Source organism: Haloarcula limicola (genome assembly GCF_010119205.1).
Taxonomy (GTDB): Archaea; Halobacteriota; Halobacteria; order Halobacteriales; family Haloarculaceae; genus Haloarcula; species Haloarcula limicola.
Genome location: NZ_WRXM01000006.1, coordinates 1 through 97,872, shown reverse-complemented (window position 1 = coordinate 97,872; position 97,872 = coordinate 1). Strand labels below are relative to the sequence as shown.

Annotated in this window: 76 protein-coding genes and 6 pseudogenes; 44 read left to right on the top strand and 38 right to left on the bottom strand. The window is 55.6% G+C overall.

Features of this window, described 5'->3' with window-relative positions; translation table 11 throughout:
• Window positions 1-67 precede the first annotated feature (67 nt).
• From GO488_RS20170 to GO488_RS19495, 4 genes and pseudogenes are all read left to right on the top strand, one after another.
• Window positions 68-415: pseudogene (locus GO488_RS20170) on the top strand (alcohol dehydrogenase catalytic domain-containing protein); the annotation flags it as partial.
• Between the two features lie 51 nt (window positions 416-466).
• Window positions 467-1,102 (top strand): zinc-binding dehydrogenase, encoded by a 636-nt coding sequence (locus GO488_RS20025; RefSeq protein WP_241692996.1) that lies wholly within the window; start codon window positions 467-469, stop codon window positions 1,100-1,102.
• 177 nt (window positions 1,103-1,279) lie between these two features.
• A complete protein-coding gene (locus GO488_RS19500; RefSeq protein WP_241692994.1) occupies window positions 1,280-2,602 on the top strand; it encodes a beta-agarase in 1,323 nt (440 codons plus the stop codon).
• Window positions 2,595-2,897: a winged helix-turn-helix domain-containing protein gene (locus GO488_RS19495; protein ID WP_162319518.1), complete on the top strand. Its 303-nt coding sequence runs from the start codon at window positions 2,595-2,597 to the stop codon at window positions 2,895-2,897. The genes GO488_RS19500 and GO488_RS19495 overlap by 8 nt, the downstream gene beginning before the upstream one ends.
• A gap of 78 nt (window positions 2,898-2,975) precedes the next feature.
• Here GO488_RS19495 and GO488_RS19490 read toward each other — a convergent pair whose 3' ends face one another.
• From GO488_RS19490 to GO488_RS19475, 4 genes are all read right to left on the bottom strand, one after another.
• Entirely contained in the window at window positions 2,976-3,791 is an 816-nt protein-coding gene (locus GO488_RS19490; protein WP_162319517.1) for an IclR family transcriptional regulator, read from the bottom strand.
• Between the two features lie 570 nt (window positions 3,792-4,361).
• Entirely contained in the window at window positions 4,362-5,594 is a 1,233-nt protein-coding gene (locus GO488_RS19485) for a tyrosine-type recombinase/integrase (RefSeq protein ID WP_162319516.1), read from the bottom strand.
• Between the two features lie 356 nt (window positions 5,595-5,950).
• A complete protein-coding gene (locus GO488_RS19480) occupies window positions 5,951-6,352 on the bottom strand; it encodes a DUF7970 domain-containing protein (RefSeq protein WP_162319515.1) in 402 nt (133 codons plus the stop codon).
• Complete coding sequence (locus GO488_RS19475; RefSeq protein ID WP_162319514.1) at window positions 6,345-7,283, bottom strand: ParA family protein; 939 nt, start codon at window positions 7,281-7,283, stop codon at window positions 6,345-6,347. The genes GO488_RS19480 and GO488_RS19475 overlap by 8 nt, the downstream gene beginning before the upstream one ends.
• A 275-nt stretch (window positions 7,284-7,558) precedes the next feature.
• Here GO488_RS19475 and GO488_RS20295 point away from each other — a divergent pair.
• A pseudogene (locus tag GO488_RS20295) lies at window positions 7,559-8,088 on the top strand (DNA polymerase domain-containing protein); the annotation flags it as partial.
• 189 nt (window positions 8,089-8,277) lie between these two features.
• On the opposite strand, the gene orc4 reads toward GO488_RS20295, so the two are convergent.
• Together orc4 and GO488_RS19465 are read right to left on the bottom strand one after the other, a co-directional pair.
• Window positions 8,278-9,510, bottom strand: a complete 1,233-nt coding sequence (orc4, locus tag GO488_RS19470; protein ID WP_162319513.1) for a DNA replication protein Orc4 — start codon at window positions 9,508-9,510, stop codon at window positions 8,278-8,280.
• A gap of 634 nt (window positions 9,511-10,144) precedes the next feature.
• Window positions 10,145-10,468, bottom strand: coding sequence for a DUF6788 family protein (locus GO488_RS19465; protein WP_162319512.1), 324 nt, complete (start codon window positions 10,466-10,468; stop codon window positions 10,145-10,147).
• Between the two features lie 138 nt (window positions 10,469-10,606).
• Here GO488_RS19465 and GO488_RS19460 point away from each other — a divergent pair, with 138 nt between their 5' ends.
• The 4 genes from GO488_RS19460 (at window position 10,607) to GO488_RS19445 (ending at window position 13,841) form a co-directional block, all read left to right on the top strand.
• Window positions 10,607-11,533, top strand: coding sequence for a MarR family transcriptional regulator (locus GO488_RS19460; protein WP_162319511.1), 927 nt, complete (start codon window positions 10,607-10,609; stop codon window positions 11,531-11,533).
• Window positions 11,530-12,333 carry a DUF6036 family nucleotidyltransferase gene (locus tag GO488_RS19455; RefSeq protein WP_162319510.1) on the top strand — a complete coding sequence of 268 codons (804 nt, stop codon included), beginning with the start codon at window positions 11,530-11,532 and terminating at the stop codon, window positions 12,331-12,333. The genes GO488_RS19460 and GO488_RS19455 overlap by 4 nt, the downstream gene beginning before the upstream one ends.
• A gap of 211 nt (window positions 12,334-12,544) precedes the next feature.
• Window positions 12,545-12,808 (top strand): DUF8069 family protein, encoded by a 264-nt coding sequence (locus tag GO488_RS19450; protein ID WP_162319509.1) that lies wholly within the window; start codon window positions 12,545-12,547, stop codon window positions 12,806-12,808.
• Between the two features lie 73 nt (window positions 12,809-12,881).
• Entirely contained in the window at window positions 12,882-13,841 is a 960-nt protein-coding gene (locus tag GO488_RS19445) for an ImmA/IrrE family metallo-endopeptidase (protein ID WP_162319508.1), read from the top strand.
• Window positions 13,842-14,146: 305 nt separating this feature from the next.
• Here the strand turns inward: GO488_RS19445 and GO488_RS19440 are convergent, their stop codons facing one another.
• Together GO488_RS19440 and GO488_RS19435 are read right to left on the bottom strand one after the other, a co-directional pair.
• A complete protein-coding gene (locus GO488_RS19440) occupies window positions 14,147-15,031 on the bottom strand; it encodes a hypothetical protein (RefSeq protein WP_162319507.1) in 885 nt (294 codons plus the stop codon).
• 103 nt (window positions 15,032-15,134) lie between these two features.
• Window positions 15,135-15,320 (bottom strand): hypothetical protein, encoded by a 186-nt coding sequence (locus GO488_RS19435; protein ID WP_241692992.1) that lies wholly within the window; start codon window positions 15,318-15,320, stop codon window positions 15,135-15,137.
• 314 nt (window positions 15,321-15,634) lie between these two features.
• Between GO488_RS19435 and GO488_RS19430 the strand changes: the two genes are divergently transcribed.
• The 11 genes and pseudogenes from GO488_RS19430 (at window position 15,635) to GO488_RS20015 (ending at window position 23,333) form a co-directional block, all read left to right on the top strand.
• Window positions 15,635-16,258, top strand: a complete 624-nt coding sequence (locus GO488_RS19430; protein ID WP_162319506.1) for a hypothetical protein — start codon at window positions 15,635-15,637, stop codon at window positions 16,256-16,258.
• A gap of 235 nt (window positions 16,259-16,493) precedes the next feature.
• Window positions 16,494-16,802: pseudogene (locus GO488_RS20320) on the top strand (PD-(D/E)XK family putative nuclease); the annotation flags it as partial.
• 43 nt (window positions 16,803-16,845) lie between these two features.
• Window positions 16,846-17,514 carry a hypothetical protein gene (locus GO488_RS19425; RefSeq protein WP_162319505.1) on the top strand — a complete coding sequence of 223 codons (669 nt, stop codon included), beginning with the start codon at window positions 16,846-16,848 and terminating at the stop codon, window positions 17,512-17,514.
• 1,505 nt (window positions 17,515-19,019) lie between these two features.
• On the top strand, window positions 19,020-19,241 hold the full coding sequence (locus GO488_RS19420; protein ID WP_162319504.1) for a DUF8129 domain-containing protein: 222 nt from the start codon (window positions 19,020-19,022) through the stop codon (window positions 19,239-19,241).
• Window positions 19,213-19,455 carry a hypothetical protein gene (locus tag GO488_RS19415; protein ID WP_241692991.1) on the top strand — a complete coding sequence of 81 codons (243 nt, stop codon included), beginning with the start codon at window positions 19,213-19,215 and terminating at the stop codon, window positions 19,453-19,455. Before GO488_RS19420 ends, GO488_RS19415 begins: the two co-directional genes overlap by 29 nt.
• A gap of 146 nt (window positions 19,456-19,601) precedes the next feature.
• The gene (locus GO488_RS19410) at window positions 19,602-20,243 is read left to right on the top strand and encodes an SWIM zinc finger family protein (protein WP_174242513.1); all 642 of its coding nucleotides are present in this window, start codon (window positions 19,602-19,604) and stop codon (window positions 20,241-20,243) included.
• A 54-nt stretch (window positions 20,244-20,297) separates the two neighbouring features.
• Window positions 20,298-21,200 (top strand): transcription initiation factor IIB, encoded by a 903-nt coding sequence (locus GO488_RS19405; RefSeq protein WP_162319503.1) that lies wholly within the window; start codon window positions 20,298-20,300, stop codon window positions 21,198-21,200.
• A 610-nt stretch (window positions 21,201-21,810) separates the two neighbouring features.
• Complete coding sequence (locus GO488_RS19400; RefSeq protein WP_162319502.1) at window positions 21,811-22,068, top strand: winged helix-turn-helix transcriptional regulator; 258 nt, start codon at window positions 21,811-21,813, stop codon at window positions 22,066-22,068.
• A gap of 132 nt (window positions 22,069-22,200) precedes the next feature.
• Entirely contained in the window at window positions 22,201-22,443 is a 243-nt protein-coding gene (locus GO488_RS19395) for a DUF7389 domain-containing protein (protein WP_241692990.1), read from the top strand.
• A gap of 66 nt (window positions 22,444-22,509) precedes the next feature.
• Window positions 22,510-22,812, top strand: coding sequence for a hypothetical protein (locus GO488_RS20020; protein ID WP_241692989.1), 303 nt, complete (start codon window positions 22,510-22,512; stop codon window positions 22,810-22,812).
• Window positions 22,813-22,874: 62 nt separating this feature from the next.
• Entirely contained in the window at window positions 22,875-23,333 is a 459-nt protein-coding gene (locus GO488_RS20015; protein ID WP_241692988.1) for a hypothetical protein, read from the top strand.
• Window positions 23,334-23,434: 101 nt separating this feature from the next.
• Here the strand turns inward: GO488_RS20015 and GO488_RS19385 are convergent, their stop codons facing one another.
• Entirely contained in the window at window positions 23,435-23,689 is a 255-nt protein-coding gene (locus GO488_RS19385; RefSeq protein WP_206674447.1) for a HalOD1 output domain-containing protein, read from the bottom strand.
• Between the two features lie 238 nt (window positions 23,690-23,927).
• On the opposite strand from GO488_RS19385, the gene GO488_RS19380 reads away from it, so the two are divergent.
• Both GO488_RS19380 and GO488_RS19375 read left to right on the top strand, forming a co-directional pair.
• Complete coding sequence (locus tag GO488_RS19380) at window positions 23,928-24,908, top strand: hypothetical protein (protein WP_162319499.1); 981 nt, start codon at window positions 23,928-23,930, stop codon at window positions 24,906-24,908.
• 50 nt (window positions 24,909-24,958) lie between these two features.
• Window positions 24,959-25,363, top strand: a complete 405-nt coding sequence (locus GO488_RS19375; RefSeq protein ID WP_162319498.1) for a TRAM domain-containing protein — start codon at window positions 24,959-24,961, stop codon at window positions 25,361-25,363.
• A gap of 367 nt (window positions 25,364-25,730) precedes the next feature.
• Here the strand turns inward: GO488_RS19375 and GO488_RS19370 are convergent, their stop codons facing one another.
• The 5 genes from GO488_RS19370 to GO488_RS19350 all read right to left on the bottom strand — a co-directional run bounded on the left by GO488_RS19370 (window position 25,731) and on the right by GO488_RS19350 (window position 35,816).
• Window positions 25,731-25,946: a hypothetical protein gene (locus GO488_RS19370; RefSeq protein WP_162319497.1), complete on the bottom strand. Its 216-nt coding sequence runs from the start codon at window positions 25,944-25,946 to the stop codon at window positions 25,731-25,733.
• Window positions 25,947-26,008: 62 nt separating this feature from the next.
• Window positions 26,009-30,595, bottom strand: a complete 4,587-nt coding sequence (locus GO488_RS19365) for a DNA translocase FtsK (RefSeq protein ID WP_162319496.1) — start codon at window positions 30,593-30,595, stop codon at window positions 26,009-26,011.
• Complete coding sequence (locus tag GO488_RS19360) at window positions 30,592-32,094, bottom strand: hypothetical protein (protein WP_162319495.1); 1,503 nt, start codon at window positions 32,092-32,094, stop codon at window positions 30,592-30,594. Before GO488_RS19360 ends, GO488_RS19365 begins: the two co-directional genes overlap by 4 nt.
• A 6-nt stretch (window positions 32,095-32,100) precedes the next feature.
• The gene (locus tag GO488_RS19355; protein ID WP_162319494.1) at window positions 32,101-33,660 is read right to left on the bottom strand and encodes a hypothetical protein; all 1,560 of its coding nucleotides are present in this window, start codon (window positions 33,658-33,660) and stop codon (window positions 32,101-32,103) included.
• Window positions 33,661-33,698: 38 nt separating this feature from the next.
• Complete coding sequence (locus tag GO488_RS19350) at window positions 33,699-35,816, bottom strand: Druantia anti-phage system protein DruA (RefSeq protein WP_162319493.1); 2,118 nt, start codon at window positions 35,814-35,816, stop codon at window positions 33,699-33,701.
• Between the two features lie 223 nt (window positions 35,817-36,039).
• Between GO488_RS19350 and GO488_RS19345 the strand changes: the two genes are divergently transcribed.
• The 5 genes from GO488_RS19345 to GO488_RS20165 all read left to right on the top strand — a co-directional run bounded on the left by GO488_RS19345 (window position 36,040) and on the right by GO488_RS20165 (window position 46,267).
• Window positions 36,040-37,494: a competence protein CoiA family protein gene (locus GO488_RS19345; RefSeq protein WP_162319492.1), complete on the top strand. Its 1,455-nt coding sequence runs from the start codon at window positions 36,040-36,042 to the stop codon at window positions 37,492-37,494.
• The gene (locus GO488_RS19340) at window positions 37,491-39,317 is read left to right on the top strand and encodes a hypothetical protein (RefSeq protein ID WP_162319491.1); all 1,827 of its coding nucleotides are present in this window, start codon (window positions 37,491-37,493) and stop codon (window positions 39,315-39,317) included. Before GO488_RS19345 ends, GO488_RS19340 begins: the two co-directional genes overlap by 4 nt.
• A 112-nt stretch (window positions 39,318-39,429) precedes the next feature.
• Window positions 39,430-44,742 carry a DEAD/DEAH box helicase gene (locus GO488_RS19335; RefSeq protein ID WP_162319490.1) on the top strand — a complete coding sequence of 1,771 codons (5,313 nt, stop codon included), beginning with the start codon at window positions 39,430-39,432 and terminating at the stop codon, window positions 44,740-44,742.
• Window positions 44,663-45,610 carry a RecB family exonuclease gene (locus tag GO488_RS20290; RefSeq protein WP_367398193.1) on the top strand — a complete coding sequence of 316 codons (948 nt, stop codon included), beginning with the start codon at window positions 44,663-44,665 and terminating at the stop codon, window positions 45,608-45,610. Before GO488_RS19335 ends, GO488_RS20290 begins: the two co-directional genes overlap by 80 nt.
• A gap of 156 nt (window positions 45,611-45,766) precedes the next feature.
• Complete coding sequence (locus tag GO488_RS20165; protein WP_338401346.1) at window positions 45,767-46,267, top strand: XF1762 family protein; 501 nt, start codon at window positions 45,767-45,769, stop codon at window positions 46,265-46,267.
• 19 nt (window positions 46,268-46,286) lie between these two features.
• Here GO488_RS20165 and GO488_RS19320 read toward each other — a convergent pair whose 3' ends face one another.
• The 3 genes from GO488_RS19320 to GO488_RS20285 form a co-directional block, all read right to left on the bottom strand.
• Entirely contained in the window at window positions 46,287-46,964 is a 678-nt protein-coding gene (locus GO488_RS19320; RefSeq protein WP_162319487.1) for an IS6 family transposase, read from the bottom strand.
• A gap of 455 nt (window positions 46,965-47,419) precedes the next feature.
• Window positions 47,420-47,671: a hypothetical protein gene (locus GO488_RS20010; protein WP_241692987.1), complete on the bottom strand. Its 252-nt coding sequence runs from the start codon at window positions 47,669-47,671 to the stop codon at window positions 47,420-47,422.
• Between the two features lie 633 nt (window positions 47,672-48,304).
• Window positions 48,305-48,550 carry a winged helix-turn-helix transcriptional regulator gene (locus GO488_RS20285; protein WP_367398194.1) on the bottom strand — a complete coding sequence of 82 codons (246 nt, stop codon included), beginning with the start codon at window positions 48,548-48,550 and terminating at the stop codon, window positions 48,305-48,307.
• A 384-nt stretch (window positions 48,551-48,934) separates the two neighbouring features.
• On the opposite strand from GO488_RS20285, the gene GO488_RS19305 reads away from it, so the two are divergent.
• Window positions 48,935-49,813: a hypothetical protein gene (locus tag GO488_RS19305; RefSeq protein ID WP_162319485.1), complete on the top strand. Its 879-nt coding sequence runs from the start codon at window positions 48,935-48,937 to the stop codon at window positions 49,811-49,813.
• 547 nt (window positions 49,814-50,360) lie between these two features.
• Here the strand turns inward: GO488_RS19305 and GO488_RS19300 are convergent.
• The gene (locus GO488_RS19300; protein ID WP_162319484.1) at window positions 50,361-56,447 is read right to left on the bottom strand and encodes a hypothetical protein; all 6,087 of its coding nucleotides are present in this window, start codon (window positions 56,445-56,447) and stop codon (window positions 50,361-50,363) included.
• 1,171 nt (window positions 56,448-57,618) lie between these two features.
• Between GO488_RS19300 and GO488_RS19295 the strand changes: the two genes are divergently transcribed.
• The 4 genes and pseudogenes from GO488_RS19295 (at window position 57,619) to GO488_RS19285 (ending at window position 60,342) form a co-directional block, all read left to right on the top strand.
• Window positions 57,619-58,614 carry a single stranded DNA-binding domain-containing protein gene (locus GO488_RS19295; RefSeq protein ID WP_162319483.1) on the top strand — a complete coding sequence of 332 codons (996 nt, stop codon included), beginning with the start codon at window positions 57,619-57,621 and terminating at the stop codon, window positions 58,612-58,614.
• Window positions 58,615-59,079: 465 nt separating this feature from the next.
• Window positions 59,080-59,187 (top strand): annotated as a pseudogene (locus GO488_RS20280) (DUF7558 family protein); the annotation flags it as partial.
• 49 nt (window positions 59,188-59,236) lie between these two features.
• Window positions 59,237-59,836: a DUF7437 domain-containing protein gene (locus tag GO488_RS19290; protein ID WP_162319482.1), complete on the top strand. Its 600-nt coding sequence runs from the start codon at window positions 59,237-59,239 to the stop codon at window positions 59,834-59,836.
• Window positions 59,833-60,342: pseudogene (locus tag GO488_RS19285) on the top strand (PIN domain-containing protein). The gene GO488_RS19290 and the pseudogene GO488_RS19285 overlap by 4 nt, the downstream one beginning before the upstream one ends.
• 129 nt (window positions 60,343-60,471) lie before the next feature.
• On the opposite strand, the gene GO488_RS19280 reads toward GO488_RS19285, so the two are convergent.
• Window positions 60,472-62,589: an AAA family ATPase gene (locus GO488_RS19280; protein ID WP_162319481.1), complete on the bottom strand. Its 2,118-nt coding sequence runs from the start codon at window positions 62,587-62,589 to the stop codon at window positions 60,472-60,474.
• Window positions 62,590-62,697: 108 nt separating this feature from the next.
• Between GO488_RS19280 and GO488_RS19275 the strand changes: the two genes are divergently transcribed.
• From GO488_RS19275 to GO488_RS19265, 4 genes are all read left to right on the top strand, one after another.
• Entirely contained in the window at window positions 62,698-63,084 is a 387-nt protein-coding gene (locus GO488_RS19275; RefSeq protein WP_162319480.1) for a hypothetical protein, read from the top strand.
• A 245-nt stretch (window positions 63,085-63,329) separates the two neighbouring features.
• On the top strand, window positions 63,330-63,455 hold the full coding sequence (locus GO488_RS20135; protein WP_277814721.1) for a hypothetical protein: 126 nt from the start codon (window positions 63,330-63,332) through the stop codon (window positions 63,453-63,455).
• Window positions 63,442-64,164, top strand: a complete 723-nt coding sequence (locus GO488_RS19270; protein WP_162319479.1) for a DUF429 domain-containing protein — start codon at window positions 63,442-63,444, stop codon at window positions 64,162-64,164. Before GO488_RS20135 ends, GO488_RS19270 begins: the two co-directional genes overlap by 14 nt.
• A 43-nt stretch (window positions 64,165-64,207) precedes the next feature.
• A complete protein-coding gene (locus GO488_RS19265) occupies window positions 64,208-64,870 on the top strand; it encodes a rhomboid family intramembrane serine protease (RefSeq protein ID WP_206674445.1) in 663 nt (220 codons plus the stop codon).
• Window positions 64,871-65,005: 135 nt separating this feature from the next.
• Here GO488_RS19265 and GO488_RS20315 read toward each other — a convergent pair whose 3' ends face one another.
• The 11 genes from GO488_RS20315 to GO488_RS19215 all read right to left on the bottom strand — a co-directional run bounded on the left by GO488_RS20315 (window position 65,006) and on the right by GO488_RS19215 (window position 80,425).
• Entirely contained in the window at window positions 65,006-65,158 is a 153-nt protein-coding gene (locus GO488_RS20315) for a DUF7837 family putative zinc-binding protein (protein WP_437125173.1), read from the bottom strand.
• Window positions 65,159-66,676: 1,518 nt separating this feature from the next.
• Entirely contained in the window at window positions 66,677-69,199 is a 2,523-nt protein-coding gene (locus GO488_RS19260; protein ID WP_162319478.1) for a type IV secretion system DNA-binding domain-containing protein, read from the bottom strand.
• Window positions 69,199-69,789 carry a relaxase/mobilization nuclease domain-containing protein gene (locus GO488_RS19255; protein WP_162319477.1) on the bottom strand — a complete coding sequence of 197 codons (591 nt, stop codon included), beginning with the start codon at window positions 69,787-69,789 and terminating at the stop codon, window positions 69,199-69,201. The genes GO488_RS19260 and GO488_RS19255 overlap by 1 nt, the downstream gene beginning before the upstream one ends.
• Complete coding sequence (locus tag GO488_RS19250) at window positions 69,786-70,247, bottom strand: hypothetical protein (protein ID WP_162319476.1); 462 nt, start codon at window positions 70,245-70,247, stop codon at window positions 69,786-69,788. The genes GO488_RS19255 and GO488_RS19250 overlap by 4 nt, the downstream gene beginning before the upstream one ends.
• The gene (locus GO488_RS19245) at window positions 70,247-70,624 is read right to left on the bottom strand and encodes a hypothetical protein (RefSeq protein ID WP_162319475.1); all 378 of its coding nucleotides are present in this window, start codon (window positions 70,622-70,624) and stop codon (window positions 70,247-70,249) included. The genes GO488_RS19250 and GO488_RS19245 overlap by 1 nt, the downstream gene beginning before the upstream one ends.
• On the bottom strand, window positions 70,617-73,961 hold the full coding sequence (locus GO488_RS19240; protein ID WP_162319474.1) for a VirB4 family type IV secretion system protein: 3,345 nt from the start codon (window positions 73,959-73,961) through the stop codon (window positions 70,617-70,619). The genes GO488_RS19245 and GO488_RS19240 overlap by 8 nt, the downstream gene beginning before the upstream one ends.
• Complete coding sequence (locus GO488_RS19235) at window positions 73,954-75,561, bottom strand: TrbL/VirB6 family protein (RefSeq protein WP_162319473.1); 1,608 nt, start codon at window positions 75,559-75,561, stop codon at window positions 73,954-73,956. Before GO488_RS19235 ends, GO488_RS19240 begins: the two co-directional genes overlap by 8 nt.
• Before the next feature lie 3 nt (window positions 75,562-75,564).
• Entirely contained in the window at window positions 75,565-76,455 is an 891-nt protein-coding gene (locus GO488_RS19230) for a hypothetical protein (RefSeq protein WP_162319472.1), read from the bottom strand.
• A complete protein-coding gene (locus GO488_RS19225) occupies window positions 76,452-77,960 on the bottom strand; it encodes a DUF8186 domain-containing protein (RefSeq protein ID WP_162319471.1) in 1,509 nt (502 codons plus the stop codon). Before GO488_RS19225 ends, GO488_RS19230 begins: the two co-directional genes overlap by 4 nt.
• 357 nt (window positions 77,961-78,317) lie before the next feature.
• Window positions 78,318-78,626, bottom strand: a complete 309-nt coding sequence (locus tag GO488_RS19220) for a pilin (protein WP_241692985.1) — start codon at window positions 78,624-78,626, stop codon at window positions 78,318-78,320.
• 455 nt (window positions 78,627-79,081) lie between these two features.
• Window positions 79,082-80,425, bottom strand: a complete 1,344-nt coding sequence (locus GO488_RS19215; RefSeq protein ID WP_174242512.1) for a cytochrome P450 — start codon at window positions 80,423-80,425, stop codon at window positions 79,082-79,084.
• Window positions 80,426-80,616: 191 nt separating this feature from the next.
• Between GO488_RS19215 and GO488_RS19210 the strand changes: the two genes are divergently transcribed.
• On the top strand, window positions 80,617-81,723 hold the full coding sequence (locus tag GO488_RS19210; RefSeq protein ID WP_162319470.1) for a transcriptional regulator FilR1 domain-containing protein: 1,107 nt from the start codon (window positions 80,617-80,619) through the stop codon (window positions 81,721-81,723).
• 127 nt (window positions 81,724-81,850) lie between these two features.
• On the opposite strand, the gene GO488_RS19205 is transcribed toward GO488_RS19210, so the two are convergent.
• The 4 genes and pseudogenes from GO488_RS19205 to GO488_RS19190 form a co-directional block, all read right to left on the bottom strand.
• On the bottom strand, window positions 81,851-82,411 hold the full coding sequence (locus tag GO488_RS19205) for a TATA-box-binding protein (RefSeq protein ID WP_162319469.1): 561 nt from the start codon (window positions 82,409-82,411) through the stop codon (window positions 81,851-81,853).
• Window positions 82,412-82,489: 78 nt separating this feature from the next.
• A complete protein-coding gene (locus GO488_RS19200) occupies window positions 82,490-82,654 on the bottom strand; it encodes a DUF1931 domain-containing protein (protein ID WP_162319468.1) in 165 nt (54 codons plus the stop codon).
• A gap of 55 nt (window positions 82,655-82,709) precedes the next feature.
• Window positions 82,710-84,671 carry an archaea-specific SMC-related protein gene (locus GO488_RS19195; RefSeq protein ID WP_162319467.1) on the bottom strand — a complete coding sequence of 654 codons (1,962 nt, stop codon included), beginning with the start codon at window positions 84,669-84,671 and terminating at the stop codon, window positions 82,710-82,712.
• A 172-nt stretch (window positions 84,672-84,843) separates the two neighbouring features.
• Window positions 84,844-85,323, bottom strand: a pseudogene (locus GO488_RS19190) (IS1595 family transposase); the annotation flags it as partial.
• A gap of 76 nt (window positions 85,324-85,399) precedes the next feature.
• Here GO488_RS19190 and GO488_RS19185 point away from each other — a divergent pair.
• Both GO488_RS19185 and GO488_RS19180 read left to right on the top strand, forming a co-directional pair.
• Window positions 85,400-86,368, top strand: a complete 969-nt coding sequence (locus GO488_RS19185; RefSeq protein ID WP_162319466.1) for a sugar phosphate isomerase/epimerase family protein — start codon at window positions 85,400-85,402, stop codon at window positions 86,366-86,368.
• Window positions 86,369-86,387: 19 nt separating this feature from the next.
• Entirely contained in the window at window positions 86,388-87,497 is a 1,110-nt protein-coding gene (locus GO488_RS19180) for a Gfo/Idh/MocA family protein (protein ID WP_162319465.1), read from the top strand.
• Window positions 87,498-87,813: 316 nt separating this feature from the next.
• On the opposite strand, the gene GO488_RS19175 is transcribed toward GO488_RS19180, so the two are convergent.
• From GO488_RS19175 to GO488_RS19165, 3 genes are read right to left on the bottom strand one after another with little or no spacing between them, the layout of a single operon-like run.
• Window positions 87,814-88,665 (bottom strand): carbohydrate ABC transporter permease, encoded by an 852-nt coding sequence (locus GO488_RS19175; protein WP_162319464.1) that lies wholly within the window; start codon window positions 88,663-88,665, stop codon window positions 87,814-87,816.
• 2 nt (window positions 88,666-88,667) lie between these two features.
• On the bottom strand, window positions 88,668-89,573 hold the full coding sequence (locus GO488_RS19170) for a carbohydrate ABC transporter permease (RefSeq protein WP_162319463.1): 906 nt from the start codon (window positions 89,571-89,573) through the stop codon (window positions 88,668-88,670).
• A gap of 5 nt (window positions 89,574-89,578) precedes the next feature.
• Complete coding sequence (locus GO488_RS19165) at window positions 89,579-91,069, bottom strand: ABC transporter substrate-binding protein (protein WP_162319520.1); 1,491 nt, start codon at window positions 91,067-91,069, stop codon at window positions 89,579-89,581.
• Between the two features lie 96 nt (window positions 91,070-91,165).
• Here GO488_RS19165 and GO488_RS19160 point away from each other — a divergent pair, with 96 nt between their 5' ends.
• Window positions 91,166-91,990: a sugar phosphate isomerase/epimerase family protein gene (locus tag GO488_RS19160; protein ID WP_162319462.1), complete on the top strand. Its 825-nt coding sequence runs from the start codon at window positions 91,166-91,168 to the stop codon at window positions 91,988-91,990.
• 3 nt (window positions 91,991-91,993) lie between these two features.
• Window positions 91,994-93,136: an ABC transporter ATP-binding protein gene (locus tag GO488_RS19155; RefSeq protein ID WP_162319461.1), complete on the top strand. Its 1,143-nt coding sequence runs from the start codon at window positions 91,994-91,996 to the stop codon at window positions 93,134-93,136.
• Window positions 93,137-93,635: 499 nt separating this feature from the next.
• Here the strand turns inward: GO488_RS19155 and GO488_RS19150 are convergent, their stop codons facing one another.
• Window positions 93,636-94,598, bottom strand: coding sequence for a substrate-binding domain-containing protein (locus GO488_RS19150; protein WP_241692984.1), 963 nt, complete (start codon window positions 94,596-94,598; stop codon window positions 93,636-93,638).
• A 267-nt stretch (window positions 94,599-94,865) separates the two neighbouring features.
• Between GO488_RS19150 and GO488_RS19145 the strand changes: the two genes are divergently transcribed.
• From GO488_RS19145 to GO488_RS19135, 3 genes are read left to right on the top strand one after another with little or no spacing between them, the layout of a single operon-like run.
• The gene (locus tag GO488_RS19145) at window positions 94,866-96,050 is read left to right on the top strand and encodes a substrate-binding domain-containing protein (RefSeq protein WP_162319459.1); all 1,185 of its coding nucleotides are present in this window, start codon (window positions 94,866-94,868) and stop codon (window positions 96,048-96,050) included.
• A 7-nt stretch (window positions 96,051-96,057) separates the two neighbouring features.
• On the top strand, window positions 96,058-97,035 hold the full coding sequence (locus GO488_RS19140; RefSeq protein WP_162319458.1) for an ABC transporter permease: 978 nt from the start codon (window positions 96,058-96,060) through the stop codon (window positions 97,033-97,035).
• The gene (locus GO488_RS19135) at window positions 97,032-97,790 is read left to right on the top strand and encodes an ATP-binding cassette domain-containing protein (protein ID WP_162319457.1); all 759 of its coding nucleotides are present in this window, start codon (window positions 97,032-97,034) and stop codon (window positions 97,788-97,790) included. The genes GO488_RS19140 and GO488_RS19135 overlap by 4 nt, the downstream gene beginning before the upstream one ends.
• Window positions 97,791-97,872 lie beyond the last annotated feature (82 nt).

Below are 97,872 nucleotides of genomic sequence, written 5' to 3'. Positions count from 1 at the left end.
AATAGACACGTAATAGAACTGTCAAAAAATTTATAAGTATGTGCACGAAACACCAAGGTGACTACCTATGAAAGGAGTCGTACTACCAGGCGATAAAGAAGCACACGTACAGGACTGGGATAACCAATCGCTCGGCCCGGACGAGGTCCGCGTCGACATCGGTGCGGCAGCGCTCTGTCGAAGCGACATGAGCCTCTATAACGGCAACCCGCTTGTCGGAAGTAAGCCCGCAGGTGCGGTCGTTCCCGGCCACGAACCTGCCGGTACGATCTCGGCAGTGGGCGACAACGTGGACCACCTTTCCGAGGGCGACCGCGTCGCCATCAACTGCTTCGCGGGGTGTGAACACTGTGAGTACTGCCTGCAAGGCGAACCGAACCTCTGCCCGGACGTCGAGATTCTGGGGTTCGACCGCCATGGCGGCGACGCCGAGGAACTCGTCACGCCGGCCTCGACCTGTCACCCGATGCCCGACAAGATGAGCATGGGCGTCGGCGCTATCGCGACGGACGCCCTCGGCAACCTCTGGAGCACGCTCAACGAGTGTAACGTCAACGGCACCGACACCGTGGGTATCATCGGCCTCGGGCCGATGGGCCTCGCTGGTGTCCTCAACGCGGACGCGATGGGGGCCGATGTCGTCGCGTACGAACTCGTCGACCACCGTCGGGAAAAGGGTCTGGATCTCGGTGCCGAGTACGCCGTTGACCCCGGCGAAGAAGACGCGCAGGAACGAACCGATGAAATTACGAACGGACGCGGACTCGACGTCGTCGTCGACTGTTCCGGCGCCCAGCCAGGCATCGAGATGGGTTTCGACTTGGTGAAGAAACACGGTACGTTCGCTCAAATCGGTGAAACGGACGAAGTGACGCTTAACCCCAGCGATCACCTCATTCACAAGAAGGTCGACTATATGGGATCGTGGTACTTCCGAAGCTACGAGTGGCCCGAGATCGCGGAATTCATCGTCGAGAAAATCGGTAACGACCGCGCCGAGGAAATCATCTCCCACGAATACGAACTAGAAGAGGAGAAGGTACAAGAGGCGTTCAGGAAGTTCGATAACCACGAGACTCAGAAGGTCATCTTCACGCCGTAATCGAAGCACCGTTGACCCAGATAGCGGTATCGTATCGGCGCGGATGTCAGTAGTGTAGCGACCCGGTTTCGAATGCCCGGCCGGGCACAGACCGAACGTATTTTATATGTTGGCATCTCACGTGGGAGTATGGCACATAGTGCCAACAGTAACTCAGATACGGTCCCGGACAACGTAGTGACGCTCGAACAGGACGACGACGACGTGTGGTGGTTCATCGGTCCCGACGGTGACCAATTTGTCTCACTCGGAGTCAACCACATCGAGCCGCATTTGTGGCTCGGGTCGTACAACGAGCCCGAGACGCTCGAACGCCACGGTGAGGACTTCACCACGATGTACGGCACGTTCAACCCATACGGTGACGCCGCCGAAGACTGGATTGAGAACATCGTCGACGACGTCTCCGAACTCGGCTTCAACTCGTTCGGCCGGCACGTGCAGGCGGGCATCCCGCACCAGTACTACGCTAACGACATCTACTACGTCGCACCGATGAACACGGCACCTATCGCCTCCTGGAAACAGGTCCAGGAGAACGCGTTCAAGAAGTTCGGTCCGTTCCCAGATCCGTTCTCCGATGCGTTCGAGCGCGACATTTCACATCGTGTCGAACAGGTATGCAAGAAACACCGCTCAGAAGAGAACCTCCTCGGGTACTTCTACGCGGACCTCCCGTGGTGGCAACTCCGGCCCGACGAACAGCGCGACTACGACGAGAACACCTTTATTTATCCCTGGGCCACGGCCATCGTTCAGATGGACGCGACAGCAGCAGGCAAGCAGCGGTGGCTAGAGGTTCTCCGAGACGGCTACGACAGCGCCAAGGAGGTCGCTGCGGTCTATGACGTCGACGCTGACTCCTGGGACGAGTTGGCTCGACACACGGATTGGTTCGACCCGGCCGACGACGAGTCTGTTCGGGCCGACCTCTTAGAACTGATGCAAGGGGTGGCAGAGCGCTGGTATGGGCTCCACGAGGAGTACATTCGACAGTACGACGAGAAACACCTCATCCTCGGTGACAAGCAAAACTTCATCCCCGAGTGGCTGTTCCCGTTCCTCGAAGAGTACGTCGACGTCACGCTCATCCAGAAATATGAACCGTTCGAGGCCCACCACGCGAAGGCTGAACGGCTTTATGAGGAGACAGGGAACCCTATCATCAACGGTGACGGCTCGTTCAGCGTGGTAAGAGACGAACAGTCCGAGGCAGGGTCGAAGGGGTACCACTTCGACACCGAAGAGGAAGTCGGTGAAGCGTATCGTCGGTACGTCCGAAAGAGCCTCGAACAACCGTACATGCTTGGATGGCACCACTGTGGGGTTCTGGAGCAGTGGGACGACTCAGAGCGGGGAGACATCGAGACGAGCGAGACTGGCTTCCTGGATCCCTACGAGAACGAGTATACGGCCATCACGGACCGCATCGAGGAGGCAAACCGGATGGCCAACCAGTGGCACGCCGACGCGACCGATGGAGGTGTCTCAGATGACTGATAAGGCTACTAAGCCCGGTGTTGGAGGCAGTACCGCGCTCTCCAGTCTGCTTGGAGAAACGGTCGAACGGGCGATACTGACGGCACTGGTTGAGACAGCAGGATCCGAATGCACTCCATCGCAAATCTGCCAGCGGGCCGATATCACTCTCGAAACCTTCTATGAACACGTCGACAAACTGGAGGACGCCGATTTGGTGCGCTATACGTATGTCGTCGGTAACGGTCCTGTATACGAGGTCGAACGAACTGCCCTCGCCAATGAACTGCGTACGATCATGACGGATGACTCCTGACGGACACGATTACGTCTCTCGTCCTGTCCACGGATATCATCCGGGTATGAACGAGCGACGGCGATCACAGCGGCCCCGTCAGTAGAGGTCTTCGGGGATATGTGACCCCTCTCCGAGTGGGTCACGTGATTCGAGCGAAAACTTGACTTCGACGAAGTTTTTCGTCTGTCTGACCAGCGCCGGAACCTCTTCGGTGAAGTGGTCCTCTGTCAACAAAGAAAGGGGGCCGGAGACGGCGACAGCACCGACAACGCCGCCGTCCTCCGAGAGGATTGGAGCACCGACACCGCGCATCCCCGGAACGTTCTCCTCGTCTTCGAACGCGATGCCTTCCTGGCGAATGGTCTGGAGTTCGTCTTCCAACGTCGCTCGGTCCGTAATTGTGTTCTCAGTTTTTCCAGTCAGTGTGCCATCTAGCAGCCGATCACGCTTCGCATCGGACAGCTGGGAAAGAATGGCTTTCCCAGCGGCAGAACTGTGGAGCGTAATCTGCTTTCCAACGCTGAGGTTCGGTACCACGGAGTCTTCGCCGTCGGCGGTGTGGATACAGTACGCATACTCTGAGTCCATCGCGGTGAGATAGGCGAAGTAGTTGCTCTTCTCGGCCAGTTTGTCCACTTCGTCTGCCCCGATGGCGTACAGCTGGCTGTTCGTCTTGACGTACTCACCCAACAGAAGGAAACGGAAACTCAACCGATATTCGGTCTGCTGTTTCGTCACCATCCCTGTTTTGACAAGCGTCGATAGCTGTTTGTAGACGCCGCTCTTAGACATCCCCAAATACTCGGAGAGTTCTGTGACGCCGGCCCCGTCGAGATCTTTGAGCGCGGTGAGGACACCGACCGCCCGCTCGACGGCTTCGACCGTTTCAGCGGGCCGTGGGTCGTTGTCCATGATATATCGAAATTTGACTACCGGACTACTTAGACGTTCGGGACTCGGAGATACACGATACCACGCCACAGGCTACTAGTACCCTGTTTCCGGAACGTCGAGTATAGCGAAACTGGGTTTCTTGAGAGAATCTCGATATGTATGTTGAGATAGCCTAATTCTAACCCGAAATCCGCTCTACTTTCACATACTTGTCCCGAAGTCCGGACTCATCAGTTCAGAATAATAATTTTATAATTATATTTCAAACATGCTTTCACTAAACCGGTTATTAGGAATATATCTGTATATTTAGCGACTATAAGGATTCAGATGATTTTATATCCCGACTTCTATTCGAATATCGGTGTAAAGACCTCTTGAATTCGATGCGAATGTAAACGGATAAACCCGTTCGCCATATACAAAATCTCCCCCATCAGCGGTCCACGGCTTCTTTCTCTATGCTGTCGCTGTCGGCATGGAATGGTCAGAGAACGTCATCGGTTCCATGCCGTTCTCGATAAACGACCGAACGTAGCGAGTGGGTCGATAGCGGAGTAACAGTGGAATAGTTACTCTACTCGTCACTTATTTGTAGGAATCGACTTCAGTAAGGGCTTCTGTCGCAACATCCCCTAACTCCCCAGCTTCAATATGCGAGTATCGCTCTCTCACCATCTCTTCGGAATTATCGAGATACCGGGCGGCGACCGTGTACCCGAATGCTCGAACGAGCACCTCACCCATCCCCCGTCGACCACCGTGCGGGGCGAGATAATCGTGTTTCGGATGGTCGATGTCGATCTCCACCACATCTGAGAGTCGCTGGAGAATCGACCGGGCTCCATCTGTCGTAATCGACGGCGGTCGAACGTCCTTCTCAAGCGCTAGCAGTAGGTCACGGGCGTATTCGTCACGTCGCTCGTTGATTGCATCCGCACGTTCTCCTCGGTCAGCCAGCTCGTCCTGCACGAGCGTTGCGAGTGTCCGCTGGTCGAACGTGGTAAATACTGGCCAGCGGTCAGTTGGTGGGTCCATGAGCTTTCGATAGCTCCGTAGCGGCGAAATCACTGGGTCGGGGAGGCTGGCAGCATCCCACTGCTGTTTCTTTCGGTAAACGTCCATACTCCCGTCCTCAAGCGAAATATCTTCCCAGCGAACCCCACGTCGGCGCGGGTCGTTCGGGTCCCGGAGTAGTTCCCCAACGCGAACGGCAGTGTATGCGAGGACGAACATTAGGGCCCGGTCGCGAGCTGCCTTCAGTGCCGCGTAGCGCGCTCGCTGCTTGTCGAGGGGAGCAGTATTCTCCGGAAGCGTCGTATACATCTCGATGGCCTCACGAGCCTGCTCGTCGACGTGTCGAGTAAGCGCATGGCGCTGCTCGGACGTCCAAGCCTGCTGGTCGCCCGGCTTGCGGCCGTCGTCTTCTGGAAGCGGTGCCATCGCACTCGCCCGCTGGGCGTAGTGCGCCTCGAGGTAGCCCTCATTGACGCACCAGCCGCACCACGCAGAGATATAGCGGTAATAGGTTTGTACGGTATTCTGCTTTAGTCCGCGGTCACCAGCGAGATGGCGAGCGTATTCGCGAAAGACACGCTCGTCGAGATCTTCGAAGGTGGGTTCTCGGTCAACGTCGTTGGGAACGACCCCGGTCCAGTCATCGTTACTGCGGTTGCCGGCAGTCCACTCGACGAACCGTTCGAGTTCGCGTGCTGCGTTGCGTCGATAGTTCCCGCCGTCACCACCGCGGCCTTTCCCCTTATCCTGGAGGTACCGCTCGAAGCTGTCCTCAAGCGATGTCGAGAGTGTTCGGTCAGGCATCACCTGGACCTCCGCATTCCTGTGACCCCGGTCTCGGCGGCTCTCCCCTAGGGGAAGCGGCGTTCTGAGTGGGTTGCAGCATTCGTGCTTCGTAGACGGCGGCGGGGTACTTCAAAGTGGTCGTGATTATTATACTAATCACGACCAGATGAATGATTTGCGTTTGCGCCAGTATTCAGACATCTAAGCCGTCTACCCGCTTGATTTCGGATATGCGCCTAGAGATAAACCACATATTGCTATACTGAAGCTGAGCCGGCAGTCTCAATGAGTCCACCGTACAGATGAGAAATCCGACTATTCTGAGATTGCTGTAAAGATATTTAAAAAATAGTATTCTATTTCAGAATAGTACGCTATTCAATCGATTCTGAAGAAGCGGACTCGCGGGCTTGTTCGAACCGTTCGGCAACTTCGTCTACGAGGTCTTCCTCCACAACGGTTCGCAGGAGAGCATCAGTCATCTCCCGAACGACAATGTTCTGGTAGCCTTGCTGGTTGAGCTCGCGCTCCAGTTCATACTTCAGCCAGGAATCGAAATCCTCGATCGTAGCCTCTCGGGCGTAGAAAGGCCGCTGTTTGGCGGCCTCGTAGCTAAATGCTGTATCGGTCGTCGGGTCTCGTCGTTCGACCCGTTCCTGAGGGGGAGTCTCTTCGTCCCCTTCCGATTTAGATGTGCCATTCGTATCGGGGGGTTTGTCGTCCGGTTCATCCTCAAGTGTCTCCCCGAGGTCGGCAAACGGATCGTCCTCAGCCATGACGGACCACCTCCCCGGCCTCGACGATGTGCGCCAACTCGTCGAAACATATTAACTGATCACAGTCGGGATCGTAGTCCAGCAGAGGTTTGCGCTCACCATAGGCCTTCGTGATATTGGTGCGGTCACGGATACCCGGCGACAGTTTGAGATCGCCGGCGTTGACAGCCTCCCAGTCCGTAATCCGCGCGAAGTTCGGGATGCGGTCCTGGAGGTTATCGTGTGAGTTGAGTCGTTCGAGGAGCTGTCGATCCTGGGTCTGCTGGTCAATACGGCCGCTCAACATATTCGGAACCAGCGCTAGGACGTCGACATCCATATGCTGCCGAAGTGGTGAGATCTGTCGCTCGATGGTCCGCTCCAAGCCGGCCATCGCCTCATTCCCGGGGGCGAGCGGAAGCACCAGATTCGCCGTCGCGACGAGCGCGTTATCCGTGAGTCGGGATCGGTACGCCGGAGAATCTGTGACAATGTAATCGTACGTCTCCCCAAGGAGTGGGTCGACGACTTCCCGCTTGAGCAGCGCAGAGGGTTGGAAGACGTCACCGACGACGATCTCTCGCTCGACTTGTTCTAAGTCCTCGCTGGATGGGAGAATATCGAACTCGTAGCTGGTGTCGTAGACAACAGAAGTCGGGTCAGCATCGTCGAAGAAGACGTCACCGATGGTTTCCTCGGTGTTGTGATACTGGTCGTCAAAGCCCAATCCGACGGACGCGTGGCCGTTCGGGTCAAGATCGATAAGGAGGACGTCGTGGTCGTGTGCGGCTAGCTGCCGAGCGAGGTTGACAGCGACCGTCGATTTGCCGACGCCCCCCTTCAGCATACAAACCGAAACAGCCCGAGAGTCCTCGTCAGTCTGTATCGAATCATATGGGCTATTCGGGCAATTCGTGCTATCTATGCTATTCTTTCTATCTGGGCCACTCATACTATTCAGCAGTATCAACCCCTCTTGACTTAACTCTGTGGTGAATAGTATAGATAGTAATCTATTCTATCAACTTATGCTATTTTAAAATAGTAGGCTATTCATGAATAGCCGAGATAGAATCAGTAAACGTGATTCAGGAGACGAGCTCCAACAGAGAGTGCAACTCAGATTCGATAGTAGTCAGTTCACTCCGTTACCATTCAAATCGTCCCTCAACGCCGACATCAGCAAACCGGGGCGATGTACGGACTTACCTCGGGGTCGTGTTGAAAGAGCGCGAGAGCGGCGCCGGCGCGTTACGAAGTACTTCGGGAAGGTCGCCAGCGAAGACAACTTCAAAATCAGAGGCATCAAAGCCCGACAGCGCTCGACCCCACCGTTTATCGAAGCCGTCCAGCGGGATTGTCTCGAGCGATTCGATGCGACCCAGTCATCGAAAGCAGTCCTCATCTACCTTGAGACGCAATCAATCGCCTTCACGCCGGCGAGGTCCCAGTTGAGATCTCGTCGAACGGAATCGCGTTTCCAAGCTGCTGGAGGGGTTACACGCAGAATATCCAAAACGTGTCGGCCCTGACACGGGCTCGCGACCAAGATCTCGCTGTCGATCCCGGATAGGATATCGAGTACGAAGTCGTCGACAGTAAGAAGACCTCACGAGAGCAGGTTACCCTCACTCACGAGGAATCGGACTTACGACGCCTCGTACTACGAGACACAGCTGATCCGAGCCGTCGAGAGCGTACTGTCACCACTCGAATGGGACCGATCCGACATTCGTCGAGAGTTCTCAGACGAGAGATGCCGTCTTAAGTTCGTTCGGTGCCGGCGACGATTTGTAGTAGCGAACTTCACACCCCACCCCGGATTTCCGTCGTTTCGATCCAACCCCACGTTTCCGACGTAATTTTCGACCCCCCTCGTTTCCGTCGTTTCCGCATGCCCCACCCCAGATTTCCGTTGTCCATACCCACTCAGTAGTAGGTGGTCTCTACTCGCGAGACCAGTCCTGCATTCGGCTGTCCTCGAGGATCGTTTCGCGGACGACCTGAGGATCCTCGATGAGTCGGTTCTGGAGGTGGATGCCGCCCGCACTCCCCTTGTTGATCTTCTCGATTTCGACAACCCCGAGGAAGGCTTGCTCTTTCAGAATGTCGCGGAACCGACGGACGGAGAGGATATCCATATCGAGATGGTTACAGATGCGTTCGTACTGGTCGTACACCCGGCTCGTGAGGAAAGCATCGTCGTTGCTGTTGACACTCAGTTCCGTCAGCGCCAACAACGCCGCTTTCGCCTGCGTGGGTGCGCCATTCACGAGTTCTCTGAACCGGTCTTTTTCGGCGTGTTGCTGGGCCTGCCGGACGTGTTCCTCCGTGACTTGCTCTGCCCCAGTCTCGTAGGCGACTTCCCCAGCGTGGCGAAGAATGTCGATAGCCTTCCGAGCATCGCCGTGTTCTTGGGCTGCGAAGGCTGCCGAGAGCGGAATCACATCCTCGGAAAGAATGCCGTCCTGGAAGGCATCCTCGCGATTGAACATGATCTCTCGGAGCTGGTTGGCGTCGTACGGTTTGAAGAACAGCTCCTTGTGTTGGAAGCTGCTTTTCACGCGCTCGTTCACGTTGTCGACGTACTGGATCTTGTTACTGATCGCGATAACACCGACACTACAGTCGATTTTTCCCGCTTCCTCAGCGCGTGAGAGCTTCATCAGCATACTGTCGTCATTCATCAAGTCGATCTCGTCCAAGATGATAATCACAGAATCGAATTGAGCGTCAAGCGTCTTCCAGAGGAGTTTATAATATTTCGACGTACTGAGGCCGGTATAGGGGACGGTGATTCCAGTGGAAGATTCATCGTTCAGCTTCGCGGCAAGCGAGGAGATTGCTTGGGTCTCGGTATTGTCTTCAGCACAGTCGATATACGCGGTTCCAATCTCGACGTCATCCTGTGCGGCATTTTGAGCTCGTTGACAGACGTGTTTTGAAACGAGAGATTTACCGGTCCCTGTTTTCCCGTAGATCATCACATTCTCTGGGGAGTACCCGTGGACAGCGCCATTGAGTCGTTTTGCGAGCTTCGAAATTTCTTCGTCGCGACCGACAATCCGGTCAGCCTCTGGAACGTGGCCGATTTTCAGGAGATCCTTGTTCGCGAAGATACGATGCCCGGATTCAAAGAGTGGGTCGTCGACAGAACTGGGTGAAGAGTCGGGCGTCATTGAATATCACACGGTGTGAGCGGGGGGAGTATAAATCTAGTGGAGAACAACACCCCACGTTTCCGACGTTCATTGTTTGATATCAGCGTCAAAATGCCGCAATTCGGTGGAATTGGATTAGTGACAATATAACCGCGTTTCCGACGTGAGATAGGAAACCCGTAGACAGAAGCGTGGCTTCGATCTCAAATTCTGAACCCACACACCCCACGTTTCCGTCGTAATCACTAAACAGGTGGGGAGGGGACTCGAAGAAGACCTCCACGACAAGATATCCAAGACAAGAGCGGCCTAGCCGTCCATAGCTAGCTGTCTATAGAAGTAGTGGAAAGGGTTGTTTCACCTGAGAGTGCGAAGTACTTCGCACTCTCTTTGAGCGAAGTATACTTAGTGAGCGGTTCTCAGCTTTGCTACTTTAATCTGTGCATGATAGTAATTAGTTCATCTAGAAATAATTTATAACTCATTATGGTTAACAGCTATATTGCGCTAATTATAGTCTCTCCCTATGTTGTCGTGGAGAAACGACGGAAACATGGGGGGTGTGGTCCTTTCGAGATCTGCCCCACCCTCTCTACCCACATCCAGTTACGACGGAAACATGGGGTGGGTGTCTTTTCGCTTTAAATAAGTTTTATTCGTCCGGGTTGACCGGACCTTTGTACTGAGAGCGAATCTTTTCTCCCTCTCGCCACTGCCAATAGTAATAGCGGTTATCGTTGATTTCCTTGATCGTGATCGTTGCTTTGGCAGGGACGTCATCCGGGAGATCATCTGGTCGTTCTTCGACTTCTCCTTGATCTGCCACCTCCTCGAGACGGGCCTCTTGTTCCTTGTGCTCGGCGAGCGCTTCAGCGTACGTCGCAACGTCTCGAAGCTGCTCCGGGTCCGACTCGTTGAGCGGGTTGATGATTTCCGTCGGGAGGTTCGCCGGTGGGGTCGGGGATTCGTAGGACATCGGCTATTCTCGTGTTAACCAACATAACCCGCTAATCGATAGTTTTGTTGGTTAAGACAATAGGGGCGGCTCCTGTGCCTGCTAATTGCAACACTACTCGAAACTTCCTTATATACGAGTTTCGTACTATGTTACATCGTGCTCCGACGCATCGAACTCGAGGTCCTCGCTACGGTTGACCGCGGTGACACGATCTCCGAGCTCGCGGCGAAGCTCGACCACAGCGAGAGTTACCTCTCTCGTGCCGTCGCCGACCTCGTCGAGAAGGGGATCGTCTACACGGAACGCGACGGCCGGCGAAAACGGGTCGTTCCGTCGGATGCTCGCGCCGTCGAACTCTACCAAGATCTCGTCCGTCAGCACTCCCACATCGACTTCCCCGAGCTGCTGACCGGTAAGGCACTTGAGGTGCTGTACTACCTCGACCAGCCGCGAACCGTCTCCGAAATCGCCGACCGGAGCGACAACTACCGCAACACGGTCAACCGAGTCCTCAAGCGGTTTCGCAACCGTGGTCTCATCGGGACGGACGACGGCCGCTATGATTTCAACGCTGATTTCGTCCGCCTCCACGAGTTCGCACGTGAACTTGTACACCATCTGCATCGCGAACGCCTCGAAGCCGTCGCCCCGAAGGGCACGATTCTTTGGGAGGGATACGACGAATTCCTCGCTCAGGCCGAGACGGAAATCGACGCGGAGGGGTTCTACGAAACCGGCCTCGCTCGATTCGCGGCCTTCGACCTCCAGTTCCTGCTCACCGGCCACCGCTACTACTTTTATTCCGAGGAGCTCGACGCAGTCTTGCCGGCGGAGCTCTGCTGTCACACCCTCTTGATCGACGACGGCAGCCGCCATCGCTCGTACTGCCTCCTTCTACTCAGCCGCGTCGACATCGACGAGGAGAATCTCCGAGAGCAGGCGGCGAAGTATGAGCTTGAAGACGAAATCGACGCCTTGCTTCGCTACCTCGAGACGCACGGCGAGGTCGATGACGACCGGCTCCCAGAGTGGGACGAGTTCCAGGAGCTGGCGGCTGACTACGAGGTGCCACTCCCACAATGAGACCAACATTCGGACGTGAGTACATCGAGAACGAATTCCAGCGAATCGGAGACGGGCTATCTGAACCGCTCACGGTCTACCTGATTGGTGGTGGCGCGATGTCGCTGCGTGACCTCAAGGGGGCGACGAAAGATATCGACCTAGTCGTCCCAGATGGCGACGCGTACGGCCAGCTGTGGGCTGTTTTGATGGACCTCGGGTATGCGGAGATTCAATCGCTGGATCCAGATTACCGGGCGCTGGGGGCGACGAGCTGCGTCGAGAACGACGATGGGTGTCGCCTCGACATCTTTAACCAGCAAGTCGCGAACAAGCTTGTGCTCACCGACGGAATGGAAGAGCGCAGCGAGCCGTTCCTCGACACGAATCAACTGACGGTTCGGTTGGTCAGCAACGAGGATATCTTCCTGTTCAAACTGATTGCAGGCCGCGACGACGATATCGAGGACATGAATGTGCTCGTGCAGGCCGGCCTCGATTACGACGTCATCCGAGATGAACTCGAAGCTCAGATCGAGCGCCTGGGTGACGATCAGTTCGCCACGTTCGCGAACGAGGCCTTGGTCGAACTCGAGGAGCGGTACGGAGTGACCACGCCGATCGAAGACCGCGTCCAGGAGCTCACGAATAGGTACTACCGGGGGCTCGAAGTTCTCCAGGCACTCGACGAACCGATAACCATCAATGAACTGGCTGCGGAACTGGAGCTGGATCCTGACGAAGTTCACGACCGGCTCGCGTATCTCTCAACGTTCGACCGGATCCGTAGAGATGGCGACACAGTCCGTCCCGTGGAGTAGTCCGGTCACGATTACGCAACATTCCCCGACGCCGAGGGAATTTGCCAGTTCATGGTCGCACCGAAACTACCGACCTGACCGGGCTCTCAGTCGCAAAGCTCCGGACATGGTGGTGTATCGCTAACCAACGCTCGATGGCTTACATCGTCGTCTGTTGGTTAGTCAGTTTTCTGTACCCCTAATGGAGTGGGGGGTGACCCCTCGAGACATCATGGACGAGACGATTCCAGAGTACGAACGATTCGAGCGTCGCCAGCTAGCTACCGACCGCGACATGGGACCGGATTCACTCTGTATCGACGAGTCGCTTGCACACGATCTCGTCGAGGACCTCCGTACAGCGGGAGCTGTCGATGTGATTCCAGCGGAGCAACTACTCGCTCACTCGCCGTCGGGAGAAGTCTTCGAGTCGGATCAAGCACTTGCGTACTTCCACGCGGGCTGGGTGGCCGCGAAAGCTCAAAACGACGAGTAACTCCTGCCGGCAATTTTCTGCCCCCCGAGGGAGGTGCGGGGGCGTACCCGAGAGTGCGTCCCGATACAGAACAATGGCGACGATCCAAACCGACCTTTCCGACGCAGAGACGTCTAGCCAGCAAACCACGCACTCCTTCGACGATTCGGACACCCGAGCCGACGACATGCGCGATCAACTTGATGCGTGGGTCGAGGACCTTGCCGAGCTGACCGACGAAGCCCAGGCCAGCGAGCAGTTCCAGCAGTGGCTCGAGGTCCAGAGCAAGTTCCACGATTACTCGGCCCGGAACACGCTGCTCATCCAACTGCAGTGTCCCAATGCAACCAAGGTCGCTGGGTACAATACCTGGCAAGCGGAGTTCGACCGGCACGTTCAGCAAGGCGAGGACGCGATCTGGATCTGGGCACCCATCATCACCAACAAATGTCCTGAGTGTGAGAACTCGCCGTCGTATCACGCGAATACGGAGTGTGAGTACGACGAGACAGAGCCCGACGAGTGGTCCCGGGGGTTGGTCGGGTTCCGGCCAACCAGTGTGTTCGATATTTCTCAGACTGAGGGGGAGCCATTGCCCGACCTCGAAACCGAAGCGTTTGGTGATGCAGATGGGCTCGTCGAGGGTCTATTAGCGGCGACCGATGCCATTGGCGTAGATGCGACTATCGTCGTTCCCGACGAGTGGGAGCACGGGTCAGCTCGTGGAGTGTGTGAACGGCGGAGTCCAACGACGACGAATCCGGTTGTGGAGGTAATCGACCGCGAGAACCGGGCTGATCTTGCGAGTACGCTCATTCACGAATTCGCCCACGCGATCATGCACTTCGAGCGTGAGACCGGCGAGGAGAAATCCCGCTTGGAGGTCGAGGCTGAAGCGGTGGCCTACATCGTTAGTCGGCACTTCGGCTTGGACCCGGACAACTCGGCGTTCTATCTGGCGGCGTGGGACGAGGACGCGCCGGCGACGGTTCGAGACCGGTTGGATCGAATTTCGAGTACTGCAGCCGAGTTGATTGGCGCTATTGAGAATTAGGCACTTAGAATAGTGCTTAGCTGAGAAACGGACGATCGGTAGGTTAACATCTCCGACTTGGAATCAGCCAAACGTTCGCTAAACCCTGCTGGTTTCGGCTCTTCATCTTGCAGTTATCGAGTAGTTCCCGTGCGTGTGCAGTTCCGTGGTCTCGTGAACTTCGCTGTCGTAGGTTGCTCCATACGTGCCTTTGTGGACGGGTTGCTAAGGGGGTGAGCCACGGGTGCAGAGTATAAGTGAAAGTGGAACAGATGACAGTCCTTTACGAAAGCTCAGTCCAAAGACAACCACAACGACTTCCGGACTTAGAAAGGGAATTGGACTTCCGGAAGTAGGACCATCAACTCAATAACGTAGAGTAGCATCCAGATCCCGATTGTCCATCCCGTTTTCCGGAACTCCTCATATGATGGATTACCGTATGCGAGGTATAGGAAACAGGAGTGGTCGTGAACCAGTACAACGGATATTCCCAGGAAAAATCCCGCTACCCCGAATGCAAAATAACTTACGCCCACTGGGACAGCGAAGAAAATGAGTACGATAATTAAAAACTGGACTGTTAGTTTGCCGGCTTCTCTATGTAGGAACTTGAAAGGGTCATCTGGTGATGGCATACTTTGGGATTCAGCGGCACGCTCTCGCAACTGCTCTCGTCCTGATTTGTTGCTTTCCGCGACAGATAGTTTCAAAAACATGACACTCATTATCAGCCATAGCGCCTGAAAGGACTCCATATCTTCGAACCGTTGCTTGAATTTTGCATGCCACCACGCCGCGTAATCCTGAAAAACCAATTCCTGTATAATCAATAACGCGGCTAATCCCACCAATGAAGATAATGAGAATATCCACGATACCGGAATACCGAGGAGACTCTCGATTGACCACGACCCAGCGACGATGAGGCAGATGACCGCACTCGTTGACGCGACCTCGATGACTGGTCGAGTCTTTTTTAGAATATACGACGTGGGAGCGAAGGGGCTTGCGAGAGCGATACGCCGAACCAGCGTTACCAAGAGAAGTCCGAATGCGGTAATTTCTCCAATAATCGGATACCTCGGGGCAGGATATGTAAGGACAAGTGTTGAAAGAAAAGCAGCAAATACTATCTCGAAATCAACACTCGATTCTGTCTGCTTTTCGAAAAAACGATCTGCAAGCGGGGTCGGATCTTTTCTCGGCATTTCCGAAGGAACTCCTAATTCATTACCGAATGGCAAAAATTTTGAATGACCATCGTTTTTTGACGTTTCGTATTTATTCAGCCTCGACAGCCCTGACGGGTGATTATTTTTCAACCGCTACTGTTTCTGTATTCTTAACCTCGTATATATTAGTAACGCTAAACGTCTCTGCAATCTCCTGCTTCTGCCGGACTGTCAAATCTTCCTGTCCCAGTACCTCCCGGATTCGCTCGTCGATCCGCCACGAGAACTCGGCGGCCTGCTCGATACGCGTGCTTACCGTCTTCACGGATTCGCATACCCTCCGCTCATGAACACGAGGTTAAAAGACAGGTATTCTCGACTAACTTGAAGCCCGATTCCTGATAAAGACTGACGAGGCCCCTGCCCATCGCTCGTCGATATCCTTCACTCAGCTTACGATATCCACTCAAATATGCATACAGCTGATCCCCACTCGTGTGCATATCGCGTCGACCGTGATTTTCGAGACGTAACTCCCTGGATAAAGAGAACAATCTTGATTTGACACGTCTACTGCTTCGTAGATACTATAGAAAATAATGTCCAAGAGGTTATTTGACAGTCAGAGCATGATGTCCCATGACCTGGGACTTTGCTGACGATGAACCAATAAGTTGGATTGGAGAAAATATTCACTGGCTCATCATACCAAGTATAGTAGGATTTCTCTCAGGATGGGCGATTTCAAATGGTTCTTTACAATCAATCCCCAGTCTGATTTCGAGTCTTAGCGCCAATCAATGGTCGGTGATTGTTACGATAGTGTATGTTATTCTGACTTTCCGCTTGGTGAATGAGACCCGGCAGGCTCGCAAACAAGAGAACAGGCGAGAATTAGACAGACAAGAAAGACGGCTGAACAGTCTAAAAAAAGCTCTCTTGACAGAGGTTGAGCAGAATATTGAGAAAATCGACGCGTTGAATCTCACCAATACAAATGTAGAGTTTGGTGGAAATGTCTTCCATAGTGAGATATACAGACAAAATGCCGACCGAATCGGAGAGTTAGATCCCTCAACAGGCAAAGTGGTAACCGAAGCTTTTACTGAAATCGTTGAAATTCAAAGGCTGATTGAGAAAGGCATAGAAATAGAGGACGACCGACACGGAATTGGTTATACTGGGTATTCAAGTTCTGCTCTCAAGGACGCGAAAAGGAAACTTGAGAGTGCAAAAAGCCATCTTAAGCAAAATAGCGACTAATCTCTTCAGAATACTCTAATAGATTCCAGTGACTGATTCACCTACCTGACTTTTACCAGACTACCCGAGAGCGGCGGGCATGGCCGCTAGCTTTGAGAGCTATAGGCAACGGCCGACAACCATCTAGAGGAGTATCAATATATGACGCCTGCGAGGGGCGATGATGAGCCGGAGCCATTGAGGGAACCACTACAGGACGCTCGTCAAATGACAGAACACCGACTGCTACGGTCTCGATTTCGACGGAGCGAGCTGGCACGACGCCCGCCGGCAGGATGGAACGCCAGTCGAAATCAAGTCCGCGATGCGCCGGCATTCGGACGAGCAGCCCGGAACATTTAAACTCTAAGACCAGTACCATGAGCGGTTACGGGCTGAGAACGGGTGGTACGACTTTGGCGTGTATCGGATTCGTGGGTAGGGTGTAGAGGTGCTGGAATGGGAGATGCGACATTCCTCACGATTACCCAATCTTGACTGGCATAGTGGAGGAAGATATCGAGATGCTGAACAGGCTAAAATTCATATGGACGAGTTGTTTTAGTCTCGTAACGTATCTGTCTCAGCAGAGATAGTTGCAAAATTGAATGCTCCCTAAACTGCCAACCTCCGTTCGGAGTAGATACTTTGGATACTTTCTTGCGGCGATATTCGCAACCCTGTTTGTTGGGTCACTATTCGTAGCCACTCTCCTCTTGATGGGAATAGTTGTACCTGCTTCAGTACCCACATTCCTGTTTTTTCTACTATTGGCCTCGATCTACGCAATCACATTCAGCGGTGCCCTCTCTTTCGCACAACCCTCTATCGACAGACGCGACTACATTCCGATGTTCGTAATTCTGGTAGTGTTTCTTGCGATGGCGCTTATTTCTCAAGGAATTGGTGCTCTCACGGGAATTGAACGGGGAGACAACCTGGCTAGAGCCGTTGTTACTTTATTCACGATTGGCTTAGCTAGCTCATTGTTTGTCGGTGGTTGGCTTCATGCCAAACTGAGAATTACAGAGAAGGACCTTTTGAGACATCTTGAACCAGTTGAAACGAAAGGTATCAGAGAAACACTCACCGATATATACACTCACCGAAATCTTAATTCTCTCACACTAATTCTGCTCGCTGACTCCTTTGTTTCCTTGGTGATTGGGTACGCGTTCGATATTGGTGTGGGTCTCGCGACTTTTTTTGGACTATTGACCCTGGTTCGGTTCATAGCCGAGTTCGATGAACAGAAGCTGGCGGAATTCAATGACTAGCGGGCTCTGTTCGGTGTATTTTGGGTAGGTGGCCTTAGCTACACTCCTACTGAAAAATTAGTGACTGCCCTTGATTTTGTGTGCCTCTGGCGGGTGAGAGGCTCACCATGAGTACTGACAAGCAGCCAGTTGACGAAGAGACACACGACCAAACCGACGACGTCGCTACCATCGCCGCCGAGCATCGCCGGGCACAGGTTTCAGGTGAAGTATTCGAGGGCGAACCGGGCGGAGAGCGCTAAGACCGATGAGTAACCCTGCAAGGCGGACTCATCATATTGACACAGCGGCTGACAGTCAGGTTGGCACGCCACTAGATCGCCAGCGAATTCGAATTACTGAAACGGGCTTTCTTGTTGTCTGTAGCGAGACTATTGTTCGTGGCATGGCTCTTCCCGAGTCGGGAGCTGGCGACATAGGCCGTCGAAACACACATTGACCGCGCTCGTCGGCCCTGACTACGAGTACCACTACGACGGATAGTACCCGTTCGTAATCGAACTTATCAACGACACGATGGCACAGCTGTGTCCCGATGAACAATCGTCTGCCGTTCAGGGGGCAGACTGCGTCCCAGAGCGACCTCGGTCGCTGGCGCTAACCAACGTAAAGACCTCATCTTTCATTTGTTGGTTAGAACCGGTGAGCAGACCTTTCGCACATTCCCTTAGGCTGTGAGAACCCTTTTGAACGGAGCGGGATTAGTGACGGTTATGTTTCAAGTAGAGTTACTGGCTGTTCTCATTTCGAGTGAAATGTTCTGGATAGGGGTCGCACTTGTGATCGGTGCAACGGTGCTCTGGCAGGAGTATTTCGGCTGATTGGTTATACCGTCGGAAGACTCACTTGTCACTGGACAGACTATTTTGTATGCACAGTCATGAGGCACGCTACGAGGGATGTGGGTAGAGGACAAAGAAGAGGGTGAAGTCCGGCGATTCGACAAGCAAGGCTATTCGTGGGTTGTATTGACCATTGAGAACATTCCAGATGACGTTATCGAAGAGCGGCGTGAGTAACAGAAGCTGCGTCCGCGAATGAATCATTCTCTATATTCGATTTCTATTACTGCCGGCTGACAGCCGAAATCGCGTCTTGTTCTCAATCGACTACCACAGGCTGGGCAGCGATCAATCCCTCTCATTCTTCTGTTCAGATATCCAGTACCCGTGATTTTGTGCTCCTCAGGTGAGCGAGAGGATGTCTCGACAGCAGTCTCGACCGCGGCAATCCAGTGTATCGTGTTTCGACCAACGAAAGATATCCCTCGAGTCGGTCACAGCGGCCGTTCGCACGCAACGGGCTCCGGAGACCGACCTCGAAGCAGCGGTTCTGCGGACTGTCGCTCGAAACTCGGACTGGCTCACCACGCCGGACATTTTGGCACTCCGGGCACAGTTGGACGCCGACGTTTCAGAGCAAGCACCACTCCGACAGCAGGTTCGAACCGTCGTCGACGCTATCACCGAAACGGTCGCTACGTGGGACCAGCAGGAGATGCGGTCATGAGCGGCGATACCGACGCCACGGTTCTGGAGGACCTGCCACCCGAGCGACTCCTGTCGGGCGATCAGCTCCAACCGATTCTCGCTGGGATTCGGTGTATGGACTCCATCGAAACGATTCAGGCGTATCTCGCCTACGAGACGAAGCATCAGGACCGAACACACGTCCAGGATAAACTTCGATTGCGTGCTCGTGAACTCCGCCGGGGTGACGGCGATTAGTGACAAACGACTCTTTATCGAAGTCCATGGGATCGGCCCCGACGACATTCCGGCTCACTCGGACAAGCCAACAGCCCCCGATGAAGCGACAGCCATTGCGAACGATATTCACAACCTGTTTCGGGAGGAATACGGATTAACTAATGTCGAAGGTGTTGCGACCGTCGTCAATCCAAACGTCCACGAGCAGTTAGTGGACGAAACCGATTCCTGACTGAACGCCGCAGACAGCAATTTTGTGCGCCCCAGTGGGGTGAGGGGCGTTCTACTGAGAATGCTCTTCGCCTGTACCAATGTCCACTGCTATCGCCACCCTTGAGAGATCGCTCACGACCACTGTTGCTGTCTTGGAGGCCGCCGATGACCAGTAACCCTGCTGGCATGGATGACCGAACTGTTGCCGCGCTGACGGAGGTAATGACCGTGCTGGATTCGGTTGGACGAGTCCGAGACGCGCCGGGTCTGTACTTAGTTGTCTCCTCGTCAGGGTCGGAGTATCTGGTCGATATGGCCGAGGGACGCTGTGAGTGTCCTGATGATTCGCATCGGCCGTCAGTCACCTGTAAGCACCGCCGTCGTGTCGCGTTCGCCATTGGTGAGCGGCCGATTCCCGAGTGGGCGAATCAGGATGCTCTCGACGACCAATTTGGTTTGCACGTCGAAGCTGACCCAACACGGGCAGTCCCCGACGGCGGAGTCGCACAGGCCACTGCCGAAAACAACAATGTTACTCGGTCAGGTAGCGGCCCGCTCGCAATCGAACCGGCTGATGACCCACGAACGAAGCGAGCGAAACGCGAGGCCATCGACGTTTCATTTTTGCAAAAGCCCGGTCGGTATGAGGTGCAGTCGGCCTCAGATAGCGTGTACGAGGTTGACGTCCTCGAAGAAACCTGTAGCTGCCCGGATGACGCGTCCCGCTGTAAGCACCTTCGACGGGTCGATATCGAGATTCGTGCGGAACTGGTTCCACGGCCCGACGGCCGACTGCCCGATGCGTAGGCAGGCGGCTCTCGGCCCATTTTACGCCTCCCACGGTGGGTGAGGAGTCTTCCAATGTCTTCACGCACTCTCCAGCGATGCGAGTCGGGCGTCTCGACACAGCGCTGTCCCGAATGTAGCGGCGACCTCATCCGGACCGAGCAAGAGACCCACTGTGAGTCGTGTGGGCTCGTCGTCGAAGACGCACCCGTCGATCCTGGACCCGAGTGGCGGTCGTTCGACTGCGGCGAGCGCAAGCGGACTGGTGCGCCGCGAACGGTGACCCGCCACGACCGAGGCCTTTCCACCGAAATGGGGTTTCCAAGCGAAGTGGATGGGTCATCGAAACGACGTCGACGGCTGATACGCCAGCGTCGGTTGCACGGACGGTCGAAGTTCGAGTCCAAGCGCGAACGGAACTTAGCGCACGGACTGGGTGAGGTGCGGCGACTCGTCGGAGCGCTGGGCCAGAGCAAGACGGTACAGGAGCAAGCCGCGAAACTGCTCGGAGAAGCCCAGGATGCGGACCTCTTCCCAGGCCACTCACTGGAGAGTGCCGCCGCGGCGATGGTCTACGCAGCTGGCCGGTGCAGTACGGTGATCCGAATGGCCGACGTCGCTGCCGTGGCCCAGTGCTCGGAACAGAAGGCATGGCGGACCTACCGGACGTTCCAGACGGACCTCGAAATTCCGGTTCCAGTCCAACTCCCAGTGGACTGGGTGCCGAAGATCGTCTCAGAGCTGCCCTATTCGGTTCCATCGGCTGTTCAACAACACGCGACACAGTTGGCAGCAAAAGCCAGTGAGTCAGCGAAACTGAATGGCAGCCCGGTCGGCATTGCCGCTGCTAGTGTCTATCTGGCGAGTGAGGACGCTGATTTGCGGTTGACGCAGCAGATGATTAGTGGAGCTGCAGATATTTCGACGGTGACGCTTCGAACGTGGTACCAACGGCTTGTCGCACTCTTCGATACGTAGCCCCTCAACGTGCTCCACCTCGCGATTTTGTGCGCTCTCTGGTGGGTGAGAGAGACCAACTATGGGGAGCACACAGCGATCAGGCACGACGCTCGAATGGCGCTGGAAAGACGAGACAGAGAACCGGCCTCTGCCTGAGTCATGGGCAAGAAACGGGCAGGAAGAACCAATCGGCGAGGACGAACAGCCTCTGTATGCAATCCAGTGTCGGGGTGGCCTTCTCTTGGAGTGGACAGTAAGTCGGCAAACGAATGCACCCGTCGCTGGACCGAATCGAGAGCGGCCAGCGCTACGGGTGCTGTACGTGACTTGTGACGGTCAGCAGGCCGCCGTTCGTGAGTGGGAAGCGACACGACAGACAGAGGGGTGGACTCCTGAGTCAGGTTTTGCGAGCGTGATTGCGAAACCCACCGATGCCTGTGATGATGTCGATGCCGACGATTACGAGTATTATCGGTCGCTCGTCGAGGAGCGATACGACATCGAGTAACGGCCTTTCAGTCGTTTCATCTGACGCTCGTGTAGGCCAAATCAGAACTACAGTCGGTTGTGTATGTGACGTGCACACTCGGTCGGCTATTATGACGAGCGAGGGTCCTACTGCGAACCAATGTCTACTGAAAGCTCTTGCTCAGCTTCAGAGGGCGACGAGCTGCAAGAGCTGCCACCAAGTGCAAAACTGGTTGCCAAGACCCTCGAATACGAGGGCAAACTCACACAGTCGCAGCTTTCGGAGTCGACGCTTCTTCCTATTCGGACTGTTCGATCTGCGCTGAGAACACTCGAAGAGAACGACATCGTCATAGCTCGTCTCTCGACGATGGATGCTCGGCAGCAGGTCTACTCGCTCAACATCGAATCGAACTAATCGTCTCTGACGGACCCCTTCGTGATGCTATTGATACTGCTGACATTCGGTGGCGACTAATAGATCAGCCGCGGTTTTCTGCGCCCCCGATGGATGCGGGGCGTACCTGAGAGTACGCTCTCGAACCAAACCATGACCGGCGACACAGCTTCAGACGATGTTGAGCGAGTCGAACGAACAGATATCGGTGCCAGTGTCGAGGTCCGACTCAAACGGGGAACAGGCACCCGAGACGAAGACCAGATCACCATCAAAGCAAAGGGCGAGACTGCGACGGATGCTCTCGCGGAGTTCGAACAACTGCTCGCCGAGTACGAAGCAGAGTACGGCGACCGGATGCGGGCGATCCAGCCGACGCAGCTTGACGAGTCGTAGCTACTCGCTCTTTTTCTCTTGCTCGTCGATTTTGTGCAGCCTCCAGCGAGTGGAGGCATTCTACAGATGCACACCGAGCCAGTGGACGGAGTCGAACCGACCTTCCTCGATGAAGCACCCATCAGTCCCGATATCGACCGAGTGCTCGTCGCCGAACACGGCTTGCCCTTCTATGTCGACGTCGACCGTCCCGAAGAAGTGCCCGCTGACGAGACCGAGCAGATGATCGACCTCGCCGAACGGGTGCTCTCTGCCGTCGGCCATCGTCCTGGTTTCGGACACCACGAAGAGATCCGGCACTCAATGGCCGAGTGGGCACCCGCCGTGGCGAGGATCGAACGGTCGATCCGGGCTACTGGCGGCGCATGACGTTCGCACTATCGCCCCGAGAGCGGAATTTCGGCCGTCTGAATGGGGAGCCCGACGAGCAAGTGAAGAAGGCCAAGACTGTGCTGGCGTGGGCAGCCGATTGTCTCGAAACGGAGACCTTGGAGGGCATCGAACAGTCCCAGTTCGACGATATCGAGCAGGCATGGCGCAGTGCCGTCGAAGCGACGAAAGAACGCCGGGAAATCAAAGCATTCGCTGCGGACCCGCCGGCGACATTTCAGGGCTGGACGCGATTCGACGCTGACCACGAGGTGGTCGAGGCCGCCTATCGAGCAAAGAATCACGGGACGCCCGTGGTTGCAGCAGTGTTTCGAACCGATGCGGGCGAAGACGAACTCGACGCACAGGAGTTTTCGATGAAGCGCTGGATCGATAGCGGCGGCAACCCCCACGTTGCTCGGCCGAACCGGTTCTGTGTGGCCTCCGGGAGCGACGACGGAGCCTACGCCCGGCTTCGATCCCATCTTCAGACGTTCGATGTCACGTCGCTTGCCGAGTAATACTGCCTACAACGTTCTTGAGCTCTGCTCTCACAGCGATACCACTAGCAATAGACCTCTTGAACCAGAGATTGATGGAGCAGTGCTCAATCAATCGTCGCTCATGGAGCGAGTTCCGCAGTGAAAGAGCTAGTCGGCTGTTCTTCGAGACTGATTGTGCCGTCTTGAGCGACCGTTACCTCGTGTCCGGCGTATCTAAATGAGATGGCACCGCCGGACATTCCCTCGACGGTTGTCTCCAGCGCATTCGGATCAATACTGTCATGCAATGGCGGCAACTCGGTCACGTCGCTGTTGGTAGCTGTCGCTACCCGGTAGACGATTTGTTCAGAGAGACCCCCACTTGTTTCTCCCATACTCGCGCTGACTATCAACCAATACATAAACATTTGTCAGACATATGTAGAACGAATAACCTTTCAATCCGTAGCAGTGGCGATGAGTATAGAGACGCCGATTCTCGCGCGGCTGAATTGTCTCTGGTGTGATTCCAGCCCGTGGGTTAGCTCTCTTTGCACCCGCTCCTATCGATCTGTTTTCTGTGACACTGCAGCGGGCTGGCGTTTATAAATGAAGACGAGAACATCCATGTGTGTGACCGATCGGAACCCCAGCTTCGACCCGGCAGATATCCGCGGGAGTGCTAGTTCAGACCCACATGCCGACGCCGAGAATACTGAGGACCTCCCCGGGAACTACCGGACTCCCGACGACGCTACCTCAAACCAGTGTCCGACCTGTTCGAAGACGCTTCCCCAAGCGGAAGTGCAGTGTCCGTTCTGTGCGGGAGAAAGTCTCGTCGAACCGTCAGTCGAGGACGAGGGGTCCGTCGACGAGTGGTCGTTCGGTCGCGTTGTCCTCGCTATCGTCGAGGGGACTACTCGGTACCACGCCCAGGCATTCGGTGCCGCGGCCTTTGCTGTCAGTGACGACTTGACGACCGGCACTGAAGCCGCTCGTGCAACAGTCAAATGTCGGGCAGCGTTCGACGCCGAACCAGCCCCGCAACTGACCGATGGGTGGCCGTCCCTGCCCGATATCGTCCGGGCCGACCGTGCTGTTGGGCAAACGTTCTTGGATACCGCCGTCGAGCAGACCGACTGGGAGTGTCCGGATACCAAGCCACGGTTGTTCGTCGAGGACGGTGACGGCCTGACTGAGTACAGCCAGTTCGAAGCGCTGGCGGCGCGGATCGAGGAGGGTGAAGCGGAGTACTGGCTAGTGCCCGGACTTATTCAGGAGTATTCCGTCGGCGACCCGGCCAGTCTCGAGCACCGCCACTACTGCGTGGGCTGTCAGGAGCCGGCACCGCATTCGTATGCTGGCCGGGACGGTCTCGATTCGGCCCCGATGACCGGACGGGAGATCTGGACGTGCGACGTCTGCGAACACCCACGGTTTCTCGATTTGGAAGAGGAGTTGAGTGAGTCCGAGGAGGATCACTCGCGTGAGTGGCTGCCCGACGGGGTCTCGTATGAGGACGTCCACGCCGGCGACCCGCTCCCACACGAATTCGAGTTCGAGCAGCAGATCGACGCCTACCGTGAGCGCCACGGGCAGTATCCGTGGGAGTAGAGTCAAATAGGCGGCCAGTGACGTTTCTGAGAACGATGGTGTCTGAGTAAATGGAAATTCCGCCACAGCTGCAGTGTCTCTTTTCGGCCGAGGTCGAGGAGTCGGGTGAGTCGTTCGTGGTCGACGTTCCCGAGAACGAGATCCAGACTGGTGATCTGGAAGCTGGTAAGACATATCGAGTTGCGCTATTCGCGACCGAGTCGAGCCCGCAACCACGGTCCGCTGGCTCACAGTCAGATGGAGTACAGGAGCCGCCGGTCGAAGAAGGGGAGACGCGCCGAGTCGAGATCGAAGATATCGGTGAGCAGGGCGATGGCATCGCGCTAGTTGAACGAGGGTATGTGGTGATCGTCCCGGATGCGGAACTCGGCGAACGCGTTGCTGTTGAGATTCACAACGTGCAAGTGAATGTGGCCTTTGCTGAGGTGGCCGAGCGGCTCCCTCTTGACGAGTGACGTAGCGAGAGCGTGCTCTCTCTCGGTTTCGGGACAACTCGATGGTGGGGGAGTTACTGTGCGTACTAGTCGCAGCCGCCAGTTCGTCGGTGAACGAAGTAAGGACTGCACCGGGGTCCGGCGCTGTCGAGCGTGGTGCTGCTTCCCAGAGTTCGACATCGAGCTCCTTTGTGGCTGTTACCCGGCCGTCTATGGTAGTGACCATGAGAATCGCCTGTTGATAGATGATGATTATTCGCTCCTCGTCGACGTCGAGATGTTCGATGCCGACTCATTCGAGTGTGTCTCGAAGGTTTGTCGGCTTGGGGAGTGTGCCGTGGTGCACTAGTGTCTCGTAGGCAGTCATAGTGGGTGCTCTGCCGTATTTCTACTGGCTGGCTTTAGCAGAGATCAGGTATTCGTGTTCCTGCTCTTCAAGGACCTCTACTTCGATATTCTCCAGTTCTTTGGCTTGCTCCAGTTGGTTAGTAGGGACGTACGTGGTCACAGTGTCATCGCTGACGTGGATATCGTCTTTCAGTACACCGCTGATCGCCGCTAACTGTTCCACTATATATTCTGTTCTGCCTGTAGATGAAGTCATGTTTCTCGACTTAATTGTGGTTTAGACGGGTAAAATCATTTGGGGAGCTAAGTACCAACGGTCTACCGGTACTGGTTGATTAGTTCACGGATGTCGTCGGAGTCCACGTAGAGTCCTTGGAGACGAGTCGTTCTGTCTGCTTCTTTCAGGAGCATGTCGCCGTCGCCGCCGAGTTCTTCCGCTCCACCTTCGTCTATCAGGATTCGGGAGTCGGACTGTTTCGGGAGTCGGAAGGCTACCCGGGTGTCCAGGTTAGCGCGGAGGTCCGTGTCGATAGCCTCGTGTGAAGGTCGCTGGGTGGAGATGACGAGATGGACGCCTTGCGCCCGTGCGATCTGGGCGATACGCCGCACGTTGTCCTCGGTATCGTCGGCGTCTTCTCCCAGCTGCTGGAGAAGGTCACTGTATTCGTCGATGATGACGACGATCGGTTTCATCTGGTCATCCGGGTTCTGCTCGTTGTATTCCCCAATGTCCCGGCAGACGCTTTCACGCAGGAGCTGTTTTCTACGCGGAATTTCATCCTCGACGAGCCACTCAAACAGGTTGGCAGCGTCTTCGGCGTCAGTAATCACTTCGCCGTTAGAAAGGTTCGGAAGGGCATCGAAGAAAATGAAATCGGTCTCCTTCGGGTCAACCAAGGCGAATTCGACGTTCTCTTGGCCTTTCTGCTCCATGAAGTTCATAATCAGGGAGTACAGAAACACGGTCTTCCCGCTGCCTGTTGCTCCGCCGACCAACATATGCGGTGCTTCAGAGAGGTCAGAACGGTAGACATCGCCGTCTGGTGTGACGCCTGCTAGGAAGGGTAGTGAGGATGTTTCGATCTCGTCGGACGGCTTGTACTGGGTCCTGTAGTCGCGTTGAGGGACGACAATGTTGCTCTCTCTAGGAACGTCAAGGGCAACGTACTCAGTACCGGCGAGCTCTTCGAATATGGGTTCTTTCTCAAATGCCATTTCCCGGGCGATATCCTCCATTCGTTGCTTTAGAGAGGCATTCTTCTCGTGTGAAGCGAGCCGAATCTTAAAACGAATTACGTTTGGCCCAACTTCGATATCGTTGGAGTCGATTTCCCGGATGTCGATTTTAAAGTCGTTGAGGACCCGTTTCAGGGTTTCAACCTCGCCGCTATACTGTTTTGTGTCTCCGAACCGTTCAAGCGAGGTTTCAGATTCTTTGGTCTCCTCACTTGTTTCCTCTTCTTGGTCAATTGCCTCATCTGTAGTGGTACTCTTTTTTTCTTCCCCTCCTTTTTGTATTCCGTCTGTGTTTGCCTCATCTGCCTCTGTAGTCTGGGTATCGCGGTCTTCGATGCCACTAACAATCAGCCGCTTGATTGACTGGCGGGGAAGCTTATCGACCCTGATGGACTGGGCGTTCGGAGTTACGCCGTCAATCCGTTCGTCCGACGTAGCCTCGCTGGTGACTTCGACCGATACGATCCTCGGGTTGATCTCGATTTGGGCGTCCCCGTTGAATACGTCGTTTATCCGGTCTGCCCACTCCTGCTTCCCCTCCATCCCTTCTGCGGAGGTCAATTCGTAGTACAGTTGTTCACGGAGGGCCTCTTTCCGGGGCGATGTAGTGAGGTTTTTGTCGCCAGTAAACAGACCGCGGATTGTGTCTGTTGTCTCGAAGACTTGGTCGACGGCGTTTCCTTCCACGATCTTGGTGCCGTCTTCGTCTTTGACAGTATAGGCGCCGCTGGTTTCTTCTAGAGTCTTGATTTCGATGATGTCGAGGATAAGGCCGCCATCGTCGTCGAACTGGACGGTAAGGATGTCGGCCCGGCTCTCGCTGTCCCCCAGATTCAGCCATTCCCGGGTACGTGGGTTGTCGATGGAGAAGGTCAGTTTGGGGTCGGCCAGCGTCTGTTGCAGCCACTGGACGGCGATAATCGAGCCAAGCAAGCCCTTTGTATTTCTGGATTTTCCGCTGCCGAGGGTTTCCCGGGTTATGAGGCGGAGAAGGCCGCTTTGCTGCAGGTCAGCGATTCTCTTCGCGATATCCTCCAAGTCGGTGTCGTCAGGCGCGAGACGGTATTCGGTAATGATGCGGCGGAGGACCCGTCGGAAGTAGTCGATATCCTCTGAGTAAGTGGCGAAGTCGCGTTCGCCACGTCGTTCTCTAGAAATTAGATTGTCCTTCCAGAACGGGTTGCCGTTCATTGGCGGTGAGGAGATTGAGACCCAGATCGCGGAGTCGAGGAGTTCGTGGATAGTCTTCTTTTCGACGTTGAGCTCGTTGACTTCGGCGTTGTGGATGGCCTGCCGCTGGTTATACAGCTGGTTGATCAGGTCCTGGTACTCGGAGAAGAGGACTCCTTCTTTCGACGGCGAGATATTGATTTTGTCCTCGAGTAGGTCGTAGTCGAACTCTTTCGGGACGTACAGGGGGTGGATTGTGGTCTCGGCATCACGCTCGAAGGTCTGGATGCTAAAGTTGCTCTGGTCGTTAATCAGGATGAAGTGCTGTGGGTCGCCTTTCAGGTCCTCGGCGTATGAGTCGTAGCTGGGGTATTCGGTTGTAACGATCTCGAACTCCCCAGAGTCGTTGTCCGGGCCGAACAGGTTAGTGATGTCCTCAGAGACACTAGGCGAGGCAGTACCGTTGAGGACAGGTTTCTCTTCGTCCTCGATGAAGGCGAACTCTACTGTCGCGCCTTGGATTTCTTCTTTCTCCGCTAAGTCCGCGATATCAGAGAGGAGGTCTACAGGATCTAGAGGATCGATAACGCTGATTTTGAGGTGGCGTCGGGATGGTGGGTATGCTGACGTGAATTTGTCGAGGACGTAGTCGTAGAACTTGGAGTTCGTGCCTTCTGCAGCATTCTCGATTCGGGTGTAGACTGGCAGCCTGTCGAGCTCCGCGGATTGTACGAGGTAGGTCTCATCCGCCAGTCGGTAGTTCCCGCCGACGTGAATACTGCGGAGGACGTGTGGCTGTTCTTCGACGCTGTTGATGAGGAAGTTGCGTTCTTCCTCGGTCAGCGACTCTTTTTCGTCCTTCATCTCTCGCGCCAGTTCGGAGTACTTCCAGAGGTGGAGCGGGTGGAGTGGGGAGAGGACGAGTTCTCTGTCGTCTCCGTATTCGAGGATGACAGTGTCGAATAGGAGGAAGTCGGAGAGGAGTTTAGAGGAGCCTTCGGAGCTGACGTCCTGAATCTCTCGGTACTTTTTGTCCAGTTTGTCCTGGACTTCGCGGTATGCCTTTATGTAGTCTTCTGCGGATTCAAGCAGGCCTTCGTCTCCGAGAAGTCGGATGAGCGGGGCAGATAGTAGTCCTGGTAGGGCATCGTCGAGTTCACTGCGGGCTGTTACGTATCGGTCGATGGATTCAACTAAGTCTTCGAACTTGCCGCTGTTCTCAGCTACTCTACGGAGTTTTTCGAAGCTGCTGTCTTCACCTCGTGGCTGGAACTTCTCGGTCCTCAGGGCTTGGAAATTCTTGATCGCGCTCTGCCTGTCCTCTGGATTGTGGATGATACCACCGAAGGTATCCTTGGTGACGAAGTGCTCAACGAAGTAGTAGAGGTCGTCATTGACGTCGAAGGTCAACTGCTCATCCCCGGTAAACTCCAAGTCGACCCGGTTTTCTTCTTCCTCTACGGCTTCTCGGTACTGGTCATCGAACTCTTCTGAAAGCCGTTCCAGTTCTTCGTCGTTGTCATCGAAGACTGCCTCCACACTAGCGGATTCGACGTCTCTCCGGGTGCTGGTGGTTGAACGTCGTTGGCTGGACTGGCCGGTGGTGGAGAATATCTCGCTGATCTCGTTGTACGTCAGGTCGGCGAGGATCTCCGAGTCACCTGTTCGTTCGAACCGTCGAAGCTTGGCTACGGATTGTTCCCGTTCTTCCCTTTCGCTGTCGTCGACTTTGGTGACGCTGTTAGTGAGGCGGCGTCGATCCCTATTCGACATGTGGGAGACCCGCAGCACGAGGTCCAAGTTGTCAGAAAGCCTGTCTGGGATTTCGTCGGGGTTGTTAAGCCCTGGATCGTTGAACAGCCGCAGTCTGTAGAGTTCGGTTCCGAGGGCGTCGAGTGAAGCTTGTTCTGACTCTTTGAGCGTCGAGGTTGCGTAGTCAGCAACTGCAGGGATTTCGAACCTGTCGTAGAGGTCGGTGCCAAGGGTTTCCCAGATAGCTTGGGCTGGGGGACTGTCGTTGAACTGTTTCTGGGCCTGCATCTGGTCGGTGATTTCTCGCGTAATTTCTGCCAGAGGCAAGTCGACCATACCCTCGAAATCTTTCATCGAATTCAGGCGGGCGTGGTCTCCCCGAACTAGGATCACCAGTTTCTCAGGTTCGATGCGTCCGTCCCATTCGAATCCGGTGTCGGTGCCATTCCGCCAGTTGACGGCAACACTAACTTTGTCTGTGAGTTTGACGGAGGAGTCCTCTGTCCGTGTCTGGAGATCGTCGATGTCTGCTTCATCGATGCTGACCATAGCGAGACCGACATCGTACCGTGCGTTACTGCAGAGGATATTGACGAACTCCTCAGCATCGAACCGGGGTGGCGATTCGATGATTACTCCAATGTTTTCCTCGGTCAGCTGACCGACTGTCTCGTTAGCGATTGCTTTGCCGATCAGTTCCTCGTTGCTCTCGTATGAGCTGTCTTGTGTTTGTGTGGTTTCGCTCATATTTCCTCCTCGGGGACAGAAACGATGGTAACGCCGTCCGCGTATTCCTCGGCATATCCAAGGCTTGATACTGCTTCTTTGAAGCCCTCGTAGTTCTGGTTGTTCAGCGGATCACTTTCGGATGCGCTGGCACCGAGGCGGATGTCCCACTCCGCCAGGTGGCTACGGTCCTGTTCAGTTCCGCCCACGATGATCCCGTACCGTTCCCGGAGTTCTTCTGAGAGATCTTGGAGAGACATGCTCGTGCCTGGTTCGATTACGGAGAGTAGGGCGGGTTCCAGCATCTCAGGGTCGGGCCGATACCTACGTTTGTTCGCCCGGTTTCCTCGTGGTTTGAGGATCCCGGCACGCCAGGCGAAGGTCTGAGCTGTGGACTGCGGTGTGTACGTGTCGAACCGATTCGAGAAGTCGTGGATGATGTTGCTAACAGCATCCACCAGCCTGTGGAAGGTGGTATCCTTCTCGGGGTCTCGTGAGGCTCGGAATACCTGCTCGAATTTTTCGTAGTCCTGCTTGATCTTGTCCTTCTTATTCCGGTTCAGTTCCAGGAAATTGTGGTTCTCGATCTCTCGGAGGACGTCTTCCTCGCTGTAGTCTTTGTAGCCCTGTAGGTCAAGGACATGCTTAACGCCAAGCCGGGTAGCTAACTGGATCTCCGACCCGACGACACGGAATGATTCGAGGCTGGCGTCGGCTACCGGGTTGTTCCTGTTTCCGGTGTAGTTCAGCACGATTGGGACAGGTTCGTCTTTGCCCCCGTCATCCCGAATCTCATTATGTCGGTTGGCCATATAGACGTAGAGCAGGAACCCGCCGAATTTGATGGTGCGGCGAAGGTCACGGGCGTAGTTCAGATCATAGTCGCCGTTGGAGTCCTTCAGGTGCTTCGACAGGGTTTCGAAGCCTTCGACGAACTCATCCGCAATCTTCCCGTTCCCGAATGCGTCTCCGAGGACAGGTTCTTCCCAGGGTGAGACCGTGACGTTGCCTTTCTCTCCGTCTTTGGCGAGTGGCCGGAAGAGGAGAGAGATAGCGTCATGGTGATCCTGAAGTTGGTCGGTCAGCTTCTGATCGATGTCGCTGTCAGATTCGTCCAGTACGGTGTAGATGAACTGGGACGGTGTTACACCGATTCGGCGATAGGCAACGAACCAGTCGCTCATAGAGGTCATTGCAGAGTGTCGTGGACTACTTGCGTAGAGGGCATTGTCGTTATCCAAGACCTTCCGCATCCTGTACCGAAGATTGTCCATTTGTTCGTTACTGAGATCGCGGGAGGACTCGAACAGGCCGTGGTATTTCTCGTCCAAGTCGCTAGAGGGGGTTTTCCCAGGTTTCTCGACGAATTTGAACAGGTCCTCTGACTGGTGAGTGGATCCCAGAACGTTACTGAAGACGACCTGGGTGAGATGCACCGGTTTTAGAGAAGCGGAGGTTGCTTTGAATCCGAATGCGGCTTCCGATGCGTCAGAGTTTACGTCGTTAAGTCTCATTGGCATCGGTGCTCACCTCCGCTCCATCTGGTACCGGTCATCGTTGACTGTCAGGATCTCGAGTTCGCCAGTTTCCGTGTCCATGATGTGGACAGTGCCGTAATCTTCATCGTGGCTTTCCCTGTACTCGATTTCTTCCATAAACTCGAGCAACTGCTGTTCTTCTTCCCTTCCACGTAGAATGTAAGGTATGTTGCCATTCAGGGCACCGAGTGTCTCTGATAGGTCTGGATCAATCCGAAGCTTGACTGTTGAGTCACGTCCTTCGTATTCGAGAACGTGGTGGTCGTGGTTATAGTCCATTGCATCGCTGATTTCGGGATGAAGCTGCGGGACCCGGCGGTTCAACTCGCGCTTGGGGATTTCTGTCCGGGAGATAAGGGATAGGGAGCTTTTAGATCGATAGTTGTGGGAGAGCCAGACGCGGAGGTCGGAGCCTTTGGAAGAATCTGGCATGAAATAGCTGTTAATCATCTCTATGACGTCCTCTTTCACGCTTTCATCCGAACGGTCCCTGTTCCGCTGGTTATGGAAGGAGTAGTTGGTCTCGTGATAGAGGTCGCGAGCGTCGTAGTCTTTGATGGCTACGTCCTCAAAGTAGAACTGACGTTTCTTCTCGATGAATCGTTGGTCGACTTCTTCCTCTGAATCTTCTTCGTCTCTCCGTGAAACCTCTTCTTCAGCGTCAGCCCAAAGTTTGCTGTCGATGAATGGATGAGTAAGGTCACGGGGATGGAAGTATTCGTCCAGGAGGGTGAAGATCTTCCCGCTACCACTGAAGGCGAGGTTGTAGTATTTCAGCTCTTCGTCAAACTCAGTGATGCTTTCTTCTTTGGCTCCAGTAATACAGTAGGCGAGAAAGTTCAGGAGGTCACGAACGGTGACGTGGGCGTCCAGATGACCAATGGACTGTAGGAGCCGGATTATATTTTCTCGGACACGATCATTCCTCATCTTATCCATATTGTAGGCGATGTGTCCGTCGATGTCGTCGCCGTTGTTCTCTTTTAGAAACTTATTCGAAGTCAGGTTCTCGATGGCCTGGCCGATGACCTTTCGCGTGAGAATGTTTCTGTTGTTGAGGTCGATGACGACGAGAGAGTCGAAATCAGCGTTGTCAGCTTGATCTTCGTCGTAGATGATCTGGTTTTGGAACTGGCTTCGAACTTTTTCTAGGAAGGGATAGTCGTCGGCGTGCTGGGTGGTCATCTCGTAAAGAGGGCCGTCATTGATAGCGAGAATACCAGGTCGGTCGTCGTCGAGGGCGTCTTTCCATTTGTCAAGTAAGACAGTATAGTCGTCGTACTCGGAGGCGTCAGAGAGATAGAAATAGTCCGGTTCTGGGTACTCGGGCTTCATCTGCAGGATGTACTGTGTTTTACCGTCTCCAGGGTTCCCAGTGAGAACGATCTGCTTCCCATCTTCTAGTGCGTCCTGCAGGTATTCCTCACCGTCCAGACGGGTTGTTATGTGTATTTCTCTGCGTTGCTCGTCAGTGAGCTGTTCAGCGAAGCCTCCCTGTGCCAGTTGTGAAAGGAACCGTAGGTTCAGTGTCGATGCTTCAATTCCCATATTTACGTTGATGTTGGTGACCGAATGTTCCCGTCATGTTAACTGTTGCTTATAATGAACTCACTAAGACTGGCTTGTCGTTTGTCGAAATCGATCTCGCTGCTCAATTTGAACCCTTGCTTGTCAAATTTCCTAATATTCTCCAAGACGTCTTGTTTCTGAGCTCTCATGCTTGCCCACCGATCGATCCAGTACTGGTAGATTGACTCCTGTTCCTTCTGTGGGTCGTCAAACTTCCAGTAGTATTCTGGGTTATCGTCGATTCCTAGCAGATAGTCTTGGGAGTTCTCTGCCAGATCGATTCCGTACACAATCCGTCTAGACTCGTGTTTCAAGAGATCCGTCTCTAAACCGCAGTTCTTCAGGCCACGGCGGATTTTCCGGATGCGAGGAGAGACACCTTCTCCGAACCGACCTCGGACCACCTTGCGACCTTCCTCTAACTGTGTGACCTGACTAATCCGTTTTCGTGTTTCAGGACCGAACTGGATTGAACCGTACCCTTCAGTGTACCCGATCTGGTCGTATTCGATCTCGCCGTTTTCGGTTGGAACCCGGATACGGTCGTACTGGGCACTTCCAATCTCGAACAGGCCAGTGGTGTCGAGGAAAACCAGTTCGTTCCGTTTGCTCACTGTTTCGCCTTTCATCGAGCTGGCGATTTCGCTCTGGTAGTCGCCGTATTTGTCTTGGTACATGTCGATGACCTTGGGGCCCGTCAAGGCCATCGCCACAAGCTTCCCACCGAGAATACGGTTGTAGGGAGGGATAGCGCCACAGACCATGATGTTCATCATCCCGGCACCGACCCGCTCCTTTTTGATCTCCTTCAGGGCGGTTTTGATAGCTCGCCGCCCAGAGTCGTTATTCAACCCTGTTCTGATGAACTCGACGTCGTCCTCGTCGCTGTGTTCTTGGAAGTATTTTCGGTCGCGGAGAAGCTTTTGAAGTGCTCGAGACCGTTTTTTCCGGAACAGGGCTGTCTCACTTTTTTCCTCCCAAGACTCCATCTTCTCCGGGTTCTCGTCCTCGCCATTTTCAATGGTTTGCTCGGCTTCCACTTCTATCTCCTCAAGAATCTCAATAACCCGTTTGTCGGGGTTGACGAAGCTTTCCTCAGAGAGTTTAGGGTGTTCCTCGGCAAAGTCGTCGTGACGGATATTGGATATTGCGTCCTTAATGGCGTCTTCTAGGGCTTCTCGTATATCGGAGCAGAACTCGCTGACCCTCTCTTCGTATTCTTCTTCGGTCTCTAGCCATTCTGTATTGGTGACTGTCCGAGTTTTCTTGTCCGGCGTCCGCTTCTCTTCTGGTAGCTGCTCTTGGTATTCGTGAACCCGTTTCTTCCGCTGCAGTTTATCTTCGACCGCGTCAATGGTCCAGCCAATATAGCCATCTCTTACTGACAGGTTCATCATGGGGCTTGCCAGTGTCGCAATCCCCATTACCGGGTCTTTTGGCTTCGCTGCGTTTCTAATAAGGAAATTGATATTTCTTCCGGGGACCGTGTTGTATGGTGTTAGCCAAGTATAACGAAAATACCGCCAGATATCCATCAGGTCCAACTCGGTGTGATCACATTTCTCCCCCGTCTCTACTTTCTGTATGTAGGGTTGGACAACGTCTTCTAGATCTTCGGCGATTTCCTCTTGACTCTGGTCCTGAAGCGGTGCTAAGTCTTGGTAGAGTTCTTCCCCATCGGTTATTACTTCAAGAACACTGCGCCCGCCGCTCGTGTTTACGCGGGTGTCTCGCTCCATTTTCCGGACGAACTCGCGGACGCTTTCCTCTCGGAACTGCGCCCGTCGTTCTTTCTGAAGGACAGCGCGTTCCTGTTTCTTGAACTCCTCTGGGTCGTCTTTGTAGCGATCAGGATCCGGACGAACTACGTGTAGTTCGGAGTTTTTGCGAATGTCATAGTTGATCTCAATGAGATCTAGAAGAACCTCTAACGCTGCGAGATATCGAATCTGGCCTTCAGTTACTTCATCCTCAATTTTATTCTCGACATAGCGGATCTCGTCCTTGATGGCAACTTCCCTGTCGAGGTCCTCCTGAAATTCGATTAGTTCATCGGTCAGAGCCTCAAATCGCCGTTGGTACTGGTCCGGGAGACTAGGCGAAAAATCTACTTCTCGTTCAGAATTCGCTCCCATAGTAATCTGGTTGATGTGGCAAATCGTTCTCTGCTGAAATCCAAAAGAGTATCGACTCAGATCAGTCCATACCCCCTAAACGACCCAGGCAATCCTGTTACAATTATCTGGGAAATTATATGTTCGTGCTTTTTCAATAGATTTATTCTATCTGTCGTCCAGGTTTGATAACACATGCGTAAAGGGACTATCAGGACTAGGATCGGAGGCCTCCGACCCACTCGTGAGTAAACTTTCTATCCCCTTCGGGCTCGACCCGGAGGGAACGAAAACTCCAATAGAAGAGGCCCAAGGTAAGTCAGACTACTACCGATGCCCAGAATGTGGTGAATTCCTAACCCCTCGTATTGGGACTCAGCGCCAGTACTTCGCTCATAAGCAAGGCGTTCTGGAGGACATTTCCTGTTCTCTGTCCAGCGACGAGGGTGTTGAAAAGATGATCGAGGATCTCCGTACTTCGGACATCGAAGAGGGTGAGCGTGAGCGGTCAATTCGAACCTATCTCGGGCAACGCTATGACGGGGGTATCGAATTATTTGGCATCGTTCCATCACTCGATTGGGATCAAATCCAAGAAGATGAGGATGTCGACACACTCTTAGAAAAGGTCGAAACCGAGACAACAGGAATCGCACATCCCCCTGTACCGAGTAACTTCCACCCATCAGAAGCAGAGGTCACGCTTGATCTTGACCCAACAGCGGATAGTTACGAACTTCAAATCTCAGGTCCAGATACCCTGGGAAGTATCACCGGCACTTGGACTACTTCAGGGCTCCAACACGGTGATCTCTTTGTTGGTGACGAAACTCGGGCGCAGCGATATAACTCGGATCACCAAGTGCGTAAGGACATGTGGGTATATCTGGTCTCAAAGAACCCCCCAAAATCCGAAGTATCGTTCGTTGATGTCTACGACTTCGCAGATGTATCCTTAGTCGGGTTCCGGGCGTCCGAAAAGACGGAGCCATTTCTCGACCGCTATGGGGGAGGCCTTAGTACAGAAAACTACGGCTTCGATGCTGACGTTGTATTACCCGCGCACACAAACCCAACCGTTGAGGCCCCCCTATACGCACCACCAGAGGAACCAGTTCTCGTCGGAGTTACTCCCTCTGAGGAAGTCGATCCAATATTCGAGGTCGTTTCCATCCCCAAAGATGCAAACGAGACAGTCGAAATCGACCGGACTGGAGCGGGAAATCCTCGTTACTACACAACTGAGGTACCCTCTGATGGATCGCGCCGTGTGAGTATCCACCAGCGGAACTCCGATCGGCATCGTCTGATCCACCTCCACCCATCCGAAGAATCGACGATCATAGACGCTACCGAGCCGGAATCACGGCGAATTGGTATTGAAATTCAAGATGAGGAAAACCGTGAACTTCTCTCACCTATCGAAGGCCCGTCTTCAAAGCGTATGCCCGTTGGTTTCAATCCTCATTTATTACATACCAACCTCGAATATGTCGGGCCAGAAGACCTCGAACTGGAAGTAATCGCTACATTTGCTGAAGCCGCATCGTTCGGTCCTACAATCAGCCGAGACGTAACAGCAATCAGTGACATTATCTCGGAGGTCGTCCACTGGGTAGAGAGCGGCTGTAATGAACTCGAGATTCGGTTCAATGGTATTGGCACTATATCGATCTGCTTTCCGCAGGGGGAACAATGAATCTGGAACCCGGTGACGAGTTTACAGCGGAAGTAGACAAGATTACGAAACGGAGAACTTGCACCGTCAAATACGATGGGGAAGGGATTAATATCGGCCCAGTCACATGCGAACCCGGTCGTTCGGTTCGATTGCGATATCTCGGGGCAGATTCAGTCGCTGGAACATCGATACATTTCGCACTTTGTCTGACCGAGAAAGTTCTCGCGGACGATTACAAAGATCACATTCGACGCCATGTAAGCGGCCTTCTTCCTGACCAACCGCCACAAGAGGGAGAACAAACCTACATAGAGGTGGATAAGATCGACGAGTACGGCCTCGGACTCGCAGTTGCCGGAGGTGAAGTCATCGAACTCGGACCAGTACAAACAGACGAGGGCGACTTAGTACACGTTGTCGGACGCGAACCGGGATCTGCAGAGATTCTGAACACAAGAGCACGTGGGAAACGCTACAGGATTCGCTTCAATATTCTCCGTGAGCGCTGGGACAAACTCCCTATCAAAAAGGGCGAGTCATTCACGGCAACGATAGATGACACCGATGGCAGTAATCTCATCGCGTATGTGGACGGGTTGCCTGTCCACTTCTCTGGAGGCAAGGCCCGAATCGGACAAAAAATCGAAGGAGAACTCATTAGATTTCACCGAGACCGCGGAGTTGGCAAAGTGACAAAGGTCTATGATTCGGTTGGTGATATCGAAGACCCCAGGCACGATACTCGGATGCAGCAACTTCAGCAAGCGGGATTCGGCCAAGAACCGTTTCGTGCATTTGCTACGCGGTTTACTGGCGTGAGTGGCGACCAACTGCCATCGACCGAGATTGGTATCCGAGACGCCATAGTCGGTGAGGCAATCCGATTCGGTCTTGCTGAGAAAGCTGAATCGGGCGGCCAACAGTATCCACAAGCACACATCACCGCAATTCGTCACTGGGTTGTCCATAAGCTGGCGTCTGTTCTCGGACAGCCAGTCGCTGGTGCCGACGAAGTATCCAATGATGTCGGGTGGTTCCGGGCAGCATTAACAGAGCGTACCGGCCCCACAATCACGTTCCTCGGTGATGTGATACAACTCTCACAAGGGTACTATGCTCCAGCACCGACGCGGGTTGTAATGATCTCCGAATCTGAGGCCGTGCTCGTTTCAGGGGACCCAAGTCGTCCATTCATAGAGTCCGGTCTTGATATCGAATTTCGGGGGTTGACGCGGATTCTTACTGACACCAGTGAAGCAGAATTGCGTTCGAGAGAAATCCCCATTCAATCTAAAGACGAATACATAGGTCTGGACGAAGCGCCGATGACGACGCCAGCTACACTACGTGAGTACATCGAACAGCGACCGCAGGAGTCGTGGGAACCGGAGGAAGGTTGGGCACCATACACTGGACAGTACTATGGATTTACCGTAGACGGTGAACCGCTCGTCATTGAAGAGGCAGACGGAACTGCGATCAGTTTGTGGCGAGTTCCAGTCGAATACGGCGCCGATACCTACCAGTTAAAGGTTCAATCGGGCGACGGCAAAACAAGGGCCGTCACTGTTTCGCCGAAATACCGCAAGCATGTGTGCCTAATCCTTGACTCAATGGCTAAAGACCCACAGACAGTTGAACTCACCGCATATGACGAGGAGGTCTTATTGAGTTGTGACTTTGCACCACCGCGGGCACAGATGCGTTGGCTGTACGCAGTCGGAGCAGAGTGGGTTGAAACATCGTCGTATCAACTTCAATGGCGAATTTCGGACACCGATGCTGATTCAGTGCGAGAGGTCTTCGACGAACTGCCCGTGACCATCATCGATAATACATAACATGAAATCAATCAAAGAAGTCTCGGAAGAGCTCGAGAACGACCTTCAACAGTACATCGAATCACGTTACCACCTCCATCACCCACGGCTTCTCAAGGAACGTCGTGCCCTGATGGACGAGGGAGAGACGGCCACCGAACCGTGGGTCGAGGCCACACCGACCTATGTTTCGGGGGATTCCCTCAGAGAGTTGGGCTTGCCAAGCGAAGTCGTCGATTTGCTGAAAGAGCTCGAAAGCGACGAACTCGACATCTTCGATCCGCCGTACAAACACCAGGCCGACGCTCTCCAATCGTTCTTCAACGACGAGGACGATCTCATCGTATCCACCGGAACAGGATCCGGGAAAACAGAGATATTCCTTTACTCAATTCTAGGTCAGCTCGCCCAGGAGGCAGCACGAGGAGAGACAGCCGACCAACGTGGGATACGGACATTAGTTCTCTATCCAATGAACGCCCTCGTCGCGGATCAACTCTCGCGGATGCGCCTGCTTTTCGGTGATGAGGACGGAGCAGATACACTTGAGGACTATATGGGTCGGCGGGTACAATTCGGGATGTACACGAGTCGTACACCCTATCACGGGAAGTATGATACCAGCAAGAACGATAATCTAGTCAAACCGATTATCAACCGGTATCTCGACCTAAAGGAAGAACAGCCGGACCTCTATGAACAACTCGCAGAGAAAGGCCGCATTCCAGCCAAGGACCTCAAAGGGTTCCGGAATAAGGACAAGAAGAAGGAGACACATTTCCGTACCCAACCTGGCGATACCGAACTATTTACGCGTCAGGAGATGCACACCCGCGATGGAAGCAACCCCCATGGCGGGACGCCTGATCTCCTGATTACGAACTACTCGATGCTGGAGTACATGCTACTCCGGCCGATCGAACAACCCCTCTTTGAGGATACCCGAGAATGGCTGGCAGAGGATGAAGAGAACGAGTTGAATATCGTCCTCGACGAAGCACACCTCTACCGAGGCGCCCAAGGAGCAGAGGTGGCGCTCCTGTTGAGCCGCTTGCTTCAGAAGCTCGGGATATCTCGCGAACGTGTGCGCTTCATCCTCACGAGTGCGACGATGGGCGAAAACGTAGAGGAAGCAGCCCCAGACTTTGCGGCCCAGCTCACAACCGAAAATCCGGACGATTTCTCAGTAATCACCGGTGAGCAGGTGGAGTACGAAGGTGGAGAACCGAGCGAGAAACGCACGGCGCAACTCCTAGAGCGGGTTGGCTACCAACTCGATGATTCATCGAAGATTCGCAACGTAGCGAGCGAACGAGGCTGGGATCCTCTTGAAAGTGATGACGTAGAATCGGTCCGTTCGTACCTTGCTGACCAGTTAGTCGATGACCCACTCTTCAGGTTAGCACACGAATACCTTCGTGAAGAGCCACTACGCCTATCGGCGCTTGCCGAAGAGTTGTTCGAGGATATCGATCAGGAGTTGGCTCTTGAGGCGACAGGCAATCTTCTGTATCTTTGTACCGAGGCCCGCCAGGGAGAGGACCAGGCGTTGCTTCCGACGCGCCTGCATATGTTCCTCAAAGGGCTCCCTGCCCAGTATGCGTGTGTCAATCCTGAATGCAGCGGCCGCCGGGTTACAGAGGGGGAGAACCTCCTCGGGCGCATCTACAGTAATCCGCACACGACCTGTGAGTCCTGTGGCAGTCGCGTCTTCGAACTGATTAGCCACCGCACCTGTGGAGCAGCATATCTGCGCGCGTATCGACGCTCTGACGACGACCGCGGGCCGACGTTCCTGTGGTCAGACCCTGAGAGCAGCGAGGACTTGGACGAACTTCATCTCTTAGTTGAAGAACCTCGGGATGACCCCAATCCAGACCACGAACACGGCCGTTCGCTCGCTGAGACGACGACCTCACGAAACCTCTCGATTGTCTCCGGCCATCTTGTTGATGATCGGCACGTGGACGACGAAGGGTCGACCACTCATATCGAGGTTCAGGTCCCGACTGAAGAGCCGCCGGACGAGGACGATGCGTGGAGTTGGACTCAATGTCCGGCGTGCGGGATCAAAGAGCGACGCCGTCCAAATGGCGACACGAAGGTCGAAGATCTGGTCACCAAAGGTGAGGAGCCATTCGCGCATAGCGTCCGCTCGATGTTCGGTATCCAGCCGACCGATCCAGATAAAGAGGAGTTCCCCAACGAGGGGCGCAAGGTATTGTGCTTCTCTGACGGTCGACAGAAGGCGGCCCGCTTAGCTCGCGATCTCCAATCGAACGTTGAATCCGACTCGTTCCGCGAGGTCCTAACCGACATTATTGGATCCGCGGACGGTGAAATCATGATGGACCGGTTGTTCGCCGAGTTCGCAATCTACTGTGAGAAAAACAACATCGTATTCTTCGACGACAGCGACCAATACACGAATCAGTCGGGCGTCGTGTATAAGGGCTCACGCTCCCACTTCGAGGATATTCGTGGGAACCTGTCCGACATTGTCGATGAGTACTACCTTGAGTCCATCGATGATATTCCGGAGGTGCCAGCCGCACGCAATGCATTGTCGGAGCGTCCCCGCCAGTATGAGGAACTTCTCCTCCGATCGTTGGGCGATGAACAGTACTCCATCACCGGTGCTCTCGTCGGGTACATTGCGCCGTCCGAGGAGGTGTTTGAGAGAATCGATGAAGCCGTCCCTGAAATTGAGACAGACCAACTCAAGAGCATCCTCATTGAGGCGCTTCGTCATGCCTGTGAGGAACGGGCATTTGATTCAAGCATTGAAGCCAGACGGCGTTCGAACTCCTATCCCTACCAAAATTGGATTGACCCGGACGATACAGGGCTCCTCCACAGTGAAATAATCCCTGAATATATTGTAGAATCACTCGACGACGAAGTGCCGGAAGAGGCATGGAATAGTCTGAGACGGGCGTTGATGACGACAGAGCCTGTGTTGTTTGGGGCCTCCCACGGTAATTACTTCGTCAATCCAAAAGCAACGACAATCGATCTTCGACTCGACGACGATTGGTACCGGTGCGAAGGATGTCGCCGGTTCTCGGTAGTGTCACTCAATGATTCATGTCCCTACGATGGATGTCGCGGAACTCTGAGTCAGGTTAGTGACGATGACATCCATCTCCAGGCACGGAAGAACTTCCTTCGGAACCCGCCACGCGAAGTGCTCCATGGCGAACGGGATCCGCTCACGCTGCGTTCAGAAGAGCACTCTGCGCAACTGAGTGCAAAGGACAACTCTGAGGCATTCGCACGCTCCGAAGAGTATGAACTCCTCTTCCAGGACATCCTCGTCGGGGACTCCGAGACCGATCAGCCGATCGATGTGTTAAGCTGTACGACTACTATGGAAGTCGGGATTGACATTGGGAGCCTCACTGGCGTGGCCATGCGGACGGTCCCGCCAGGACCAGAGAATTATGAGCAACGTGCTGGTCGGGCAGGACGTCGCGGAGCCGGACTCTCGACGATCGTCACCTTCGCGGACAACTCCCCTCACGAGTCACACTACTTCGAGAATCCTGAGGAGATGATTACGAGCGAGGGGAACGCACCGATCATTTACGCCGGCAACGAAAAGATTGCCCGACGGCACATCAACGCCTCGCTGCTTGCTCGGTTCTTCGATCCATCAGCCGTCGAGACGGAAGCCGCCGTATTCCGCTCGCTCAAAGGTACAGCCGAGTTCTTTGAAGGAGACGGGGATCAAACCCTCGCCGCGTTCGAAGACTGGCTGGACGAAGAGATCTTCGCCGATTCATCGTCGACGCTCGAGCAATTGGGGGCCCTCCTTCCGGATGCACTAGGAGAGGGACATTCATCCGACTGGGAGGTCGCATTAGTCCGCGACGCCGCTACAGAGTTCCTAAGCGAACTCCAGGAGCTACAAGCCAAGACAGAATGGGAAGAGCAATCCACGGAAGACGACGATTTACTTTCCGTCCTTCTCGATGCAGCCCTACTTCCGACGTTCTCGTTCCCGACTGATGTGGCCGATTTCGTCGTGCGCGAAAATGAGCCCGGGTCGTCACAGCCGAAGAACAAGTACCAGATGTCTCGGGATCTGAAACAGGCTCTCTCAACGTACGTTCCAGGCCGAGAAATCGTCGTTGACAAGAAGACCTATGAGTCCTACGGTATCTATGTCAAATTCCCAGAAAACCCCAAGAACCGACTAGCTGGCGAAGACTGGGGAGACCTCGATTGGTTGAACTGGTGTGACGTCTGTAAGACAGTCTTTGACGAGCATAATGAGAGTCTGGCAGCCAGGGATATAGAGTGTCCTGTCTGTGAGGGAGCGACCGTCAGTTCCCTTCAAATGTACACCCCGGAGGCATTTGCACCGAAAGTCGATGAGACAGGTGCAGCTGAGAAAGGATCGGACTACAACGAGAACCGAGCCTACGCGACACAGCCTAAATACCCGCTGACGTCGACTTCTCACGAGAGTGAGAACGCTAGCGAGATGGCAGAGGAGAAATCCATTGGCCATTCGATAGTGGGGAAGATGAATGACGAACAGCTTCTTGTGGCCAACTTTGGGGCTGATGAGGATGGATTCGAGGTCTGCACCGATTGTGGGGCCGTTAGCCGCGAAGGCCCGCTCCCGAACCCACACGCCCGTCCATACCCCCAGGATCTCCGATTTGTTGAGGAATATGACTGGGATGATCAGTGTACCGGCTCAACAGTCACGACGAGTTTCAGCCACCGCTTCCCTAGTGATTTGACTGTCCTCCAAATCCCGTTAGGTGATGAGATGGAGTTCGTTCCCTCCGAAGCATGGTTCGAGACACCAGGGCAGTCGTTAGCTGAAGCATTAGTCATGGGTGCATCTCGTGCGCTGGGTATCGAAGATGACGAACTCGAAGGTGGATTCCGTACTCGTTCGGCAGAGCACGCCGACATCGACGCACGGGGCGTTATCGAGGTCTTCCTCTTCGACACAACCGCTGGCGGTGCTGGCTTCTCATCGCGCGTCTGGGAAGAATTCCACGCCGTATGTGCAGAAGCCCGTTCAATCCTCGAGAGTTGCTCATGCGATACGGCATGTCACAACTGCTTGCGCCGGTATCAGAACCGCCATCTCCACGATTCGTTGAATCGCCACGAGGGCCTGGCCCTGCTCGATTACGCACAGACGGGGATTCCACCAACACTTCGTCCTGAAAAGACACAAAGCCTGATAAAGCAGCTCGAACGTACCTTGAAATTGAAGGAAGAAGATGTTGCACTCGGGGCGATTGACGATGATAAATGGGAAATCGAGATTGACGGGGCGACAATGACGTTCGGTGTTCGTTCAAGTCTGCGGCGTTCACGTGCCTCGACGTCGGCGACGTATGACGAAGACTACTCAGACTACGAATTGTCCCAACGGTTGCCAGAGGTGGCTCACTCAATCGTCGATCAACTCCAATAGCGGAATGAATGACTCAGAACAGTTTGCACACGTAAACTGGTCGGCGTCGGCAGCGCGGGTGTTTGAAGAGTGTCCACGGCGGTTCTTTTATCGGTACCAACAGACCGAGTCTACTGGTGACTATAGTGAGTATACACCGTCACCCGGAGCCTACCTGGGAACAGTCGTACACAAATCTCTCGCGGGGCAAGTTGCACGGTGGGCTCGCAGTGAGAACATCCATCTCCAGACTGCAACTGATTATGCGAAAGATGAACTTGAGAGGTATACCGAAGCGAATGCTGAGACGATCGCAGATCGGATTAATGATACGGATATAGAAACCTTTGATAGCGATTCCTTCACGCGGTCATTAGTTCGTACAGCCCGTAACCACATCAGGCGGTTCTTCCGGGTGATTTGGCCCCATTTTGAGGACCACCGTTACATCGCCCACGAAACGCGCCAGACGTTCAATATTGCCGAAGAGCCCGTTACCGTCCAACCAGATCTCTGTACGCGGAGCCCAAAGGGGGACTTTGTCGTCACTGACTGGAAGACAGGTGCGTATGACCGGTTCAGTAACCCGACGATACAGATGCAAGCATATGCGCTCTATGCTCACGAAGCGTATGAACCCGAACTCAGTCGGATTCGGGTCCAATTAGCACATACAGGAAGTGGGGAATTCGATCGAATGGTGCCGACCACAGAAGACATCAGACGGGTACAAGAGCGAATTACGAATAATAGGGCCTTCTGGACCAGCCAAGGGGATATAGAATTCTACGAGACAGATCCAGCCGTCCAGAAATGTAGCCATTGTTCGTACCTTCACCGGTGTACAGATGGACAAACCGTCGTAGGTGAAGACCCGGAACCAAAGTAAGTAGTGAAGTGCGAGTTAGCTCATCTTGCACCTCATCCAATATCGAAAAAGTCTATTTCAATCACATGACACCAGGTGTAGAGATTCCTGTTAGTGGTTCCGTTCTGGTTTTTTGTGCGCCTGATTCGGTGAGGCGCAAATTGCCTCAGGCAAACGATGGGAAATCTAATAACAGTACCTGGTTCTGTATCGGATCTCAAACTAACCAGAGAGCGAAGTCGAAACGAGATTAACGAATTTCTCGAATCAGAGGAGGTGAACCACAAATTAGGGGGCATCCCGGGCTGGAAGGCTGCTTTCGGTGCTCGTTATAAATCTAATCTAATTGCTGTCTGCGTTCTTGGCCGTCCTGTGGCTCGAATGGTTGATGAAGATGAAGAACTCTCGATTACGCGGTATGGCTCGAAACCTGAAAGACCACCAAATACGGGTTCTTGGCTTATTGCTCGGGCCCGAAAGTGGGCGTTCTTAGAGGGGTATCAACGAATCTCCGCTCATGCTGGAGTTGCAGGTAACAAGGGAACAATTTATTCAGCAGCGGGTTTCAAATTGGTTCGAGAAGAAAAAGCTCAAGGAGATAGTTGGCAGTCACGCGATGGACGTTCCTCAGTTGATGATTTTATTCGTCGTAAGTGGATCTACCAATTGCGTGATTGAATGGTACTTTCGGCACTGTCTAGTTCAGCACCTCCGCCGGCGTTTTGCCATTGAGCGCTTGATCAGGCCGTTGCTGGTTGTAATAGCGTTTGAACTGCTGACACCACTCGGTGACGGCCGGCCGACTGTCCACCCAACACGTATGAAAGCGGTCAGTTCGCTGTTTGAGGGTGTGAAACCACTTTTCGATGTGGTTTCGGTCGCTGTATTCGACCTGACCGCTCAACTCTAATCGTGAGAGGGCAGTCCGATAGCCATAGCCATCAACCAAGAAGTCTGTCTCGGAGACATTGTACTTCTCGGTGAGCCGATGCAGAAATGCCGCCGCCGGATTGGTGCCGTGGCGGCTGAAAACGTCGATGTCTAGCAGGTACAACGAATCGAGATCGACCGCCGCATACAGCCAATACCAGTCGGTGTCAATCTGGACAGCGGTCTCGTCGACCGCGACCCGCGACGGCTTCGTCGTCGGCGGGTCCGTCTCGCTGTCGGCCAGCCGATGAACCCACTGCCAAACTGCGCCGTGAGAACGTTGGAAACCCAAGATATCTAAGATTGCGACCGTCTCCCTGATCGACAGCCCCGCCGTGTGGAGATGCACCCCAAATCGCCGGACGAGTGTCGGGGTGCGCTCATTCTCCCAAATGTCTTGGCTGTCCACATCTAATGTCTCCTTGAGCAGGTCTGCGAGTTGCATGAGCACTTCTCGCTACGACCTGCTCTCTAAACTCCTCAACTATAGTAATCTCCAGAAGTGTCTACTCACAGCGCCCAGCGTGAGCCTGAAAACTAACGTGTAGCGGCCCTGTATGCCAAGAGGCCCTGCAAAGACTTTCAGATTCTACTATAGACCGTGCCGTACTTTCGACACTATCGGGTTGAGCGAGTTGGAAAGGTGAGAAGTGCTCATGCAAACCGCCAACCTCCGCAAAGAGACGTTTGATGAGAGCGGCTAATACTTTCGGAGTAGCCGTGATTATCTTGTTCATCAGATTCATGACTGACGTGCGGGCGTGTCCTCCTAGTCTTGGTAAGGCATCTGCATTGATCGGATCCTAATGAATCGCCTCCAGATCTCGGTCGTGGTGAGAGAGGTTTCTAGAATGAGATTAGGGCGTTTAAAATTACTTGTTACCAATTAACTCAAACCGTCTATATTGTCGCTACAGCATGCTGATTCCCAGCCTGCGACGGCACTGGCTGTAGCGTCAGTTCGGCCAACGCTAACTCCCGCAGCACTTCAGGTGGCACACTCTTACGGTCAGGCAATACCGCGTCGAGCGTCCACGTGTCGTGCCGACTCGCGTTCGGCGCGACTACGTCAACAGCGATGGTCGGCACCGACTCACGAATTGCCTGAGCAGCCCGCCGGACTTGTTTGCGGTCGTCAACGATACATCTCATGTCTCGACACCTCGCACAAAGTCACCGACCAGCGAGCCACCGACATGTGGGCCGACGTCCAAGCTACGCTTTCGCCGCGTGTGCTCACACCAGTCTCGGAGGGATTGGGAGGACGTCTCAGCGCGATCAAACTTTCCAGCGCTCAGATCTCCGCCGACAACGACGACAGCAGCTTCGTCGCCATCAACGCCTAGGAAATGCGTATGTTGGTTCAGTCGATTACGGGCGATACGTTCTTGGGGATTGGCTTGCGTAGTTGCCATTGGTTCTCTGGAGGAACCACGCGTCTCGGTGCTCTTACACCGGGGAGACTTCGGCTGATATGGCCCAGTAGCGCGTGTATCCCTATCTATCGTAATAGTACGCAGCCACCATAAATTCTTTCCATGCGGAAACTAATATCCCATACGAAGACATGAGTACTACCCATGGAAACGAACGGGTTTCAGATAAAGAACTCATTGAGACATTCGAAAAGATTGAGGGGCCTTTTGTGACAGCTAGTGAGCTTTCGAATCACTTACCAATCAGCCGGGCAGCGATAAACAAGCGACTCAAACAGCTCTGGGAGGCGGATAGAATCAATCGGAAGAAGCCAACATCGACTATGATTGGTTGGTGGCTTCCAGAAAGTCAGGAGTGTTCAGAGAGATAGTTTCGCCCATCGTCAGTGAGCCACCAATTTCGCGTCCCACCAGTGATCTTGCTGGCTAAGTAGCTATTCTCCTCGAGTTGTTCTAACCGCTTGTGGACTCCCTGTCGAGACATATCTAGAGATTCGGCCAATTCTGTTGCATGCATAAATGGGTCTGAGCACAGGGCAAACTCTTTGAGTATCTCCACGTCAGAAATGGTTGGCTTGCGACCCGGATCCGGCATTATCTCTGGAGTTGCACCGAACTTAGAAAATATCAATGGTCTGGTTTTAATATGCACTTGGAAATTAGTTGCTAGCCGGAAATTATTAATGGGGTCCAGCAGTAGTGGCTGACAGGTAAGCATCAAACGCAGCTGAGTCGGGGGGTGGGCGATACGTGTCTCACTCGTCGTACGAACCGATGTTGGAGAGACGATACGATGGTGAGTCGCATTGCTCGCTACCGTTTCGCTGAGCTGGGCCGGTAACACCGCCGTTCCGCTGCGACCCCACCCTCGAACGAACTATACCAGCCTCACCGCGAGAGCGGCAGCGCTGGCCAACTCGCTCGCCCGTACCGTGGTCGGTCATTCCGGTTCGATTCCGGGACGGGCACTGCAGCCACAATGTCCGACCCAACTACTGCCGACGACAGTTCCGTTGATGACCGTGACGCCGCCGTCGCCGACGCCCTTGACATGGCCATCGGCCAAGATGAATCGACCCTCGACGACCTCGTCGCACAGCTAGCCGACTGCGAGATCAACCCGCTCGTCGAACAGCTTCTCGAAACGCTTGTCGAGACCGTCACCGACCTGCAGGATACCATCGACGATCTGGAAGCCGACCAGGAGCGCACCCACGACATCGCAACCACAGCGAGCGCCGCGAGTGAACAGAATGCCACTCAACTAGACGACATCGAAGCCCAACAGGAAGAGACGCACGAGGTCGCCAAGAGTGCCATCGCGAAAGCCCAGCAACTCGAAGCCGACGCCGACCAGCAGGAAGACGCCGAGCAGCTCCCAGCGGGTATCGAACCCAGTTCCTCGCCACTGGATTTCTTCGCGAACTGTCGCCACCAGAAGATTAAGACGCTATTCGTCGAGGAGTCGAACCGCCAGAACACCTATCGAGCGATTAGCGTCGCCACGCGCTGGCCCGAGTTCGCCACCGAACGGACTGACGGGAGTGGCGTCTTCTTCACCAAGGCCGACGTGGAGGACGCGTTACTCGCCGAACTCGGGACGACGCCGCATCGTCAGACCATCGCTCGTGTTTGGGATAAGCTACAGGAGTTGGGTGGGACGGATCTTGTCGCCAAGACTCGGCAAGTCGGACGGCGACAGGACAAGATGGAAATACTAGTGATGAACATGGATACTGCTGAGCGCTTGCTGGACCAGCGCTACGTTGGTCTGGATCTCTTGAATGGGAGTGCAGGCAAAGCGACAACGGGTGGTGTCACGCCCGTTGTGACGGGGAAGAGCGGGGCCTCCGCGTGACGCCGGCGAACTGAGCGACGAACTGCTTGGTGGGACGCGACGGCACGTGCCCTGCTGTCGTCGACGCCGCTGTTCGCTAGCTGCAGGACTGGGCGGGCGGCCCTCTGTATCAGTGGTATAGTGAGTGTTCGTAACACGAGCGAGGCGGTAGCAGCGTTCGACGGCGTCACAACAGGTGTGACAGACTAATTGTGGCCACGACTCAAATTCAGTATCTAATCCACTATACTAACCAACAGAATCCCCGGTACTTCCTGCAACTGTTGGTTAGCCAGCTATCTCCTGCTTTGTGTAATAAGCAATACATAGAAAACCGATATTCTGGTGACTCGAGTGAACTATCGCTACACAGTCGAAGAGACAATATTACGTGCTGCTAGCAGTTTTTCCAGCCCACCTATGGAATAAGGCGCAGAAGGGACTAGCTTCGAATTATCTATCGAGAATTGCTACAACCAGTACAGAACAACCTGTTCGGAATCGTCGGGATGTCTGAATGTACTGGTTCCATCAAGAAGCTCATCTACCAATCACCGGGCCGTTCGATTTACCGTTGGCCGAAGGTTGAAGTGAGGTACCCGCCCCGGATCTGCATATCGAAGGTAGCCCCTCCGAGCAGCTGCTCGAGATCTTCAACGCTCTCTATGGGGTATCGCCCCACACCCTCTGACGCTGCGACGCTTGGTTCCTCGGTCGGTACGTAGACTAGTTGGATGACGTACGGGTGATTAGACTCCTTGATGTGCCGTTTACACTGTTGGTACTCGTTAGTTGTGAGCCTGATGCCGAACGGCGGCTCCACGCTCGTGACTGATTTGATCTCGAGCGGCTGTGGGTAAAGCTCTTGACCCCCCGAACTACTCTTGAGGGGATCAATGACATCGAAACCAGGTCCACGCTCTCCGGAGACATCAAGCAAGGAGACCGGCGTTAGAGCCATGAGTGACTTCCCATCTCTGACGTGACTCCGCCAGTTCCTGAATTCCGTTGCGAGGAGATCGGCGTCCTCGTTGAGTAGGGATAACAGCTCCCGGTTCCACTGGCGCTTCGTGTGCCATTGATAGCTGACCCGGCCACTCGTCTGTGTCTCATAGAGACGGTTGAATCGCTTGATTAGCGCATCCATCCGTCCTTCACCATTAGACAACCAGCGTGCGGTTCGTTCGAGAATCTCGAGTGTCACCGCAACCTCGGCAATCTCGCCGCGGCCGGTAAATGTACTCGCGCCGGTGTCGTTCCTTCGACCAGGAGTGTTACTATGGGTTGTACCGGGCTGAACGATCCCGCCAGGGCCAGACATTATTTCGAACCCTGAAAGCTCGGTATCACTCAGTTCACTACTAGCCGCGGCGAACGCCCGTGCCTTATGATTCTGTGTCGACTCGGTTTCGGCGGGTAGCGCCGTATCGTCGATGATATATGACCGAACTGCACTTGCGGTCGCGTCCGGCAGTTCCGATGCAAGCTGGTCAATGAACGCATCGGTCAGCGACAGCAAACGCTCGCCTTTGGTTAGCTCGATCCAGTACATGCCGTGCTCAGCTGGATCGGCATACTCGGGCAGCGCGTCAGCCAATGAGTGCGTGTGCGATTGTGCGTCGAGAGCCTGTTGCCAGTCCGTGCCCGTTTCAAGGAACGCGCTCTCGTGTTTCCCCCAGAGGCTATCGGCGGCGGCGAGCCGGCGGTACTGTCCGTGCGTTCTATCGGTGGTCAGCGCTCCAGGGAACTGGGTTCGGTGACTCACGAGCCACTCAATGAGCCGTCCTCTGTGTTCTCCGGGTGTGTGCTCGGTGAAGTGATCGCGAAGCGGTTCAACGCCCTCTGTGGCGCTAGTATCGGTGACGGGATCGATGACTAACGCGACAGCCTCTCGGAGCCACGGGTCGACATCTCGACAAGCGCTGATGTACTCGCTGAGACCCTCTGGGAGGTCTGCACTGCGTTCATCTCCTCGGATTTCGTCTGCCAGTAGATGGAACCGGGTATCCTCTTCTTCTGAGAGGGTCTCCAACTCTAGCGTGGCCTCCTCGACCTGCGGGCGGGTATCACTGAACGCATCGAGTAGCGAGGCCCCCAGCTCCAATCGGGACCGGATATTAGTGCGTCGTCGTCGGTCAAGGAACTCTTCCGCGGTATCGACCGGGAGGGTTCCTTCAAACCAACGCTTCGCGTCTCCATACTCTTCTGCCTCCAGAATCTGCCGGAAGCGCGAGAGATGGGTAAACTGGCCCAAGAGGAGTGCAAGGCCTTGGGAAAGCGCCGATAGCTCCATCGCTTTGATTTCATCTTTCACCAGAGCGATTCCCTGCTGATCCCCAGTCTCGCCGATGTCATACGTGATTGACTTCGGATTTGAAAGGTTGTTCTTGACCCCCTCTGAGAGTGTACGAACCAGCCCGATGTTGTCGATTGCCGTCCGGAGTTGTTCGGTCGCTGATGCCAATCGCTCATCGCTCTCCGTCGAAATAACCGCCAGCAATAATGGGAGCCGGTTCTCGAGCGTATCCGTCCACTCCGTCAGTAAGTTCGGGGCAATGCGAGTCTCAATCGGTTCTTCTTGCTCGGTAAATGCCTCGAACGAGAGGTTCGGTTCTGTTGCGGTAATTTCCGGGACCCCGAGCGCCTCCTCGACGAATTTGGCAAAGCCAGTTGCAGTAGCTGGCCACTCGACTCGGTACCCTGGTTCGCCAGCGTTGGCACGCTCCAGCTTTGAGGTGACCCACCGTGGTGGATTGCGTTCGGGATATCGCCAAACAGAGTCGCCACCATGCGCCCGGATCCACGATATCGGCGCGGCGTGCCACTTGCCATCTTTGCGTATCGGTAGATGGGTTGCTCGTGAGAGGATCTGATTGAGTGTGTCGTCTCCCGACTCGGTGTCGGCCCCATTCCAGGCATCAAGGATTGGATCAAGCAAAAGCGAGTACGCCCGTTTCCAATTCCCTTCCTGTGACCGCGGTATCGACAACGGTCTGGGTTCATCGCTTTCTGCAAGTGGGTCGGACCCTTCTACAAGCTCTGCCTGAACCCGCTGAAGTCGATACTCCGCGCCCGTCAACTCAATCTCCTTCAGGGAGACGACACCGAGCGTCTCAAGCAACTCCGTGTCGACGTGCAACGCTGAGCTGTCAGGATCGACATAAGGGAACAGCCGCCACCCGGACCGACCCCCGCTCCCAGTCTCGATGACAGCACAGTCGAGTCGGTCCTCCTCTGTCTCCCATACATCTTTGTCTTGCAGCGTCTTAGTGATGTTCACTACACCATCCCAAATCGGGAGCTGTCGGAGCTGGAGGTTCGCGACAGTTGGAATGTCTTCTTCGCGACTTGAACAGGTGGTGCTGAAGCGACGACAATCCCATCTCGTCGTGAGAAGCTGATTCTGATAGCTCGTACTATACCTTCCTAAGACCTGTCGCACCGTCTCCGCATTGTCGATGAGCGTCGCGAGCTGATTGGGCTCGAACCAGGTCCAGCCGATGAGATACGACTGCTGATGTGAGTGAGACGGTTTCGTCGGTGCCTTAGCACAGGACCCGTGGCTGAATACAGACCTCGGGTGATACTGCTCGCTGGTCACCACTTCACGATATTCTGTTACTTCTATTGCCTGTTGCAGGCTCCGCCGGTGGTGGATAATCCACTCTGTCTGTCCGGCCTCATCCCACATACCGGGCTCCCAACCGGGGACACCACTGAGTTCTGGGTGGGCATCCCCGTGTAACGGAAGATACCGGACTCCCGGGATGCTACTGACCCCAAGCAATGAGAGCGTTCTGGCAAGATTTGATTGGACCCCGGGATCTGTCGTATCAAGTGGGAACGAACCCCAACCGGACTCAGGGTCCGGAACCTGGTTCATATCCCAATCAGTATCAACCGTCTCAATAGATTCCCGTTCAGTTTCGTCAACGTCTGACTCACCCTTTTCATCCGGGTGGAGTGCCCGGTATCGGAGACTCTGCCAAGTTCGTGATAGCGTTAAATCCGAGAGCGGTACGTTGGGAATCTCAGGCGCATCAAGCTTTGAACGACGCACCGCCAGTCGCACCCGTAAACGGTGTCGCGCATTCGAATCCGATGCCGCATCCAGGAACGTCTTTCGCCCAGCGATCGACAGCTCGGTCTGACTCAAGGATGTCGACCCAGTTGCAATCTCTGGCATGTACTGGCTCAAGCCGGCGAGGCTATCGAAACCGAGATTACGGTCAACCGGTTTGAACGTCTGCAGGAACGCCTCGAACAGGTCTGGGAAATCGTTGTATTTACGCACGCCCCACGTTCGCGCCTTTCCACCCGCTGCTTCAAGTACGTCTGTAGTCGTCCCTCCCTCAACCATCCGATCGAGAAAGAACACATCGAACGTGCCGTGTTTGGGTGGGTACTGTACCGAAAGATCTTCAGGGTCGAGACCCCAGAAAACCGTCCTAGCAGCTTGTTCCCCTCGGTCGAGGTTCCCCGTAGGTGCAGGCCTGATCGGGACTAAGTCGAGTTTCTCATCGTCTCTGGTCCGTTGACATGGGAGGATATGAACGCCGGTGAGTCCGTCCTCTTCATCCGTGAGCCAGTCTTTCTCTAATAGGGCCTTCATATCAGTATCTATCGCTGTAACTGAGGCATCGATGAGCTCGACGAGCCCCCGGAACAGTTCTCGTCCGTGTGTTTGGTTGACGGTCCACACTGTTTCGGAGCCGCCCTTGGTGTCTCCCGGTGACCTTGTCAGGGCACCGTTCAACCACGTCGTCCAAGCCCGCAACGTCGCCTCTGACCGGTCACGGCCGATGAATTCTTTGAGTCGATCAGTGTCGACTGGATTTCCGTCAGTGTCAGTAAACCGATCGTGCGCTGCCCGGAGCGTGCCTGACACCGGAAGCGCTGGTCCTTCTTCGAGCGGAGCTGGTTCCTTGAGGATTTCAGTGCTCGCGGCGAGTGCGGCGAGTGAGGTCGTCGTCGGATAGAGAATAGCCTCTGTTACCGATACTGTCTCGGATCGGGTAGCTATCGCATCCACCTGTGTGAGTTCCTCGACGATCCGACTTCGAAACCAGTCAAGCAACTCAGGTGTGTCCTTTGGCTCGGCTCCGCTGCTCGCCGATGCGTCATTGCTTGTTGGCAGCAAGAGCCACGGATATCGATTCCAATGGGATGCGGTCTCTGGATGGTTCGCTAACGTTGCGGCCCCGCCTCCAACGTGACCAAGCAGTCTGACCGCATCCCCCAGGACGTCCAAGTTGTGTTGGGCCTCACTTCGACTCAGGTCCTTTCGCTCGGTCGTTACGCGAAATCGGCCATGGACACTGACCGGGAGCGAACCGACTGTCGAGGAAATCGGATAGTAGAGGTGCAGTGGATAACTCGACCGTGCCATACCCTCTGCATCGGCCCTCGGCTGCTCAACGATGACACGTGGTCGTGTGGCGTCTGCTTCCTCCCATTCTGCTTCGAAACTGTCGTAATGGAGTGTCTGCTTGTCACCCTGGTTATCCGATATCGTCACGTCGAAGCAACGATGGGAGACTTTCTCTACCGGAAGGGAATGTGGGGGCTCCTTCGAAGTTCGCTCCCAGTGTTCGGCCTCGACAGTCTCTCCAGCCGAGAGCCGCTCGATATACAAGTTATCGATTTTGCCCAGGTTGATCAGCGTCTCCGGGTCGAATCCGGCGGCCTGATCCCCGTAATAGGAAAGCCTCGCCCAGAGCTCATCTGCCCGAGTGGCCGGTGTCTCCGGGGTGTCAATCGGTGTTGGGATTTCAAACTCCTCAAGTAGTGCCCGCCAATTCTCATCCCGGTACTCGATAAATACAGCCGTAGTGAACGGCTCGGAGGGGGTGGTCTCGAACCCGCTGAACGACTCGCTTGGATCCGTGAGTAGGTCTTTCGCTCGTTTCGACAGCGTCGGATTTGACGGCCCCGGCTTGTTGGGGTCGAGCGGCCAGGGAAACCAGAACTGTGGCACCTTCCCGAGATCATCGAGGGGGCGTTGGTTCTCGGTTTGAAAAGCCTCAGCTGGTGTAAACAACTCATCCGATCGGTCTGCGAACGGGCCGACTGACCCTGTGGTGATGTCGAGGTCCGAAGGAAATGTGTTCCCGAACACGCCGAGGACTGCTGCAGTGATGTAGGCACGACTATACCGAACTCGAAGGGGTGATGCATCCGGTGTTCGCTTCGACCACACCTCGAAATCATCACCGACCGCAACAGTCGACTTGAGGCCAACACCGATATGCCCGATTGAATCTGACTCGAGATCCACGCCACTCTCACCCTCTACTGTCTTGTTCGACTCCCCGATCATCTTCACTGCCCGCTCCGTACTGCGTTCGAAGAGATCGAACGCCTCCCCAGTGTTCGCGACGAGGATTCCATCATCCAGAATACCGACGTATACCTGGCCAGCTCCGTCTAATTCGATCGCGTCACGAGCGTTCTGAATTAGTTCGATGAGTTCACGTCCCTCATGGCTGCGGGCGATTTTCTCCTCGCTGTTCCCATGGCTCGTGAGGGATTTGTCGAACTCGTCTTGGAGGTTCCTATCATTACCCGGATCAGCGGCGTCCGTAAGGTCATCAAGTGTATCTTTGAATCGCTGTTCGAACCAGGTCCGGTATCTTTGATCGGCGATCTCGTCCACTCGGTATTATCATCATGTTTGCGATAAATATCCTCCGGCGAATGATGATCGGAAGTGGTCGGAATCAGGTTATCTAGCTAAGATATTTACGTTTGTTAACATCCTCACGGCTTCGGGGCGCTCGAGCACCTCTGGTCTCGAGATTGGATACCAGCCTAGTGACACCGGACTTTCGGTGAATGACAGCGAGGGGCTGGCGGCTAGGAGCAAGCGCTGAAAGACTGGTGTGTAAGCGGTGTGGGACTGACGGACTGGCTGGATATGTGGTTCCCCGTGTTATCGAATGCAGCGGCAGCAGCCGCCGCTGGGCGGCTGTGAGAAATGGATAGATGCCGGGAACGGTAGTTTCGATTGGTGCACCAATGGTGATGCGAGCACGAGAAACCGTCTCTGAGCGTGTACCAAATTTCTGGACAAGAAAAGCGACGGGGCTCTATCTAGATTCTGCTTTGGAAATCCAAATCGCTACAGATCGATAGAGATTACTCGACGAAAAACGAGCAGCGCGATCCCCGTGATAATTGACGGCGCTAACACGCGTACCGCTGAAATCTGTCAGAGATAGCGAACCGAATTCACTACGCTCGTATTGTCGGCAGCGGTGACGGTGAGGAACCAGCATTCCTTGAAAGCCCCACGACGCTGGCGGTCGCTCAGCGACATCTCCTCGCTACGCTCGGAGAGGGGTCGCTGACACGACTACACGAGCGCCAGCGCCGTGCCCCTTTCAGTCCCACCCGACCACAACAGCAGAACCCTTGGGCCGCCCTCCCTCGCCGGAACGAGGACGTTCGCTTCGCTCACTGTGTTCCGGGCACGGCCTAGGGCCGTGCCGGGCTTTCACCCATCCGGCACTCGGGCGGCCCCACGGGATGCTCACGACACCGCAACCGCACAAGATGTCCCCCGCCGTCGAGGGTATCCCATCAACTCGCATTTATATACTAATCTCGCAAAAATTCGAAATCAGAAATACGCCTTCTGGGCCACTCTATCGTTATTCTATTCCACTTGAAGCAACCTACTTCGGTCGTTGGTTTTAAGTACCATGCACCCGTGGCCTTATGTACGGAAAGGCACGACACGCGGCGCTCACGAAGGCCGTTTCACGCCGCAGGAAATCGGGTGCTGGAACACCCGATAAGTGTCTTCCCGTAGGCGCAAGAAGACAATGTACGCTAACGACTCCGGCAGTAAGAAAGCATCGTCCGATATTGACCAGCAGCTGCAACTCGGTGCCCACGTCGACGGCGGCCCCGAGCAACTCCTCGAAGCAGTCGCCGAGACGGCGAACGGCGACGAACTCGACTACCGGCCCAATCGCGGCAGTGACTCGCGGGGCAACTACTACGCTCGCCAGAACGACTACGACTGGACCCGTTCGACCGATGTCGCGCCGGATCGCCGCCACGGCGAAACGCTGGCCGCTCAGGAACAACGCCACGGCGAGCAAGCCGAGCAGGCCCGGCACTCCAAGCAGGCCCGCGATGCTCACGACGAGATCGACCGCGAAACCTCGGCCCGCCAGCTCACCACCAGCGAGCAAGAGCGACCGGAAACCTTCGAGGCAGAGCCAGACCCCCGCGCTGAGATGGACGCCGACGCGCTGGCCGACGTGAATCGAGACGCTACCACCGTCAGCGACCAGACTGGCATCAGCCACGCCGCAGCAAGCCGCCTCGTCGCAACTCACACGACCGACACCGACTCACGCTTCGACGGCGTCTTCGGTGCGCTCACGGCCGCCCGTGCCGGGATGAACGCACCGGTGCCCGTTGCAGACATGAACCCCCATGGCTACGAAGCCACCATCGAGGGGACGGTCACGCATCTTATCGACGACCCCGCCGCGCCGAATCAGTATCAGGTCGCCTACGTCGAGGATGACAACGGCGACACGGCGAAGGTGACGGTCTGGGTGAAATCCGTTCACGGCGGCGCGATGGTTCGAACCCTTCACGAAGGCGACCGGGTGCGTCTCTGTGGGGGCAAGCCCGGCGAGTACAACGGGCTGAAGACGCTGGCCGTGACGAGCAAGACGACCATGTGCATCCTCGAACGCGGCGACGGTCCCGCCCCGACCGGCGACTGTCGCGCCTCGTTCGGGTGTGCCGGTGAGAGTCCCCGGCTGGCTCCGTGGGACGTGGAATCAGACACTCATGCGTAGGTCAACCGGATGGACATGAACAAAGCCGTCGAGGTGACGCTGGCCGACTAACCCCGATTCGGTCGGCGGCTCCTCCGTCGAGGTGGGCCGTCCGGGCGGTGCAGAGCTACCTCGTGCACGCGGCCTCGTCGCCGCCCACCGGCACCACGGGACGGCGACGAGCCAACCACGCCACGGATTGGGGCTAAATCCACAGACGGCGTCAACGTGGGTCAGTCGGGCCGGGTATCCAGAGCGATTGGGCCTCTGGTGGGATATCCACGTGGGCCAGCCGGTGGGGCAGTGAGAACTGTATAGCTGGTGTTTTCGACAGCGCGCGGCGCCACCGGAAGACTCACTCTGTTCGTCTTCCGAGCCCTTGTTCGCTGACGCTCACGAGGACGACGGAGCGCTGCGCTCGGCGCAACGCGCGCCTCGCGGCGGTCCACCGTGCTCACGCCGTTGCGCGCGGTCCCACCTGTTGCACATCTCAAAAGCCAGTTACGGCTGTGCGAGCGGTGTAACCCAGGTAGCTTGGCGACGTACTGGACGCGCGACCTTGAGGAACACCTCATCACAACGCCCGCGGAGTGACCCAAACACTCTTTACTGTTTCACTGTAATCTGTAATCAAGATCGACCCGTGTCACGCACCTCAAATCGCGCTGACGGCGACATCGTCCGAGATTTCCTCTCGGTTGCGGACTTGCTGGAGGAACCACAGCTGGCCCAGTTGTACGCGTATCTTGCCCGGGAGGGGGAAGCGACTGTCCAAGACGTGATGGACTACCTCGAACTCGCCCAAGGGACCGCCTATAGCTACGTGAACCGGCTCGTTGACGCCGGCGTCGTCGAAGTGACGCAGGACGAGCAGCCTCGGCGGTACGCCGCCCACCAGATTGACCTGACCGTGACGACGGCCACCGGCGACCGCGAGTACACGATTACGCCGGCGCTGATCGACGCCGTTGGCCGCCACGAGACGGACGCCGACATCGACACGTACATCGACCGCCACGGCGTCGCCGGGCTCGCGACGGCACTCACCTACGCGGTCGCCCGTGAACGCGGCGAGGTGACCCACCGGCTGATGGCGGAGGATCTGGACGTCTCGCCGCTGGCTGCGGAGATGATCTTGCAGGCGCTCAGGCCTGTCGTCCACGAGCACTACGACATCGAGGTGGCAGGGGCATCTCTGGATGAGGTGAACGTCGGCGACGGCGGCACCGCTGACGACGCGTGAGCGCGCTCCACATCTCCGACACCGGCCTGTTCGTCGCGATGGGGTAGCCCTCGAACAGCCGGTACCAGGCTGTTCGCCGGTTCGCTCGCCGGAACGTCATCACCTTCGTCCTCCCTGAACAAGTGTACCAGGAGCTGACCATCGACGATCCCGACGTCGAGGCGCCGCCCGTTGACGCCGCGATCGACGAGGACTGGGCGACGGTTGCGGCGCCGCTCGAGTTCTCCGAGCCTGTCGTCTCGCGGGTGATGGACGGTGTCCAGCGGTACATCGCGAACGCCGACGACCGGCCCGCCGACGAGGTAGAGCGTGCCGACGCCGCCCTCGCCGCCCTGGCTGCCCAGCATCTCAGTGCGGGGACCGCGACTGAGGTCTACATCTACACGACGGATATCGCGGCCGGCGAGGGGGCCGAAACCGTGCTCGCGAGCGAGGGCTACGGTGATTCGGTGACTTTCGTGAACGGCTTCCAATTCATTGAAGATCTGCGTTTGACCGGTCACTAATGGGCTACTGGGGAGCGGTAGACCACCTACAACAAGAAAAGCCCTCAACCCTGCAGTGCTGTGGGGTCAGGGGCCGGCCGAGGCGGTCTCGCCCTTTTTGAATCCGTCAGGATGTTGGTGGTCCTCAATTTATTCCGTCAACTGGTGGTCTCCATCGCTTTCGGCGATTTCGTTCACTAAATCCGGGAAATCTACGTCATGCACCTCGAAATCCTCTATGTCGTAAATTGGGTTATCGAGCTCCTCCTCGTACTCCTTACGAACTTCTGCATAGTGCTTAGCGGCTTCTTCTAGTTCCTTTGCGGCGTCCGAATTCGGGGCAAACATCCGATAAATGTGTGCAGCAAATGAGTACCATGCAGCAACGAAGAATGGGTTATCTGCTTGTTCCAGACTGTCGCCGCACTTGTGGATGAAATCCAGCAGTCGGTCTGACTCTGAGATCATCGCAGCGAAGGCCGAGTTAGCAACCTCTATCATCTCGCTGTAGAGATCTGACTGTATTCGGATGAGGGTGTTCCGAGTTGTGTCGTCCTGATCAAACTGTCCTAAGAACTCATCCATCTGACTCTCAATCATCTCCTCCGCCTGTTCGCCTGCATCGTACTCCTCAGCCAATTCTTGGCAGTTGTCAACCACTCCCTCGACTGCAACTTGGTTCAACCCATACTTCTCAAGTACGTCATAGGCTGCAGATAGATGCTCACCATCTCGTTCGTCCTCCTCAAGGTCTCGGTGGGCGGAGACGTGTACACATAGGAGGAGCATGTCTGGGATAATCTGAGCCGTGTCTTGCTCATCTTCATCGAAGAACGCGACGAACTCGAAGTTCTCGACCCGCTGTAACGTGGACTCATATATCTCCACAGACGAATCCTCGAATTCGACATCGGTATTGGGTCGGACTGTGGCCCGCATCAAATCGAACAGCACTCCGACGAACTCAAATTTTAGCTCTTCCCCGCCATCTTCTGGTTCAAGGCTACGAATCCATTCCGTATAGTCATCTAACTCCAGAGCGAGCAGTGTAGCGGATTGGTCCTCAGGTGTCGGTGCGTATGGAGCGTACCCGAACATGAACTGGAGGCGTTCGTGAGGCTCAAACTCCAACAGGTCGACTTCCTCACGAAGTTGTTCGACCTCCGGATCTCCGTCGTAGATCTCTTGCAAGTGGGCATTCCCAAGCAATCCGTACACGAATCCCTCCAGCATGGGTGCTTCACTTCCGTCAACCTCCTCGTAGAGCCTCTCTGCGTAGTATTGGAATGCTGCTTGGTGGAGCTTTTCTGGGTTATCGAGTTGCTCGTAGAGGAATTCTTGGAATAGGTCGTGGACTTTGAACAATCTATCTCCGGTATCTTCTGAGCGACCTAGTTCCTGAACGACCGCTTTGGTGCTCAGAGAGTCAAGAGTGCGCCGTGCCTGTGTACGACTCACGTCATCCAATACTGCCGAACAGATGTCTTCGTCCAACTCAGCAAGTCCTGCGGTCTTCCGAATGAACTCCTCCTCGGCCTCCGACATCGAGTCCAGGTACGCTCTCTCGATGAAGTCCCGTGTGTCCTCTTGAGGAATCTCGAATGTACTGTCGTCACCTGCGGCCTCTCTGAGTAGACCGAGATAATAGGGATGGCCGTCCAACTTCTCGTAGACGCCGTCTATTGTTTCGTCGTCGACGTCTGGGTACTCCTCTTGGAGATAGTTCGCAGTCTCCTCGCGTGAGAATGTTTCCAGATGAGCGATGTAGTCCGCGTCATCGAATGACAGGCGTCCTGCCGTGATGAGATGGACATTCTCTCCGAGAGTGGAAGATAGTTCACGGAGGAAATCCCGCGTGACATCTGGTTCGTCGAGTTTGTGTACGTCGTCAACGAAGAATATGAGCCGTTTGTATCCGTTGACGGACTCCGAGAGACTGGCTAACTTTCGGAGATGGCGTGCGCGGTCATCGGTGGAGACTCCACCACTCACAGGACTGAGTCCTCCGCTCACTCCAGTCGCTTTGTTAATAAGCGCACTGAGAGTCCAGACTGCGTCTCGGGCTTCGTAGAGGAGATCTTGAGAGAGTGTCGTAGGGGTGTTGCCTTCACGGACGTAGAGTACTCGGGTTCGATACCACTCTGAGAGTTCATTTTCCAAGTCTTCCAGAAACGTACTCTTCCCGACACCCGGTTGCCCCGAGATGTGAATAGTCTGGACACCGTCATCCACAGCTTGAAGTACCGAGTAGAGCTCGTCTTCACGCATTCGAGGCATTTCTTAGAATACAGTCTTGTTCTGACAAGAAAGAATCTTCGGAGACAGTAGCCTTGCTGCTCGATAGGTTAATGGGTGTAAAGACAACATTCTGAGCAAATGGATCGAGAGGAATTCATTGGGGATGTAGTTCGGCATACAAAGGGAGGCGTCGTCCACTGTCAAGGGCACCCACAGATGGGGAAAGTCGACTATGGTCCTCACAGCTGCAAGGAAAGTATAGAGGCAGGTGATGGCGTCATCATCTACTACGTGAAGGACCACGACCAAGGTGATGAAGAGTGGTACCAACGATTCCGATTCTGTGATAACTGCGACGATGCCCGGCGCCTTCCACAGAAGGGTCGACAGGAAGGCAAAGAACAAGCAGTAGTCGAGGGGCTTCTAGAGCACTTTGAGGGAACTGTTGAGGGGGAATTCTATGATGACGCGGTTCGTCTTATTGACGCTGAAGTTCTGGTATACAGTCCCGAAGCCGAAGGATGATTCGAGTGATATCTCTGCGGGGCCTTGTGAAGTCACTTGCCTACTTAGAGGTAGGAAGGTCCAGAAAGTGCATCTCAAGGGATTCAAAGATATCCCTCAAGCCGCCGAACTGATGGTATAATTCTGATTACTACGAGCCAGAAAACTAGTAAAAATCCGGAAGACTAGTGTGTAGTACTCCATAGGTGAGACTGCCATATCTTCGCCAAAACACTCATTTCACGCCTATCCATTTGTGAGAAAGAATGTCAAGGACGGAAAAAGAAACTGATACCGCGAAAGTGGGGGCGACGATACAGGAACTCCACGCCGGTGGTGACATCATCGGGCTGCACATCCGGATACTCATCGAGAAATATGCCAAGAGTTGAGGGTACGGTAGGTGTCGATGCCTGCCCATACGGGTGGTTTGCGACAGTCCTTACCGGGGGAAGCATCGAAACGGAGCTATACGAGCACTTCACCGAACTACATTCAGATTACCAAGAATTTCGAGTGTTCGTCGATATCCCAGTCGGGCTCCCCAAGGGGAGCAGGCGCCGCTGCGACATTGAGGCGCGTGAACTACTCGGCTGTCGTGGTAACTCCGTGTTCTTTCCGCCGTGCGAGTCTGCAGCCTCCATTAAGGATTACGACGAGGCGAACGCGAGGCATCGAGAGGATATGGAGCACGGTCTCTCCCAACAAGCCCACGCTATCAGCGACAAAATCAACGAGGTACGATCGGTCGTTGACGAGACCTACGACGGGCCAATCTATGAGAGTCATCCGGAGCTCTGTTTCTACGCGCTCAACGGGCAGCCGATTGCTTACTCAAAGTCTTCGAAGCGAGGCCTCGCGTTCCGTCGGCACCACCTTGAACAGAAGCGCTTTGGCATGGACGACGAGTACGAGCAGGTACTTGATGACACTCTCCGGAAGGATGTCCGGCGAGACGACATTCTCGATTCGATGGCCCTCGCACTCGCCGCGCAGAGTGAAGAGTTACAGAGCGTCCCGGAAGACCCAGGACCGGAGATCCCGCGTATCCACTACCCGACCACACCCGCGCTTGCAGACAATCCGTGGAGTGAATCATGACGATTCAGGTAGCAATTGTCCAACTGGACGTGGAGTTTCAAGCTTGACGTACAAGGGGTCACTCAGGAAACTCAGAGGAGTCCTCGTACTCGCAGGATTTCTCATCCTAATCTATGCTGTAGAGCGGGTTGCTGCTACTCTGCTGGGCTTTCCGAATGAACGCCTGATGCTTGAAATGCTGAATGTCGAGCAGAAGCGCCTCCTTGTACTCACGATAGGCCCGTTTGTTCATCGCGGGGTATCACACATCGCTGAGAATCTGGTATTTCTCCTAATCTTCGGGGGATACATCGAATGGCAAGTCGGATGGAGGAAGCTGTATCTTTACTGTGTCGTCACGGGATATGGGGCGAGCTGGATACTATTGCTCACTATCGGAGGTGTTGGTGCTGTCGGGGCGAGTAGTATCACGAGTGGATTGGAAGCAGTTGCCGGAATTGTGGGATTCGTGCGAGTCGTTGAAGAACTCTTGAGCGTAAACTCTGGAGTGAAGATTCTCCGGGGTGTTGCTCACGTCTTCCCGTTCGTGATTGGGCTCGGATTTGCTGCCTCGACGATTCAAGCTACAACCGTGTCTCCAACCGGCCCGACGCAAGCGATTCACGCGATCGGTGCTCTACTGGGGATTACTGCGGCCGCATACTACCCCTTAACTCGGCTTGTTACCGAGGGGTACTCACTGAACCAAGTCCACAAGGGCATGTGACCACAGCGTTCACCGAGCGAGTAATCTCCGAGTGCATCGCGTACCTCTCCGAATAAGACGCGCTGTCATCGGCAGAATATGAGACTGATTCAAGTGAAGAGGCTCTGAATCGTTCCTTTGTTCGGAGACTGGCCGCTATTCGGGTTTCACGACGTCTTCACAGGCTGGGCACTCCGCCCAGATGCCCGTCGTCCCATCGTCTTGCTCGTACTCGACTAACAGCCATGCTGGGGTAATCTCTTCATCACAATCCGGACACAGACCAAGTATCGACGTATCACGAGTCATGCACAGGAAAGTACCGAGATCTCGGTCGTTGCTCTATCTCGTGTTGTGGTGGCTTCCATAGTAAGTGTTGGGTGGACAATAGTTCAAGCCGTGAGTAGCCGAGTCCCGCTGGCTTAGAGGTCGTCCGGGTCAAGTGCTTCTAGCCGGTTTCGGCGAGTGTGCGTGCTTTCACCTTCCGGGACACCACCCGTCTTAGCGGTGCCGGCACAGAGCGAGCAGTCAGGCCAGTGATTGGGAAGGTTCTCACGCGTCGTTTCCCGGATTTCTGTGGCCTGTTGAAGCGGCTGGCAGTCAGGGTCCGTGTGAATATGGATAGCTGTCCCGACACCGACTGGTCCACGTTTCTTGATCCAGACTGTCTCGCTCGACATTAATTCAGTTCAATGGCCGCCTAGTATATGAATGGGCTTACGTATTTTGGCCACTGGCAAATTGGGCACCCGAATGGGCGGTTGCTAGACTGTGTATCGACAGCGAAAGCGACGATCTCTAGTTCGCTAAGGAAAGGGAGCTCACCGCTAACCAACAAAATTGTCTCTTGCCGGACGATGTTGGTTAGTGGTAGACTCGCACTGATGGGCTGCTGACATAGTCCACATCTGGTGGTGAAGAGGGAAAATGGAGTTACCTCATAGGCCGGTGCTTCACATCGTGGCGAAGTGCATAGCTGAACGAGAGGTCTTTGAATATCACGACCATGAGAACTCTCCAGTCGGTCCGAAATGAAGTGTTGGGATTCAGGCAATTCGATGCCGAGAAGGGTCGGCGAGATCGGTATTGGAATCCTCTACGAGCGTGCTGATGACATCTCTAAGGCGGGGGTATGAGATTGATTTTTCGCTGCACAATGCACTCGGTTACAGAGTGGTATTCGGCATTGTCCTGGAACCGATTGAAGTGGGACACGCGTGGGTCTGCCAGCCAGCCGAAGCAGGGGGTGGCTTGTAGTATCGATGTGAGTGAGCGCAGCCATTTGGCGAGGAGCTTCCCGGCCGGGTGCATCGGCGTGTGGCTAGTACATGTCTGGAATATGAAGGATTCAGTAGCCACCGAAATACAACTCGATGACGGGGGGTGAATCGTCTGGCGACAGCCCTCGACAGAACACTCGAGTGCTCGATATGTTTGCTCGGCTACTATCTCGAAACTACCCCGAATTTGTGGGGCAAGATAAACGGTCATGCTACTTGTGACTTATCCGGCTGCCGTCGGGCGATTAGGGCAAGTCACAGGCAATATTTTCTTGTATAGATGTAACTACCAACGGCGACGTCTTGCGATTTCAGACCAACAAGTATTCGAAGAAATGATTTTACTGAGAAGATGACTAATCTGGAGGTAGCTATCTCGATGTGGGGAACGTACACTGGTCACTGGAGATCGGTGCCAGCGTCAACGTACGGAGAATAGTAAGCTAGCTAGAATAGAGGAACCACAAATTGCGAACCGGGCAGCGAGACAAAGCTGGCCACAAAATTAGAGTGCAGCGAGAACGCAGCCGACCAAGGAACAGGGACGCTACATGAAGTCGGCCGCGTCGAAATCGTCGCCCGAAGCGTCGGACTCAGCGTCAGCTTCGGCTGCAGATGAAGTCCCTGAATCAGGCTCTGCGGACTGGTCGTCACCATCACTCTTCGAGTCTATCTCCTCGGTCTCACCGCTGGCTACAGACGGGGCCGCTGCACCAGTTGCTGATGTATCTGAAGACTGATGTTTTTCGCTTCCATCACTTTCAGCTGACGAGGGAGTCTCCTCTTTCTCAGGCGGTCGTGGCGAATCTAGTTGTGGTTCGAAGTGAGTCTCGGAATTATTCGTCTCGCCACCCGCCGGCGTGCTAGCGACCGAGCCACTTTCCACCGCAGCAGATCGATAGGTCTCGCGGAACGAGTCGCTCAGCTGGAGCACTGTTGTCCGTTTTTCGATTGCGTCAAGCGTCTCGGTTGGTGTCAGCCCAGTTTCCGCATCAAGTTCGACGAGCATTTCGCGGATCTCAAGAGTTGTCCCTTCCCCTTCAGGCAAGTCCAGAATACGCCGGTCCAGCATCTCGCAGAGATCTGAGAGAGCGTCGACGTTCTGGCCTCGTGTGACTGGGGCACTATCGACATCAAGCCGAGAGAGTGCATCCCCCCATCGTCGGTCGCTATACGTAATCGAAGGCGTCTCCTCAACGTCGGCAGCCCAGACGTCTGGGTCACTCTCAGTAGTGGCCGGTTGAGTGTCCTCACTTTCCGTAGAACCCCCCGTGTGCTCGATGAACTGTGTGAGCATAGTCAGCCAGCTATCCGTCTCGGTGACGTCACCGTCGGGGTCTTCCCGCCTTGGCGTCGTAGGCGCCTCGGCTCCCCGCTCGGGCAGCCCAGAGCGAACCTCGTGCAGTTCGTGTGTCTGGCCATACCACCAGTTCGTTCGCGTGACGGTCACGCACTCGCCGGGTTCGAAGTCCCGCAGTTGTCCCGGCGTGATGGGCGCTTTCTCAGTCTCTCGAAAGCTCTCTCGTGACTGTGAGCGCTGAGTTTTCGACCCGGTACTTCGAGACATTGAGTGAGTCTCCGTTCGGTCCAGCACTCGTCGCTCGCCGATTTCGTTGCGGATGAACTCTGTCGACTGTGCATCACCCGGGCCGAAGTACAGGCCTTGCGGGCAGTTACCCAAGATACCGGAGATGTCGCTGTAGGTGTCCGATAGTTGGCCGATGGTCTGAACGCCGACCAGCGCCCGTGCTTTCTCTTTGCGACCACGCGCCGTGAGGTTCGTAATCTGGTTGAGTGGCGGGAGCTGGTCGATTTCGTCGAGAACATGGACCGTCGGATTCGGTGATTCCATCGCGAAGCGAATCGACCAGTCCAACAGCAGCTGGAACATTGGACCGAGCGTCGCCATTCGGGATGGCGTCGAATCAACGATGAGGACTCGCCCATCAGGATTGTGGATATACTCCCGCAACGAGAACGAGCCATGCTCGGCGAAGTCTTCGACGAAAACCGGCCGCGTATACTCGATGAGCGTCTGATAGACGTTCTGTGCAGCTTTCCCCTGGTCAGTGTCTATGTGTCCGGCTTCGAGTTGGTCGTAGCTGTCGAGTGCCTCGTAGATTCCAACTCGCCCCTCTTTGAGCAGCGAGACGATGTCCAGATGCGAGAGATTCTCCCGGCGGTTATTCTTCTGGGCTTCCAGATGCAGGTAGCGCAGCATATCCTCGAATACCTGCTTGGCTGGCGTGTGGAACGGGTTGTGTCCAGATGGATTGCCGAAGATAGCCGCTGCAATCTCTCGGAAATCCTGTGTCGAGTCGACGTCCTGGAAGAGATTCCAGGTAACATCCCCATTCAGTCCCACGCGCTTGACGTCGAAGCCGAGATCAGCGTAGAACTGCTGGAACTCTTCGCCGGCGTCGTGGGCAATGATCGCTGTATCTCGGTTGTAGGGAAGCTGGTAAGCAAGTAGCTGCATCGCTGAGGATTTTCCGCTCCCGGTCTCACCGAGGACGGCAGTCGAGACGTCCTGTTTGAGCGTCGGCGACGAGGGCGCATCGTCGTGTTTGGACTCGATACTCTCGTACGGAACAGCCAATTCGTCGTCGTCACAATCCCACGGATTTCGCGTTAGTGACCGAGGCGAGGTACGGCGGCCAATATCGATGACGCCAATCAACACCACCGAGATGGCATAGATTCCGATGCCCACCTCGTAGGAAACGATGGGCGGGGCGACACCCGGAATCTGCACGCCGGCAAACAATCCGATAACTGAAGCCGCCGCAATGATGTGGGCGAAGGGGAATACCATGGCCACCAGCCAGCTGCCGCTGAGCAGGGCCTCAGCGAAAAGCAGGCCCGTCACGATGGCGAACCCGGCGTAGATGTATCGCCACGCCCAGAAGCGTCTGTGGAGTGCCTTGTCGCTATCTACCCACATCGGCGGGACCAACAGCATGAACACACTCCAGAGAATCATCGCCGGTTCGTCGTATTTCAAACTCGACGGTAACTCGGTGGGCTTCTGTCCCGGCGGTGTTGTTGAGGACTGCGAGTCTTGGGGCATTACCGACCGCCACCGAAGTCGAAGTCACGCTCCCGGGTGGTTTCTGGGTCTCTGTCAGGGTCCCGCGTGGTGGACTCCGCTGTTTCGTGAGTCTGTGCTTGGTCACGCGTTGCATCGTCAGGAAGGGGCGTCGAGTCTCGTTCTGGTGTCCGCCCTTTGAGCCGCTCTGGTTCACGAAATACCTCTTTGGCACACCCTCGGAGACGCTCTAACTCTTCGGCATCCATCCGTAATTCCGGCTCGTTCCCGGTTGCCGCGACATGTGAATGCACGATGTCGCTGTCGTCGTGTACGGCGTAAACGTAGTCGGTCGTCGGTTGCCCCCCGAACTCGTTTTCCAGCAGTTCGCGGGTGTTGGAGCTGACTTCGTCAGGCGTGAACTCGGCGCTGGGATCCGGAGAGACGATGAGGTGGCGCTGGAAGTTGAACCAGCTGCTTCGCTCGAGGAACTGCTCGATACGTTGTTCGTCGGCCTCCCGCCCAAGCCGATCCCGTAATGGCACTTTTTCTTGGTCTGCCTCCCGGTCTCGGCGAATGTATTTCAGGAGCTTGCCCGCACCACTCCGCTGGAAGTCCGTTTTCAGAATCATGAATCCGAGGCCAGCAGCGGATCAAGGGGCGATAGCTGTTCCTCATCATCAGTCTGGGCGATGGCGCTCGCGTCCGCCGCAGCATCGTTCATCTGCAGCGCCGCCCGTTTGATGGCTGCTTCACGTTCGGCTGGGCTGTAGTCTTCTTTGAGTAGTTCCCACAGCGCGATGACGTACATTGTCTCCAGCGATTGAATGTGTTCGAGATCCGGCGTCGCCTCAACTTGCACCTCCTCAATCGAGGTGGAGATATCGTCGGCAGCGTCGTCGATGGTCGCTATAATATCTTCGTCAGCTGAGTGCCGAGCAAGGCGCCCGCGCAGCTCCATCCCGTGGTGCTTTTTCAACACCATCTCGCAGTATTTCGATTTCGAGAGATCGGCCTGGTCGGCACGCTGTTCGACTTTCTCGTTGACGTCTTCGGTCGTATAGATCTGCAGGCGAGCTTGCTCTGGCATTATGCATCCTCCTCCTGTTGTCGCAGTTTCTCTACACCCGTTTCGAGTCGGGTCGATGCTTCCTCCAATGCATCGGCCTGTGCATCGCTGGGCCGCTCCGTTCCAAGCAAGTTCCAGAGCGCCACTCCATGGAGTTCGCTGTCGTCAGTCGATGGCGAGAGTGCGCTCGCTATCTCGTCCTGGAGAGCCTGTTGCATCTCATCGAGCTGTCGTTCCAGTGCCGTTTCGGCCACTCGTTCGGAGCGGATATCCCGCGCTACCTGCGTATCGAGCGCTGCCACACAGTACTCGGAGACAGTCATTCCCTGTCTGTCGGCCATTCGCTCGATCATCTCCTTTTGGGCCTCAGGCGGATAGAACGCGACACGCTCACTCATTCGACTCACCTCCGTTCTCGTGGGGTGCTCCGTCTGTGCCGTTGCCGGTAAACGGTGTATCTGTCTGGCGCTGCATCTGGAGTTGTGACTCAGTGTCTATCATCGAATCTGGAAGGGTTCCGTCGTCGGTTGGCGAACGCTGCTCCTGCGTTTCTTCGTTCTCGTCGACAGTTGCTCGGCTGAGGGCCACCGACACTGCTTCGACTAGTTCTTCCTCGGAGAGTCCTGCGAGGACGTGTTCGGCCTGGTCAACCGTTAGCCCGTGGTGGGCCAGTACGCCTTTCATCGCCTCGGTACTGAGGAATTCCTCGAACGCGTCGACCCGCTCGGGCTGCTCCTCGATGAGGATATCCAGCGGATTTTTCTCGTGGGTATCGAGATCGATGACCTGTTTCTCCTCCCACGACGTCCGGACCTGCACCGGGTAATCGCCGTGTTCGTCGATTCGAACCAGCGCTTCGCTGTAGCCCTGCTCGGTTCCGACCGATTCTTTCCCGGCTTCCGCGTTGTTCACGAAGTGTTGCTGTTCGCTGGTCATCCCGGCTCGCTTGGCAGTCTCACTGTCCAGTTCGGGCTCTCGGTGATGGACCATAATCGGGCACATCCCTGCGATTTCCTCGGCGGCGTCACCATCATAGAACTCTTGGAGCGTCTGGGAGAGCATCACCAGCCGAATCCCGGCGTGGCGCTGGTGGCGAGCGATCTGGTTGAGGAAGGCGAGATTCGCATCGTCGGCAAAGAGATAGTGTGCCTCGTCGATGATCACCTCCACCTTCGTCTCCATGTTCTTGGCCTGCTGATACAGCGTCGAGAGCAGCAGTTGCATGATGAACGACTGCTTGCCCAGTCCATCCCCGGAGCCCTCGACTTGCTGAAGATCCAGATAGACGGCCTTGCTATCATTGTCGATGAGGTTCAGGTTCGATTCTTCGGCAAGGTTGCCGTAGGTACTCCCTCGGCGGAACGGCTGTAGCGCCACCGAGAGTTCATCGGCGTACGCCCGAATCGTCGTCTTTGCACTCTCCGTTTCAGCGCCGGGGAACATGCCCGGCTCGGCTTGAATCTCGTCAATGAGGCCCAGCAGATCTTGCATCGTCGGTGAATTCTCTGGCGTATGCGTCGAGGGGTCGTCGGGGTCGATATCTGAGCGCTCGAAGATGGTCTGAATCAGGAATGTGATCAGCCCACTGTGCATCTCAAGGTCGATATCCCGGGAGGTCAGGAAGTTCATGATGACCCCGTAGACTTCGTCCATCTTCGCCCGAACTGGTTCCATGTCCGGTGACGCATCGAGGACGTGTTGTGGCGTCGGATGCATCTCACACGGGTTCAGCGGCGTCTCCCCGCTGACTGTGATACGCTTTGCATCCAGCACTTCGGCGCTGCCACGCATGTCACCGACCGGATCAATGAAGACCTGCTTGACGTCCGAGCGCTTCTTCATCATCCGCAGTCCCCGAGCCTGTGTCCCGTGGGTCTTCCCGCCGCCGGGCATTCCAGTCACCAGCTCTGAATGACCGGTCTCTAACTCCCACGGGTCAATTAGCACCGTCGAGTCGTTGTGGTCGTGGGTGCCGTAGCGAATCCCGTCGGCCATCCGGAGGTAGTTCGAGGAAAACGGGAACAACGCGCCGAGGGCTTCGCCGGTCATCGACGATAGCCGATCATGGCCGAGTTCGTTCCCGCCCAGCGGTGAGACTGTAACCAATCCCTGTTCTTGACGACGGGTCGCCCGCTTAATCGAACAGTTCGCTGGCGAGTCTCGCATTAGCGTCTCCAGATGATTCGTCTGTTCGCGTAGCTCCTCTTTGCTGTCAGCAGTGACGCGAATAAACACGCCGGCTCTGTAGAGCGAGGCGTGATTCCGTCGGACGGCCTGCCGGATGTACTTCGCTCGCTCAATGTCCTGCTGGAGATCTTCCGTATCTAGTTCGCCGACGTCCTCCTGCAACACACGCAGCGAGGAGACCCACTCGGAGATTGCCGAGACCGCGTCTTGTGCATCGTACGGGTTGATGTGAATCGAGACGTCAGCCTTCAGCTCCGTGTCCAGCAGGAGTCGTTCGAGCATCCCGCTGGTCGGATGCTCCGGAAACGTTTCGACCCAGAACGTCCGAGCGTACGTCTCACTCTCGATGACCGTGTAGTCCTCTTCCCAGTCAATCGCGGAGGGAGCGAGCCACGACCGTTGCTCTTCACCCGGCCGTCTGAATGTTGACGGCACTTCCCCGACACCGTCGTCATCGAAGTCGGGCACCTCGTTTTCTTCGAGGTCTTCGATATCGAGGTTCAGTGCGTCGGCGTCTTGGGACCGAGAGTAGTGGACCGGTGAGAGGCCCGTGGTTTCGTCAAGGTCGCCGAAGGATTGTGATTCACACGCCCAGTATTCCTTCGTGAGTGTCGCTAGTTGCAGCGGTGAGACGGGGTCCCCACTACAGCGATAGAGGCTGTTGACCGCCCGCGCGGTCGTGCCGACTCTGTCTTTCAACTTCTTTGCCTTGTACGTGTCCCGCTCGCTTTCGGTGAGACCATCCGAGGAGACTATCTCGGCGACACGGCCGACAACGGGAAGCGACTCTAGCGACCCGAGCAGTGAGGCGGACTCGTGGTCGATGTCGTCGATATCGGCGTCGGTGACCGAGACGATGATGTAGTACTCCCGTTCCATCTCGGTCCCGTCGACGGGCTGGCTGTCGTCGTCTGTATGGCGGTTGAGCCACTCCATCAAGAGCCCGCGGAGCATCGGCAGCCGTTGCGTGTCGGCGTCGTCAAGGCGCTCCTGGTGGGCCGTGACGTGAGCGTCGCGGTCGATTTCTCGGGTGGTCACGTACAGGTTCGTCTCGCCCTCTAGAGAGTTCGCTAAGTCGGTGAGTGATCGAACGGCCTTCTCCCATTGACCGTCATCTTTGAGCGCCATGTTGGCGGGCGTGACCTGCACAGCGCCACAATGTGCCCCATCGATGCGCTTGACGCCGTGGGGGAGGACGCGGTCGAGCCGCGTGACAGTTCGCGTATCCTGTGCGCCATCGCCGAACAGATACTCCGGTTTCTTGAGGGCCCATCGGAGACGGACCTCCAGCCACTCGGTCAGTCGGTAGTAGCGGGGCCGGGCGCGATGCAAGCCGAACAACAGCAGTTCGGTCGCGAGCAGCAGTCCCGTCGCTGGCAAGAGGAAGCTAGCCGGGACGAACGGCAGGCCCAGGAGGGCGAAGTAGCCGAAGACGGGACAGATGAATAGGACCAGTTCGCCGAAGGTGTACTGCCCCCAAAACTCGGTGGTGCCACCCAGATCGTCGTGGATGATGTTCGTGTTGAATTCGCTGGACGAGTTACTCATCGGTAGTCTCCTGCGGAGAATTCATTGGTTGATCGTCGAAGCGGTAGGCGTCAGGACCGAGCACGTCGGCGTCAGTCTTCAACTCTGCACGCAGTCGGTCACCTACGGAGTCGAACTCTTGCTCGGTGTCTGTCGTAGCGTCTTCCTCGTGGTGATACACTTCGGTATCAGTGTGATTCGGCACGGGCTCTCCGCTCTGCATAGCCTGCGTGGGACGACCAGCAGCGCCGCTGTGTGCTGACTGCCCAGTTGATGGTGACGAGGAGGAATGGCCTGCTGTGGAGGACGAGGCTGCCGCTCCACTACTGCTGCGTGAGGCGCCGGCGCTGCTACTCGTCGGAGGGGCACGCCCGGATGTACCACTAGTTGAACCAGCTGGCGGGGTGACCGTACTTCCAACGCTGCCTGTACTCCCACCACCACCGCTACCAGACGATGGTGACGAAGATGGCCCGCCTCCGGACGGTCCACTTCCCGAAGGAGGAGACGATGCACCGGACATCTCGCGGTGAACCATCCGCGCGCCAGTGGCGGCATCCCGTGAATTACCTTTCAGCACACCCTGGGCGGCTTGGACGGTCCCGCCAGCAGCAGGCCCACCTGCGAGGTATGCCCCAGCCGTCAGGCCTGCTCCACCAATTGTCCCCGCAACGCCAGCAGGTTTCTTTCCCGCTGCGACTGCTTTGTCGCTGAGTTTGACGAGTGTCGGGCTGCTCTTCTGGAGCATCGCCTTCTGTAATTTCGCACAAAGCAACAGCACCAGCGGGCTGATGAACAGCCCCATTCCGGGTACTCCCCAGTTGTTAATCTCGATGGAGATGCGAATGAGCAATGCTGTTGGGATACTCGCTGCGATAGCGCCGGGATACGTCCCTGCAATCTGCTTTGAGAGACCACTGAAGCTCTGGAACGGCCACACTTCCAGTGCCCAGAAGGTCGCTACCAATGGCATCGCTAACGTGATGAGAATCACCGCCATCCACCGGGTGATCGACACCACAAGCACCTTCGCATAAATATAGAGCAAGCCAAGTAGCAGAAGGAATGAGACTGTTGGCGAAAAGAGAGACAACTTTCCGAAGACAAACAGTTCCTTAGCTATCGTTCCTTTTTCCGCCGTGGTAAATGTCGAGATGCTTTGTCCAAGGACATCAAAAAATTGCAGTGATATGGACGCAACCGGGAGCCAGAAGAAAAGCGCAAAGAACGCTAATACCATCCGTCGGCCTATCTTTTTTCGGACTGCTGGGTTGATCGCTTGGTAGCGAACCCCCACTGCCGCGAGGACAATAAGCTGAAGTCCGAACGCCAACCCGACGACGTAGTCGAAATACAGGGTATCTATGAGCGTATTCCACGGACTGTTTACAGCGCTTTTGAATGCGATATTCAGCCCGCTCGCGCTGGCTCCCTCTGGCGCTGGAGTGCCGACGAGCGGCTCAACGAGTACATCCAGCACGTACTTGCGGAACCAGCTCTCGAATTCCTCTGGAAACAAATTGAGGAGATCAAGGAGTGACTGGAAGAACGTGTCTCTGAGAGTTCCCAGCCCGTCGCCTTGACCCGCAGTTGGTGCCGGAGTCGGAGTCTGACTCGGCATCGGTTACTCCGTCTGTGTCCCGGTCTTCGTTCGTTCAACGATACTCTGTTCCCCGTTCAGTGAGAGCTCACACGAATTCTCTCCATCAGAACTGTAGCTGAATGTCTGAGTGAAGGTGATTGGCTCACTGAACGCCGGTTTCAGTGTCAATGTAGCTTCTCGTGTGTGATTTTCCGGACAGCCGAAAATTTCTGCGAGGTAGGTACGCACCGGTAGCAGCTTTGTCGATCCCGGCTTGACCATCATATCGATTGTATAGTCCGACGTCTTACTGTCGAACGCTTCTAGATGCGGTCCATCTTTCGAAATGACTTGCCGGGCAATGTCCGCGTGTTGTCCAGTGTTCTCGACGAGGAGACCGATCGGTCTTCGCCCATCACGCTCTGGAGGTGGGAGTTCAGTGGAGTCATCCGGACCGATGACATCGCGGAGTTCAAGCGATGCCGAATAGGTCACCGGGATCTCAACTTCTGTCTGTTCGCCGATGAGGACGAGCGTGTTCTGTCCTTGTGTAATCCGTTCGGACGGCTCGTCAGTAAGGCGCGCAACAACGAAGCTAGCGACAGTCTCGCGGGCAGATATCAACGCTTGGTTTACCTCATTTCCCATCCCGTTTATCAACGCGATCCGGGTAATCATCGAGTCCTCTGCTAGTTTGAAATGTGCCGTGACTTGGGGACTGACACCAGCTTTTGGCTCGAAGGTCAGCGACTTCAGGACATCTGACTTCGAACTTGGACTCTGCGTTGCAGTCGGTCCTGCAGCGGTGCCATTCGATGACCCGCCGATGTTGCTACACCCGGCGAGGGCCGCCAGACCACCGCCCATCGCACCAAGGAGTGTTCGTCGGTCGATACAACTCGATTCCGTCGATTGTGAAGTCTCGTCTGTCATGCTGAATAGATGCCAAGCAATCGTCCGTTCGTCCAAACGTCGAATCCGTACAGCAACAGCCCGAGTGGGAGAAACCACAGGACCGTCACGACCACGAGGTCCACGATGTCGGTGAACTGTGGAATACTGGACCCGAGCCACTCCACCGTCGTCGTCCGCTCGGTCGCGACAATGCCACTAACAGCCGGGTTCCCTTGTTCCCACCAGTAATACTTCGGCTGATAGGTCAGGATCACCTGGTCAAGACCCCGCTCCGGCATCGTGATAGTGAACGTTCCGCGTTCACCGGGACCGAGCGTGTGTGTCCGCGTACTATTGCCAGCAGTCGCGGTCACGTTCCCGAAGTCGACGGGATATCCACGCGTCGAGCGAACTGTCACTGACAGCGTCGTTCCATTCGTGGTCCTGTTGACCACCGTCGCACTCATGTTGGCCGGATAGGCATCGACGACCGTTGACGCCGAGAGCCGACTCTCCGTGGTGTCTCCACGAACGATACTACGCACCGTCGGCGACCGATAAGCGCTCTGCGGATGGCTGTCGTTTGCCCGGAGTGTGAAGCGCTCCGTTCTGGTGTGGGTCGCAGACTGATTCAGTCGCACGTCGACTGGGAGCCCGGCCTTGTTCGCCTCCGGTCCCTTTCGGTAGGAGACGACGAAATCTCGCTGGATGCGCTCGTAGTCGTCGCCGACCTCGAAGAACTGTGCGTCTGTCGCCAGCGAGTGCTGATCAAGGTTCGCCAGTGGGCCTCGCCGAGCGGGTATCGCATGGACCTGTAACGGACGAACCCGCTGTGTCGACGAGACGTTCGTTCCAGCGGATGTATTCCACTGTACCCAGCCCGGCGGACTCCGGGTATAGAATCGCCAGCGACTGTAGACTACGTCACCCGTTTCAAACGCTACACTACGCCACAGTCTCGGCATCGAGAGGCTGACGCCCGTACTGTTGCGGTGATTGGCTAACGATACCGTTGCATCCGATGCCGTCACCTCGTAGGCAGTGACCTGCCGTGAATCGCGTAGCGTCCGATTGTACGTTGTCGTGTTACTCTCACCGTTGTCGGCCGTCTGGTTTACCGTCACCGAGAGCGACAGCCGCACAGACAACATCGTCGGCCCAGTGAGATTCCGATACTGGAGTTCTGCCGTCGGCGACGTCGCCGTGTCCTGTCGCGTTCCGTTGGCGTACAACCCGACCGTGTTGACGCTCGCCGACTCGACGATACAGGAGTCGTTCGTCGTCTTGTTCGCACAGCCAAGGGCCGAGCCATTGTAGCTGCCAATCGTTCGAACCGTCCCATTCGAGCGGACGTACTGTGTCGTCTGTGACCCGTCGTGGACAACCGTCGAGGGATTAATCGCGAAGATCTCGACATACGACGTGTTTGCCACGAGGCTCTCGGTCGATGCGACCCGTGCTGGATACTGTGACCCGCTACTGTTGTTATAGCGGTCAAATTCGCGGTCGTTCCACGCTTCGACATTTGGCGGTGCGCGGAACATGATGTCTCCAGAGCAGGACAGACGGCCCAGTGGACTCAACGACGACGTGGTGTTAACACGAGCGTAGTCCGCGTCACCCGACCAATACGCCCGGAACGACGACGCATTGAACGTATGCGTGTAGTTCGGGGGAGTAGTTCCCGGCCGCTCAGACCGGGCCGAGCGGTTCGCAACGCACTGATGTCCTGTTCCGCCGACTGTCTGGGTGCTAGTCTTACTGGATACCTGCGGCGACGCTGCAGTGCTATCCGAAGGTGAGACAGCTACCGCTGGCGTCACCAGACTACTGGCGACAAGCACGATTACGACGAGTCGGCCTATGAGTGACATCAGTAATGTAGAGGTGCGGAGACGTCGTTAGCCGCCGAAGGGATTGACGCAACTCGAAAAGGAGAAGCCGAGCTCGCTGCCTAGCTTCGAAATGATTTCCGGGGCAATCAAGGCCAAGAATATGATAGCTAGCCCGGTCACCGAGAGAATCAAATCCTGGCGAGCCTGATTCTGCTGGTTTGGGTTCCCTGTCGCCCGCATGTAGGAAAGCCCACTTCGGCCCGTGAAGAACATCGCTGCTGGCATTCCTAGTGCTGCTATCGCACCAAAGACGAGACCAATCGCCCTCTCGACAGGCGTCCCACAGTACACTGAACCAATGCTGGTCTGTGCCATCGCCGATCCGCTAAAGAGGACGACAATAAGCGACAGTTGGAGGAGTGATCGAAACCGAGGATTGCTCATTGCAGTGAGCAGGCCCTGCTGGGCACGCTCACGAATGGTCGTACGGCGAGTTTGGTTGGATGGCGAGTCGTCCGATGCGTTCGATGTTGCACTCATGTGAACCTAGATACTGATTGCTCTGGTTAGCTGGCGATACTGCAGATGGCCCTGTTCAGCGACACCGGGTGGACGCCATCACACGCACCCAGCCGAGATACAGGCTGTTTCGTCTGACGACGGTGTCAGATATATTTGAAATCTACCGTTGGAATCGTGGTGTAATCAACTCCGAGTTCATACACTCCTCCCTTTCCGGGGGTTGTCGGATATACTCACCCACGGTGACAGTGTCACCGGGCGTGAACAAGTAAAAAGGCAGCAAGCGACGACAAAAAGTAGAAACCGTATTACCGGTGGTTTAGCCGCATTGGCATCCCATTCTCGGTGCGAATCGTAATCCGTGGTTCGAGTGTGGGCTCTCGATTTGCTTCCCAGTCTAGCTGGAACCGCTGTCCGATCATTGCGAGCGCAATCTTCGCTTCGAGTAATGCGAACTCGCGGCCAATACAGGTCCGTCGCCCACCACCAAACGGCGCGTACGCAAAGTCCGGCAAGCTCTCTCTGAACCCATCTGTCCATCGGTTAGGACGGAATTCGAGCGGATCATCGTAGAACTGCTCGTCTCGATGAATATGGATTAGCGAGAGATGGAGTTCGTGCCCCTCCGGGAGGTGATGACCATTCATCTCGACATCGGTTGTCGTCTTGCGTGGAATCGTATGAATCGGGGGATAGAGTCGCAGCGCCTCAGTGAGGATACGATCGGTCACTTCCAGTTTCTCAATATCCTCGAGAGAAGGCGAAGCACCATCGAGGACTGTATCGAGTTCGTTGTGGAACTCATCACGGATGGTCGGATGCGTGGCAAGCAGATACCACGTGAACGCGAGCGCAGTGGCTGTAGTTTCATGCCCGGCAAAGACCATCGTGACAAGTTGATCCTCGATCTCCTCGGTAGTCAGCTGCTTTCCCTCTCCGCTGTCGCGAGTCTGTTCGAGTCGCGAGAGGAGATCCATGGTGTCTGAACCGCCGGACTGCTGTGGCGGGGCAGCCGACATCCCATCTGCTAATAGCGTTCTCACTTCTTCCTGAAGCCGGTTAGTGGACTCCTTGAAGCGTCGACGAGCCGGTGTTGGCATCCAGTGGGGGAGAATCCACGAGGTCGGCGCGAACCACTCGTTGAGTCCATCAGCAGCTTCGCGGATGTCTGCATCCTCGCCCGGGGACAATTCCCGACCGAACAATGTCGCAAAGAGAATTTCGAGTGTGAGCGCACTCATCTCCTCCTCGACGTCTCGGGTTTCACCATCCTCCCATGTCGCCAGTCGCTGTTCGATGCAGGCGACCATCTCATCGACGTAGCCGGTGATTCGGTCACGGAAAAACAGCGGCTGCAAAATATCGCGTTGCTGTCGCCATTGCTGTCCCTCAACTGAAAGTAATCCACTTCCGAACGCTCGGCGAAAATCATCTGTTTTCCCAAATTTCTCAACGTCGTCGACAAGAACCTGAGCAAGATAATCTGGGTGGGCGAGCACGAATACGTCATCAACGCTCGGCAGCTCCATCCGATAGAGATCTCCACACTCTGTCGTAGCTTCTTCTACGAACTCGAACGGATCACGTGCGTAACGAAGTGAGTGCTGGAGGACTGGATGTTTGGATGGTGCTGGTGGTAGCTGACCGCTCACATCTATCGCTCTCGGCCGGTCCCCTGTAAATACTACCGGCCTGTAGCTATACAGTTACTATACTTACACAAGGAGATTATCAATCGATAGCAACTCCGTCCACTAACATGGCAGATAAATTTGAACTCTAGAGTCAACTTCTCGATAAATTCATAGGGGTAGGGATAATAATTGATTATAGGTGCGAAAGTGTGACACGCGATGATCGTGTGGCGACGAATCCACTAACGGACGAGCAAGTAGTTATTCGTGAGACCATCAACAATCTGGTTGATTCGGCCCGACTAGATGTCCTCCGCGCACTTGCGGAACAAACACAGACACCATCGGCTATCAACGCTCAAGGGGTGGTCACACGTCAAACTGCGTCGGACCATCTGGCCCGGTTTACAGAACGCGGACTCACGAAACCAGTTGCTGAGCAGTGCGGATATGAACTCACTGCTGGTGGAAAAATCACGCTTGAAGCCATTGAAACGTGCCTTGATGTACTCGACAGTGATCAGCTGGCCTGTCTCACCCGCTCTACGCATGCACTCGACGTGTTAAACAGTCTCGCTGCCGGATCAGCTCGGCCACATGAACTCGCTAGGGCTGGAGCAGATGCCCCCTCTCGCTCGACTGTTCAACGGATGCTCAGCATGTGTGAAGCGCAGAGCTGGAGCAGTACTACTGGCGGAACCCACCGGCTCACACCTGCAGGCCAGACAGTGTTAGATGCATACAACGACCTCGCGCTCTCGATTGAGCAAGTAGTGGAGAAAGCTCCGTGGCTGCAGCGACTCGACCAATGTCGGTCGGATCTCCCGGTGCAGGCACTTGCTGACGCAAAGGTCGTCGTTTCGAGTCCAGATTCACCTGGGCTTGTCGTCTTGGCTGCACTGAGCCTCTGTGACCGCCAGTTCAGCCAATTTCGGGCGCTGACGTCAATTTACAATCCACCGCTATTCGATGCCTACAACGAGTTGCTTGAGAGGGGACTTCCAGGGGAGGCAATCGTTGACCAGTCCGTCTATCGGGAACTCCATGAAGAGGGACTCCAGCACTTTCTCGACGATTCAGAGTTTGCGGATTTCGATATTGGCTGGCTTGAAGAGGAATTAACGCTCGGCATCGGAGTGTACGATGATCGGAAAGTCGCCATTGGAGCCTATAATCAAACCGGTGCTGCGGATCACATTGCGATGCTTATCAGTACCAACCAGACAGTTGTCGACTGGGGCATTGAACTCTACAACACATACTGGGAACAGGCTCACCGCAAGGCGGAGCAGGCTCCAGAAGTTGTGAGTAGCTGAACTAGTAGATAATGGAACTCCGAGTCACGAACAGTATGGGACAAAGGAAGTAGTAGGAATTCTCAAGCGGGGTCCAAGAAGCTCTATTTATTCGCTGTCAACGGCGCCGATAATTACTTGCACAAACTCACTCTAGTAGTCCAAGATCAGTGAGCCGATCTCCGATTACGGTGAGCGCGTCTTCGACATCGCTCAATCGCTTGCCACCTGTGATGACGAGTTTCCCGCTGCCGAACAGTAGTGCTACGACATCTGGGTCGTCGAGTCGATAAACAAGGCCCGGGAACTGCTCTGGTTCGTACTCGATATGTTCGAGACCGAGTCCGATCGCAATCGCATTCAAATTTAGATTCGCCTCCAAATCAGCGCTCGAAACGATATTCTGGATATCGATCGCTGGTGCATCGTCGACTTCAACTCCCAAGCTCCGGAGTTCGTCAAAGACCTGTCCGAGGGCAGCCTCGACAGCGTCTACGCTTTTCGCTCCGGTACACACCACTTTTCCTGAGCGGAAAATCAGCGTCGCCGCCTTTGGATCGTGCATCCGATAGACCAAGCCGGGGAAATTCTCTGGATCATAGTCACTCCCTTCGAGGTCCATGGCGAGTGATTCGAGAGCCAGTTCCTGACCAATGTCGCTCGACGCGACGACATTTTCGACTTGAATTGACTCCGCTGAGATACTCATACTGACACTGTGCACCCACAGCCCTCTTAAAATAGGGCGTGACTCAGAGTAGTCAGAGAAAAACTACTCAGCCGTGTCTTAGAGGTCTCGCGCTTGGACCGTCTTGCGGTCGTTGGCTTCAGCACGCTGGGCAGCGTCTTCAACCCGGTCCGCGACTTCTTCATCCAGTGCTTCGTAGAAATCCGCTGAGACGTTGTGCTCCGACAGCGCATCTTTCACAGCTGCTTTGACAATGAGAGACATTCCAGTGGGGCCTATTCGCGTCTCCCATATAAGGGTTTGAGCTAGTGAGTGCCGCTCAGATCGCAGTAACTCGGTTCACATCGTCGTCCAGTGCTTGCGCGTCTTCCGGCAGCAGGGCGACAACGAGATACTCCGCGTAGTCTTCGAAGTACTCAACGAGCTGGGCGATCCGGTCCGAGTCGATCGCTTCCAGCGAGTCCACGAGCATGAACGGCACTGTCTCGTACAGATCGTGGACGAGATAGCCCGCGAGCGCGAAGATTAGTCCCGTGACCTCACGCTCACTCTCGCTGAGATGCTCAACTGTATCTTCGTAGGCTGCGCCATTCTCTGTGGTCCGGACAATATGGAGGTCAAACACAGTCTTATCCACTTTCTGTCGGCCCTCGCGCACGGTCTGTTCGACACGCTCGATCCAGATGCGGTCAAGGTTCTCGTAGTCCAGAATCTCGAGCATCGCGTCCATGTGCTCATTGAACTCCTCAACAGCATCAGCTTCAATCTGGTCGATCTTCGTCCGTTCGTCGGTCAGCTGCTCGAGTAACTTGTCGCGTTCTTCTCGGAGGTCGTCAGCTCGGTCGAGCATGTCCTCAATCTCCTCAATCTCCTCAGAGACTTCCTCCAAATCAGATTCGAGACTGTCAATCTCGAATTCGAGCTGATTAGCTTCTTTGTGAAGCGAGAGCACCTCTTCGAAGTCGTCTGATTCGAGGTCGTCGACGTCGGCTTCAAGCGTTTCGACATCGCCGGTCAGCTCTTCGCGTTGGGATTTGAGCGAGTCTAGCTGTGCATCGCGGCTCTCAAGTTCGTCTTCGATGTCCGAGAGCTTTCGTTCGATTTGCTCACGCTCGTTTTGCTGCTGTTTGGCCTCGCGCTGGGTGGCCTTCAGGTCTTCGAGTTCGGACTTGATGTCATTCAGTTCCTCTACTAAGTCTTGCCGGCGTTCTTGAAGACGCTCAACAGTGTCCTCGATCTGCTCACGTTCGACCGTTGACCCGCACGTCCAACAGGTGACCGACTCATCGCCGTTACCGAGCAGTTCGTCGGTCGGCGAGCCATTCGATTTAGACTGATTAGTTTCGTCGAGCGTTTCGAGAACCTCGTAGTCCTCATCCTCCAACCGTTCCTCGTTGTACTGGATAAGACTCTGAAGGTCGGAAACCTGGGAGTTCAGTGCCTGGCGTTTCTCGCGGAGTTGTTCGATCTCGGTTTCGAGGTGCTGGTGGTCGCCCATCGGCGTCTCGGGCAGTTCCTCAAGCTCGTCTTCGAGGTCACTCTGCTCCTGTTTGAGCGAGGTGACACTCTCATTTTGTGTCTCGATTTGGCGACGCGTTGATTCGAGCTCCGAGCGCGTCGAGCGAAGTTCGTCAAGTTTCTCCTCTAACTCTTCCTGTTCTTCCCGACTCGACTCGACATCTTGGTTACTTTCGTCTATCTCTGCTTCCTTATCTTCAAGTTCGTCTTCTTTCTTTTGTATCTGATCCTGTATACGCTGCCGGCGCTGCTCTAGTTCAGGTATGTCCGTTTTTCTATCTTCAATAGTGGCTAATTCGTCGTTTATATCGTCTTTTTGATCTTCTAGTTCGCGGATTCGGTTTTTGATATCCTTGATATCGACGGGGCGCATGATGATTTCCCGAAGGTCGTCACCACGAGCGACAGACTGGCGCGCTTCGTTAGTCTCCAGCAGGAATGCGAAGAGGTCGGCTACCTCAGGATCGTCGAGGTAGCCATCACCATCGAACGCGACTGAGTCACCTGCTCGAGTGAGCGTCCGTTCGTAGGTCTTGCCCTGAAGGTTCAACTGAACACGCCCGTCTTCAGCGTCGCCTTTGAGTGTCGCCTGGTCGCTTCCCATCGCAGCCATAATCGACTGGAGGAACGATGTTCGGTTGGTCGCATTCTTGCCGGTCAAGACGGTTACGCCGGGCGGAATCGACACCTGGGTGCTGTCGATGCCGCCAATGTTTTCGACCGAAAATTCCGCCCTTTCAGATACCTGTTCAGGTTGGTTCATGTTCCAAAAGAGAAGCTCCAACTATTAAAATCCATTTCAGCGGCGACCGGTTAGTCATTGTCCGCTGAATAGACTAAGAGCTGAATCTATTCTGATCGTATATCAAACAACGCTCTTGTGTAGCACATTGTTGATTTTACAGCGTCGGTCGAACAGCGTGTTTGGGAGCTATTCATGTGGGTTTTCGATACTGCTCCCGACGTAGTTGGAATGCTCTGAGATACTGTGTCAGCTTATCTTTTGAGATGCCACGATGGGGTGAGAGCCAGCGTCGCGTCAGCGACGCGTGGCTCTCGCAGGTGTTGACATGTACCCCGTCATCGGCGTATACGCCCTCGCCGTGGACGATGTATTTACGGTCAAGTGCGTCTCCTCTTCGAGCGGTTCGTACGCTCGAAGTCTGTCGGTATAGGCGGAGAGCGACGCCTGCTGGCGGACCGTCAGCAGGCGTCGAATCATCAATTCCTCTCCAGCTTTCGCCAGAATCACATACCGCTGTTCGGTGCCCCGGTCAACAATAATGAAAATCGGCGGCTTGTCGCCGCTATATGAACTACGCTCACGCGTGGATAGGCCACATGAGCGCGACGGTAGGTGGCGCTTGAGGCCTTCCCCCAGTCGAGACGTATACTTCGTCAAGTTCGACTGGTCCGTCGGGGTCGTAGTTCAGCAACCACAGAGTGGCCAGCAATGGTTTTAATACGTCGTCACACACAGCTTTATCCGCTATGCAAGTAGGCGTATTAACGGTCCCGTTAGCTAGTGAACCGCTTTCAGATGCTCTGTCGTATCTGGACAAGATTGACGTCGCTGCCGTAGAGTTGGGCTGCGGTGGTTATCCAGGCGACGATCACCTCCCGCGCGATGAGTACCTCGACGACAATGATGCGCAAGCCGAACTCCGAGACTCGCTCGACGAACACGGGACGGAGGTGAGTGCGCTGGCGACCCACAACAACCCGCTCCACCCCGATGACGACCGGGCCAGCGAGGCCGACACGGAACTGCGGGAGGCCATCGAACTGGCCGATCAGCTCGGCGTCGACGCGGTCACGACCTTCTCGGGGCTGCCCGCCGGCGGCCCGAACGACGAGGTCCCCAACTGGATCACTGCGCCGTGGCCGACCGAACACGCTGATGCCCACGAGTACCAGTGGGACGTCGCCACGGAGTACTGGTCGGACGTCGCCGACCACGCCGCCGACCACGGCGTGAACGTGGCTATCGAGATGCACCCGAACATGCTCGTCTACGAGCCACACGGCATGCTGAAACTCCGCGAGGCCACCAACGAGTACATCGGCGCGAACTTCGACCCCTCCCACCTGTACTGGCAGGGTATCGACGTGACCGCCGCCATCCGACTGCTCGGCGAGGAGGACGCCATCCACCACTTCCACGCCAAGGACACGAAGGTATACGAGGAGAACGCCCGCGAGAAGGGCGTCCTCGATACGACGGGCTACACCGAGGAGGCCGACCGCTCGTGGCTGTTCCGCTCCATCGGCTACGGTCACGGCGAGGAACACTGGAAGGACGTCGTCTCGACGCTTCGAATGGTCGGCTACGACGGCACGCTCTCCATCGAACACGAGGACTCCCTGACCAGCGGCCGCGAGGGACTGGAGAAGGCCGTCGACGTCCTCTCTCGGGCCGTCTTCGAAACGACGCCGGGCGACGCGTACTGGGCGGAGTAACGACTGCAGGATTTCAGCAATGACTGACGAACCACTCGACATCGGCGTACTGGGGTATCGCTTCATGGGCAAGGCGCACGCGAACGCGTTCGCGCGGTTGCCCATGTTCTTCGACGACGCGCCCGAACTCAACCGCGAGGTTATCGTCGGCCGCGACGAGGAAGCGCTCGCCGAGGCGGCGGATAGCCTCGGCTTCTCGCGGACGGCGACCGACTGGCGGGACGTGGTCGAAGAGGTGGACGTCTTCTACAACCTCGGACCGAACCACGTCCACGCCGACCCCTCCATCGCGGCGCTGGAAGCCGGAACGCCCGTGTTCTGCGAGAAGCCGCTGGCACCGACCCTCGACGACGCGCAATCGATGGCCGACGCCGCGGCCGACGCGGACGTGCCCGCGGGCATCGCCTTCAACTACCGGTTCATCCCGGCGATCCAGTACGCGAAGCGGCTGCTGGAGAACGACGAACTCGGAGAGATTCGGCACTTCCGCGGGCGCTATCTGCAGGACTGGCTGACCGACCCCGACGCGCCGTGGTCGTGGCGCAACGACGAGGAGATGGCCGGCAGCGGCGCGCTCGGCGACCTGGGCGCACACACTATCGACCTCGCGCGGTTCCTCGTCGGCGATATCGAGGAATTGAGCGGACACCTGCGGACGTTCGTGAACGAGCGTCCCGTCGAGGGAGAAGACGAGACGCGTCCGGTCACGGTGGACGACGCCTACTCCGCGCAGGTTGCCTTCGAGAACGGCGTGATGGGTACTCTGGAGGCCACTCGGACGGCCAACGGGAACAAGAACAACCACACCATCGAGATCGAGGGGACGCAGGGAAGCCTGCGGTTCTCGCTCGAACGGCTGAACGAACTCGAACTGCTGCGGGAGGACGGTCGCGGCTACGAGACGATCCTGATGACCGACCCCGAGGACCCCTACCTCGACCACTGGTGGCCACCGGGGCACATCATCGGCTGGGAGCACACGTTCGTCCACGAGAACTACGAGTTCCTCTCGGCGGTGGCCGACGGCGGCGCGTATGAACCGAGTTTCGCCGACGGACTGGCGGTTCAGCGAGCCCTTGACGCCGTCGAACGCAGCGACGACGGCCGCGAGTGGGTCGGCGTGTCGTAGGCGAAAAAGGAGCCATTAGCAACTTATTAATAGTTGGGCTCTCGAGAGAGAAGTGGATACTCGGAATGAGTGTCCACGGTGACGGTCTCCCCGACATGTCAGTCATGGGTTCGGTGATATCAGTCCACCGTCGTCACCACCACCACTCCCCACCACTTCCCCCACTGTTTGCAGCGGATTCCAATAGGAGACACTGCTACCTGGTTCGAAGTCCCCAAAGGGTGATATTGAAGGCCCGTTCCAACGAGCACGTTAGAGAAACGGTAATACCGTACGGGTTATCGGCCAACGCTATCAAATCAACTGTCGTAGGCAGTCATTCCTTGACTGCTCCTTTGGTCAATCCAGAGATAATGTACCGCTGCGTCACCAGCAGGAACACCGCAACGGGTGCGATCGTGATGACAATACCGGCCGAGAGTTCGTTCCACGCGATGTTGTACTGGCCGACAAATTCGGTAGTGGCGACGGGGAGTGTTTTCGCCTCCGTCCGGGTCAGTACGAGAGCGAAGAAATACTCGTTCCAAGTAAGGATGAAGCTGATGATGGCGGCGGCACCGACACCCGGCTTAATGAGCGGGAGATAGATGTGATAGAACGTCTGAAGATGAGTCGCGCCGTCGACTTCGGCGGCTTCACCGAGGCTGTCGGGGATATCATCGATGAACCCACGGGTGAACCAGACGATGAGTGGAAGCGTAAACACAGCGTACACGAGACCGAGCCAGAGACTGCTGTCCAGTGATCCGAGGGCGCGGAAGATGTTGAAATACGGAATAGTCGCGACGATAGGCGGGAGCATGAAGATAGAGAGGAAGAAAAATCCCAGATGGTGGTCGAGATTCAGTCCGAAATCGTACCGAACGATGACGTATGTCGCAGGGATTCCCAGTAGCAAGCCGACGACGACGGCGATGAGCGTCGCGACGAGACTGTTGACAACGTAGTCGAAGTACGCACCCTGAATCAGAATGGACTCATACGCGTCGAGCGTGACCGTCTTCGGAATCCAGATGGGTGGCAGTCGGAACGAGGTACGTGTCGTCATCACTGAGCGGGTGAGTATCCAGTAGATGGGGAACAGCGCCACGAGCGCCGCGAGTGCGACGAATAGCGTTCCGATTCTATCGAGCAGTGCGTCCGTATCGAGTGGGGATGTCGTACTCATAGTTATCTCGCCTCGTTAACTCGTGAGAGTGCGGCGATGAATACGTTGCTCACGAGGATGATGAACACCAGGAACAGGAACGACATCGCGGCCGCGTTCGCAGTGTTGAGGAATGAAAAAGCGTTCTCGTAGATGAGCATCGTGAGCGTCTTCGTCGACCCGCCGGGGCCGCCACCGGTCATCGCGAATATCTTGTCACCTCCCTTGAACGCCATGATGAGACGGATGAGCGCAGTCACTAGCAACACGGGATACAGCTGTGGAAGGATAATGTACCGAAACCGCTGGAGTCGGGTTGCACCGTCTATCTTGGCCGCCTCGATGAGGCTCACCGGAATTGTTTGGAGGCCGGCGTACACCAGCACGAACACGAACGGCGTCCACTGCCAGACATCAGCAACAATGACGGTGACCATCGCTAGTTGCGGATCACTGAGCCACACCGGTTCCGGCAAACCGACAGTGCCGAACAAGTGGTTGATGATACCGAGGTTCGAACTGAAGAACCACCGGAACATCAGCCCGACAGCGAACGTACTCAGCACCATCGGCAATAGAAGGACGGTCTGGATCGACCGCTCGAACCGGTTAACAGAGTTGTACGCCATCGCGAGTGCGGTCCCAAAGAGGATTTCGAGACCGACCGACGGCACCGCGAACAGCAGGGTTGCGACGACAGCGTCGTGGAACGAGGGGCTAAGAATCACATCGACATAGTTCTCTATCCCGACGAACGCACCGCCAACGCCCTCTGAGAGACTCAGCCTGAGGAGAAACACCATCGGATAGACGATCCACGCGACAGCGTAGAGGAATGCCGGGAGGACCATCCCATACTTGAATACAGTCCGACGGTCAGCAGACTGCCACGTGACCCCGCGGAGCGACGGGAATGTGTCTATCGACATCGGTTTCAGTAGCCTTGTTCTTCCAAGAGCTGGCGGGTATCGTCGGCGGCGTTCGACAGAGCCTTCTGTGGATCCATGCCCTGGGTAATCGAACGGGTCAGCCACTTCTGCATCGTGCTGGACCACTCGAAGTAACCTTTGATTTTTGGTCGGCCGATACCGTACTCCGTGAGTCCCTCGTACAATGCTTGGAAGAATGCGGGCGAGGTCTGGAACACTTCGTTGCCCGACTGGGTGAGGTGGTCGTACGCGGACTGACGACTCGGCTGAGCCCCGTAGCGAGCGCGCTCAATCTGCACGTCCGTACTGGAGAGCCACTCGATGAACCGCCACGCGGCGCGTTTCTTCTGTGAATTCTTTGGGATGGCGAGCGACCACGTCCCGTAGTGTGGACGTCGAAGCATGGTTCCAGAGATGTCAGAGCCGGGGTAGGGGGCGTAGCCGACCTTACCTGCAACTTCTGACTGTTCGGGGTCGTTTGCGACGCGGGCCGTACTGGAGAACGCTTGCCCGGTGGCGAGGCGTCCCTGGATGAAGTTCTGCGTGACGTCCGTCCAGTCCCAGCTTGTGACGCCGTCAGGCGTGTAGTCCGCCTCGACGAGTTCTTTGTAGTACTTCAGCGTATCTATGGCAGTCTGGTTGTCGAAGACGGGATTCCACGACTCACTGATACCGAATGGTGCGTCCTCGATAGTCTCGCCCTCGAAAAACCGACCGCCGCGGGCATACAGCATGCTCTTCCACTCAACGAGGAGCGATTCGTGTTCTTTGGCCATCATCGCCATGCCGTAGCGGTTCTGGTCGGGGTCAGTCAGTTCTCGTGCGACCCGCTGGTAGTCTGCGAGGGTCTGTGGCGGCGAGAGTCCGGCCTCGTTGTACAGGTCTTTCCGGTAGTACAGCGTGAGGACGTTGGGCTGATACGGGATGCCCATGATGTTGCCCGCTTCGAGGTTCAGGTAGTCATCAGGGGTTCCCCAGACGACGGTATCGTCCCAAACGCGCTGGAGAAAGTCTGACTGTGGTAAGTCACTCTGGGCGAGGCGGTTGTTCAGTGGCTGGATCCAGTCGTTACTGACGAATGCGGGCCAGTACGGGACGTCGACGTCGATGACGTCGTAGCTCCCGGAGGAGCCTTCGAGTGACGTGAACTGTTTAGAGATGAGGTCGCCGTAGGGCGCCGTCTCTAAGTTGACAGTGATACCTGTCTCCTCCTCGAACTGCGGCAGGACCTGCTGGGTCGCCTCCGCCTGCGCGGCGGCGTACTCCAGCATGTTGATGGTCGTCCCCGCGAGGTCTTCGTCACCGCTGCCGTCGGTCACGGTTCCGCCCGTCCCCGTCCCTCCATCGCCACTACCATTCCCATTGTCTCCCCAACCGATACACCCCGAGAGGAGTGCGGCCGCACCGGCGGCGCTGCCTTTCAAGAACGTCCGGCGGTGGCTGGCGGTAGTCTTCGTTGTACTCTCTACTGTGCGCTGGCTGTCACTGCGACGCATACCTAAGCGATACCAATATTAGTATATAATTGTTTGGGTACAATCCACCTTACTGGAAAATATTTATATACGATGGGTCAGCATCTCATACGTGCGATGGTTCGACTAGGCATCAACACTTGGCTGTACGCTAGTTTCCCAGTATGGACACCGAGTTACACGCTGGAAGACACGATCGACCACGTTGACGACGCGGGGTTCGACTCTATCGAGTTCGGCGCCGCATCGCCACACGCGTGGCCACAGTACATGAATGACGACCGTCAGGCATCGATTCAGGAACGATTGGACGCGAGCGATCTGACGGTTTCGAGCATTTGTCCAGCACTGGGCGGTGGGCCCGGTCCCAACCCGGCAAGCCCGCTCGAAGAAGAACGGGCGGCAGCTCGCGAGCATTACATGGGCTGTCTCGACGTCGCCGAAGCCTTCGATAGCGATACGGTCATCTGGGTCGGCGGGTGGCGATTACAGGGGCAACGCTTCGAAGATGCGTGGGCCAATCAGCGTAATATTCTCGAGGACGTTCTCGACGCCGCTGAGAAAAGCGGTAAGACGATCGCTATCGAGGCCAACGCTGCCGACGTCAACCTCATCGAGACGACCCAACAGCAGCTGCGACTGCTGGAAGAGGTCGACTCCCCCAGCGCGGCGGCGATGATGGACACCGCACACGCCACTCACCGGGGGGAGTCCCCAGCCGCGTACATCGAGGAACTGGGCGAGGACCTCGCCCACCTGCACCTTGCTGACACCGACCGACTCCCGCCGGGTGAGGGCGACCTTTCCTTCCGCGCGATGTTCGACAAGTTGGACGACATCGGCTACGATGGTCACTATACCGCAGAGATATTCGGTGGCCATCTCGACCCCGACGAAGCGGCATACACCACTCGCGAGAACCTCTCCGCAATGCTGGAATAACCCATGGCGTCTGTTACTATCGATCGGATGAGGAAGGTGTACGATGACGACGGTGGAGACATCGTCGCTGTCTCTGACCTCGACATCGAGATACGTGACGGCGAGTTCCTCGTCCTCGTCGGCCCGTCGGGCTGTGGGAAATCCACGACCCTGCGGTGTATCGCCGGCCTCGAATCTGTGAGTGAAGGGACTATCGCTATCGGCGACGACATAGTCACGGACAAGAATCCTCGTGAGCGCAACATCGCGATGGTGTTCCAGAACTACGCACTGTACCCCCACATGACCGCTCGGGAAAACATGTCGTTCGGACTGAAGATGTCCGGCGAGTACACTGACTCCGAAATCGAAGACCGCGTCGAGTCCGCGGCCGAGTTGATGGGCATCGAACCGCTACTGGAGAAGCGGCCCGGGGAACTCTCCGGCGGCCAGCAACAGCGAGTTGCGCTCGGACGGGCGATCGTCCGCGACCCGGCGGTGTTCCTCATGGACGAGCCGTTGTCAAACCTGGACGCGAAGCTCCGGACGCAGATGCGGACCGAACTCCAGAGTCTCCAGTCGGAACTGGGGACGACGACAGTCTACGTGACCCACGACCAGACAGAGGCGATGACGATGGCGGACCGAATCGCTATCCTCAACGATGGCGAACTGCAGCAGATAGGGTCACCGCTAGAGTGTTACTACGCACCGGCGAACCGATTTGTCGCAGGGTTCATCGGATCGCCGTCGATGAACTTCCTCGACATGTCCGTGGACGGCGAGACACTCCGACACGATTCGTTCACCCTCCCAGTTATGCCATCGCTCACCGACACGATCGGTGGGATGCAGTCAGTCACACTTGGTATCAGGCCCGAAGACGTCATACTGGAAAAGGGGGCAACCGAGGAAGCCGACGCTATCGAGGCGACAGTCGATGTCGTAGAACCGATGGGCGACCTTTCGTACGTCTACCTGACCGTCGGCACGACGGAAATCACCGCGACAGTTGAGGGCGAGCGGGTGTTCACCGCTGGAGAAACTGTCGTAATGCGGTTCCCTGACGACCGACTCCATCTCTTCGAGACGGAGACAGGTGAGGCGGTGCGGACGCGGACCGTCCCCGAGGACAGATCGGTCCAGGGTGGCGGAATCGCAGGCTGACCCGCACCGGTCTTTTACGCCAACTCGTTCCGAAACGACATAGATTCCCGACGCTTGCGGAGTTCGTCCTCACGGATTACACGAGAAATGTGTGCCGTAGCTACTGCTGAGAAGGAACAGTCGAACCGTAGAACCTGATACAGCAGGGGTTCGCGAGCAGCGAATAACTGTATGGTACCATACAGCCGCGGGAACAGGTGACACGGATAGATACCTCCGTGATCGCATATTGGTACGGTGAAACTATGCTCGACGAACAGTGCTAGTCGTTTCCTCGCAGAGAACACTGTCGTGTCATTCGCTCCGAGCTGGGGGACAAGTCGAAGGAGGGTAGTGAGTGTCGCTGTCGTGCTTAGAAGTTAGAAATAATGTAGGTACATGTGTTATTACGCTGCCGAACCCGCTTGAGGTCGGATAACGAACGTACCGATGTTACGAATATAGGGAAATCAGCGACGTTCGCTAGGAGGAAACACGGTGACAGACAGATTCCAGAGCGTTACTGGTTGAAGTAGGCCGTAATCTCTTCTGGGGGGTCAGTCTGGAAGTACTTTGGATACAGGTCGAGGAGGTTCCCGCGGTGAATCGGGAGGACACCTGAGGCGATGAACGGAGGGGTGCTGTTCGCCAGTAGCGAATTTCCGATCATATTGGCCTCGATCTGCCCTTGTTGGTATGGGAACTGACCGCCAGTGGCAATTATTGGCCCGTCGCTAGCGATACTCTTCGTCGTTTCCACACTCAGGTCTGTCGTCGTAATAGAGACGTGGTCCATCCCGAGGTCAGAGACGGCGGCAGCCGCCTGCATTCCCGGTGGATCACCCCAACTCACGAACAGGCCCTCAATGTCGGGATTTGAAACCAGCATCTCTTCGGTAAGTTCGTAGACATCGTCGGGATCGGTGAATCCAGCTTCGGCGACGAGTTCGATGTCTTCCGCCGCTTCAAGGATCTCGCGTGCCCCACCTTCTCGCGCCGAAGTCACATAGAACGGGGCATCCAGTTTGATTATGCCGACCTCCCCCCTGACGACAGTGTCACGGAGAAAACGACCAGCAAAGATGCCTAATCCCCGGTTGTCCGACGAGACGGTCCCGGCGTAGTCTGTGGGGTGTTCGAACCCCTGTGGAACGTTGTCTATAAAGACGATATCCGTTCCTGATTCCGCGACGTTTCGGTAGGCGTCAGCCGTCGCAATCTCGTCTATTGGGATCGAGACGAGCGCGTCAATGTCGCGCTCCGCGAGCGTGTTGAGAACCTCGGTCTGTTTGGTCGCATCGAAGTCCGCCCCGTAGACACCTTCAACAGTAATCCCGAGTTCCTCGAATCGCTCTTCGAGTCCCTCCCGCTGCAGTCGTACGTAATCTGTTTTGAGATAATGAAAGACAATAGCGACCGTGTAGTCGCCGCGGCGAAGCCTCTCAATGTCATCCCCTGAAAGAGCTACCTGTTCGGCTGACATCGGGGATGCTCCGTTGGGTCCTTTACCGACTGGGTTTCCAGAGAGTACTGTTTTCATTGGCTCGTGGTTGTCACGGTCAGCTAATAGATTTTTTGGACGTGATGGACCTACGTAGACGACTGAATAACGACGATCCTAGAGTGACAGACGACAAAAGGATACGCCTTGTTCTTGTGTGCAGAATTCTCGCTTACCGGAACCCGAACTACCTGCAATAACAAAAATTATAAATACGGTTATCTCAAACACGACTCTTGAGGCGAGAATATGACAAGTAGATACAATCGTCGCAAATTCTTGCAACGTATTGGTGCCACCGGTGTTGGTATCGGGATTGCTGGCTGTTCTGGAGATGGTAGTGATGGTGGTGACGGAACAACTGATAGTGGTGGCGGCAGCACGAGTGGTAGCACCGCCAGTGACGGGCCACTATTCGATCTCGACGCGATAGATCCCAAAGGGCTAGTCGGCCAAGGTCCAAACGGAACGGAGGCAAGTCCGCCGAAATCGGTCGCGCTTTCCGACTCCGAGGTTTCGGAAGTTAAAAACCAAGAATTCAACGTTGAGATTGTATTCCATTACAAAGGTGATACCTGGGTCAGGCTCCAACGCGAGGCTATCAAGAAGCGCGCCGGTGAACTGGGGATGAACATTACGGGTATCCACTATCCCGACTTTTCACCAGAAAAGCAAAGCAACGTCCTACAGACGGTTGCAGAGAAGGACAACGTTGACGGTGTATTCTCTATTCCAACTGACACAGCGGCGACGACTGACGCCTATCAGGCCGTTCTTGACGCTGGCAAGGAGCTCGTCTTCATGGATAATGTCCCGGAGGGATTTCAACATCCCTCGGATTATGCGGGCCTCGTAGCGGCTGACAACCGTGGAATGGGGACTATCGGCGGCCGAATGATGACCGAACTCGTCGATTCCGGGAAAATCATCTTCCTCACGTATGATGTCCCGTTCTATGTCGTCGATGAACGGGAAACGGGAGCAAAGCAGGTCCTTGAAGAGAGCGGCAACTATCAATTGGAGCAGTACGGATTCACCGACACTGGCAAAGTCCTACAAGTTGCACAGGACGCACTGACGGCCAACCCCGACGCCGCGGGTCTCTGGGCGCCATGGGTTGATGCACCCGGCGCACAGGCAATCCAAGCTATCCGCCAGCAGAGCGCAGACATCCCAGTCACATCATGTGACTTGGGGACCCGAAGCGCCGTATTAATGGCCGAACGGTCCCCACTCAAGGGTGTAGGATCACAACAACCGTACGCGCAGGGACTAACCGAAGTCGACATGATGGCGAAGGCGTTCCTTGGGAAGGAAACCCCACCGTACATCGGCCTGCCATCGCCGCCGGTGGCACGACAGAATCTGCTGGAGATGTACCCGAAAATCTTGAAGGAAGAACCACCTGAAAAGGTCACAAAACACTTCGAGTAACATACTGATGGCAGCTACCTCAACTTCAGAGATCAGTCAAGTCGTCAGCGAGCGACTGGGACGGTTCGGTGAACTCGGACTCTTGGTCGGCGCCATCGTGCTCCTTGGTGCCATCTTTGGCGTAGCTAGTCCTGTTTTCTTCTCTGTCGGGAACTTCGTGAATATCATCAGACAGACGGCTATCGTTATCGTCCTCGGACTAGGGATGACCTATGTCATCATCAGCGCGGAGATAGACGTCTCTATTGGCGGCGTGATGGCGCTGAGCGCTGTTTCGGCCGGGCTGGTGATCAACGCTGTCGGCCCGTTTGCCGGCGCAGTCGTCGGGCTAGCAGTCGGATTCGGCTTCGGGGTTATGAATGGGCTCGTGACCATTCGGTTCGGGATTCCGTCGTTTATCGTGACTATCGGTACGCTAGGCATCGCACGCGGGGCCGCGTTTATCGTTTCCCAGCAGGAACCAATTATTGTCCGAAATCCTGCTTTCGAGACGGTGTTTGGTGGGACAGTCGGCCCAGTTCCAACGCTCATTCTGTGGGCGCTGGGGCTGGCAATCGTCGCGGGTGTCGCACTCTGGCGGACACGGTTTGGCCGCCATGTTTACGCTACCGGTGACTCTGAACAGGCAGCCCGCTACTCGGGTATCAACACTGACCGCGTGAAGATTATGACACTGGCGCTGGCTGGACTAGCCGCTGGTATCGCTGGCCTGCTGTTTATCGGCCGACTCGGTGCAGCCCGTGCGGATATGGCCTCAGGAATCGAACTCGCGGTCATTGCCGCCGTCATCATCGGTGGGACCTCGTTGTTCGGTGGACGCGGAAGCATTGCGGGGACGATACTCGGCGCGTTGCTAATCAGCGTCATTGACAACGGTCTCACGCTGCTAGGCTTTGGATCTAGCTGGCAGCAGCTCATCCGTGGCGTTGTTATCATCGCAGCCGTTGCGCTCCGTGACAGAGATGAGGAGGGAAGCTTCCTATGAGCAGTGTTATCGAACTAAATGGTATCTCGAAGCAGTTCGGGCAGATTCAGGCGCTAGAGGACGTCTCATTCGGTATCGAGGAGAACGAGGTTCTCGCGCTGGTCGGCGACAACGGTGCTGGCAAGTCAACTCTGATTAAGATAATCAGTGGCGTCCTGCAACAGACCAGTGGAACCATCCATATCCGCGGCGAGGAAGTAGAAATCGGAGACTACAATGACGCCGAGGATCGTGGTATCGAGACCGTTTATCAGGACCTCGCTATTGCGCCGAATCGGACGGTCGCTCAAAATATCTTCTTGGGTAACGAAATTCTGGAAGGTGGCCCGCTGGGCCAGCTCCTCAGGTTCGTTGACGACGACGCAATGGAACAAGAGGCCTCGAAACTGCTCTCACGCCTAGAATTGGACTTGGATCCTAGCGCCGCGGTCAAGAACTTCTCTGGTGGAGAGCAACAGAGCGTCGCCATCGCGCGGGCGCTCCAGTCGGACCCAAACATCGTCATCCTCGATGAACCGACCAGCGCGCTCTCGCTGGACGCGACCCAGCGCGTGCTGGATCTCATCAAACGGCTCAACGAGCAGGACGTGACGATAATCTTCATCAGCCACAATCTAGAGGCGGTGTTCGACGTGGCTGACCGAGCTGCAATTCTCGCATCCGGTCGGCTCGTCGGCGTCGAAGATCTGACCGATGTAACCGAGGACGAACTTGTCGGGATGATGATGGGACGCGCCCGTCAGTCGGCCGACTGAAAACTAATAGACACGTAATAGAACTGTCAAAAAATTTATAAGTATGTGCACGAAACACCAAGGTGACTACCTATGAAAGGAG

Coding starts and splice junctions, on each gene's coding strand:
- GO488_RS20025 (WP_241692996.1), top strand. CDS start 467: ATGCCCGACAAGATGAGCATGGGCGTCGGCGCTATCGCGACGGACGCC.
- GO488_RS19495 (WP_162319518.1), top strand. CDS start 2,595: ATGACTGATAAGGCTACTAAGCCCGGTGTTGGAGGCAGTACCGCGCTC.
- GO488_RS19490 (WP_162319517.1), bottom strand. CDS start 3,791: ATGGACAACGACCCACGGCCCGCTGAAACGGTCGAAGCCGTCGAGCGG.
- GO488_RS19485 (WP_162319516.1), bottom strand. CDS start 5,594: ATGCCTGACCGAACACTCTCGACATCGCTTGAGGACAGCTTCGAGCGG.
- GO488_RS19480 (WP_162319515.1), bottom strand. CDS start 6,352: ATGGCTGAGGACGATCCGTTTGCCGACCTCGGGGAGACACTTGAGGAT.
- GO488_RS19475 (WP_162319514.1), bottom strand. CDS start 7,283: ATGAGTGGCCCAGATAGAAAGAATAGCATAGATAGCACGAATTGCCCG.
- orc4 (WP_162319513.1), bottom strand. CDS start 9,510: ATGACGCCCGACTCTTCACCCAGTTCTGTCGACGACCCACTCTTTGAA.
- GO488_RS19465 (WP_162319512.1), bottom strand. CDS start 10,468: ATGTCCTACGAATCCCCGACCCCACCGGCGAACCTCCCGACGGAAATC.
- GO488_RS19455 (WP_162319510.1), top strand. CDS start 11,530: ATGAGACCAACATTCGGACGTGAGTACATCGAGAACGAATTCCAGCGA.
- GO488_RS19450 (WP_162319509.1), top strand. CDS start 12,545: ATGGACGAGACGATTCCAGAGTACGAACGATTCGAGCGTCGCCAGCTA.
- GO488_RS19445 (WP_162319508.1), top strand. CDS start 12,882: ATGGCGACGATCCAAACCGACCTTTCCGACGCAGAGACGTCTAGCCAG.
- GO488_RS19440 (WP_162319507.1), bottom strand. CDS start 15,031: ATGCCGAGAAAAGATCCGACCCCGCTTGCAGATCGTTTTTTCGAAAAG.
- GO488_RS19430 (WP_162319506.1), top strand. CDS start 15,635: ATGACCTGGGACTTTGCTGACGATGAACCAATAAGTTGGATTGGAGAA.
- GO488_RS19425 (WP_162319505.1), top strand. CDS start 16,846: ATGCTCCCTAAACTGCCAACCTCCGTTCGGAGTAGATACTTTGGATAC.
- GO488_RS19420 (WP_162319504.1), top strand. CDS start 19,020: ATGAGCGGCGATACCGACGCCACGGTTCTGGAGGACCTGCCACCCGAG.
- GO488_RS19410 (WP_174242513.1), top strand. CDS start 19,602: ATGACCAGTAACCCTGCTGGCATGGATGACCGAACTGTTGCCGCGCTG.
- GO488_RS19405 (WP_162319503.1), top strand. CDS start 20,298: ATGTCTTCACGCACTCTCCAGCGATGCGAGTCGGGCGTCTCGACACAG.
- GO488_RS19400 (WP_162319502.1), top strand. CDS start 21,811: ATGTCTACTGAAAGCTCTTGCTCAGCTTCAGAGGGCGACGAGCTGCAA.
- GO488_RS19395 (WP_241692990.1), top strand. CDS start 22,201: ATGACCGGCGACACAGCTTCAGACGATGTTGAGCGAGTCGAACGAACA.
- GO488_RS20020 (WP_241692989.1), top strand. CDS start 22,510: ATGCACACCGAGCCAGTGGACGGAGTCGAACCGACCTTCCTCGATGAA.
- GO488_RS19385 (WP_206674447.1), bottom strand. CDS start 23,689: ATGGGAGAAACAAGTGGGGGTCTCTCTGAACAAATCGTCTACCGGGTA.
- GO488_RS19375 (WP_162319498.1), top strand. CDS start 24,959: ATGGAAATTCCGCCACAGCTGCAGTGTCTCTTTTCGGCCGAGGTCGAG.
- GO488_RS19370 (WP_162319497.1), bottom strand. CDS start 25,946: ATGACTTCATCTACAGGCAGAACAGAATATATAGTGGAACAGTTAGCG.
- GO488_RS19365 (WP_162319496.1), bottom strand. CDS start 30,595: ATGAGCGAAACCACACAAACACAAGACAGCTCATACGAGAGCAACGAG.
- GO488_RS19360 (WP_162319495.1), bottom strand. CDS start 32,094: ATGCCAATGAGACTTAACGACGTAAACTCTGACGCATCGGAAGCCGCA.
- GO488_RS19355 (WP_162319494.1), bottom strand. CDS start 33,660: ATGGGAATTGAAGCATCGACACTGAACCTACGGTTCCTTTCACAACTG.
- GO488_RS19350 (WP_162319493.1), bottom strand. CDS start 35,816: ATGGGAGCGAATTCTGAACGAGAAGTAGATTTTTCGCCTAGTCTCCCG.
- GO488_RS19340 (WP_162319491.1), top strand. CDS start 37,491: ATGAATCTGGAACCCGGTGACGAGTTTACAGCGGAAGTAGACAAGATT.
- GO488_RS19335 (WP_162319490.1), top strand. CDS start 39,430: ATGGACGAGGGAGAGACGGCCACCGAACCGTGGGTCGAGGCCACACCG.
- GO488_RS20290 (WP_367398193.1), top strand. CDS start 44,663: ATGACGAAGACTACTCAGACTACGAATTGTCCCAACGGTTGCCAGAGG.
- GO488_RS20165 (WP_338401346.1), top strand. CDS start 45,767: ATGGGAAATCTAATAACAGTACCTGGTTCTGTATCGGATCTCAAACTA.
- GO488_RS19320 (WP_162319487.1), bottom strand. CDS start 46,964: ATGCAACTCGCAGACCTGCTCAAGGAGACATTAGATGTGGACAGCCAA.
- GO488_RS20010 (WP_241692987.1), bottom strand. CDS start 47,671: ATGAGATGTATCGTTGACGACCGCAAACAAGTCCGGCGGGCTGCTCAG.
- GO488_RS20285 (WP_367398194.1), bottom strand. CDS start 48,550: ATGCCGGATCCGGGTCGCAAGCCAACCATTTCTGACGTGGAGATACTC.
- GO488_RS19305 (WP_162319485.1), top strand. CDS start 48,935: ATGTCCGACCCAACTACTGCCGACGACAGTTCCGTTGATGACCGTGAC.
- GO488_RS19295 (WP_162319483.1), top strand. CDS start 57,619: ATGTACGCTAACGACTCCGGCAGTAAGAAAGCATCGTCCGATATTGAC.
- GO488_RS19280 (WP_162319481.1), bottom strand. CDS start 62,589: ATGCGTGAAGACGAGCTCTACTCGGTACTTCAAGCTGTGGATGACGGT.
- GO488_RS19275 (WP_162319480.1), top strand. CDS start 62,698: ATGGATCGAGAGGAATTCATTGGGGATGTAGTTCGGCATACAAAGGGA.
- GO488_RS20135 (WP_277814721.1), top strand. CDS start 63,330: ATGTCAAGGACGGAAAAAGAAACTGATACCGCGAAAGTGGGGGCGACG.
- GO488_RS19270 (WP_162319479.1), top strand. CDS start 63,442: ATGCCAAGAGTTGAGGGTACGGTAGGTGTCGATGCCTGCCCATACGGG.
- GO488_RS20315 (WP_437125173.1), bottom strand. CDS start 65,158: ATGACTCGTGATACGTCGATACTTGGTCTGTGTCCGGATTGTGATGAA.
- GO488_RS19260 (WP_162319478.1), bottom strand. CDS start 69,199: ATGCCCCAAGACTCGCAGTCCTCAACAACACCGCCGGGACAGAAGCCC.
- GO488_RS19255 (WP_162319477.1), bottom strand. CDS start 69,789: ATGATTCTGAAAACGGACTTCCAGCGGAGTGGTGCGGGCAAGCTCCTG.
- GO488_RS19250 (WP_162319476.1), bottom strand. CDS start 70,247: ATGCCAGAGCAAGCTCGCCTGCAGATCTATACGACCGAAGACGTCAAC.
- GO488_RS19245 (WP_162319475.1), bottom strand. CDS start 70,624: ATGAGTGAGCGTGTCGCGTTCTATCCGCCTGAGGCCCAAAAGGAGATG.
- GO488_RS19240 (WP_162319474.1), bottom strand. CDS start 73,961: ATGAGTAACTCGTCCAGCGAATTCAACACGAACATCATCCACGACGAT.
- GO488_RS19235 (WP_162319473.1), bottom strand. CDS start 75,561: ATGCCGAGTCAGACTCCGACTCCGGCACCAACTGCGGGTCAAGGCGAC.
- GO488_RS19230 (WP_162319472.1), bottom strand. CDS start 76,455: ATGACAGACGAGACTTCACAATCGACGGAATCGAGTTGTATCGACCGA.
- GO488_RS19225 (WP_162319471.1), bottom strand. CDS start 77,960: ATGTTCCGCGCACCGCCAAATGTCGAAGCGTGGAACGACCGCGAATTT.
- GO488_RS19220 (WP_241692985.1), bottom strand. CDS start 78,626: ATGGCACAGACCAGCATTGGTTCAGTGTACTGTGGGACGCCTGTCGAG.
- GO488_RS19205 (WP_162319469.1), bottom strand. CDS start 82,411: ATGAGTATCTCAGCGGAGTCAATTCAAGTCGAAAATGTCGTCGCGTCG.
- GO488_RS19200 (WP_162319468.1), bottom strand. CDS start 82,654: ATGTCTCTCATTGTCAAAGCAGCTGTGAAAGATGCGCTGTCGGAGCAC.
- GO488_RS19195 (WP_162319467.1), bottom strand. CDS start 84,671: ATGAACCAACCTGAACAGGTATCTGAAAGGGCGGAATTTTCGGTCGAA.
- GO488_RS19185 (WP_162319466.1), top strand. CDS start 85,400: ATGCAAGTAGGCGTATTAACGGTCCCGTTAGCTAGTGAACCGCTTTCA.
- GO488_RS19180 (WP_162319465.1), top strand. CDS start 86,388: ATGACTGACGAACCACTCGACATCGGCGTACTGGGGTATCGCTTCATG.
- GO488_RS19175 (WP_162319464.1), bottom strand. CDS start 88,665: ATGAGTACGACATCCCCACTCGATACGGACGCACTGCTCGATAGAATC.
- GO488_RS19170 (WP_162319463.1), bottom strand. CDS start 89,573: ATGTCGATAGACACATTCCCGTCGCTCCGCGGGGTCACGTGGCAGTCT.
- GO488_RS19165 (WP_162319520.1), bottom strand. CDS start 91,069: ATGCGTCGCAGTGACAGCCAGCGCACAGTAGAGAGTACAACGAAGACT.
- GO488_RS19160 (WP_162319462.1), top strand. CDS start 91,166: ATGGTTCGACTAGGCATCAACACTTGGCTGTACGCTAGTTTCCCAGTA.
- GO488_RS19155 (WP_162319461.1), top strand. CDS start 91,994: ATGGCGTCTGTTACTATCGATCGGATGAGGAAGGTGTACGATGACGAC.
- GO488_RS19150 (WP_241692984.1), bottom strand. CDS start 94,598: ATGTCAGCCGAACAGGTAGCTCTTTCAGGGGATGACATTGAGAGGCTT.
- GO488_RS19145 (WP_162319459.1), top strand. CDS start 94,866: ATGACAAGTAGATACAATCGTCGCAAATTCTTGCAACGTATTGGTGCC.
- GO488_RS19140 (WP_162319458.1), top strand. CDS start 96,058: ATGGCAGCTACCTCAACTTCAGAGATCAGTCAAGTCGTCAGCGAGCGA.
- GO488_RS19135 (WP_162319457.1), top strand. CDS start 97,032: ATGAGCAGTGTTATCGAACTAAATGGTATCTCGAAGCAGTTCGGGCAG.